The 113,449-nt window shown below is 63.3% G+C and carries 107 protein-coding genes (1 of these 107 cut by a window edge); 41 read left to right on the plus strand and 66 right to left on the minus strand.

All coding sequences use genetic code 11. The annotated features are described in order from the left end of the window. Positions 1-234: 234 nt before the first annotated feature. From ASR47_RS05670 to ASR47_RS05685, 4 genes are all read right to left on the minus strand, one after another. Complete coding sequence (locus ASR47_RS05670) at positions 235-2,538, minus strand: xanthine dehydrogenase family protein molybdopterin-binding subunit (RefSeq protein ID WP_065306787.1); 2,304 nt, start codon at positions 2,536-2,538, stop codon at positions 235-237. Continuing rightward, positions 2,535-3,008, minus strand: a complete 474-nt coding sequence (locus ASR47_RS05675) for a (2Fe-2S)-binding protein (protein WP_065306788.1) — start codon at positions 3,006-3,008, stop codon at positions 2,535-2,537. The genes ASR47_RS05670 and ASR47_RS05675 overlap by 4 nt, the downstream gene beginning before the upstream one ends. A gap of 127 nt (positions 3,009-3,135) precedes the next feature. After that, a complete protein-coding gene (locus tag ASR47_RS05680) occupies positions 3,136-4,023 on the minus strand; it encodes a DNA-3-methyladenine glycosylase family protein (protein WP_065306789.1) in 888 nt (295 codons plus the stop codon). Next, entirely contained in the window at positions 4,020-5,003 is a 984-nt protein-coding gene (locus ASR47_RS05685; protein ID WP_065306790.1) for an XdhC family protein, read from the minus strand. Before ASR47_RS05685 ends, ASR47_RS05680 begins: the two co-directional genes overlap by 4 nt. Positions 5,004-5,109: 106 nt before the next feature. On the opposite strand from ASR47_RS05685, the gene ASR47_RS28135 reads away from it, so the two are divergent. Beyond that, positions 5,110-5,244 carry a hypothetical protein gene (locus ASR47_RS28135; RefSeq protein ID WP_281218420.1) on the plus strand — a complete coding sequence of 45 codons (135 nt, stop codon included), beginning with the start codon at positions 5,110-5,112 and terminating at the stop codon, positions 5,242-5,244. Here ASR47_RS28135 and ASR47_RS05690 read toward each other — a convergent pair. From ASR47_RS05690 to ASR47_RS26915, 15 genes are all read right to left on the minus strand, one after another. Continuing rightward, entirely contained in the window at positions 5,241-6,299 is a 1,059-nt protein-coding gene (locus ASR47_RS05690; RefSeq protein ID WP_245714269.1) for a M48 family metallopeptidase, read from the minus strand. The genes ASR47_RS28135 and ASR47_RS05690 overlap by 4 nt on opposite strands. Positions 6,300-6,362: 63 nt before the next feature. Then, complete coding sequence (gene dut / locus ASR47_RS05695; protein ID WP_065306792.1) at positions 6,363-6,812, minus strand: dUTP diphosphatase; 450 nt, start codon at positions 6,810-6,812, stop codon at positions 6,363-6,365. 24 nt (positions 6,813-6,836) lie between these two features. Beyond that, a complete protein-coding gene (gene coaBC, locus ASR47_RS05700; RefSeq protein ID WP_065306793.1) occupies positions 6,837-8,057 on the minus strand; it encodes a bifunctional phosphopantothenoylcysteine decarboxylase/phosphopantothenate--cysteine ligase CoaBC in 1,221 nt (406 codons plus the stop codon). 14 nt (positions 8,058-8,071) lie between these two features. Beyond that, positions 8,072-8,587, minus strand: coding sequence for a signal peptidase II (gene lspA / locus ASR47_RS05705; protein ID WP_065306794.1), 516 nt, complete (start codon positions 8,585-8,587; stop codon positions 8,072-8,074). Between the two features lie 97 nt (positions 8,588-8,684). After that, positions 8,685-11,585, minus strand: coding sequence for an isoleucine--tRNA ligase (gene ileS, locus ASR47_RS05710; RefSeq protein WP_065306795.1), 2,901 nt, complete (start codon positions 11,583-11,585; stop codon positions 8,685-8,687). Positions 11,586-11,654: 69 nt separating this feature from the next. Further along, positions 11,655-12,626, minus strand: a complete 972-nt coding sequence (locus ASR47_RS05715; RefSeq protein ID WP_065306796.1) for a bifunctional riboflavin kinase/FAD synthetase — start codon at positions 12,624-12,626, stop codon at positions 11,655-11,657. A gap of 251 nt (positions 12,627-12,877) precedes the next feature. Continuing rightward, a complete protein-coding gene (locus tag ASR47_RS05720; RefSeq protein WP_065306797.1) occupies positions 12,878-14,089 on the minus strand; it encodes a tetratricopeptide repeat protein in 1,212 nt (403 codons plus the stop codon). 77 nt (positions 14,090-14,166) lie between these two features. Continuing rightward, the gene (locus ASR47_RS05725) at positions 14,167-14,598 is read right to left on the minus strand and encodes an ExbD/TolR family protein (protein ID WP_193315580.1); all 432 of its coding nucleotides are present in this window, start codon (positions 14,596-14,598) and stop codon (positions 14,167-14,169) included. Between the two features lie 106 nt (positions 14,599-14,704). Then, on the minus strand, positions 14,705-15,133 hold the full coding sequence (locus ASR47_RS05730; RefSeq protein ID WP_065306799.1) for an ExbD/TolR family protein: 429 nt from the start codon (positions 15,131-15,133) through the stop codon (positions 14,705-14,707). 5 nt (positions 15,134-15,138) lie between these two features. After that, a complete protein-coding gene (locus ASR47_RS05735) occupies positions 15,139-16,071 on the minus strand; it encodes a MotA/TolQ/ExbB proton channel family protein (RefSeq protein WP_217270536.1) in 933 nt (310 codons plus the stop codon). An 84-nt stretch (positions 16,072-16,155) separates the two neighbouring features. Next, positions 16,156-16,818 (minus strand): energy transducer TonB, encoded by a 663-nt coding sequence (locus ASR47_RS05740; protein ID WP_065306801.1) that lies wholly within the window; start codon positions 16,816-16,818, stop codon positions 16,156-16,158. 522 nt (positions 16,819-17,340) lie between these two features. Next, a complete protein-coding gene (locus ASR47_RS05745) occupies positions 17,341-18,930 on the minus strand; it encodes a SpoVR family protein (RefSeq protein ID WP_065306890.1) in 1,590 nt (529 codons plus the stop codon). Then, a complete protein-coding gene (locus ASR47_RS05750) occupies positions 18,930-20,198 on the minus strand; it encodes a YeaH/YhbH family protein (protein ID WP_065306802.1) in 1,269 nt (422 codons plus the stop codon). The genes ASR47_RS05745 and ASR47_RS05750 overlap by 1 nt, the downstream gene beginning before the upstream one ends. A gap of 63 nt (positions 20,199-20,261) precedes the next feature. Next, complete coding sequence (locus ASR47_RS05755; RefSeq protein WP_065306803.1) at positions 20,262-22,184, minus strand: PrkA family serine protein kinase; 1,923 nt, start codon at positions 22,182-22,184, stop codon at positions 20,262-20,264. A 238-nt stretch (positions 22,185-22,422) separates the two neighbouring features. Further along, the gene (locus ASR47_RS26915; RefSeq protein WP_171898898.1) at positions 22,423-22,815 is read right to left on the minus strand and encodes a hypothetical protein; all 393 of its coding nucleotides are present in this window, start codon (positions 22,813-22,815) and stop codon (positions 22,423-22,425) included. Between ASR47_RS26915 and ASR47_RS05760 the strand changes: the two genes are divergently transcribed. After that, on the plus strand, positions 22,753-23,769 hold the full coding sequence (locus ASR47_RS05760) for an adenosine deaminase (protein ID WP_065306804.1): 1,017 nt from the start codon (positions 22,753-22,755) through the stop codon (positions 23,767-23,769). The genes ASR47_RS26915 and ASR47_RS05760 overlap by 63 nt on opposite strands. Positions 23,770-23,791: 22 nt before the next feature. Beyond that, positions 23,792-26,323 (plus strand): ABC transporter permease, encoded by a 2,532-nt coding sequence (locus ASR47_RS05765; protein WP_065306805.1) that lies wholly within the window; start codon positions 23,792-23,794, stop codon positions 26,321-26,323. Positions 26,324-26,340: 17 nt separating this feature from the next. On the opposite strand, the gene ASR47_RS05770 is transcribed toward ASR47_RS05765, so the two are convergent. Both ASR47_RS05770 and ASR47_RS05775 read right to left on the minus strand, forming a co-directional pair. Beyond that, positions 26,341-27,348 carry a response regulator gene (locus ASR47_RS05770; RefSeq protein ID WP_065306806.1) on the minus strand — a complete coding sequence of 336 codons (1,008 nt, stop codon included), beginning with the start codon at positions 27,346-27,348 and terminating at the stop codon, positions 26,341-26,343. A gap of 3 nt (positions 27,349-27,351) precedes the next feature. Next, positions 27,352-28,671 carry a sensor histidine kinase gene (locus ASR47_RS05775; protein WP_065306807.1) on the minus strand — a complete coding sequence of 440 codons (1,320 nt, stop codon included), beginning with the start codon at positions 28,669-28,671 and terminating at the stop codon, positions 27,352-27,354. 165 nt (positions 28,672-28,836) lie between these two features. On the opposite strand from ASR47_RS05775, the gene cqsA reads away from it, so the two are divergent. Genes cqsA through ASR47_RS05790 form a run of 3 tightly spaced genes read left to right on the plus strand, consistent with a single transcriptional unit; the run spans position 28,837 to position 31,904 of the window. Next, positions 28,837-30,084, plus strand: coding sequence for an alpha-hydroxyketone-type quorum-sensing autoinducer synthase (gene cqsA / locus ASR47_RS05780; RefSeq protein ID WP_065306808.1), 1,248 nt, complete (start codon positions 28,837-28,839; stop codon positions 30,082-30,084). Between the two features lie 43 nt (positions 30,085-30,127). Further along, positions 30,128-30,523 (plus strand): group II truncated hemoglobin, encoded by a 396-nt coding sequence (locus ASR47_RS05785; RefSeq protein ID WP_065306891.1) that lies wholly within the window; start codon positions 30,128-30,130, stop codon positions 30,521-30,523. Positions 30,524-30,527: 4 nt separating this feature from the next. Beyond that, positions 30,528-31,904, plus strand: coding sequence for a DNA recombination protein RmuC (locus ASR47_RS05790; protein ID WP_065306809.1), 1,377 nt, complete (start codon positions 30,528-30,530; stop codon positions 31,902-31,904). 15 nt (positions 31,905-31,919) lie between these two features. On the opposite strand, the gene moeA is transcribed toward ASR47_RS05790, so the two are convergent. The 4 genes from moeA to ASR47_RS05810 all read right to left on the minus strand — a co-directional run bounded on the left by moeA (position 31,920) and on the right by ASR47_RS05810 (position 39,545). Then, positions 31,920-33,761 carry a molybdopterin molybdotransferase MoeA gene (moeA, locus tag ASR47_RS05795; protein ID WP_065306810.1) on the minus strand — a complete coding sequence of 614 codons (1,842 nt, stop codon included), beginning with the start codon at positions 33,759-33,761 and terminating at the stop codon, positions 31,920-31,922. A 64-nt stretch (positions 33,762-33,825) separates the two neighbouring features. Beyond that, positions 33,826-34,947, minus strand: a complete 1,122-nt coding sequence (moaA, locus tag ASR47_RS05800; protein ID WP_065306811.1) for a GTP 3',8-cyclase MoaA — start codon at positions 34,945-34,947, stop codon at positions 33,826-33,828. Positions 34,948-34,974: 27 nt separating this feature from the next. Further along, entirely contained in the window at positions 34,975-36,315 is a 1,341-nt protein-coding gene (gene chrA, locus ASR47_RS05805) for a chromate efflux transporter (protein WP_065306812.1), read from the minus strand. Positions 36,316-36,398: 83 nt separating this feature from the next. Then, complete coding sequence (locus ASR47_RS05810; protein WP_065306813.1) at positions 36,399-39,545, minus strand: Rne/Rng family ribonuclease; 3,147 nt, start codon at positions 39,543-39,545, stop codon at positions 36,399-36,401. Between the two features lie 678 nt (positions 39,546-40,223). Here ASR47_RS05810 and ASR47_RS05815 point away from each other — a divergent pair. The 4 genes from ASR47_RS05815 to ASR47_RS05830 all read left to right on the plus strand — a co-directional run bounded on the left by ASR47_RS05815 (position 40,224) and on the right by ASR47_RS05830 (position 43,383). Then, a complete protein-coding gene (locus ASR47_RS05815) occupies positions 40,224-41,219 on the plus strand; it encodes an RluA family pseudouridine synthase (protein ID WP_065306814.1) in 996 nt (331 codons plus the stop codon). A gap of 106 nt (positions 41,220-41,325) precedes the next feature. Further along, positions 41,326-41,985, plus strand: coding sequence for an HAD-IIIA family hydrolase (locus ASR47_RS05820; RefSeq protein ID WP_065306815.1), 660 nt, complete (start codon positions 41,326-41,328; stop codon positions 41,983-41,985). After that, on the plus strand, positions 41,985-42,359 hold the full coding sequence (locus ASR47_RS05825) for a Rieske (2Fe-2S) protein (protein WP_065306816.1): 375 nt from the start codon (positions 41,985-41,987) through the stop codon (positions 42,357-42,359). The genes ASR47_RS05820 and ASR47_RS05825 overlap by 1 nt, the downstream gene beginning before the upstream one ends. Before the next feature lie 34 nt (positions 42,360-42,393). Then, a complete protein-coding gene (locus ASR47_RS05830) occupies positions 42,394-43,383 on the plus strand; it encodes a S49 family peptidase (protein ID WP_065306817.1) in 990 nt (329 codons plus the stop codon). A 328-nt stretch (positions 43,384-43,711) separates the two neighbouring features. On the opposite strand, the gene ASR47_RS05835 is transcribed toward ASR47_RS05830, so the two are convergent. Continuing rightward, positions 43,712-44,065 carry a hypothetical protein gene (locus ASR47_RS05835; protein ID WP_065306818.1) on the minus strand — a complete coding sequence of 118 codons (354 nt, stop codon included), beginning with the start codon at positions 44,063-44,065 and terminating at the stop codon, positions 43,712-43,714. Between the two features lie 207 nt (positions 44,066-44,272). Between ASR47_RS05835 and ASR47_RS05840 the strand changes: the two genes are divergently transcribed. From ASR47_RS05840 to ASR47_RS05890, 11 genes are all read left to right on the plus strand, one after another. Continuing rightward, positions 44,273-44,983, plus strand: coding sequence for a pseudouridine synthase (locus tag ASR47_RS05840; protein ID WP_065306819.1), 711 nt, complete (start codon positions 44,273-44,275; stop codon positions 44,981-44,983). A gap of 79 nt (positions 44,984-45,062) precedes the next feature. Beyond that, positions 45,063-46,061, plus strand: a complete 999-nt coding sequence (locus ASR47_RS05845) for a fumarylacetoacetate hydrolase family protein (RefSeq protein WP_065306820.1) — start codon at positions 45,063-45,065, stop codon at positions 46,059-46,061. A 138-nt stretch (positions 46,062-46,199) separates the two neighbouring features. Further along, positions 46,200-47,402: a flagellar biosynthesis protein FlhB gene (gene flhB / locus ASR47_RS05850; protein ID WP_065306821.1), complete on the plus strand. Its 1,203-nt coding sequence runs from the start codon at positions 46,200-46,202 to the stop codon at positions 47,400-47,402. Beyond that, complete coding sequence (gene flhA, locus ASR47_RS05855; protein WP_065306822.1) at positions 47,399-49,495, plus strand: flagellar biosynthesis protein FlhA; 2,097 nt, start codon at positions 47,399-47,401, stop codon at positions 49,493-49,495. The genes flhB and flhA overlap by 4 nt, the downstream gene beginning before the upstream one ends. A 203-nt stretch (positions 49,496-49,698) precedes the next feature. Further along, a complete protein-coding gene (gene flhF / locus ASR47_RS05860; protein WP_065306823.1) occupies positions 49,699-51,003 on the plus strand; it encodes a flagellar biosynthesis GTPase FlhF in 1,305 nt (434 codons plus the stop codon). Further along, positions 50,996-51,868, plus strand: a complete 873-nt coding sequence (locus tag ASR47_RS05865; protein ID WP_065306892.1) for a MinD/ParA family ATP-binding protein — start codon at positions 50,996-50,998, stop codon at positions 51,866-51,868. The genes flhF and ASR47_RS05865 overlap by 8 nt, the downstream gene beginning before the upstream one ends. 41 nt (positions 51,869-51,909) lie before the next feature. After that, positions 51,910-52,641: an RNA polymerase sigma factor FliA gene (locus ASR47_RS05870; RefSeq protein WP_065306824.1), complete on the plus strand. Its 732-nt coding sequence runs from the start codon at positions 51,910-51,912 to the stop codon at positions 52,639-52,641. Then, positions 52,623-53,369: a flagellar motor protein gene (locus ASR47_RS05875; RefSeq protein ID WP_065306825.1), complete on the plus strand. Its 747-nt coding sequence runs from the start codon at positions 52,623-52,625 to the stop codon at positions 53,367-53,369. The genes ASR47_RS05870 and ASR47_RS05875 overlap by 19 nt, the downstream gene beginning before the upstream one ends. Before the next feature lie 16 nt (positions 53,370-53,385). Further along, positions 53,386-54,171 (plus strand): flagellar motor protein MotD, encoded by a 786-nt coding sequence (gene motD, locus ASR47_RS05880; protein ID WP_065306893.1) that lies wholly within the window; start codon positions 53,386-53,388, stop codon positions 54,169-54,171. A 67-nt stretch (positions 54,172-54,238) separates the two neighbouring features. Beyond that, on the plus strand, positions 54,239-54,601 hold the full coding sequence (locus ASR47_RS05885; RefSeq protein WP_065306826.1) for a translation initiation factor Sui1: 363 nt from the start codon (positions 54,239-54,241) through the stop codon (positions 54,599-54,601). Between the two features lie 19 nt (positions 54,602-54,620). Then, a complete protein-coding gene (locus tag ASR47_RS05890) occupies positions 54,621-55,463 on the plus strand; it encodes a hypothetical protein (RefSeq protein WP_065306827.1) in 843 nt (280 codons plus the stop codon). Between the two features lie 48 nt (positions 55,464-55,511). On the opposite strand, the gene ASR47_RS27835 is transcribed toward ASR47_RS05890, so the two are convergent. From ASR47_RS27835 to flgA, 4 genes are all read right to left on the minus strand, one after another. Continuing rightward, a complete protein-coding gene (locus tag ASR47_RS27835) occupies positions 55,512-56,129 on the minus strand; it encodes a PEP-CTERM sorting domain-containing protein (RefSeq protein WP_065306828.1) in 618 nt (205 codons plus the stop codon). 215 nt (positions 56,130-56,344) lie between these two features. Further along, a complete protein-coding gene (locus ASR47_RS05900) occupies positions 56,345-56,812 on the minus strand; it encodes a flagella synthesis protein FlgN (protein ID WP_065306829.1) in 468 nt (155 codons plus the stop codon). An 8-nt stretch (positions 56,813-56,820) separates the two neighbouring features. Next, the gene (flgM, locus tag ASR47_RS05905) at positions 56,821-57,126 is read right to left on the minus strand and encodes a flagellar biosynthesis anti-sigma factor FlgM (protein WP_065306830.1); all 306 of its coding nucleotides are present in this window, start codon (positions 57,124-57,126) and stop codon (positions 56,821-56,823) included. Between the two features lie 122 nt (positions 57,127-57,248). Next, positions 57,249-57,947, minus strand: coding sequence for a flagellar basal body P-ring formation chaperone FlgA (gene flgA / locus ASR47_RS05910; RefSeq protein WP_065306831.1), 699 nt, complete (start codon positions 57,945-57,947; stop codon positions 57,249-57,251). A gap of 190 nt (positions 57,948-58,137) precedes the next feature. On the opposite strand from flgA, the gene flgB reads away from it, so the two are divergent. The 13 genes from flgB to ASR47_RS05975 all read left to right on the plus strand — a co-directional run bounded on the left by flgB (position 58,138) and on the right by ASR47_RS05975 (position 70,935). Then, positions 58,138-58,584, plus strand: a complete 447-nt coding sequence (gene flgB, locus ASR47_RS05915) for a flagellar basal body rod protein FlgB (RefSeq protein WP_065306832.1) — start codon at positions 58,138-58,140, stop codon at positions 58,582-58,584. Positions 58,585-58,586: 2 nt separating this feature from the next. Continuing rightward, positions 58,587-58,988: a flagellar basal body rod protein FlgC gene (gene flgC, locus ASR47_RS05920; protein ID WP_065306833.1), complete on the plus strand. Its 402-nt coding sequence runs from the start codon at positions 58,587-58,589 to the stop codon at positions 58,986-58,988. 16 nt (positions 58,989-59,004) lie between these two features. Then, positions 59,005-59,706, plus strand: coding sequence for a flagellar hook assembly protein FlgD (locus ASR47_RS05925; RefSeq protein ID WP_065306834.1), 702 nt, complete (start codon positions 59,005-59,007; stop codon positions 59,704-59,706). Between the two features lie 78 nt (positions 59,707-59,784). Continuing rightward, positions 59,785-61,332, plus strand: a complete 1,548-nt coding sequence (locus ASR47_RS05930) for a flagellar hook protein FlgE (protein ID WP_065306835.1) — start codon at positions 59,785-59,787, stop codon at positions 61,330-61,332. Between the two features lie 18 nt (positions 61,333-61,350). Further along, complete coding sequence (locus tag ASR47_RS05935) at positions 61,351-62,094, plus strand: flagellar basal body rod protein FlgF (protein WP_065306836.1); 744 nt, start codon at positions 61,351-61,353, stop codon at positions 62,092-62,094. Positions 62,095-62,165: 71 nt separating this feature from the next. Beyond that, positions 62,166-62,948, plus strand: coding sequence for a flagellar basal-body rod protein FlgG (gene flgG, locus ASR47_RS05940; RefSeq protein ID WP_065306837.1), 783 nt, complete (start codon positions 62,166-62,168; stop codon positions 62,946-62,948). 45 nt (positions 62,949-62,993) lie between these two features. Continuing rightward, positions 62,994-63,656, plus strand: coding sequence for a flagellar basal body L-ring protein FlgH (locus ASR47_RS05945; RefSeq protein ID WP_065306838.1), 663 nt, complete (start codon positions 62,994-62,996; stop codon positions 63,654-63,656). 2 nt (positions 63,657-63,658) lie between these two features. Then, positions 63,659-64,774, plus strand: a complete 1,116-nt coding sequence (locus ASR47_RS05950) for a flagellar basal body P-ring protein FlgI (protein ID WP_065306839.1) — start codon at positions 63,659-63,661, stop codon at positions 64,772-64,774. An 11-nt stretch (positions 64,775-64,785) separates the two neighbouring features. Next, positions 64,786-65,697, plus strand: coding sequence for a flagellar assembly peptidoglycan hydrolase FlgJ (flgJ, locus tag ASR47_RS05955; protein ID WP_065306894.1), 912 nt, complete (start codon positions 64,786-64,788; stop codon positions 65,695-65,697). 87 nt (positions 65,698-65,784) lie between these two features. Next, entirely contained in the window at positions 65,785-67,752 is a 1,968-nt protein-coding gene (flgK, locus tag ASR47_RS05960) for a flagellar hook-associated protein FlgK (RefSeq protein WP_065306840.1), read from the plus strand. Positions 67,753-67,800: 48 nt separating this feature from the next. Further along, a complete protein-coding gene (gene flgL / locus ASR47_RS05965) occupies positions 67,801-69,042 on the plus strand; it encodes a flagellar hook-associated protein FlgL (RefSeq protein WP_065306841.1) in 1,242 nt (413 codons plus the stop codon). A 133-nt stretch (positions 69,043-69,175) separates the two neighbouring features. Continuing rightward, positions 69,176-69,616: a MarR family winged helix-turn-helix transcriptional regulator gene (locus ASR47_RS05970; RefSeq protein ID WP_065306842.1), complete on the plus strand. Its 441-nt coding sequence runs from the start codon at positions 69,176-69,178 to the stop codon at positions 69,614-69,616. 56 nt (positions 69,617-69,672) lie between these two features. Then, positions 69,673-70,935 (plus strand): MFS transporter, encoded by a 1,263-nt coding sequence (locus tag ASR47_RS05975; RefSeq protein WP_065306843.1) that lies wholly within the window; start codon positions 69,673-69,675, stop codon positions 70,933-70,935. 276 nt (positions 70,936-71,211) lie between these two features. On the opposite strand, the gene fliR is transcribed toward ASR47_RS05975, so the two are convergent. The 13 genes from fliR to fliF all read right to left on the minus strand — a co-directional run bounded on the left by fliR (position 71,212) and on the right by fliF (position 82,488). Then, positions 71,212-72,078 carry a flagellar biosynthetic protein FliR gene (gene fliR, locus ASR47_RS05980; protein ID WP_065306844.1) on the minus strand — a complete coding sequence of 289 codons (867 nt, stop codon included), beginning with the start codon at positions 72,076-72,078 and terminating at the stop codon, positions 71,212-71,214. A gap of 22 nt (positions 72,079-72,100) precedes the next feature. After that, complete coding sequence (gene fliQ, locus ASR47_RS05985) at positions 72,101-72,370, minus strand: flagellar biosynthesis protein FliQ (protein WP_065306845.1); 270 nt, start codon at positions 72,368-72,370, stop codon at positions 72,101-72,103. A 9-nt stretch (positions 72,371-72,379) separates the two neighbouring features. Continuing rightward, positions 72,380-73,156 (minus strand): flagellar type III secretion system pore protein FliP, encoded by a 777-nt coding sequence (fliP, locus tag ASR47_RS05990; RefSeq protein ID WP_065306846.1) that lies wholly within the window; start codon positions 73,154-73,156, stop codon positions 72,380-72,382. After that, a complete protein-coding gene (fliO, locus tag ASR47_RS05995; RefSeq protein ID WP_065306847.1) occupies positions 73,146-73,739 on the minus strand; it encodes a flagellar biosynthetic protein FliO in 594 nt (197 codons plus the stop codon). Before fliO ends, fliP begins: the two co-directional genes overlap by 11 nt. After that, the gene (gene fliN / locus ASR47_RS06000; protein WP_065306848.1) at positions 73,736-74,170 is read right to left on the minus strand and encodes a flagellar motor switch protein FliN; all 435 of its coding nucleotides are present in this window, start codon (positions 74,168-74,170) and stop codon (positions 73,736-73,738) included. The genes fliO and fliN overlap by 4 nt, the downstream gene beginning before the upstream one ends. Positions 74,171-74,223: 53 nt before the next feature. After that, positions 74,224-75,210 carry a flagellar motor switch protein FliM gene (gene fliM / locus ASR47_RS06005; RefSeq protein ID WP_065306849.1) on the minus strand — a complete coding sequence of 329 codons (987 nt, stop codon included), beginning with the start codon at positions 75,208-75,210 and terminating at the stop codon, positions 74,224-74,226. Between the two features lie 6 nt (positions 75,211-75,216). Then, entirely contained in the window at positions 75,217-75,732 is a 516-nt protein-coding gene (gene fliL / locus ASR47_RS06010; protein WP_065306850.1) for a flagellar basal body-associated protein FliL, read from the minus strand. A 142-nt stretch (positions 75,733-75,874) separates the two neighbouring features. After that, a complete protein-coding gene (locus ASR47_RS06015; protein WP_150127701.1) occupies positions 75,875-77,119 on the minus strand; it encodes a flagellar hook-length control protein FliK in 1,245 nt (414 codons plus the stop codon). A gap of 32 nt (positions 77,120-77,151) precedes the next feature. Further along, entirely contained in the window at positions 77,152-77,592 is a 441-nt protein-coding gene (fliJ, locus tag ASR47_RS06020; protein ID WP_065306852.1) for a flagellar export protein FliJ, read from the minus strand. Between the two features lie 32 nt (positions 77,593-77,624). After that, on the minus strand, positions 77,625-78,941 hold the full coding sequence (fliI, locus tag ASR47_RS06025; RefSeq protein WP_245714273.1) for a flagellar protein export ATPase FliI: 1,317 nt from the start codon (positions 78,939-78,941) through the stop codon (positions 77,625-77,627). Between the two features lie 92 nt (positions 78,942-79,033). Further along, a complete protein-coding gene (locus ASR47_RS06030; protein ID WP_065306854.1) occupies positions 79,034-79,735 on the minus strand; it encodes a flagellar assembly protein FliH in 702 nt (233 codons plus the stop codon). A gap of 43 nt (positions 79,736-79,778) precedes the next feature. Beyond that, positions 79,779-80,777, minus strand: coding sequence for a flagellar motor switch protein FliG (gene fliG / locus ASR47_RS06035; protein WP_065306855.1), 999 nt, complete (start codon positions 80,775-80,777; stop codon positions 79,779-79,781). Further along, positions 80,770-82,488 carry a flagellar basal-body MS-ring/collar protein FliF gene (gene fliF, locus ASR47_RS06040; protein ID WP_065306856.1) on the minus strand — a complete coding sequence of 573 codons (1,719 nt, stop codon included), beginning with the start codon at positions 82,486-82,488 and terminating at the stop codon, positions 80,770-80,772. Before fliF ends, fliG begins: the two co-directional genes overlap by 8 nt. 315 nt (positions 82,489-82,803) lie before the next feature. Between fliF and fliE the strand changes: the two genes are divergently transcribed. Continuing rightward, positions 82,804-83,106, plus strand: coding sequence for a flagellar hook-basal body complex protein FliE (gene fliE, locus ASR47_RS06045; protein WP_245714270.1), 303 nt, complete (start codon positions 82,804-82,806; stop codon positions 83,104-83,106). Between the two features lie 8 nt (positions 83,107-83,114). On the opposite strand, the gene ASR47_RS06050 is transcribed toward fliE, so the two are convergent. From ASR47_RS06050 to ASR47_RS06085, 8 genes are all read right to left on the minus strand, one after another. Next, entirely contained in the window at positions 83,115-83,864 is a 750-nt protein-coding gene (locus tag ASR47_RS06050; RefSeq protein WP_150127702.1) for a flagellar brake protein, read from the minus strand. A 30-nt stretch (positions 83,865-83,894) separates the two neighbouring features. Beyond that, positions 83,895-84,224 (minus strand): EscU/YscU/HrcU family type III secretion system export apparatus switch protein, encoded by a 330-nt coding sequence (locus ASR47_RS06055; protein WP_065306859.1) that lies wholly within the window; start codon positions 84,222-84,224, stop codon positions 83,895-83,897. Further along, positions 84,214-85,365 (minus strand): flagellar hook-length control protein FliK, encoded by a 1,152-nt coding sequence (gene fliK, locus ASR47_RS06060; RefSeq protein WP_065306860.1) that lies wholly within the window; start codon positions 85,363-85,365, stop codon positions 84,214-84,216. The genes ASR47_RS06055 and fliK overlap by 11 nt, the downstream gene beginning before the upstream one ends. 17 nt (positions 85,366-85,382) lie before the next feature. After that, positions 85,383-85,709 carry a flagellar protein FliT gene (locus tag ASR47_RS06065; protein ID WP_065306861.1) on the minus strand — a complete coding sequence of 109 codons (327 nt, stop codon included), beginning with the start codon at positions 85,707-85,709 and terminating at the stop codon, positions 85,383-85,385. Position 85,710: 1 nt separating this feature from the next. Next, complete coding sequence (gene fliS, locus ASR47_RS06070) at positions 85,711-86,166, minus strand: flagellar export chaperone FliS (RefSeq protein ID WP_065306862.1); 456 nt, start codon at positions 86,164-86,166, stop codon at positions 85,711-85,713. A gap of 30 nt (positions 86,167-86,196) precedes the next feature. Continuing rightward, positions 86,197-88,194, minus strand: coding sequence for a flagellar filament capping protein FliD (gene fliD, locus ASR47_RS06075; RefSeq protein ID WP_281218421.1), 1,998 nt, complete (start codon positions 88,192-88,194; stop codon positions 86,197-86,199). Between the two features lie 120 nt (positions 88,195-88,314). Continuing rightward, positions 88,315-88,683, minus strand: a complete 369-nt coding sequence (locus ASR47_RS06080; protein ID WP_065306864.1) for a flagellar protein FlaG — start codon at positions 88,681-88,683, stop codon at positions 88,315-88,317. A 91-nt stretch (positions 88,684-88,774) separates the two neighbouring features. Further along, positions 88,775-90,226 (minus strand): flagellin N-terminal helical domain-containing protein, encoded by a 1,452-nt coding sequence (locus ASR47_RS06085; protein WP_065306865.1) that lies wholly within the window; start codon positions 90,224-90,226, stop codon positions 88,775-88,777. A gap of 343 nt (positions 90,227-90,569) precedes the next feature. Here ASR47_RS06085 and ASR47_RS06090 point away from each other — a divergent pair, with 343 nt between their 5' ends. After that, positions 90,570-91,538: an IS1595 family transposase gene (locus ASR47_RS06090; RefSeq protein ID WP_065306866.1), complete on the plus strand. Its 969-nt coding sequence runs from the start codon at positions 90,570-90,572 to the stop codon at positions 91,536-91,538. 82 nt (positions 91,539-91,620) lie between these two features. Here ASR47_RS06090 and ASR47_RS06095 read toward each other — a convergent pair whose 3' ends face one another. The 5 genes from ASR47_RS06095 to ASR47_RS06115 all read right to left on the minus strand — a co-directional run bounded on the left by ASR47_RS06095 (position 91,621) and on the right by ASR47_RS06115 (position 97,947). Continuing rightward, a complete protein-coding gene (locus ASR47_RS06095; RefSeq protein WP_065306867.1) occupies positions 91,621-93,072 on the minus strand; it encodes a flagellin N-terminal helical domain-containing protein in 1,452 nt (483 codons plus the stop codon). A 326-nt stretch (positions 93,073-93,398) separates the two neighbouring features. Then, the gene (locus tag ASR47_RS06100; RefSeq protein WP_065306868.1) at positions 93,399-95,039 is read right to left on the minus strand and encodes a GGDEF domain-containing protein; all 1,641 of its coding nucleotides are present in this window, start codon (positions 95,037-95,039) and stop codon (positions 93,399-93,401) included. A 119-nt stretch (positions 95,040-95,158) separates the two neighbouring features. Then, the gene (locus ASR47_RS06105; RefSeq protein ID WP_065306869.1) at positions 95,159-95,806 is read right to left on the minus strand and encodes a response regulator; all 648 of its coding nucleotides are present in this window, start codon (positions 95,804-95,806) and stop codon (positions 95,159-95,161) included. A gap of 28 nt (positions 95,807-95,834) precedes the next feature. After that, entirely contained in the window at positions 95,835-97,349 is a 1,515-nt protein-coding gene (locus ASR47_RS06110; RefSeq protein ID WP_245714272.1) for a sensor histidine kinase, read from the minus strand. Positions 97,350-97,353: 4 nt separating this feature from the next. Continuing rightward, positions 97,354-97,947 carry a hypothetical protein gene (locus ASR47_RS06115; protein WP_065306870.1) on the minus strand — a complete coding sequence of 198 codons (594 nt, stop codon included), beginning with the start codon at positions 97,945-97,947 and terminating at the stop codon, positions 97,354-97,356. Positions 97,948-98,034: 87 nt separating this feature from the next. Between ASR47_RS06115 and greB the strand changes: the two genes are divergently transcribed. Further along, the gene (gene greB / locus ASR47_RS06120) at positions 98,035-98,604 is read left to right on the plus strand and encodes a transcription elongation factor GreB (RefSeq protein WP_065306871.1); all 570 of its coding nucleotides are present in this window, start codon (positions 98,035-98,037) and stop codon (positions 98,602-98,604) included. A gap of 137 nt (positions 98,605-98,741) precedes the next feature. Here greB and ASR47_RS06125 read toward each other — a convergent pair whose 3' ends face one another. The 4 genes from ASR47_RS06125 to ASR47_RS06140 all read right to left on the minus strand — a co-directional run bounded on the left by ASR47_RS06125 (position 98,742) and on the right by ASR47_RS06140 (position 102,981). Next, entirely contained in the window at positions 98,742-101,000 is a 2,259-nt protein-coding gene (locus ASR47_RS06125; RefSeq protein ID WP_065306872.1) for a RelA/SpoT family protein, read from the minus strand. Positions 101,001-101,081: 81 nt separating this feature from the next. Next, on the minus strand, positions 101,082-101,285 hold the full coding sequence (gene rpoZ, locus ASR47_RS06130; protein WP_010400723.1) for a DNA-directed RNA polymerase subunit omega: 204 nt from the start codon (positions 101,283-101,285) through the stop codon (positions 101,082-101,084). 69 nt (positions 101,286-101,354) lie between these two features. Continuing rightward, entirely contained in the window at positions 101,355-101,993 is a 639-nt protein-coding gene (gmk, locus tag ASR47_RS06135) for a guanylate kinase (RefSeq protein WP_171898900.1), read from the minus strand. A 97-nt stretch (positions 101,994-102,090) separates the two neighbouring features. Further along, positions 102,091-102,981, minus strand: coding sequence for a YicC/YloC family endoribonuclease (locus ASR47_RS06140; RefSeq protein ID WP_065306874.1), 891 nt, complete (start codon positions 102,979-102,981; stop codon positions 102,091-102,093). A 326-nt stretch (positions 102,982-103,307) separates the two neighbouring features. Here ASR47_RS06140 and rph point away from each other — a divergent pair, with 326 nt between their 5' ends. The 3 genes from rph (at position 103,308) to hemW (ending at position 105,959) form a co-directional block, all read left to right on the plus strand. Continuing rightward, positions 103,308-104,036 (plus strand): ribonuclease PH, encoded by a 729-nt coding sequence (gene rph / locus ASR47_RS06145; protein WP_065306875.1) that lies wholly within the window; start codon positions 103,308-103,310, stop codon positions 104,034-104,036. Positions 104,037-104,097: 61 nt separating this feature from the next. Further along, positions 104,098-104,682: an RdgB/HAM1 family non-canonical purine NTP pyrophosphatase gene (gene rdgB / locus ASR47_RS06150; protein WP_065306876.1), complete on the plus strand. Its 585-nt coding sequence runs from the start codon at positions 104,098-104,100 to the stop codon at positions 104,680-104,682. Next, positions 104,679-105,959: a radical SAM family heme chaperone HemW gene (hemW, locus tag ASR47_RS06155; RefSeq protein WP_065306877.1), complete on the plus strand. Its 1,281-nt coding sequence runs from the start codon at positions 104,679-104,681 to the stop codon at positions 105,957-105,959. The genes rdgB and hemW overlap by 4 nt, the downstream gene beginning before the upstream one ends. A 2-nt stretch (positions 105,960-105,961) precedes the next feature. On the opposite strand, the gene ASR47_RS06160 is transcribed toward hemW, so the two are convergent. The 3 genes from ASR47_RS06160 to ASR47_RS06170 all read right to left on the minus strand — a co-directional run bounded on the left by ASR47_RS06160 (position 105,962) and on the right by ASR47_RS06170 (position 110,303). Beyond that, positions 105,962-107,116, minus strand: coding sequence for a tetratricopeptide repeat protein (locus ASR47_RS06160; RefSeq protein WP_065306878.1), 1,155 nt, complete (start codon positions 107,114-107,116; stop codon positions 105,962-105,964). Between the two features lie 97 nt (positions 107,117-107,213). After that, complete coding sequence (locus ASR47_RS06165) at positions 107,214-108,932, minus strand: methyl-accepting chemotaxis protein (protein ID WP_065306879.1); 1,719 nt, start codon at positions 108,930-108,932, stop codon at positions 107,214-107,216. Between the two features lie 282 nt (positions 108,933-109,214). Further along, positions 109,215-110,303 (minus strand): patatin-like phospholipase family protein, encoded by a 1,089-nt coding sequence (locus tag ASR47_RS06170; protein WP_065306880.1) that lies wholly within the window; start codon positions 110,301-110,303, stop codon positions 109,215-109,217. Positions 110,304-110,431: 128 nt separating this feature from the next. Between ASR47_RS06170 and ASR47_RS06175 the strand changes: the two genes are divergently transcribed. Next, positions 110,432-111,286 carry a hypothetical protein gene (locus ASR47_RS06175; protein WP_150127703.1) on the plus strand — a complete coding sequence of 285 codons (855 nt, stop codon included), beginning with the start codon at positions 110,432-110,434 and terminating at the stop codon, positions 111,284-111,286. 67 nt (positions 111,287-111,353) lie between these two features. Here the strand turns inward: ASR47_RS06175 and tal are convergent, their stop codons facing one another. The 3 genes from tal to zwf form a co-directional block, all read right to left on the minus strand. Further along, positions 111,354-112,289, minus strand: a complete 936-nt coding sequence (tal, locus tag ASR47_RS06180; protein ID WP_065306882.1) for a transaldolase — start codon at positions 112,287-112,289, stop codon at positions 111,354-111,356. Positions 112,290-112,337: 48 nt separating this feature from the next. Next, positions 112,338-113,192 (minus strand): SIS domain-containing protein, encoded by an 855-nt coding sequence (locus ASR47_RS06185; RefSeq protein WP_065306883.1) that lies wholly within the window; start codon positions 113,190-113,192, stop codon positions 112,338-112,340. A gap of 110 nt (positions 113,193-113,302) precedes the next feature. Beyond that, positions 113,303-113,449 carry the end of a glucose-6-phosphate dehydrogenase gene (gene zwf / locus ASR47_RS06190; protein WP_065306884.1) on the minus strand. Its footprint extends 1,326 nt past the window's final position, so only the last 147 of its 1,473 coding nucleotides appear in the window; its start codon lies off the right edge, out of view; it ends in the stop codon at positions 113,303-113,305.

Below are 113,449 nucleotides of genomic sequence, written 5' to 3' on the forward strand. Positions count from 1 at the left end.
GGCGTGGGGCAAGAATGGCCATTGGTGTTGCTCTCTGTGTGACACTGAGCGAGCGGGGACAAAAAAAAAGCCTTTGAGATTCAACGACTTGCACAAGAGTGCAAAAAATCCTGTCCCCGCAACCAATTCGAAGCCGCTGATTCCTCGCAAGAGGGTCAGCGGTTTTTTCGTTGTGCGGCCGAGTCACATGCTCGGGCTTGAAATGCCGCCAGGGCGGCGGCATTTCTCTGGCGATCAGGCTTTCTTCGCCAGCTGCATCCCCACCGGCAGCGCGCGGATGCGCTTGCCCGTGGCGGCGAAGATGGCGTTGCACAGCGCCGGCGCGATCGGCGGGGTGGCCGGCTCGCCCACGCCGCCCAGTTCCATGTCCAGCGTGCCCGGTACCAGGTGGGTGTGGATCACGCGCGGGGCGTCGGCGGCGCGCAGCACGGCATAGTCGTGGAAATTGCTCTGCTCGACCCTGCCATTCTTGAAGCTGATCTCGCCACTCATCGCCAATGACAGGCCCATGATGCAGGCGCCTTCGATCTGCGAGCGCACGCGGTCGGGGTTGATCTGCGGGCCGCAGTCCATGGCGATATCGACGCGCGGGATCAGCACTTCGCCGGCCGCGTTGATTTCCACCTCGATCACGGCCGCCACATAGGTGACGAAACTGTACGACACGGCCAGACCCAGTCCACGGCCCTTGGGCAGCTTGCGGCCCCAGCCCGCCTTGGCCGTGGCCAGCTCGATCACATGGCGCATGCGGCCTATATCGACCGGATATTTCGCCGGGTCTTCGCCATAGTTCCAGCCGTCGGACAGGTCTTTCGGATCGATCCTGCGCGCCGGCCCCAGCAATTCGAGCAGGTAGTCGCGGTGGTCCTTTTTCGCCGCATGCGCCAGTTCGGCCGCAAACGACTGGATGGCGAAGGCGTGCGGAATATTCGATACCGAGCGGAACCAGCCGATGCGCGTGTGGGCCGGCACTTCCGGCACTTCGACGCGCACATTCGGGATCGCGAACGGCACGTTGATCGCCGACATGCCCAGCTCGAACGGCGCCTGTTTGTTGGCGCCGGCGGCAAAGGTCGAGGCGATGGTGGGCGCGGCCGTGCGGTGCAGCCAGGCGGTCGGCATGCCCTTCGCATCGAGCGACGCTTCCAGGCGCTCGACCGAGACCGTGTGCAGATAGTCGTGCTGCAGGTCGTCGTCGCGGGTCCAGGTCAGCTTGACGGGCTTGCCGTCCATCGCTTGCGACAGCAGCGCCGCTTCGACCGCGAAGTCCGGTTTCGACTTGCGCCCGAAGCCGCCGCCAAGCAGGGTCACGTGCACGGTCACGTCGTCAAACGGCAGCCCCAGCGCCTTGGCCACATTGCTGCGCGTCGCTTGCGGCGCCTGCACGCAGGCCCATACTTCGGCCTTGCCGTTGATCACGCGCACGGTGGCCGCCGGCGGCTCCATGGTGGCGTGTGCCAGGTGCGGCAGATAATATTCGGCGCTCATCTTGCGTTTGGCCGGGGCGGCGGCCAGTGTCTCGACCGTCTTGCCCTGGTCGCGCGCCGGCTTGGCGCTCTGGCGCACGGCCGCTTCCAGCGTGGCGCGGAAGGCCTTGGAATCATAGGCGCCATTGGCGCCGTCTTCCCATTCCAGCACCAGCGCTTCGCGGCCCTTGATGGCGGCCCAGGTATTGCTGGCAATCACGGCCACGCCGCCGAGCGGATTGAACATGGCCGGCGGCGGACTGCCCGCCAGTTCGACGATGCGCAGCACGCCCGGCACTTTCAGGGCCGCCGTCTTGTCGACGCTTTTCAGTTTGCCGCCGAATACGGGCGGACGGGCGATCACGGCATAGCTCATGCCCTCCAGGCGGGTGTCGATGCCGAAGTGGGTGTTGCCGGTGACGATATCGTGCAGGTCGATGCCGCGCTTGTTGTCTTGTCCGATGTAGCGCAGCTCGTCGGCGCGCTTGAGCGAGATGCTGGCGCGCGGCGGCACCGGCAGTTTGGCCGCCTCTGCCGCCAGCTCACCGAAGCCCAGGGTGCGTCCGCTGGCCGCATGCACCACCTGATGGCCGGCCGCTTTCACTTCGGTGACGGCGACGCTCCAGCGCGCGGCGGCCGCCGTTTCCAGCATCAATCGGGCGGTGGCGCCCACATGGCGCATGGCGCGGAACGAGTGGCGCATGCTGCGCGAGCCGTCCGTATCCTGGCTGCCGTAGCGCGCTTCGTCGGCGGCGGCCTGTTGCACCTTGACCTTGGCCCAGTCGGCGCCCAGTTCGTCGGCCGCCACCATCGGCAGGCTGGTACGGATGCCCTGGCCCATTTCCGAGCGGTGCGACATGATGGTGACGATGCCATCAGAGCCGATCGCCAGGAACACCAGCGCGTCGTCGACCACGCCGCCCGGCATATTGTCGCCGCCGTATTTGACGGCGTCGGCCGCCATCACCAGGCCGGACGGGCCGGCGACCAGGGTAAAGCCGGCCAGCGCGCCGGCGGCCTTGAGCCAGTTGCGGCGCGAAGCCGAGGCTATCATTTTGTCAGGGGCGTTCATTTTGCCGCTCCCTTGACCGTGATGCCGGCCGCCTGCCTGATGGCCGCATGGATGCGCGTATAGGTGCCGCAGCGGCAGATATTGCCGCTCATCGCTTCGCGGATCTGCTGGTCGCTGGGTGCCGGTGTCTTGTGCAGCAGAGCCGTGGCCGACATGATCTGCCCGGCCTGGCAGTAGCCGCATTGCGGCACGCCGTGGTCCTGCCATGCCTGTTGCAGCGCCAGTCCGACCTTGTCTTCGCCGACCGCTTCGATGGTGGTGATGTTCTTGCCGGCGGCGGCCGAGATCGGCGTCACGCACGAGCGGATTGCTTCGCCATCGAGATGCACGGTGCAGGCGCCGCACAGGGCCATGCCGCAGCCAAATTTGGTGCCGGTCATGCCCAGCTCGTCGCGCAGGGTCCACAGCAGGGGCGTGTCTTCGGGCAGGGCGATATCGTGCCGCTTGCCATTGATGGTCAGGGTAGTCATTGATTCCTCGGAAGATGGGGAGTAATACTGAAAAGCGCTGGCGGCCATCCGTCGTTGGGATTAGCTCATCAGTAGTAGATGGTAGCACCGGCGGCCGAGTGCTGCAGGGGAGGCGCCGGAAGCTGCTTTACGCTTGCAGGCTGGCCCACAGATGGGCGGCGGCCATGGTGCGGTGCGGCGCGTACTGGCGCAGCCATTGTTCGGTGCGCGCCAGGTCCGGCTTGCTGTCCTCTTTCAGCAGTTTTTGCAGGGCGGCGCGGATCGCCACGTCGCCGTGCAGCGAGCAGTCGGCGTAGCCGTAGCCGCGCAGCAGCGCATAGTTGACGGTCCACGGGCCGATGCCTTTGACATTCAACAGCGCTTGCGATACCGCCGTGACATCTCCTGTGGCAGGCAGCGCCAAAGACAGTTCACCGTCATGTACCAGCCTGGCCAGGCGCAGCAGGGTCCCGGCCTTGGCGCGCGAGAATTTGCGGACCGTCAGTTCTTCAAGGTTCAGGTGCGCCACGTCGCGCGCTTCCGGGTAGCACCACAGGCCGCCGCTGTGCTGGCGGCCCGCTTGCAGGATCAACGTGCGGCGCAGCGCGATGGCAAACGGCAGGTTGATCTGCTGGCCGATAACCGCCCAGGTCAAGGCTTCGAACGGCGTGGCCGACTGCACGATGCGCAGGCTGCCGTTGGCGCGCACCAGGGGACCCATCAGCGGGTCGTTCGCCACCAGTTGCGCGAACGGCTCGGGGGCGATGCGCAGGCCGAGGATATTGTTCAGCACTTCATGCAGCGCGTCCCGCAGGCCTTCGCTCACAGGACCGTCGATCTCGGCGCGGCAAACTGCCTCGCTGGCCGTGAAGTCGACTTCCAGCAGCACCGCCACGCCACCGTACACGATGGCCTTGCGCAGCCTGTCTGGCGCCACCTGTTCGGCCACGCCTTCGGCATCGCGGCCATGAAACGCCATCACGTCGCCTTGCCGGTAGCCGGCCGGCAGCGCCACGCGCCAGTGCAGGGTGGTCATGCCGACAGGGCTTGCGCGTGCGCGATCTGCAGCGTGTCGGGCACGCCGTTTTTCACGGCCGTCAGCTCGGCCAGGATGGAGATGGCGATTTCGGCCGGTGTCTTGCTGCCGATGTACAGGCCGACCGGGCCATGCAGGCGCGCCAGCTGCTGCGGCGTGACGTCGAACTGCTGCAGCCGTTCGCGCCGTTTGGCGTTGTTGGCGCGCGAGCCGATGGCGCCGACGTAAAACGCCGGGGACCTGAGCGCTTCCATCAGCGCCAGGTCGTCGAGCTTGGGGTCGTGCGTCAGGGCCAGCACGGCGCTGCGGCTGTCCAGTTGCAGTTCCAGCACCAGGTCGTCGGGCATGGCGTGCAGCAGCGGCACGCCCGGCACGTTCCAGCCGCCGCGATAATCTTCGCGCGGGTCGCACACGATCACGTGGTAATCCATGGCCGTGGCGATCTGCGCCACGAAGCGCGACAGCTGGCTCGCGCCGATGATCAGCAGGCGCCAGCGCGGGCCGTGCTGGGTGCTCAGCAGCTCGCCGCCCAGCACCAGCGCCGCGCCTGGCGCGGCCGCGTGCAGGCTGACCGCGCCGCTCTTCAGATCGAGCCGCCGTTCGATCAGTTCATGGCGTTCCAGCCGCGCCAGCAAGTCGTCCACGCCGCTGCCGGCGTGCAGCGGTTCGATCGCCAGTTCGATGGTGCCGCCGCAGGGCAGGCCGAAGCGGTGGGCCTCGTCGGCGCTGATGCCGTAGCTGACGATCTCGGGCCGCTCGCGCACGATGCCGTGGGTGCGCACATGGTCGATCAGGTCATCTTCGATGCAGCCGCCCGACACCGAGCCGACCACCGTGCCGTCGTCGCGGATGGCCAGCGTGGCGCCGACCGGGCGCGGGCTCGAACCCCAGGTCTTGATGACGGTGACCAGTTCGCAGCGGTGGCCGGCGGCGATCCAGGCGGCGCAGGTTTTCAGTACTTCGAGGTCGATGCTGTCCATGGTGGTGGCTGGTGAGGTGAATAAATATGCCGCAGGCGGGCGGCGCAATAGCGTAAAACATGGCTATACTGAAAACTCGCTGTCCCACCGCCTGCGGAGAGTTCCCATGATAATCAAAGAACACAAACAAGGCCTGCCCCTCGCCAGCAAGCTGCTGGTCGGCGTTTTCCTCGGCGTGATCCTGGCCGGCATCGTCACCTGGCTGATGGGGGGCGTGTTCCCCCCATTTCCCGGCGCTTAAGGACGCAGCGGTTTTTTGGCGGCCTGCCTGGCGCGCACATCGATGACCGCGCGGTTGATGGCGGCGATGCGCGAGTTCATGCCCGGGTGCAGCGCCGTATAGCCGTTGGCGGTGCTGGCCGGCACTTGTGTCGCCAGGCGCTGCCAGAAGCGCGATGCATTGTCGACATTGTAGCCGGCGCGCGCCAGCAGATAGATGGCCAGCGTATCGGCCTGCGCGTCGAGTTCCTGCGGCATGGCGCGTATGCCCGCCGCGCCCGTCAGCATCGATACGTCCGGCTGTACCGCGCCCAGGCTGTCGATAATGCCGCCGGCCGTGCCGGTATTGCGCTGGCTGCGCGCGTGATCGAGGATGTTGTGCGCCATTTCGCGCGCGATCACGAAGGCGATGCCCTCATCGTTCTGCGCCGCATGGACCATGCCGCGCGTGAGCATGATGCGTGCGCCATCGGAATAGGCGTTGATATTGTCGGCGTTGCCCAGCGCGACGCGGAAGGCGCAGGCGCGGGTAACGGGAATTTTCAGGTCCTGCGGCTGGCCTTCGCGCGTGATCGTCATGCTGATGCTGGCGCTTTTCGAGGCCAGCGGACCGACGATGGCGCCGAACGGGCCTTCCGCATTCGGCCCGGCCGGCAAGGGCTTGCCTTCGGCCGCCACCAGGCCGTCGCCCTTGCGCAGGCCGGCGCGCGCGGCGCCGCTGCCCGGCAGCACGCTTGAGACCTGCATCTGTTCACCATAGCCCAGGGCCGCCTGCGCGGCATCGGCATACACGCCGGGGTAGGAATATTTATTCTGCGCCGTAAAGCCCAGCAGGTTGCGCGCGTAGCTCTTGCACAGGTCAGCATTGTTGATCAGCAGCGGCGCCGACACTTTCGACAGCCGGTCCTGCAAGGCCACCATTTTTACCAGGTTGTCCTGCGCCGCCTTTTGCTGCGCCGTGTAAGCGGGCGCCTCATCGGGCGCGGGCGTCATGTTGAACGGGCCGCTGACGGTGCCGCCCGGTGTGGTACACCCGGCAAGCAGGGCGGCGCAAGCCACCAGCAGTGGCAGGGCCAATTGGCGCAGCGGGGGTGGGGCTGAGTCGCTTTTTTGGCGGAAACCTGGCATAAATAATGATCCTTAAAGTTGGCCGGTGCTGCCGAATCCGCCAGCACCGCGTTCGCTGCCGCCGAATTCCTCGACGACGTTAAAGCCCACTTGCAGCACCGGCACGATTATCAGTTGCGCCAGCCGCTCCATGGGGTTGAGCGTGAATGCGTTTTGGCCCCGGTTCCAGGTCGAGACCATCAGCTGGCCCTGGTAATCGGAGTCGATCAAGCCTACCAGATTCCCCAGTACGATGCCGTTCTTGTGGCCCATGCCGCTGCGCGGCAGGATCATCGCCGCATAGCCCGGATCGGCCAGGTGGATCGCCAGGCCGGTCGGGATCAGCACGGTCTGGCCGGCTTCGATGGTGATGGGGGCATCGATGCAGGCGCGCAGGTCGAGGCCGGCGCTGCCGGGGGTGGCGTAGGCCGGCAACTGGTCTTTCATGCGGGCGTCGAGGATCTTGATGTCGATATTTTTCATTGAAGCTACAACTTTGATAAAGGGTTACTTGAGCAGCGAAATTTTCGCGATGCGCTTGGAAATTTCGGAAATCAGCTGGCGCGCCAGTTCCAGCTTGGAGGCGCGCGGCAGCACGGTGTGGCCGTCTTCGTCGAACAGGATGATGGTGTTGTCGTCCTGGCCGAAGGTGTTGTGGCCGATATTGCCGACCAGCAGGGGAATACCCTTTTTTTCGCGCTTCGAGGAACCGAATTGCACCAGGTTTTCCGATTCGGCGGCAAAGCCCACGCAATACGGAAAGCCGGCCAGGTTGGTGCGCGCGGCCACGGTGGCGAGGATGTCGGGGTTTTGCGCGAACTGCAGTTCGGGCACGGCGCCGTCGGCCTGCTTTTTGAGTTTCTGGTCGCTGGCGTTGACCACGCGCCAGTCGGCCACCGCCGCGACGGCGATGAACACATGCTGGCCATCGAGGTGGTCCAGCACGGCGTCATGCATCTGCTGCGCGCTTTGCACGTCGATGCGGCGCACGCCGAACGGGGTGGCCAGGGCCGTCGGCCCCGAGATCAGCAGCACCTCGGCGCCCGCTTCGCGCGCCGCGCGCGCCACGGCGTAACCCATCTTGCCGGACGACAGATTGGTAATGCCGCGCACCGGATCGATCGCCTCAAAAGTAGGGCCGGCCGTGACCAGCACGCGCCGGCCGGCCAGCACCTTGGGCTGGAAGGCGGCGATCAGCTCCGTCAGCAGCTGCTCGGGTTCGAGCATGCGGCCCAGGCCTGTTTCGCCGCAGGCCTGTTCGCCGGCGGCCGGGCCAAAAAATTGGATGCCGTCTTCGCGCAGCTGCTGCACATTGCGCTGCGTGGCGGGGTTCTGCCACATTTCGACGTTCATGGCCGGCGCCACCAGCAGCGGCAAATGCGCGGGCCGTGCCAGGCACAGCGTCGAGAGCAGGTCGTCGCAGACGCCATGGGCCAGCTTGCGCAGGAAGTCGGCCGAGCATGGCGCGATCAGGATCGCATCGGCGCCGCGCGTGAGGTCGATATGCGCCATATTGTTGGCGATGCGCGCATCCCACTGGCTGGTATGCACGGGATGGCCGGACAGCGCCTGCATGGTCACGGCCGTAATGAAATGGCTGGCCGCATCCGTCATCACCACCTGCACCGAGGCGCCGGCGCGGGTCAGCGCGCGGCACAGTTCGGCCGCCTTGTAGCAGGCGACGCCGCCGGACAGGCCCAGGACGATTTTTTTGCCGGACAATTCCATGACCTGCCTCCCGGTTATTTGTTTACCCGGCGCAGTTCATCGATGATGAACAGGGCCGCGCCGATGCAGATGGCGCTATCGGCGATATTGAAAGCAGGGAAATGACCCCAGCTTTTCCAGTGGAAATCAAGAAAATCGACCACGTGGCCGTAGACCAGGCGGTCGATGGCGTTGCCCAGCGCGCCGCCGAGGATCAGCGCCAGGGCCCAGCAGAACATGCGCTGGCCGGCGTGTTTTTTCAACAGATAGATGATGAAAATGGCCGCACCGAGAGCAATCGCGGTGAAGAAGTAGCGCTGCCAGCCGCCCTGGTCGGACAGGAAGTTGAACGCGGCGCCCTTGTTAAACGCCAGCACCAGGTTGAAAAACGAGGTGATGGCTTTTTCCTCGGCGTACTGGAACGTGCGCAGCACGGTGATCTTGCTGATCTGGTCGAACAGGATGACGATGGCGGCGATGCCCAGCCAGGGAACCAGGGACGATGACGACGACGATTTCGGTTTCGACACAACGCGGTTTTTAGTGGCCATATTTTTTCAGGAAGAGGTAAAAGCCGCCGCTGTCCGGGTAGCAATCCGGGCAGCGGCGGTCGGGAGCGGAACGCGAACGGCGTTCCGGTGCGACAGTTTAAGCGAAGCGGCGCTTTTCACCCGCACCAAACAGGTTGCTCACGCAGCGGCCGCACAGGGTCGGATGTTCGGCATCCGTGCCCACGTCGGCGCGGTAGTGCCAGCAGCGCTCGCACTTCGGCGCGGTCGACGCCGTCACGACCACTTCTTCACTTGCTTCATCGCTCACTTCGGCCACCGTCGCCTGCGAGGTGATAAAGACGAATTTCAGGTCGTCACCGAGGGTGGTCAAGAGCTTGTACTTCATCGGCGCGGCCTTGATGGTCAGCTCGGCCTGCAGGGACGAACCGATGGCGCCCGAAGTACGCAGGTCTTCCAGCTGCTTGGTCACGTCGGTGCGCACGGCGCGCAGGGCCGTGTATTTTTCCAGCAGCTCGGCACTGTCCGCCACTGCCGGCAGCTGCCACCAGGTTTGCGTGAAGATGGTTTCGTCGCTGGCGGCATAGGCTGCTTCGCCCGCGAACACGGCCCACGCTTCCTCGGCGGTAAACGACAGGGCAGGGGCCATCAGGCGCAGCAGGCTTTGCGTGATATGCCACAGGGCGGTCTGTGCCGAGCGGCGCGCGTGCGACGTCAAGCCGGTGGTGTACAGGCGGTCCTTCAGAATGTCCAGGTAGAAGCCGCCCAGGTCTTCCGAGCAGTAGGTCTGCAATTTGGACACCACCGGATGGAACTCGTAGCGCGCATAGTTGTTCTCGATCTGCTGCTGCAAGGCCGCCATGTTGGCGATCGCATAGCGGTCGATCTCGAACAGATCGGCCACCGGCACGGCGTCAACCGCCGGATTGAAGTCCGAGGTATTGGCCAGCAGGAAGCGCAAGGTGTTGCGGATGCGGCGGTACGATTCGGTCACGCGCTTGAGGATCTCGTCGGAGATCGACAATTCGCCCGTATAGTCGGTCGAGGCGATCCACAGGCGCAGGATGTCGGCGCCCAGGCTGTCCGAGATTTTTTGCGGCGCCAGGGTGTTGCCCAGCGACTTGGACATCTTCTTGCCTTCGCCGTCGACCGTAAAGCCGTGCGTCAGCAGCGCCTTGTACGGTGGGCGGCCATTGAGCATTGACGACACCAGCAGGGACGAATGGAACCAGCCGCGATGCTGGTCCGAGCCTTCCAGGTACAGGTCGGCCGGGAACTGCAGCTGGGTCGAGTGCGAGCCATGCGCCTGCGGGCCGCCCAGTACGGTCTGGTGGGTGGCGCCGGAATCGAACCACACGTCCAGCGTGTCCTTGTTCTTGGCGTAGACGGCCGCTTCGTCGCCGATCAGGTCCGCCAGGTCCAGCGCCTGCCACGCTTCGATGCCGTCTTTTTCGATCAGCTTCGCCACTTGTTCCAGCAGTTCCGGCGTGCGCGGGTGCAAATCGCCCGTTTCCTTGTGCACGATAAAGGCCATCGGCACGCCCCACTGGCGCTGGCGCGACAGGGTCCAGTCGGGACGGTTGGCGATCATGCCGTGCAGGCGTGCCTGGCCCCAGTCCGGGAAGAACTCGGTGTCGGCGATGCCTTTCAGGGCGGTTTCGCGCAGGGTGGCGCCGCCGTCTTTTGGCGTCACATCCATGCCGGCGAACCACTGCGAGGTGGCGCGGTAGATGATCGGGGTTTTATGGCGCCAGCAGTGCATATAGCTGTGGTCGAACATCTTGACTTCGAACAGCGCGCCCGCTTCTTTCAACGCGTTGCAGATCGGTTTCGACGCTTCCCAGATGGTCATGCCGCCGAACAGCGGCAGGGTCGAGGCGAACTTGCCGTCGCCCATCACCGGCTTGATGATGTCGTCGTCCTTCATGCCGTGCGCCTTGCACGAGATAAAGTCGTCCAGGCCATAGGCTGGCGCCGAGTGCACCACGCCGGTGCCGCTCTCGGTGGTCACGTAGTCGGCCAGGTACAACGGCGACAGGCGGTCATAGAAGGCGTCGGACGCGTGCAGCGGATGGCGGAAGCTGATGCCGGCCAGGGCCGCGCCGTCGCAGGTGGCGATCGTCGTGCCCTCGAGCTTGAAGCGCGCCAGGCTGGACACCACCAGGTCCTGCGCCAGGATCAGCAGCAATGGCTGGCCGTCGCGCGTGGCTTGCACCAGCGCGTATTTCACCTCAGGGTTGACGTTCAGCGCCTGGTTCGACGGGATGGTCCACGGCGTGGTGGTCCAGATGACGATGTAGCCGTTCTCGGTCGGCAGCGCTGGCAGGCCAAAGGCGGCGGCCAGTTTTGCCGGCTCGGCGAATTTGAAGCCGACGTCGATCGCCGGATCGCGTTTTTCCGCGTATTCCACTTCCGCCTCGGCCAGCGCCGACTGGCAGTCGAAGCACCAGTTGACCGGCTTCAGGCCGCGGTACACATAGCCTTTTTCCAGCAGCTTGCCCAGCGCGCGCAGTTCGTCGGCTTCATTGCCGTGCGCCATCGTCAGGTAGGGGTTGTCCCATTCGCCGAGCACGCCCAGGCGGATAAAGTCTTTCTTCTGGCGCTCGACCTGCACGGTGGCGTAGGCGCGCGCCTTTTCCAGCACTTCGGCGGTCGGCAGGTTCTTGCCGTACAGTTTTTCGATCTGGATCTCGATCGGCATGCCGTGGCAATCCCAGCCCGGCACATACGGTGCATCGAAGCCGGACAGCGAGCGCGACTTGACGACCATGTCCTTCAGGATCTTGTTGACGGCGTGGCCCAGGTGGATGTCGCCGTTGGCATACGGCGGGCCGTCATGCAGGATGAATTTCGGACGGCCGGCGGCGGCCTTGCGCACGCGCTCGTAGATTTTCTTGTCCTGCCATTGCTGTACCCATAGTGGTTCGCGCTTGGCCATGTCGCCGCGCATCGGGAACGGGGTTTCGGTCATGTTGACCGGGTATTTGCTGACGGGTTTCTTGTTCTGTTTCGGTGCGGCTGGCTTGTTTTGGTCGGACATAGTCTTCTTTACTGGATGGTGTGAGTTACTGTGGCGGGAAAACCCGCCGCGCGCAGGAGTTGGCCAGGATCAAATTCGGTCGGTGGCGGTAATGGCGCCGCGGCGCTGCGCGAAGTAGGCGCGCGCCTGGTTCGAGTCGCGCTCGATGGCCGCTGTCAGGGTGGCCAGATCGTCGTATTTCTCTTCGTCGCGCAGTTTTTCGAGGAACTCCACGCGCACCAGCTTGCCGTAGCAGGACTGGGCGAAATCGAACAGGTGTACTTCGAGCAGCACGCGGCCGCTGTCGTCGACGGTGGGGCGTACGCCCAGGCTGGCCACGGCCGGCAGCGGCTCGGGCGACAGCCCATGTACTTGCACGATAAAGATGCCGGACAGGGCGGGACGGTGCGCCACGCGCAGGTTCAGGGTCGGAAAACCGAGGGTGCGGCCCAGCTTCTGGCCATGGATCACATGGCCGGAAATTGCGTAAGGGTGGCCCAGCAGCTGCTCGGCCAGCGTGAATTCGCCGGCGGCCAGCGCCAGGCGCACGGCCGAGGACGAGATGCGGGTGCTGCCATTCATTACGGTCGGCAAGGTTTCAACATGAAAACCATGTTCGCGGCCCGCTTCCTGCAGCATGGCCACGTCGCCGGCGCGCCGCGCGCCATAGCAGAAGTCGTCGCCGACCATCAGCCATTTGACGTGCAGGCCGTCGACCAGCACCTGCTGCGTGAATTCCTGTGGGCTCAGCGCCGCGAACTGGGCGCTGAAATGCTCGACGATGACGCGGTCGATACCGGCGTTTTCCAGCGACTGCAGCTTGTCGCGCAGGTTGGCGATGCGCTGCGGCGCTTTCGACAGGTCGCCGGCGCGCTGGGCAAAGAACTCGCGCGGGTGCGGCTCGAACGTCATCACGGCAGCTTCGATGCCGAGTTCGGTCGCCGCCTTGCGCACGCGCGCCAGCAGGGCCTGATGGCCGATATGGACACCGTCAAAGTTGCCGATGGTCAGCGCGCACGGTGCGCGTGCCTGGGCATTGGGAAGTCCGCGAAATACCTTCATGGGAATGGGATGAAAACTGTGCCAAAAGGGGGATTATACGGACTGTTTCAGGGATGCACACCGGGCAGGGCCGGCGCAGGGGTAATTTCCCTGCTGAAATGATAAAAAGCGTTGCCGGCAAGTGTGCTGGCAACGCTTTTTTTCTTTACCGAATATTCAAGTACAGCCTCAACATCGAAGCCAACCGTAGCGAGCCGGTGAGCATCACAGGCCGCAAAGCGCGACGTGCCTTAGCTTGGGTTCGATGTCAATTACTTGTTCATCAAAGTCCAGTAGCGCGCCAGGTCGGCCGCGCCATCCGTACCCTTGACGGTTTTCAGGGCGGTGTTGGCATTGGCTTTCTTGCCAGCGTGGATGTAAGCGATGCCCAGGTGTAACTTGGCTTCTTCCGGATACTTGGCGGTGCCCATTTTCACGGCGTCGTTCATCAGGCCCAGGCCCTTGTCGGCCTGGCCGTCGTAGACCAGGGCGAAGCCCAGCTTGCTCAGGGCGTCGGCGTCCTTGTTCTTGACGTATTCGGCTTCGGACTTGGCGGCGTTGGCCTTCAGTTCGGCCTGGGTTTTCAGGGCCAGGTCTTTCAGGCGCTGGTGGCGGGCCGCATCGGCGCCGGTGCCGAGCACGCCTTTTTTGTAACCCTGGTCAATGATGCTCAGCGCTTCACCCGGATTGCCGGCCTGCAGGGCCAGCTGGCTCAGTTCCATGTATTCGGATGGCTTGGTGAACAGGCCGTTGGCCAGGCGCAGGCGCTGCACGTCCAGGCCCAGGCGTTGCGAGAAGCCAGGCTTGCCCGATACGCGGTTCAGCAGGTCGGCCCAGTAGCTGCTTTTCGGATAGCTGGTCGCCAGTTTTTCCAGGGTCGACACATAGCCGGCCTTGTCGTTCTGCTTCAACTGGATGTTGGCCAGCATTTGCAGGCTCGCTTCCGAGTTGCCGCCCTTGGATTGCAGTTCCTTGGCCGCTTCGGCGTAGTTGCCGCTCGAGTAGTAGGCCTGGATCAGGTAGTCGCGCGTCTGTTGGTCGTCGCGGTCTTTCAGCGAGCGCTTGAACCAGGTGATGGCGTTCGGCCAGTCCTTGGCGCGGTAGTACATGCCGGCCAGGCCTTGCGTGAATTTCGGTGCTTCGGCGGCGCTCAGGCGGCCGGAATTGATGACGGCTTCGAAAGCCTTGATGGCGGTGGCGTTATCGCCGGCGCCAGCGGCGGCCGAGGCGCGCACGCGTTCGATCTGATAGCTTTCAAAGGCGGTCTTGCCGCTGACGTTGTCAGCTTCGCGCAGCTTGGCCAACGCTTCCTTGTTTTTGCCGGCGCTCGTGAGTTTCTGCGCTTCTTGCAGTGGCTTGCCCACTTCGGCGCGCACGGTGTCGGCGGCATATGCCAGCGAACCCAGGCCGATTACGGGAGTTGCTGCGGTAAAACCGATAGCGGCCATGACGAGGCCGAGATGAGCGAGACGAAACTTGGACATGAGAAAGTCTTTCTGTAAAAAGCGAATAGGCAGGAAGGCCTGCCTATTCGGATGTAAAGAGAACCTGATGCTACAGCTTACTGGAATTGCTCGTTACCGACCAGACCGATTTTAGTCACGCCCAGACGCTGCGCCGTTGCCATGACACCGGCGACGACCTTGTATTCCACCAGCTTGTTCGGACGCAGATGCACTTCCGGCTGGTCTGCTTGCGCAGCAACGTTGTTCAGCTTGGCTTCCAGTGCGGCACGGTCAGGAACGACCTGATTGTCCCACAAGATGGTGCCGTCAAAATCGACATCGATCGTGACGACCACTGGTTCCGTAGTCGGTGGCGGCGGGGTGCCGACCGGCATGTTCAGGTTCACCGAGTGGTTTTGTTTTGGAATCGTGATGATCAACATGATAATCAGCACCAGCATCACATCGATGAGGGGCGTCATGTTCAGTTCCATCATTGGTTCCGGATCCGCGCCTGCTGCGCTTCCCGAACCGACATTCATACTCATAGTGTTTCCTTTAAGAAGTCCAACGAAGCGCCGGGCGCAACAACCGCCCGGCAAGCTTCTGGCGGCGGCGCCCCGTTGTTGCCAGGGGCGCCGCCGTCAGTCGCTATCAGCTCTTGTCAGGTGGTTCGGTGATGAAGCCGACCTTCTGAATCCCGGCACGTTGGGTCGTGAAGATCACTCGGCCGATCGATTCGTAGCGCGCTTCCTGGTCGCCACGAACATGTACTTCCGGCTGCGGTACTTTCACTGCTTCAACTTTAAGATAATCGAACAGTTCGTTCGTGTCTTTCAGTCTGGTCTGGCCCAAATAAATCTCACCGTCCTTGTTAACCACGATGTTAACGTTTTGCGGCTTGCTTTGAAGGGCTTGGTTGGCCTCAATCGGCAGATCGATTTTCTGCAGCTTGAGAACAACCGGACTGGTGATCAAGAAAATGATCAGCAAAACCAACATGATGTCGACGAGCGGCGTCGTGTTGATTTCTGACATTACTTGATCTTCATCTCCGCTGTCGGAGCCGACGGACATCGACATGATTCTTATCCGATCTTTTTAGCGCCGGCAGCACGGCCAGCTTCGCTGGTCGACATGGCGCCGGAAACCAGAACCGAGTGTACGTCGGCGCTGAACGAGCGGATGTCTTCCATTGCGGTTTTGTTACGACGGACCAGCCAGTTGTAACCCAGCACGGCAGGCACGGCGACCAGCAGACCAAACGCGGTCATGATCAGCGCTTCACCCACTGGGCCTGCCACTTTGTCGATCGAGGCGTTACCGGTCATGCCGATGGCGGTCAGCGCGCCGTAGATACCCCAAACGGTACCGAACAGACCGATAAACGGTGCGGTCGAACCAACGGTTGCCAGGAACGACAGGCCATCTTGCAGACGCGACTGGACTTTGTCCGAAGCGCGCTGGATCGACATCGTCACCCAGGTCGACAGATCGATCTGTTCCAGCAGGGCGCCGTCATGGTGAGCGGTTGCCTTGGTGCCCGATTCAGCGATGAAGCGGAATGGCGAGCCTTCAGCCAGCGTGGCCGAACCGGCAGCGATCGAAGGTGCTTTCCAGAATTTGGCAGCGGTTTCCTTGGCTTGCTTGAAGATTTTCATCTGGTCGAGCAGTTTGGTGATGATGATGTACCAGCTGCCGATCGACATGATGGCCAGGATGATCAGGGTGGCGCGTGGCACGAAGCCGCCGTCCCATACTGCTTGCAGGCCGAACGGGTTGTGCACTTCTTCGGTTTTTGGAGCGGCTGCGTCAGCGGCTGGAGCGGCTGCTGCGTCGGCTGCTGGTGCAGCGGCTGCGTCAGCAGCAGGTGCTGGTGCTGCTGCAGCGTCTGCCGCAGGTGCCGAAGCTGCCGGTGCTGGCGCGTCCGCGAATGCTGGCGCTGCTACCAGGGCGGTAGTAGCGGTAACGGACAACAGAACCGCGGCAAAAAATGCGGACAAACGGGTATTCTTAAACATGCTTCCTCCAAAATTAAAAATAACAGATCGCTGAACGTGATGACAACGAAATCATGGTGTGAGGCAGGATCACTGCCTCGGGTATTAATCCAGCGACCAAACGTATTGCATTTGCTGCCAGCCTTGTTCCGGCTTGCCGTCGACCGTTGCAGGCTTGAACGTGCAACGGCTGATACCTGATACCGCAGCTTTGTCCAGGTCCCTGAAGCCGCTCGACTTCACGATCTTCGAATCAGCGACCTTGCCGTCCACGCCGATCAGGAACGACAGTGTCACGACACCGGTTTCCTCATTGCGCTGCGACGACTTCGGATAAGCCGGTTTTTCACAGACGCTGAAGTCCACCACGGCCGGAGTGCGCACCGATTTGGCTGGTCCAGGCGGAGCGGCTGGCGCAGGCTGCGCAGGCGGCGCCGGCGGTGCCAGTACATTGGTGGCTGGCTTCACCTGGGTGGTGTTGGCAATCACGTTCTGTGGCGGCGGCGGCTGCTGCACGTTCACCTCGACTGGCGGAATGAATGGCGGTGGCGGCGCTTTCATTTCTGGCGGCGGTGGTGGCGGTGGAAGATCCTTCGGTGGAGGCGGTTTCACTTCCTCGATAATCTTGGTTTCAACCGGGTCCATCATTTTGGTGACCAAGCGCTTGCCCAAGCCCGTCGCAATCCCGTAAGCCGCGAGAACGTGCAGCAGGACAACGATCGTGATGCCTGTGTAGTTCTTGGGACTTTTCTCGTTCGAAAAATTCATGCCTGCTTTCTCCAAATACCATCTCTTGTCTTGCAACTGAACCCCAAAATGACGACACAAAGCTCCAGCCGTATCCGGGACGTCGCCGAATTATACATACGAATTCTTTATTTTACACAGATTTTTAACGCCTAAAACCGGTTAAATTTTCCCACCTTTTGCGCCCTGTAAACGTACTTGCTTATGCCATCTTTGCACGCTTTCGGACATAAAAAAAGGCGGTCTTATCGGTTTTCTACAGCCACTTGGGGCTACCACGGCTATGTTCTTCGATGTGGCGATATGACAGAATTATATTTTGCGTTATTGAATATGGAAAACGCTAAATTTGGATCAAATTCTTTCTTTTTGGCAATTTTCCGCTATGGAACCAGACCACTTTCGCCGAGGATTGCACCAATCGGGTGCGAACCGCGCCTGGACAGGCAAAAAAACGGGCTCGAAAAGGCGATTTTCGAGCCCCGGCAGCCATACTAAATTCTGATGCGGGCATAGCGCACGCTTATACAGGCCGGCAAATCGCTATGGACGGAAGGCGGGATCGTCGCGGCGGCTGCGTTTTTCGCGCCGGCAGTTCAGGGTGCCGAGCACCATGCCTTGCGGGTCGACCGTATCGAGATGGACGTCAAAGCCCCACAGGCGCGCCACATGTTTCAGCACTTCCGTGGCCTGCTGGTTCAGCGGGCGGCGCAGGAACTGCGTATGGCGCAAGGTCAGCGCCCGGTCGTCGCGCGTGTTGACCGACCACACCTGGATATTCGGTTCGCGGTTGCCCAGGTTGTACTGCTCGGCCAGCTGCTGGCGCACATAGCGGTAGCCGGCTTCGTCGTGGATGGCGGAAATGGCCAGTTTTTCGTTCTTGTCGTCGTCGAGCACGGCAAAGAAGTGGAATTCGCGGATCAGCCGTGGCGACAGGTACTGGGCGATGAAGCTTTCATCCTTGAAATTGCGCATGGCAAAGTCCAGGCTCTTGCGCCAGTCGCTGCCGGCCAGGTCGGGAAACCAGGCGCGGTCTTCGTCGGTCGGCTGTTCGCAGATGCGGCGGATGTCGCTCATCATGGCAAAACCGAGCGCATACGGATTGATGCCGCTGTAATACGGGCTGTCGATAGGCGGCTGGTAGACCACGTTGGTATGGCTTTTCAAAAATTCCATCATGAAGCCGTCGCCGACCACGCCTTCGTCATAGAGCTGGTTCAATATGGTGTAGTGCCAGAAGGTGGCCCAGCCTTCGTTCATGACCTGGGTCTGGCGCTGCGGATAGAAATACTGCGAAATCTTGCGCACGATGCGCACCATCTCGCGCTGCCACGGTTCCAGCAGCGGCGCGTATTTTTCGATAAAGTACAGCAGGTTTTCTTCGGGTTCGGGAGGGAAGCGCGGCGCGGCCTTGCGCTGCCCGTCTTCGTCGTCGTCCTCATCGCGGCGCGGCAGGGTGCGCCACAGCTGGTTGATCTGCGACTGCACGTATTCTTCGCGTTCTTTCTGGCGCGCATATTCCTTGGCCATCGACAGCTTGGCCGGGCGCTTGTAGCGGTCCACGCCATAGTTCTGGATCGCATGGCACGAATCGAGCAGCAATTCCACCGCGTCGACTCCGTGGCGCTGTTCGCATTCGGCAATGTAATTCTTGGCAAACACCATATAGTCGATGATGGCGTCGGCATCGGTCCAGGCGCGGAACAGGTAGTTGCCCTTGAAGAAGGAATTATGGCCATAGGCCGCGTGCGCGATCACCAGCGACTGCATGGTCAGGCTGTTTTCCTCCATTAAATAGGCGATGCACGGGTTGGAATTGATGACGATCTCGTAGGCCAGACCCATCTGGCCGCGCTTGTAGCTTTTCTCGGTTGACAGAAAATGCTTGCCGAACGACCAGTGGTTGTACGACACCGGCATGCCGACCGAGGTGTAGGCGTCCATCATCTGTTCGGCCGTGATCACTTCGAGCTGGTTGGGATAGGTGTCGAGGCCGAACTGTTTCGCCACGCGCGCGATTTCGTCGTGGATCTGCTCGATCAGCTCGAACGTCCATTCGGACTGCTCGGGCAGGGCGTTCGGGTGGCGCACGCGAACGAACGGTTCGGCATGCGGGGTGGCGGCGCTGGTCATCATTTCACCTGTTTCTTGAACAGTTCGCGAAACACCGGATAGATGTCGGCCGGCGTGACGATCTTTTGCATGGCGAAATGGGCGTGGTGGTCGAGCACGCCCGCGTATTGTTCCCACAGGTTCTGCTGCGGGCCGTCGGTGATTTCGACGTAGGTGTAATACTGCACCTTGGGCATGATGGTGTTGATCAGCAACTGGCGGCACAGCACGGAATCGTTGTCCCAGTTGTCGCCGTCGGAGGCCTGCGCCACGTAGCTGTTCCACTGCCCGCCGCCATAGCGCTCTTCTATTATAGTGTTGAGCAGATTGAGGGCCGACGACACCACCGTGCCGCCCGACTCGCGCGAGTTGAAGAAATCGTGTTCGTCAACCTCGGAGGCGGCCGTATGGTGGCGGATAAAGACCACGTCGATCTTGTCGTAGGCGCGCTTGAGGAACAGATACAGCAGGATGAAAAAGCGCTTGGCCGTGTCCTTGCGCGACTCGTCCATCGAGCCCGACACATCCATGATGCAGAACATCACCGCCTGCGTCATCGGCTTGGGCACCTTGATGCGGTTGCTGTAGCGCAGATCGAACGGGTCAATGAAGGGGATCGCCAGCAGGCGCGTGTGCAGGTGGTGGATCAGCTGGCGCAATTCGATCACCTCGCCATCGTCTTCGGCGACGCCGTCCCCGAGCATCTGCGCCAGCTGTTCTTCGGCCAGCGCCAGCTGCTTGCGCGAACCGCCGCCGACGGCGATGCGCCGGCCCAGCGCGCCGCGCAGCGAGCGCAGCACATGGATATTCGATGGCGTGCCCGACATATTGTAGCCAGCGCGCTGGTTCTTCAATTCGGTGGTGGCCGTCAGCTGGGTTTTCACCATGTGCGGCAATTCCAGGTCTTCAAAGAAGAAGTTCATGAATTCTTCGCGCGACAGCTCGAAGATGAAATCGTCTTCGCTGGTCTCATCGCTGTTGCCGGCCTTGCCGCGGCCACTGCCGCCGCCGCCCTTGGGCCGGGCGATCTGGTCGCCCTTCAGGTATTCCTTGTTGCCGGGATTGACCACTTCCCACACGCCGCCATGGGCATGGCCAAACGCCGGTTCGCCCACGTCCTTGACCGGGATGGTGACCTTTTCGCCATTCTCGACATCCGTGATCGAGCGCCCCTTGATGGCGCGCCCCACGGCATCCTTGATCTGGCCCTTGTAGCGCCGCAGGAATCGCTCGCGGTTGACGGCGGACTTGTTCTTGCTTTGCAAGCGCCTGTCGATGAGGTAAGTCAAAGGGTGCCTCCTTCACTTGTCTTGCGCGCGCGGCCGGAGCCGGCGCGCGTGCCGCTGTCCGCGCTATGACGACTTGCGTACGCGCAAGTACCATTCGCATAACAGGCGTACTTGCTTGGCCGTATAGCCTTTTTCCACCATGCGGGCCACAAAGTCGGCGTGCTTGTTGGCATCGTCGGCGCTGGCCTTGGCGTTGAAGGAAATCACCGGCAGCAAGTCCTCCGTATTCGAAAACATTTTCTTCTCGATCACGGTGCGGAATTTCTCGTAGCTGGTCCAGGCCGGATTCTTGCCGCCGTTCGAGGCCCGTGCCCGCAAGCCGAAATTGACGATCTCGTTGCGGAAATCCTTGGGATTCGAAATGCCGGCCGGCTTCTCGATCTTTTCCAGCTCGTTGTTCAGCGATTCGCGGTCGAAACTCTCGCCCGTGTCGGGGTCGCGGTATTCCTGGTCCTGTATCCAGAAGTCGGCGAACGTCACATAGCGGTCGAAAATGTTCTGGCCGTATTCGGAATAGCTTTCCAGGTAGGCCGTCTGGATTTCCTTGCCGATGAATTCCACGTAGCGCTGCGCCAGATGCTCTTTGATATAGGAAAAGTAGCGTTGTTCCAGCTCCGACGAAAACTGTTCGCGCTCGACCTGCTGCTCCAGCACATATAACAGGTGCACGGGATTGGCCGCCACTTCGGAATTGTCGAAGTTGAAGACCTTGGACAAAATCTTGAAGGCAAAGCGCGTCGACAGCCCGTTCATGCCTTCGTCGACACCGGCGTAGTCGACATACTCGTGCATCGACTTGGCTTTCGGATCGGTATCCTTGAGGTTTTCGCCGTCGTACACCAGCATCTTGGAAAAGATGCTGGAATTTTCAGGATCTTTCAGCCGTGACAGAATCGCGAACTGCGCCATCATGCGCAGGGTGCCGGGCGCGCACGGGGCTCTTTCCAGCGAGGAATTGGCCACCAGCTTGTCGTAGATCTTGATCTCGTCGGACACGCGCAGGCAATACGGCACCTTGACGATATAGATGCGGTCCAGGAAGGCCTCGTTGTTGCGGTTGTTCTTGAACGTTTTCCATTCCGACTCGTTCGAGTGGGCCAGGATGATGCCGTCGAACGGGATTGCGCCAAAGCCCTCGGTGCCCTTGTAATTGCCCTCTTGCGTGGCCGTCAGCAGGGGGTGCAGCACCTTGATCGGCGCCTTGAACATTTCGACAAATTCCATCAGGCCCTGGTTGGCCAGGCACAGGCCGCCGGAATAGCTGTAGGCGTCCGGATCGTCCTGGGCATAGTCTTCGAGCTTGCGGATATCGACCTTGCCGACCAGCGAGGAAATATCCTGGTTGTTCTCGTCGCCCGGTTCGGTTTTGGAAATGGCGATCTGTTTCAGCACCGACGGGTAGCGCTTGACGACGCGGAACTGGTTGATGTCGCCATTGAATTCATGCAGGCGTTTCACGGCCCACGGGCTGGGGATATTGCGCAGGTAGCGGCGCGGGATGCCGTAGTCTTCCTCGAGGATGGTGCCATCCTCTTCCTCGTTGAACAGGCCCAGCGGCGACTCGTTGACGGGTGAGCCTTTCAGGCAATAGAAGGGCACATGTTCCATCAGCGACTTGAGTTTTTCGGCGATCGATGACTTGCCGCCGCCGACCGGGCCCAGCAGGTACAGGATCTGCTTGCGCTCTTCCAGGCCTTGCGCGGCGTGGCGGAAATACGAGACCACCTGTTCGATCACTTCCTCGGTGCCGTAGAAGTCGCGGAAGGCCGGGTAGATCTTGATGACCTTGTTGGCGAAGATGCGCGACAAGCGCGTGTCGTTGCGCGTGTCGATCAGCTGCGGTTCGCCGATGGCCGCCAGCATGCGTTCGGGCGCGCTGGCGTAGGTCAGCTTGTCCTTCTTGCACAGGGCCAGGTAGTCGGTGAGCGACATTTCCTCTTCACGGGTGCGCTCGTAGCGTGCTGCGTAGTTATCAAAAATGGTCATGTTCAATGTCCTTTAATGTTAAACCCACCTGCCAGTCACCATGTCAGCCGGCCTGGCAGTCGCCCCGGCTTGCCGCTTGCGTTGTTATTACCCCGTGTTCGATTGTATTGTTGGTTATTGTTGTACAAGCCCGGCTGTCTTTGCCAGTCCGGATTGCCCGGACCAAAAAACTGGCGCTTGATGCCTTTCTGACGTAATCAGATGGCTTGTTTTCATGTGTTGATAGCGCTTGTTGCACCTACCTTTGCCCCATGAAATTAATTATTGCTCTAAAGGATGAGGAAGTCAAAAGATAAGTCGTAATATCTTTAATACTTCTTTGTAAATTGTTGATTTTATTGAATAAAATCAAAAAAACCACAGCGTTTTTATTAAACTTTCCGGCCCCTTCACGATCATCATACGACAATTCGACAGCACGCGCCGACAGGGCCGCGGCGGCATTGCCGGTGGCGCAGGCGATCTTGCGATAAACTGCGTACATGGTTGATGACGCAGCGCCCGAATCATGGTTCCATGATGCGCCTGCGCCAGCATTTTTTTCTTCGCCCCCTACAAGGAACACCTCATGATGAACGAGCAATTGCGCGCGATCGTACGCGCCATGCCCAAAGCCGAATTGCATATCCATATCGAAGGCTCGCTGGAGCCGGAACTGATTTTCGCACTGGCCGAACGCAATGGCGTGTCGCTGGCCTATGAATCCGTGGAACACTTGCGCAGTGCCTATGCCTTTACGGATTTGCAGTCCTTTCTCGACATTTATTACGCTGGCGCAAGCGTGCTGTTGAAAGAGCAGGATTTCCACGACATGACGCAGGCTTACCTGCAGCGCGCGCAAGCCGACAATGTCTTGCACACGGAAATTTTCTTCGATCCGCAAACCCATACGGCGCGCGGCGTGGCCATCGCCGACGTGATCAACGGCATTTACCGCGCCTGCCAGGACAGCCCCGTCAGCGCCAGCCTGATCCTGTGCTTCCTGCGCCACCTGAGCGAAAAGGAAGCGTTCGACACGCTGGAAGAGGCGCTGCCATACCGCGACAAATTCATCGGCATCGGCCTCGATTCCTCGGAAGTGGGCAACCCGCCCGAGAAATTCTCGCGCGTGTTTGCGCGCTGCCGCGAACTGGGCCTGCGCCTGGTGGCCCACGCCGGCGAGGAAGGTCCGCCGGCCTACATCCGCACCGCGCTTGACGATTTGCAGGTCGAGCGCATCGACCATGGCGTGCGCTGCCTGGAAGACGCGGAACTGACGGCGCGCCTGGCGCGCGAGCAGATCGCGCTGACGGTCTGCCCGCTGTCGAACACCAAGCTGCGCGTGTTTGACCAGATGCACGACCATAACCTGGCCGAGCTGCTGGCGGCCGGCTTGCTGGTGACCGTCAATTCGGACGATCCGGCCTATTTTGGCGGCTACATGAACGACAACTACGACGCCATTTTCGAGGCGCTGCCACTGGGCCTGGCGCATGCCAGGCAGCTGTCGCGCAACGGCTTTATTGCCGCCTTTTTGCCGCAGGCGCAAAAGGATGCGTTTCTCGCCACCGTCGATGCGTATTTCGCCCAGCACGCTTCAAGCTAAACCTCTATAAAGATCCGCCGCCATGCTCCGCCTTTCCCTCAACATGACCGGGCGCGACTGGCGCGCCGGGCAATTGCGTTTCCTGCTGATCGCCCTCATCGTGGCCGTCGCCGCGCTCTCGGCGGTGGGCTTTTTTGTCGACCGCCTGCGCTCAAGCCTGAACCGCGACGCGCACCAGCTGCTCGGCGCCGACCTGGTCATCAGCGCCGACCAGCCGGTCAGCGCCGCCTGGCGCGCCGAGGCGCAAAAGCGCGGCCTGCTGCTGGCCGACACCGTCACCTTTCCCAGCATGGCGCAGGCCGGCGAAGGCGAGCAATCGCTGTCGCAGCTCGCTTCCATCAAGGCCGTTTCCGACGGCTATCCGCAGCGCGGCAAGCTGAAAATCACCACCAGCGCCAGCGAGGCGCTGGACGCCGTCGGCAAACCCACCGACCAGGTGCCGGCGCCCGGCACCCTGTGGGTCGATGCGGCCATCTTGTCGGCCCTGAACGCGAAGCTGGGCGACACCCTGAAACTGGGCGACAAGCGCTTTACCGTCACCCAGCTGATCGCCAGCGAGCCTGACCGTGGCGCCTCGTTCCTGAACTTTGCGCCGCGCGTGATGCTGCCGCTGGGCGACCTGGCCGCCACGGCGCTGGTGCAAAACGGCTCGCGCGTGTCGTACCGGCTGCTGCTGTCGGCGCCGGCCAGCCAGGCCAGGGACATCGCCAGCTACCAGTCGTGGGTGGAAAAGCAGATCAGCGAACAGGCCATCAAGGGCGTGCGCGTCGAATCGATCGAGTCGGGCAATCCGCAGATGCAATCGACCCTGGACCGCGCCGACCGTTTCCTCTCCCTGGTCGGCTTGCTGTCGGCGATGCTGGCGGCGGTCGCCGTGGCGATGGCGGCGCGCCGTTTCATGCTGCGCCACCTCGACGCCTGCGCCATGCTGCGCTGCCTGGGCCTGACGCAAAACCAGGTCACGGCCATGTATGTGATCGAATTTCTGATCGTCGGCCTGGCCGGCAGCGTGATCGGCGTGGCGGTCGGTTACGGCGGCCACCTGGTGCTGCTCGAACTGCTGGGCAAGCTGGTGCAAAGCGACTTGCCGCCGGTGTCGATGCTGCCGGCCCTGCAGGGCGTGGCCACCGGCATGCTGCTGCTGCTCGGCTTTGCGCTGCCGCCGATTTTGCAATTGCGCAATGTGCCGCACAACCGCGTGATCCGCCGCGAACAGGCGCCGCCGCAGGCGCTGGCGCTGGCCACCTATGGCCTGGGCATCGCCGCCTTTGTCGTGCTGCTGCTGTGGCAGGCCGGCGACGTGACGCTGGCGCTGCTGACGGCGGCCGGTTTTCTCGGCGGCTTTGCGCTGTTCGGCCTGGTGGGCTGGCTCGGCCTCAAGTCCCTGAAAAGCCTGCGCGGCCTGGTCAACCATCAAAGCTGGCGCTTTGCCGTCACGTCCCTGCAGCGCCGCCCGGGCGCCACCGTGATCCAGGTGGTGTCGCTGGCGCTGGGCCTGATGGCCCTGCTGCTGCTGACCGTGGTGCGCGGCGACCTGATGGTGGCCTGGCGGGCCGCCACGCCGGCTGACGCGCCGAACCGCTTTATCATCAATATCTTGCCGGAACAAAAAGAGCCGATCGCCGCGCGCCTGGCGCAGGCCGGCGTGGTCAACGCGCCGCTCTATCCGATGATACGCGGGCGCCTGGTGGCCGTAAACGGCAAGACGATTACCGAAGAGACTTATCAGGACGACCGCGCCAAGCGCCTGGCCGACCGCGAATTCAATCTGTCGACCATGGCGCGGATGCAGCAGCAAAACAAGCTGGTCGCCGGCCAGTGGTTCAGCGGCAAGCCCGGCGCGCCGGCCGAGGCGTCGGTGGAAGAGGGCATCGCCAAGACCCTGAACCTGAAGCTTGGCGACAGCATGCGCTTCGATATTGCCGGCCAGAGCGTCGAGGCGCGCATCACCAGCTTGCGCAAGCTCGAATGGGGCTCGATGCGCGTCAATTTCTTTGTCATCATCAATCCGGAAGCGATGGCGGACACGCCGCAAACCTGGATCACCGCGTTTCATCTGCCGGCCGCGCATGGCGACCTGGGCAATGCGCTGACGCGCGATTATCCGAATCTGACAGTGGTCGATGTCGGCGGCATCCTGAAACAGATCCAGGCGGTGCTGGACCAGGTGGTGACGGCGGTCGAATTCCTGTTTGCATTTACGCTGGCGTCGGGCCTGCTGGTGCTGTATGCGGCCCTGATGGGCTCGCAAGACGAGCGCACCCGCGAAGCGGGCCTGCTGCGCGCGCTGGGCGCGACCCGGCGCCAGCTCGCGCAAGCCCAGCTGATCGAGTTCTCGCTGGTGGGCGCTCTGGCCGGCCTCCTGGCCGCGTCCGGCGCGGCCGCCATGGGCTGGGCGCTGGCCACATACCAGTTCAAGTTTGCCTGGAGTTTTGCGCCTGGCGTATGGGTCTTTGGCCTGCTGGCCGGCGCCCTGTGCGCGATCGCCGGCGGCTGGCTGGGCCTGCGCGGCGTACTGAAGCATCCGCCGCTGCAAACCCTGCGCGAAAGCTGAACCCTGGCTGCATGGCGTCAGGCGGCCAGGCTTTCCCTGGCCTGCGCCAGCAGGAACTGCGCGTACGACAGCACCGGCTGTCCCAGCTGGTGCGCCGGCACGTCGAACAGCGCCCAGTAATATGGCTCGCGGCCGTGGCAGATGGCCGGCGCGGCGCAGTAGCGGAACCAGTTCTCGCCGATGCCGGCGCGATACATGCCGTCGCCGTCGGCATCGGAAAAATACGGGATCACGCGTTTCTCCAGCAGCGCCACCAGCAGGGAGTCGGGCGCGTCGCTGTCGCGCGCCATCTCGTATTGCGTATGCAGGCTGCGTTCCGTTTCGATCACCATCAGCCGCGCCTGGCCGTCGCGCGTAAAGAACAGGATGCCGCCCGGATTCGGGAAGATATAGTGTTCGACAAAGCCATGGCGCCTGCATAGCTCAAGCACCACCGCCGCCAGCGCCTCGTCCTGCAGGAACTGGTAGTTATGCAGCAACAGCAGGTCGCGCACCGTATCGGACTGCTGCAGGAAAAATTCCCGTTGCAGGCTGATGATTTCATGTTCGAGGATATCGAGCGCGTTGTCGTCGCTCTTCTTGATATAGCGGTCGATCAGGCCGCGGTTGAAGGCGGTCACCGCCACTTTTTCATCGGCCGCTCCCGTAAATAAAATCTTCTTGCACGGCAGGTCGCGCACGGCCTGGCAAAATTCCAGGCCATTCATCTGCGGCATCGAATAGTCGACCACCAGCACCGACGGCGTGGCGAAGCGCTGCGCCCGGGCGCTGATGCGCCAGATGCGTTCGACGTCGAGTGCCACGTTGCATTGGTCGGGCGGCAGGTTTTGCGTGTCGAAATTGACATGCAGCGGGGTTTCGCCCTGCTGCGTGCTGTGGCGCAGCCAGTGCAGCGCCGCGCTGGTGTCGTGGAAGGTCTTGCGCGCCAGCGCCGGATCGAGCTGGAAGGCCAGGCTTTTCAGGAAGGAGTCGCTGTCGTCGATCAGGACGGTCAGGGTAGGATGGGTATGGACGGGAAGTTGCATGCGTCACCTTGCACGGAGGGGAGGAGAAAAGCGGTCGGGCGCCGGTTGCACGAACTCCAGTACGAAGATGGCATATGCACTGTCGCGCGACACGCAACTGATGCGCGCCTGCCAGGCCTGCAGGATTTGCCGGCACAGGGCCAGGCCGATGCCGCTGCCGTTGTGTGCTGGGTAGGAGTAGAAACGGTCGAAGATCAAAGGCAGCCGGCTGGCGGCGATGCCGCAGCCGGTGTCGATGAACAGCAGGCGCGGCACGGCGCGATTGCCATCGATGACGATGCGTACGCGGCCCTTGCCGGCGCGATGGATGGCTTTGAGCGCATTGCGCAGCAGGTTCAGCAGGATCACCACGCACAGTTCGGTCTGGCCAGGAAAACGGAAGTCGCTGCGTACATCGACCGTGACGAGGGCGCGCTGGGCCGCGCTGACAAAAGGGTAGCGCTTGAGCACGGCCGTCACGGTTTCATGCATGCCGACCGATTCGTTCGCTTCGAGCCGGCTGCTGACGGCGCTGGCGCTGAGCAGGAACAGGTCGATCATATGGTGCATATGGCGCACTTCGAACTGGATGCGCGCCAGCGCGTCCTGGCAGGCGGCACCGCTGTCGGCATCCGTGCCTGCTCCGTCGGCATCGCGCGGCAGCAAGCGCTGCAGGCCGCGCACATTGGCCTCGACGCTGACCAGCGGCGTGCGCAGCTCGTGCGCCACGCTGCCCAGGCCAGCGGCCAGGCCGGCCAGTTTTTCCTGCGCCCCCACGTGGCGGCTGACTTTGACCAGCGACAATACGACGATGGTAAACCAGTGTATCGGCAATTGCTGCAGCACTTGCGTGTCGAGCAGGAAACTCGGATCGCCCTGCATGGCAAACACCGCGCAGGCCAGCAGGGTGCCGCTCAGGTAGGCCAGCACGGCGATGCGGGTATCGAAATGGAACAGCACCACCAGCGCCACCAGCAGCGAGTGCATCCACAAGGCCGACGCATGGTTCATCAGGAACATCAGGGTAAAGAAAAACGGCAGCTCGAACGTCAGGCTGACGAACAGATAGATGCTGAACCAGGTATTGCTGAAGCGGTGAGGAAACAGCGCAGGCACGAACAGCAGCGCGGCCATGATGCGCAAGGCCGGCGATTCGTATTCCTGAGGAAAGTAGTGATGCCACAGCGTGTAGTACAGGGGCATGCCGATCGCACCGCAGAAGGCCAGCAGGCGTACCTGGGCGCGCCGCGCCGGCGTATGTTCGATGGCGTCATGGAAATGCAGGAAAGGCTGTAGGAGCCGGCCTTGCCATGGTTTTCCAGCGGATGACTGCGCATGCTTCATGGTAGAAGGGACCGATTACTTGTGGTAAATCAATATCGCATGATCAGCCCGTTTCAGATTGAAAAGAAAGCTAACTGATCTGTTATTGAGATGCATCAAACGCATATGAAATGGCTCGCGCATGTTGGAGGTAGTTATTCCCATCGCAACCTTTCAGGAGTCATCATGTCGCAACCCCTTTCCTCCCTGTCCACCACCTTTGCCGCCACTGCCGAACAGCAGATGCCGGCCTTTGTCCGCGCGCGCATGGACGAACATTATGTCGAGCGCATCGAAAAGCTGCTCGGTGGCGAACACTTGCACCAGTGGCAGGCGATGCCGGCCGATGCGGTCATGCTCGCCGGCAACGATTACCTGAATATCGCCGCCGAACCGGCGCTGCTGGCGGCGCAGGCGCGCGTGTTGCAAGGCGGCGGCGCGATGCTGATGTCGTCCGTCTTCCTGCAGGAGGGCAGCCGCCAGCACCGCCTGGAGCGCAAGCTGGCCGATTTCCTCGGCAGCGCAGCATGCGTGCTGGCGCAATCGGGCTGGGCCGCCAACGTCGGCCTGTTGCAAAGCCTGGCCGGCCCCGGCATCCCCGTCTACCTCGACATGCAGGCCCATGCGTCGCTGTGGGAGGGCGTGCAGTCGGCGCAGGCGTTGGCGGTGCCGTTCCTGCATAACGACAGCGCCCACCTGCGCCGCCAGCTGGAGCGGCATGGCCCGGGCATCATCGCTGTCGATGCCTTGTACAGCACCAATGGCAGCGTGGCGCCGCTGCTGGACATGGTGGAGATGGCCGAACGCAGCGGCAGCATGCTGATCGTCGACGAATCGCATTCGCTGGGCACGCACGGGCCGCAAGGAGCCGGCCTGGTGGCCGCACTGGGGTTGCAGGACCGCGTCCATTTCCGTACCGCCTCGCTGGCCAAGGCGTTTGCCGGGCGCGCCGGCCTGATCACCTGCTCGTCGCAGTTCAAGGGCTATTTCCTGTCGGCCTCGCGTCCGGCGATTTTCAGTTCCTGCCTGCTCGAACACGAACTGGCGTGGTTCGACGCCGCGCTCGACTTCATCCGCGCCGCCGACGCGCGCCGCGCCGCTCTGCGCCAGCACAGCCTGTACCTGCGCCAGGGACTTGCCGCGCTGGGCTATAACGTCAGCGACGGCACGGAACAGATCATCGCACTCGAGGCGGGCACCGAGCCGGACACCCTGATCCTGCGCAAGGCGCTGGAACGCCATGGCATTTACGGCGCCGTGTTTTGCGCGCCGGCCACGCCGAAGAACCGCGCGCTGGTGCGCCTGACCTTGAATGCCCTGCTGCGCCAGGACCAGGCGCAGCGCCTGCTCGACGCCTGTGCGGCGATCCGCGACGAAGTGGGCCTGGCGCGCTGGCCATCGACGCGGCGCCTGCGCAAGCTGGTGCTGGTGTAGCCGCCCCGGGACGCAGGGCACGGCTTGCGCTATCATGGCGGCCATGACCGATACCACCGCCCCCACCCTGTACGAGACCATCGGCGGCGCACCCGTGCTGCGCCAGATGGTCGACCGTTTTTATGACCTGATGGAACTGGAACCGGAATTTGCCGGCATCCGCAGCATGCATCCGGCGTCGACCGACGGCTCGCGCGACAAGCTGTATTTTTTCCTGACCGGCTGGATGGGCGGGCCCGACCTGTATATCGAACAGTTTGGCCACCCGCGCCTGCGCGCGCGCCATTTGCCGTACGCGATCGGTACCGGCGAGCGCGACCAGTGGCTGCGCGCCATGGCCTGGGCCATGGAAGACACCGGCATCGAAGAGTCCCTGCGCGTGCGGCTGATGGAGTCGTTCTATCAGACCGCTGACTGGATGCGCAACAAAGCCGACTGACACCATGACCTCGCTCGAATTCTATGTGCTGCTGGGCGCGCTCGCGGCCGTCATTGCCCTGCTGGTGCTGCTGCTGTTGCGCCCGCGCCCTGGCGCCGGTGCCGATGGCGCCACCACCCTGGCGCTGGTGCAGCAGCACCAGGCGCAAAGCCTGGAACGCATCGACCGGGTCGAGCGCGAAGTGCGGCTGCAATTGCAGGCGTCGGCGCAGGCGACGCGGCAGGACCTGGCATCGAGCCTGGCGCAATTCCAGGCCGCCACCTTGCAGCAGCTCGACAGCCTGCGCACGCAGATCCAGGCGCAGGGCAAGGTCGGGCGCGAAGAACAGGCGCAAAGCCTGGCGCGCTTTGCCGACAGCACCAACCAGACCCTGGCCCAGCTGACCGAATCGAACGCCCAGCGCATGCTGGAAGTGCGCGCCACCCTGGAAAGCAAGATCCGCGACTTGCAGGCGGACAATGGCGCGCGCCTGGAAGAGATGCGCAAGACGGTCGATGAAAAGCTGCACGCCACGCTGGAGACGCGTCTCTCCGCCTCGTTCCAGCAGGTGTCGGAGCGGCTGGAAAAAGTCCACCAGGGCCTCGGTGAAATGCAGCAGCTGGCGCTCGGTGTGGGCGACCTGAAGCGGGTACTGACCAATGTCAAGACGCGCGGCACCTGGGGCGAGGTGCAGCTGGAAATGTTGCTGGAGCAAGTGCTCACCGTCGATCAGTATGCGAAGAACGTGGAAACCGTGCCGGGCAGCGGCGCGCGGGTCGAATTCGCGTTAAAACTGCCGGGCCTGGTCGATGGCGGGCCGCCCGTGTGGATGCCGATCGATGCGAAGTTCCCCAAGGAGCAATATGAACGGCTGGTCGAGTCGGCCGAACGGGCCGATGCGGAAGGCGTATTGCAGGCCGGACGCGAACTGGAACGCGCCGTGCGCGGCGAAGCAAAAACCATCGCCGACAAATACCTGCTGCCGCCCAACACCACCGACTTTGCCATCCTGTTCCTGCCCACCGAAGGCCTGTACGCCGAAGTGATGCGCCGGCCTGGCCTGGCTGACGACCTGCAGCGCGTGCACCGGGTCAGCATCGCCGGGCCGTCGACCCTGACCGCCTTGCTCAACAGCTTGCAGATGGGGTTCAGGACGCTGGCGCTGGAGAAACGCTCGTCGGAAGTGTGGCAGGTGCTGGGCGCCGTGAAAACCGAGTTCGGCAAGTTCGGCGAGGTGCTGTCGCAAACCCGGTTGACGCTGGAAAAGGCGGCCAGGAATATCGAAAGCGCGGAGGTGCGCAGCCGGCAGATGGCGCGCAAGCTCAAGTCGGTGGAAGCCTTGCCGGGCGAGACGGCGGCGCTGCTGCTGGGCGACGCCGGCGAAGACGCTGCCGGAAAGTAATCGCCGCCCCGGCTTTCAGACCAGGCCGTGGAACAGCACGATATCGACCAGCTCGCCAGCGGACACATGGCCTTGCTGCGCATGCAACACGATCATGCAGTTGGCCTGGCTCATCGAGCTGAGGATGCCCGAGCCTTGCGCGCCCGTCACGCGCACCTGCTGGCGGCCGCCGGCATCGCGCTCGACGATGCCGCGCTGGTATTCGGTGCGGCCGCGTTTCTTGCGGATCGCCGCCTGCGCCGGCACGCTGATCAGGGGCAATTCTTCGGCGCTGGCGCCCATCATGCGCAGCAGGGTCGGGCGGGCCAGGAAATAAAACGTCGCCATCACCGCCACCGGATTGCCGGGCAAGCCCAGCAGCAGCGCCGAGTGGCCGCCGGCATGGATCTGGCCGAAGGCCATGGGCCGGCCCGGGCGCATATTGATTTTCCAGAAGGCCACCTTGCCCAGGCGCGCCAAAATCTCGCGCGTATGGTCGGCCGCGCCGCTGGACACGCCGCCCGAGGTGATGATGACGTCGGCCTTGCTGCAGGCGACGCGCAGGGCCGCTTCCAGCGCAGCGGGCTGGTCCTGCACGCTGCCCATGTCGAGCGGCTCGCAGCCGAGGCGATCGAGCATGCCCAGCAAGGTATAGCGGTTGCTGTCGTAGATGCTGCCGGCGTCCAGCGGCTGGCCCGGCTGGCGCAATTCGTCGCCGGTCGAGAAAAACGCCACGCGCAGGCGCCGCCGCACCGCGACCGTGGCGATGCCCAGCGAGGCCAGCAGGCCCAGTTCGGCCGGCCCCAGGCGCTTGCCTTGCAGCAGCGCCGGCTGGCCCTGCATCAGGTCTTCGCCCTTGAAGCGGCGGTTGTCGCCAGCACGTATCGCATCGGGCCGAATGGTAATGGTCTGCCCGCTCGCTTGCAGCACCAGCTCCTGCGGCACCACGCTGTCGCAGCCGGCCGGCATGACGGCGCCGGTCATGATGCGCGCGCATTGGCCGGCGGCAATCGCCACCGTGCCCGGCCGCCCTGCCAGGATGGTGTCGGCCACCGCCAGGGTCACGGGCGCCTCGCCGGCCAGGTCGGCGCCGCGCAGGGCGTAACCGTCCATGGCCGAATTGTCGTGGGCGGGCACGCTGATCGGCGAGACGATATCGGCGGACAAAATGCGCCCCAGCGCCTGCGCCAGCGGCAGCTGTTCCACTTCGCCGACAGGCGTGGCGCTGGTGGCAAGCAATGCTTGCGCCATCTCCACCGGCATCGCGTCGTTGTTCAGCTCGGCCAGTTCCTCGGGGGTATTGATATTGCGAAACGCCGCCGCGTCCTCGAACAGCACTTCAGCCAGTTTCAGGCCGCCATGCCAGGCGCCGACGCGGCGCTCGCCGCTGGCCAGGTAGGCGTCGAGCCGGGGCAGGGCCGAGGTCTTCACCAGGCAGAATACGGGATGGCGGCGGCGCTGCGGCGCGCCGCCAGCGCTGTCAGGCTCGTCGGTGACGGCTATCGCCAGGTCGGCATCGTGCGCCAGCAGGCCGGCCGCCAGGCGGGCAGCCAGGTCCGGCGGCAACAAGGGCGAATCGCACGGCGCCGTCAACAGATACGGTGTGCCGGCGCGGCGCAGGCCGCTTTGCAAACCGGCCAGCGGGCCGCAGTGACCGGCCAGGTCGTCGGGCCAGACGGGCAGGCCGTAGCCGGCATAGTGCGCATGGTGGTCGTTGACATTGAAGGCCAGCGCGCCGACCTGCGGCGCCAGGCGCTGCAGCACATGCTGCGCCAGCGGCTGGCCGTGCAGCGCCAGCATGCCCTTGTCCTGTTGGCCCATGCGCGTGGCCAGGCCGCCGGCCAGTATCAGGCCGGTAATATGGTGTTTGGCTATCATGTCGATGCTTGCAGTGGTGATTCCAGACGCCATGGTAGCAGCGGCCATGGCCGGCCGGCGCAAATCAGCCGCCGATATACGACATTTCCACTTTCTTTTTGCCTGGCTCAAGCCCCTGGCCTGGCAAGCTGGTCTGGCTGGTGCGCAATGCCGAATAACGGTCGCCGCGGCCGCGCCACAGCTGCGCCACGGCGCTGGAAATTTCGGCGTCGCTGCGGCCGTCGCGCAGCAGGGCGCGCAGGTCGTGGCCGCCGCTGGCAAACAGGCAAGTGTACAGCTTGCCTTCGGTCGACAGGCGCGCGCGGCTGCAGTCCGAGCAGAACGCCTGGGTGACGCTGGAAATGAGGCCGATCTCGCCGCCGCCATCGAGGTAGCGCCAGCGCGAGGCCGTCTCGCCGGTGTAGTTCGGGTCGACCGGCGCCAGGGGCAGCTGTTCGCCGATGCGGCGCGCCACCTCGGCCGAGGGAATCACCTCTTTCAGATCCCAGCCGTTCGAGGCGCCCACATCCATGTATTCGATAAAGCGCAATATATAGGGCGTATCCTTGAAGTGGCGCGCCATCGGCACGATTTCCTGGTCGTTCATGCCGGCCTTGACCACCATATTGACCTTGATCGGCCCCAGGCCAACCTGATGCGCCACATCGATGCCATGCAGCACCTCGGCGACGGAAAAATCGACGTCGTTCATGCGCTTGAAGGTGGCGTCGTCGAGCGAATCGAGCGAAACGGTAACCCGGTTCAGGCCGGCGTCTTTCAGCGATTGCGCCTTTTTCGCCAGCAATGAACCGTTGGTGGTGAGGGTCAGGTCCAGTGGCTGGCCCGAGGGCGTGCGCAGTTCGGCCAGCATCGCGACCAGGCGTTCGATATGCTTGCGCAGCAGCGGCTCGCCGCCCGTCAGGCGGATCTTTTCCACACCATGCGCCACGAACAGACGCGCGATGCGCGTGATTTCCTCGAACGACAGCAAGGCCGTGTGCGGCAGGTAGACATGGTTTTTGTCGAACACGTCTTTCGGCATGCAATACACGCAGCGGAAATTGCAGCGGTCGGTAATCGAGATGCGCAGGTCGTGCAGCGGCCGGCCCAGGCGGTCGGCCACGCTGCCGGTCGGCTGTTCGAGCTGCCGCGGTACGGCCGGCGCACCATTGCGCGCTTCGGCCAGGTAGATAATCTTGTCAAGCATGAATGGATTGCCACAGCCTAAAGTCGTTCAAGGCAGATACGATAGCACGAGGCCGAAGATGGCACAGGCGAGCAGCAATTTGATGGTGCCGGTTTGATATTTGATCAAGGCCACGCTGGCCGCCACGGTGATCGCCATCGCCAACCAGTCCCAGTGCGCCACGGCTTGCTCCAGCCGGAATACATGCTGGCCGAAGAACAGCGCCAGGCTGGCGATCACGCCGACCACGGCGGCCGAGACGGCGTTCAGCGGCGCATCAAGGTGCAGGTTGCCGCGCGTCGCTTCGACCAGCGGTGCGCCAGCCAGGATGAAGATGAATGAGGGCAGGAAGGTGAACCAGGCTGCCACCAGCGCGCCGCACACGCCCGCCAGCAACAGCTGCTCGCCGAACACGGCCTGGCCCCAGGCGCCGACAAAGCCGATAAAGGCGACGATCATGATCAAGGGGCCAGGCGTGGTTTCGCCCAGCGCCAGGCCATCCATCATCTGCGCGCTGACTAGCCAGTGGTAATGCTCGACCGCGCCCTGGTGCAGGTAGGGCAGCACGGCATAGGCGCCGCCAAAGGTCAGCAGGGCGGCCTTGCTGAAAAACACCGCCATCTGCGCCAGCGGCCGCTCGCGTCCGCCCAGCCAGGCCAGCAGCAGCCAGCCCAGCACCACCAGGGCCACCCCCAGCAGTGACGTCAGCAACAGGCGCGGCCAGGCAAAGCGCGCATGCTCCGGCGTCGGGGTATCGTCGTCGATCAGGGCCTGGCCATGGCTGGGCTTGCCGCCGTGACTGGTGCTGCTGGCGTGAAATTGTGCCGGCAGCAGATAACCGCCGGCCGCGCCCAGTACGGCGGCGCCCAGCACGATCAGCGGAAACGGCAGCTGCAAGACGGCCAGCGCCAGTGACGAGACGGCGCCGACCAGCTGCAGGCCGGGCGTGCGCAGGGTGCGCCGGCCCAGGCGCCAGGCGGCCGCCAGCACCAGCGCCACCACGGCCGGCTTGACGCCGTACAGCACGCCGGCAATCGCGCCGACATGGCCGTAGGCCATGTAGATCCACGACAGGACCATCATCAGCAGCAGGGACGGCAGCAGGAACAGCAGGCCGGCGATGAGGCCGCCGCGCGTGCGGTGCAGCAGCCAGCCGATATAGATGGCCAGCTGGGTCGCTTCCGGGCCTGGCAGCAGCATGCAGTAGTTCAGCGCATGCAGGAAACGCCGCTCGGAAATCCAGCGCCGTTTTTCCACCAGTTCCGCATGCATCATCGCGATCTGCCCGGCCGGGCCGCCAAAGCTGATGCAGCCGAGCTTGAGCCAGTACCAGAAGGCGCTGCGCAGGCTGACAGGGGCAGGGGGTGTGTGGTCGGGGTGTGCGTGCATGGCTGGCAAAAGTGAGGAGATAAAAAAAGGGGAAGCCTGAGCTTCCCCTTTCATCGTCTGCGGCTGGGTGGACCCCGGCGCGCTTATGGACGCTGCGTGTTGACCTGGATCAACGGCTCATCCGACTGCGGCGGCAATGGCTTGCGTTCGCGCGGCTTGCGCACCGGAGCGACGGCCTTGGCGGCCGCTTCCTGCGCCAGGCGCAGTTTTTCCGGATCGGTGGCGGCCAGGGTCAGGCCGGCCGAGCCGAGCACGGCCGACAGGTCCAGCGGTGCTGCCACGGCGGCCGGTGCCACTTCCACTGGGGCCGGTGCCGGCACTGGAGCAGGAGCTGCGACTTGCGCCACCTCGGCCACCGGTTCCACCACAGGCGCCGGTGCTTGCGCAACCGGCTCGGCCACTGGTGCCGCTTCCACTGCGGGAGCAGGCTCGGCAGCAACTTCCACGGCCGCTGGCGCTTCCACCGGCGCTGGCGCTGGTGCTGCCACGGCTTTTTCAGCAAAGCTGTACTCGGCGGCCGGCACCGGTTCCGCTTCCGCTGGCACAGCTTGCGCTGCAGCAACGACGGTTTCCGCCGGCGTTTCCGGCACGATCACTTCAGCCGGTGCCGGTGCTGGCGCTTCCTCGGCAGCTTCAGTAGCGGCTTGCGCAACTGCCACCACTTCCGTCACTTCCACCACCTTGGCCACTTCAACCACGTCCACCACCACGGCGTCGGCCTGCGGCACCGGTGTGGCGCTCACTTCGACCAGCGTGGCGGTGGTAACGATGGCCAGCGCAGGCGCTGCGTCATCGGCCGGGGCCACGGTAAAGCTGACGGCCTGGGCTTCCTGGCCATCGTGCTCGCCGTTTGCCGATTCGATCAGCTCGCCCGTTTCGCGGTCGCGGCGGTTGCGATTGCGGCCACCACGGCGGCGGCGGCGGCGTGGTTCTTCGCCTTCGCCCTCGACATCGCTTTCTTCGCTTTCAGGGCCAAGATTCGCTGGCGCCTTGACCAGGCTGGTTGGCGCTGCTGCGTCGACGGCAGGGCCGTTGGCGGGGGCCGGCACGATTACGCTGACCGGCGTGGCGATCACGCCCACGGCGGCCAGTTCCTCGGCCTTGAACTCGGTTTTCATTTCGGTAGCGACCGGCTTGTCGGCGCGCGCTTCACGCGGCTGGCGTGGTGGACGCTCGGCACGGTCCGCACGCTCGGGGCGTTCGGCGCGCTCAGGACGCTCGCCGCGTTCCGCACGTTCGCGTGGCGCCGCTGCGGTCAGCTCGCCCGCTTCACGCGGTTCGCGCGGCGGACGTGGCTGGCGTGGCGGACGCACGGCTTTTTCCAGTGCTTCGGCTTCTTTGGCGGCATCATCGGCGACTGGACGCGGCTGGCCCGGTTCGCGTTCCTCGCGGCCCGGCTTGCCGTTGCGGCCACGGCCACGCGGTCCACGGTTGTTGCGGTCGCCACGGTCCGGCGTGCTGCTGGCCGGTTTCACCGGTGCAACAGGTGCCGGGGAAGTTGCCACCGGTGCTTGCGGACCATTGAAAAAGCTGACGACCTTGGCCCAGAAACCTTGCGGCGCCGGTGGCGCAATGACTGGCGCCGGCTTGACTTCGACCGCTTTGCGCTCGACCATCGGCGCTGGCTGGTCAGGAGTGATGGTCTTGACGACGGCTTCCTGGCGCGGTTTGGCTTCTTCCTTCTGGCGCTTGCTGTAGGCCATGTCGGTTTCGGCGCTTTCGGCCAGGTTGTAGCTGGCCTGGCTGTCTTCCAGACGCGGATCGTCGTGCTTGATGCGTTCCAGTTTGTAGTGCGGCGTTTCCAGATGCTTGTTCGGGATCAGGATCACGGCGATGCGGTGGCGGTTCTCGATCTTCAGCACTTCGCCGCGTTTTTCGTTCAGCAGGAAAGCGCCGACGTCGACCGGTACCTGCACGTGGATGGTGGCCGAGTTTTCCTTCATCGCCTCTTCCTGGATGATGCGCAGCACCTGCAGGGCGGACGATTCGGTATCGCGGATGTGGCCGGTGCCGGAGCAGCGCGGGCAGGTCACGTGCGAGCCTTCGGACAGCGAAGGGCGCAGGCGCTGGCGCGACAGTTCCATCAGGCCGAAGCGCGAGATCTTGCCCATTTGCACGCGGGCACGGTCATGGTGCAGCGCATCCTTGAGGCGCTGTTCCACTTCGCGCTGGTTCTTCGCCACTTCCATGTCGATGAAGTCGATCACGATCAGGCCGCCCAGGTCGCGCAGGCGCAGCTGGCGGGCCACTTCTTCGGCCGCTTCACAGTTGGTGTTGAAGGCGGTCGTTTCGATGTCCGAGCCGCGCGTGGCGCGCGCCGAGTTGACGTCGACCGAGACCAGCGCTTCGGTGTGGTCGATCACGATGGCGCCGCCCGATGGCAGCGGCACGGTGCGGCTGTAGGCCGTTTCGATCTGGTGTTCGATCTGGAAACGCGAAAACAGCGGCACGTCGTCGCTGTAGCGTTTTACACGGTGCACCATGTCGGGCATCACGTGGCTCATGAACTGGTGCGCCTGGTCGTAGATCTCGTCGGTATCGATCAGGATCTCGCCGATATCGGGCTGGAAGTAGTCGCGAATCGCGCGGATCACCAGGGAGCTTTCCTGGTAGATCAGGAAAGCGCCATTGGCCGACTTGCCGGCGCCTTCGATGGCGCGCCACAGTTGCATCAGGTAATTCAAGTCCCACTGCAGTTCTTCGACGTTGCGGCCGATGCCGGCGGTGCGGGCAATTACGGACATGCCAGCCGGCAGGTCCAGTTTATCCATGGTTTCGCGCAATTCCTGGCGCTCTTCGCCTTCGACGCGACGCGATACGCCACCACCACGCGGGTTGTTCGGCATCAGCACCAGGTAGCGGCCGGCCAGCGAGACGAACGAGGTCAGGGCGGCGCCCTTGTTGCCGCGCTCTTCTTTTTCGACCTGGACCATGATTTCCTGGCCTTCGCGCAGCGCTTCCTTGACGGACGCGTTACGCACGTCGACGCCTTCGCGGAAGTAAGTGCGGGCAACTTCCTTGAACGGCAGGAAGCCGTGGCGATCTTCGCCGTAGCTGACGAAGCACGCTTCGAGCGAAGGCTCGATGCGCGTGATCACGCCTTTGTAGATATTCGATTTGCGCTGTTCGCGCCCGGCTGTCTCGATATCGATGTCGATCAGTTTTTGTCCGTCGACAATCGCTACGCGCAGTTCTTCTTGCTGCGTGGCATTAAACAACATGCGTTTCATTTTTATAACTCCGCGACCCGTAGGCCATCTCAAAGCCGCTTCCTGGGAAGCGGCGAAAGTACAGGGATATACGCGAGAACGGGAGTGTTGGCGGGGGAATGCCTTGGCGTGCGGAGCAACAACGTATAGACGTTGCGGCCGCAACAGGGCGCATGAGGTCGATCGACATGCCGAGTGACATGACACTTGCACTCATCTGATGCAGCCCGAAATCGCGGGAGCAGAGAATGCAGGCGGTCAGCAAATTCAGAGCCAAAGCGTAAGCCGGCTCACCTACTGGAATCGCGATGGCGAGGCTTGGCCTCAGCCTATTCATCGACAACCCTCAATAGTGTGGCTTCATACGGGGTTTGGCGAAAACGGCAAGCGTTATCAACTTCATCAACCCGCGAGCCCGACTCGATAAGTCGCGCTAACGGGTACTTATCCTTTTAATCCAGATCACTCTCTTCAGCATCCCCGCGTTTATCCGATTACAACTACGGTGCAACCTTGACGGGCGCGAGGGTGGTGCGTATACATTTTTTTCCACCGAATTTGCAATTTGGCGAGGCCGGTGGAGACGCCCCTGTGTAAAATGTGCTTTTATTCTTACACCAGCAGCAGCCAGGGCCGCAGCAAAAACAATTATATATTCAAAATGAAGGACTTAGAGAGATTTCTGGGAAGACATAGTAAATGAAGAGTCAAAATGATGTTGTTCCCCCTTCAACACCCCCGGTTCAGCCGCAAGCGCAATTCGTCACCATCGCCGAAGAAGAAGCCGGCCAGCGTATTGATAACTACTTGTTAAGAGTATGCAAGGGAGTGCCTAAAAGCCACATCTACCGTATTTTGCGATCGGGCGAAGTGCGGGTCAACAAAGGCCGTATCGACCAGCTGTACCGGCTGGCCGAAGGCGACGTGGTGCGCATTCCACCGGTGCGCGTGGCCGAAAAAGCGCCGACCGGCGCGCCGGCCGCCGAGTTCAAGATCATCTTCGAAGACGCGCAGCTGCTGGTGATCGACAAGCCGGCCGGCGTGGCCGTGCATGGCGGCTCGGGTGTGTCGTTCGGCGTGATCGAGCAGTTGCGCGCTTCGCGCCCGGACGCCAAGTTCCTCGAACTGGTGCACCGCCTGGACCGCGATACCTCCGGCCTGCTGCTGCTGGCAAAAAAGCGCTCCGCCCTGACCAACCTGCACGAGCAGATGCGCGACGGCGTCACCGACAAGCGCTACCTGGTGCTGGTGGCCGGCGACTGGAAGAATGCGCGCCAGCATATCAAACTGCCGCTGCACAAATATACGACGGCCGAGGGCGAGCGCCGGGTGGCGGTGCAGGCCGATGGCCTGGCCTCGCACACGGTGTTTTCGTTGTTGCATAAATATAACAACTTCGCCTTGCTGGAAGCGGAGCTGAAAACCGGCCGTACCCATCAGATCCGCGTTCATCTGTCTTCGTCTGGCTTCCCCATCGCTGGCGACGACAAGTACGGCGATTTCGCCCTCAACCGTGCGCTGTTGAAAGCCGATGCCACGCGCGGTGCGCTCAAGCGCATGTTCCTGCACGCGCACCAGATCACCTTCGTCCATCCCGAAACGGGCAAGACGATGACCCTGAACGCACCGTTGGCCGCCGAGTGCGAGCGTTTCTTGGTAAGCTTGGGCAAACCACTCGCTGTTGCCACGCGTTAAGCGACGTCTGCATGGCCGGCACGTTCGGTACCGCCGGACGACCCACAAGGTTGTCAGCGGTCAACTTTTACCACTCAAGGAGCCGGCGGCTGGATCGTCGGGAAACATGGCAAGAAAGCAATTTGATCTGATCGTTTTCGATTGGGACGGTACGTTGATGGACAGCACCTCGACCATCGTCCGCTGCATCCAGGCGGCGGCCAAGGACCTGGGCCTGCCGGTGCCGACCGACCTGCTGGCCTCGCATGTGATCGGGCTGGGCCTGCAGGAAGCCATGCGGGTGGTGATGCCCGACGTCGACGCCAAATACCATGCGCGCATGGTCGAGCGCTACCGTTATCATTATCTGTCGCGTGACCACGAACTGGTGCTGTTCGACGGGGTGCAGGAGATGCTGCTCGACCTGTCGCAGAACGGCTATTTCCTGGCCGTCGCCACCGGCAAGAGCCGTGTCGGCCTGAACCGGGCCCTGAATGCCGTCAAGCTGCTGTCGCTGTTCGACGCCACGCGCTGCGCCGATGAAACTTTTTCCAAGCCGCATCCAGCCATGCTGCAGGAACTGACGCGCGAACTGGGCCAGGACATGCGCCGCACGGTGATGATCGGCGACACCAGCCATGATTTGCTGATGGCCAATAATGCGGGCGCGGCCGGCATCGCCGTCGAATATGGCGCCCATCCGGTGTCGCAACTGCAGGAATGCACGCCGATCTATTCGGCGGCGAACGTGGCGCAGCTGCACCAATGGCTCAGTGAGCACGCGTAATGGCTGATGTGCAAGACATCCTGATCTGCGCCGCCGAGGCCGTCGCCGAAGGCGGCAAGGGCGTGCGCTTTCCCGTGCTGGCCGGCGGCGAGGCCACCACCGGCTTTGTCGTGCGCTACGATGGCAAACCGTATGGCTACCTGAACCGCTGCGCCCATGTGCCGATCGAACTGGACTGGGCCGAAGGCGAATTTTTCGAGTCGAGCGGCTTGTACCTGATGTGTTCGACGCATGGCGCCATCTATGTGCCGGACAGCGGCCTGTGCGCCGGTGGCCCGTGCAAGGGCGGGCGCCTGCGGCCGATTGCGGTTGCCGAGCATGATGGCCAATTGTATTGGCAGCCTGATGAGTATGTGTTGCCGCGTAGCGCATGAGGCGTGAATGCGCGGCTATTTGATAAAGTGAATCATGAGCGATAACATCAACGACAAACCGGCCGCACTGCCCGCCGGCGCCGGCAACAGTCAATGGGAACGCACGGTGCTGGAAAAGCTCGTGTTTGCCACTGTGCAAGAGCAGCGCGCACATCGCCGCTGGAGCATCTTCTTCAAGATCTTCAGCCTGCTGATCGTGCTGTTCGCGCTGTGGGTCTTTTATGACTACAACAATATGGGCGATACGGAAACCCTGGGCCGGCATACGGCGCTGATCGATATCAGCGGCACCATCGAGTCCGAAGGCAGCGGTTCGGCCGCCGTCGTGATCCCGGCGCTGGACAAGGCGTTTTCCGACAGCGGTTCGGTGGCGGTGGTGCTGCACATCAACAGCCCCGGCGGCAGCCCGGTGCAAGCGGGCATGATCGTCGATGAAATGCTGCGCCTGCGCAAAGGCTATCCCGACAAGCCTTTATATGTAGTGGTCGATGAAATGTGCGCCTCGGGCGGCTATTACATTGCCGCCGCCGCCGACCGCATCTATGTCAACAAGGCCAGCGTGGTCGGCTCGATCGGCGTGCTGATGGATGGCTTCGGCTTTACCGGCACAATGGAAAAAGTCGGTGTCGAACGCCGCCTGCTGACGGCCGGCGAAAACAAGGGCTTCATGGATCCGTTCAGCCCGCTGAGCGAAAAGCACAAGGCGCATGCCCAGGGCATGCTCAATGAAATCCACCAGCAATTCATCGACGTGGTGCGCGCCGGACGCGGCAAGCGCCTGAAGGAAACGCCGGAGATGTTTTCCGGCCTGTTCTGGACCGGTGCGCGCGCCGTGCAGATGGGCCTGGCCGACGACTTCGGCACCGTCGACAGCGTGGCGCGCGATATCGTCAAGGCCGAAGACATCGTCGACTACACGCAGCATGAAGGCTTGCCGGAGCGGGTGCTGAAGAAATTTGGCGCCGCCATGGGCGCCGGCGCCATCAAGGCGGCCGTGCAGCAAGCCCAGCCATCGCTGCGCTGAACATCGGACGAGGAGAATAGTTTTCAATATCGCGGCAATTGACCTTGAAAATCTTGCTGCATGGGCTATATTCAAACAGTAGTTCTTCTCAAGGGAGGGTGATATACATCAACTATGTTGTCAGTGCGAACTTGATCTGTATGTCTTGGAACTACTTGCCGCATCGACGATGCGGTTTTGAGCGAATTTATATTCCTCACTAAAGTCCCGATGGGACTTGGGAGCGGCGGCGCAATGCCGCCGTTTCCTTTTGCATGATCGATAATGGGCACGATTGGTGCGGAGGCAAGCATGCGGGGCCGGGGCATGGCTAGTCTGTCGAACTGATTCAGGCGGTACAGTTATGGCAAGGGGCGGGCATGCTTGGTGCCCGCGCCTGGCTGTCCGCTGCCTCGTTCAGGCTGGCGGACAAGGCAATAGTGTGGTGCGATTCTTCCTCTTCGGTTTGGGCAAAGCCACCGCCGGCCAGCCAGCACAGGAAGTGACACTGCGCGGCGGCATGCCATTCGGCCTGGCTGGCCGCCATGGCGGGACCTTGTTCAAGCTCGGGCTTGCTGGCGGGATCAGCGCGCCAGCGCGCCACACTCAATTGCACCTGATGCATGGCACCCTGTTCGATGGCGACACGGGTGCGCATCTGCGCGATGCTGCCTTCCAGGACGATGGTGTGTATGTGTTTCATGGTTGCTCCTTCTGTTTCCTGCCTTAATTCCTAACGTTCATTAGGCGGATTCCTAATGAGGTTTCAGTGTAGCAATGCGATTTTCTTGCTACTTGACATATCTCAAAAGAAATAACCGCCTCAACGAAAAACAGTCCTTGTACTTTGCCGTATCTATGCATGAGCCTTGCCTTCACGCCCACGCCAGCATCTGGTAAAGTCACGCCCATGAGCAAATTATCCCTAGACCGCATCCTGCAATCGCAGGGTTTTGGCACCCGCAAGTACTGCCGTTCCCTGGTCGATGATGGCGAGGTCGTCATCGACGGCGTGACACAGACCAATTACCGCACCACCGTTGAAACCGACGCTCTGGTGCTGCGGGTGTTCGACGAAGAGTGGGTCTACCGTCAGCACCTGTACCTGGCGCTGTACAAGCCTGCCAATTTCGAGTGCTCGCGCAAGCCCAGCCACCACCCGGGCGTATTGACCCTGCTGCCGGAACAATTCACCTGGCGCGAAGTGCAGCCGGTAGGCCGGCTCGACCATGACACGACCGGCATGCTGCTGATGTCCGACGATGGCCCGTTTATTCATGCGCAATCGTCGCCGAAGCGTCATGTGCCGAAGATTTACCAGGCCACCACCCAGGAACCGGTGACCGATGAGCTGGTGGCGCTGCTGCTGGCCGGGGTGCAGTTGCACGATGAACCGGCGCCGCTGGCGGCGCTGGTCTGTGTCAAGCGCGGTGAGCACCAGCTGGAAATCGTGCTCGAACAGGGCAAATACCACCAGGTCAAGCGCATGCTGGCGGCCGCCGGCAACCATTGCACGGCGCTGCACCGTTCCGCCATCGGCAGCCTGGCCCTGGAGTCCTTGGGCATCGCAGAAGGCGAATGGTGCTACCTGACGCCGGAACAGATCGCCTTGCTGGCCTGATCCACTTTCACGCGCCAAAAAGCCGGGTATTCCCGGCTTTTTGGCGTCTTTTGCCCGTATCTGACAAAGTTTTCCTTACATGAAATTAGCCACACTGAAGGACGGCACGCGCGATGGCCAGCTGGCCGTCGTCTCGCGCGACCTGAAAACGGCGCACCTGGCCGATGGCATCGCGCCGACCTTGCAAAAGGCGCTCGACGACTGGACCTTTATCGCGCCCCAGCTGGACTTGCTGTACCAGACCATCAACAGTGGCCGCGGCCACCGCGCCTTTGACTTCGACCCGGCCAACTGCATGGCGCCCCTGCCGCGCAGCAGCCAGCGGGTGGCCGGTACGGCCTATTTGCCGCAGATCGAGCGCGCCTGCAAGGCGGCCGGCCAGGACATCCCTGCCGACCTGCGCGAGGCGCCGCGCCTGGTCCAGGGCACCGGCGATGCGTTTCTCGGCGCCCAGGACGAGATCGAACTGGCCTACGAGCAGTGGGGCATCGATTACGAAGCGGGGATCGCCGTCATTACCGACGACGTGGCGCTGGGCGCGACGGCCGACCAGGCGCACATGCACATCAAATTGCTGATGCTGGTCAACGATATTACCCTGCGCAATTTGCAGCAGGCGGAACAAGGCAGCGGCTACGGTTTCGTGCAGTCCAAACCGGCGATGGCCTGTTCGCCGGTGGCGATTACGCCGGATGAGCTTGGCGACGCCTGGCGCGGCGGCAAGGTGCACCTGCCGCTGCGCTGCAGCCTGAACGGCAAGCTGACAGGCCAGCCGCAGGCCGGCGCCGACATGGCCTTCAATTATCCGCAGCTGCTGGCCCACCTGTGCCAGACGCGATCGGCCCGCGCCGGCAGCGTGGTGAGCGGCGGCGGCGTGGCCAACAAGGAAGTCAAAAAGGGCTTTTCCAGCATCGTTGAGCGACGACACCAAGAGTTGATCGCCGATAGCGTCATCAGCACGCCCTATATGCTGTTTGGCGACACCGTGCGCATCGAGATGCCGGGCGAGGACGGCAAATCGCTGTTTGGCGCCATCGAACAGACCGTCAAGCAGGCGCAAACCCGGCGCTCCAGGTAATTTCACTTCGGCAAGCTGAAATGCAGGGCATTTATGCCCCTGTTCGCCGCATGGCCATCACGGCCGAACGGCAATAATGTTGGCTATCCAGTCCATCATGCGCCAGTTCGGGCCGCGGGACTTCACCGGAGTTGATTGATGTCGGAAGACAGCGACGCAGAAAAGACCGAAGCCGCGTCACCGAAGCGCCTCGAGCAGGCGCGTGAGGAAGGCGACGTTCCGCGATCGCGTGAAGTGGCGACGTTCACGGTGCTGATGGCGTCGGGCTGCTGCCTGTGGTTTGCCGGCGACGCCATCGTGCGCCAGCTGACGGCCGTGATGGTGTCCGGCCTGACCCTGGACCGGGAACAGATACTCAATCCGAATGCCATGATCTTGCGTGTCGCCAGCGACGTGACCTCCGTGTTGCTCACTTGCCTGCCATACGCGGTGGCGATCATGGTGGTGGCGCTGGCCTCGCCGCTGCTGGTCGGCGGCTGGCTGTTCAGCTCGAAAGCGTTTACGCCGAATTTCGGCAAGCTCAACCCGATACGCGGCCTGGGCAATATGGTGTCGAAAAATGCCTTGGTCGAATTGTTGAAAGCGCTGGCCAAGACCCTGGTGGTCGGCTTTGTCGCCTGGCTGGTAATGCAGCATCACAAGGATGCCGTGCTGGGCCTGTCGGTCGAAGCGCTGCGCGCCGGCTCGGCGCACATGATCAGCCTGTTGATCAGCGCCTTTCTGTTTATTGTCGGCGCGCTGGGCCTGATCGCCGCCATCGATGGACCGTACCAGATGTGGCATTACGCCAACAAGATGAAAATGACCTTGCAGGAAGTCAAGCAGGAAGCCAAGGAGTCGGACGGCAATCCGCAGGTCAAGCAGAAGATCCGCCAGTTGCAGCACGAGATGTCGAAGCGCCGCATGATGGCCGATGTGCCGACCGCCGACGTGGTGGTCACCAATCCGACGCACTATGCGGTGGCGCTGAAATACGGCGAGAATTCGCGCGGCGCGCCGCAGGTGGTGGCCAAGGGCGCCGACGAAGTGGCGGCAAAGATCCGCGAACTGGCGGGCGAGCACAAGGTTGCCATCCTGGAAGCGCCGGCGCTGGCGCGTGCGCTGTACAAGCATACCGAGATCGGCGACGAGATTCCCGAAGCGCTGTACGGCGCGGTGGCCGAAGTGCTGGCCTATGTGTTCCAGCTGCGCAGCTACGGCAGTGGCCATGGCCAGCGGCCGGACAAGCCAAAGAAACTCGCTGTGCCGCCCGAACTCGACCCGCACGATCCCGCTTCGCAGAACAAACAGAGCAAACCGGCGCCCGGCGCCGACAAGAACAATAAAGGAAGTACACCATGAACGGCTTGAGAATGCCAGCCTGGCTGAGCGGCATGAGCAACAATGCCAGCAAGGGCCTGGCCGCACCGATCATCATCATCATGCTGCTGGCGATGATGGTGCTGCCGCTGCCGGCGTTTATCCTCGATATCTTCTTCAGCTTCAATATTGCGCTGTCCATCATCGTGCTGCTGACCGCCTTGTATACCGTCAAGCCGCTCGACTTCATGGCGTTCCCGACGATTTTGCTGGTCTCGACCATGCTGCGCCTGTCGCTGAACGTGGCGTCGACCCGTATCGTGCTGACCGAAGGCCATACGGGCGCGGATGCGGCCGGCAAGGTGATCGAGGCCTTCGGCCACTTCCTGATCGGCGGCAACTACACGGTCGGTATCGTGGTGTTTATCATCCTCACCATCATTAACTTTACTGTTGTCACCAAGGGCGCGGGCCGTATCGCCGAAGTGGGCGCCCGCTTTGCGCTCGACGCGATGCCCGGCAAGCAGATGGCGATCGACGCCGACCTGAACGCCGGCCTGATCGTCGAAGACGAAGCGCGCCGCCGCCGCACGGAAGTGGCGCAGGAAGCGGAATTCTACGGCGCCATGGACGGCGCCAGCAAATATGTGCGTGGCGATGCGATTGCCGGCATCATGGTGACCGTAATCAATATCGTCGGCGGCCTGCTGGTGGGCCTGATCCAGCACGACATGGGCTTTGCCGATGCGCTGAAGAACTACACCTTGCTGGCCATCGGTGACGGCCTGGTGGCGCAGATCCCGTCGCTGATCATTTCCACGGCGGCCGGTATCGTCGTCTCGCGCGTGGCCAGCGATCAGGACATCGGCACCCAGCTGGTGGGCCAGCTGTTTGCCAAACCGCAGGTGCTGTATATTACCGCCGGTATTATCGGCGGCATGGGCATGATCCCCGGCATGCCGAACCTGGTGTTCCTGCTGCTGGCCGGCGCCCTGGCCGGCTCGGCCTACATGATCACCAAGACGGCGCAGAAGAAGAAAGCCGACGCTGAAATGCCCAGCGAGGCACCGCAGGCCACCGTGGCGCCGGAACAGGAAGAGGCCAGCTGGCAAGACATCATGCCGGTCGACACCCTGGGCCTGGAAGTGGGCTATCGCCTGATTCCGCTGGTCGACAAGTCGCAGGGCGGTGAATTGCTCAAGCGTATCAAAGGCATCCGCAAGAAATTCGCCCAGGAAGTCGGCTTCCTGGCGCCACCGGTGCATATCCGCGACAACCTGGAACTGAAACCTTCGGCCTACCGCATCACGCTCAAGGGCGTGGAAGTGGGCGTGGGCGAATCGTTCAATGGCCAGTTCCTGGCGATCAACCCCGGCATGGCCAGCGGCAGCCTGCCCGGCGTGGCGACCACCGACCCGGCTTTCGGCCTGCCGGCTACCTGGATCGATGGCGCGCTGCGCGACCAGGCGCAATCGATGGGCTATACGGTGGTCGATGCGGGCACCGTGGTGGCCACCCATCTGAATCATCTGATCACTTCGCATGCGTCCGAGCTGCTGGGCCGCGCCGAAGTGCAATCCTTGCTCGACCACCTGGGCAAGGATGCGCCGCGCCTGGTGGAAGACCTGGTGCCGAAGATGCTGTCGCTGTCGACCCTGCAAAAAGTGCTGCAGAACCTGCTGATGGAAGGCGTGCATATCCGCGACATGCGCACCATTATCGAAACCCTGGCCGAGCACACGGTGCACACGCAAGACCCGACCGACCTGACGGCGCTGGTGCGCGTCTCGCTGGGCCGCGCCATCGTGCAGCAGCTGTTCCCGGGCGCGGCCGAATTGTCGGTGATGACCCTGGACAACCGCCTGGAACGCCTGCTGATGCAGGCCATGGGCGCCGGCGGCGACGGCTCCGGCATCGAGCCGGGCCTGGCCGACACCATCGCCCATCAGGCGGGACTGGCCGCGCAGCAGCAGGAGGCGATGGGCCTGACGCCGGTGCTGCTGGTGCCGGCGCCGCTGCGCGCGCTGCTGTCGCGCTTCCTGCGCCGCGCCCTGCCGCAACTGAAGGTGCTGTCGCATGCGGAAGTGCCGGAAACCAAGACGATACGCGTTACCAGCCTGGTCGGTGCGCAGTAAACCGATCAATTTCCGCTCGGCAAATTGAAATACGGGACATTTCCGGTCCTGTTCCTTCTATCATTTCTTTGGCGCATCCCCAATAATGGAGGCTGTCAGAGTGATCCGTGTCCCGTCTGGGAGGCATCGCTCACGCAACAGGAGTCGAAGATGGTCACACAGTTCAGCCAGAAGCACGCCAAGCCAGCCATGGGAGTGTGGTCATGAATGTGAAAAAATTTACCGCGCCGACCTCGCGCGATGCGCTGCGCAAGGTGCGTGAAGCGCTCGGTCCGGACGCCGTGATCCTGTCGAATCGCCAGGGCGATGGCGTGGTGGAAATCCTGGCGCTGGCCAATGACGATGCCGCCTCGCTGGCCTCGCCGCCGGCCGCCTCGGAAATGTCGCAGCCGCGCCCGCAGTTGCAGACCCAGTTTGCGGTGCCGCAGCGGCCATCGGCGCCGCCTGCCCGTCCTGCCCCGGCGCCTGCCGAAGGCCTGGACCTGGCGCGCATGCAGCAGATGATGACCAGCGCGCTGGCGCATGTGAAAAAGAACGCCTCGGCCGACATCGACGGCATGATGAATGAAATCCGCGCCATGCGCGGCATGATGGAAACCCAGCTGGCCGAAATTTCCTGGAGCGCCACCCAGCAGCGCGAGCCTCAAAAAAACGTGGTGCTGCGTGAAATGCTGGCCGCCGGCTTTTCGGCCAGCCTGGCGCGCTACCTGATCGACAAGCTGCCGGCCGGCCTGGACGGTGCGCAAAGCATGCGCTGGATCAAAACCGTGCTGAGCCGCAACCTGAACACCATGGCCAACGAAGACGCCATGCTCGAGCAAGGCGGCGTGTTCGCCCTGGTTGGCCCCACCGGCGTCGGCAAGACCACCAGCACCGCCAAGCTGGCCGCGCGCTGCGTGATGCGCCACGGACCTGAAAAGCTGGCGCTGATCACCACCGACGCCTATCGTATCGGCGCCCACGAGCAGCTGCGCATCTACGGCAAGATTCTCGGCGTGATGGTCCATTCGGTGAAAGACGAGGCCGACCTGCGCATCGCCCTGAAAGAACTGAAAAACAAGCACACGGTGCTGATCGATACCGTGGGCGTGAGCCAGCGCGACCAGATGGTCACGGAACAGGTGGCGATGCTGTCGGGCGCCGGCGCCGATGTCAAGCGCCTGCTGTGCCTGAATTCGACCGCGACCCAGGAAACCCTCAATGAAGTGGTGCGCGCCTATCAGGGCGGCGGCCTGGCCGGCTGTATCATGACCAAGCTCGATGAAGCGGCCTCGATCGGCAATGTGCTCGACGTGGTGATACGCCAGAAGCTCAATCTGTTCTATGTGTCGAACGGCCAGCGCGTGCCGGAAGATTTATACCTGGCCGACCGCGGCTACCTGATCGACCGCGCCTTCAAGCTCAAGCGCGACAGCGCCGCGACCCAGTTTTCGGACGACGAATTGCCGCTGCTGATGGCCCAGGCCGCGACCCGCAACAACGAAGCACGCGGGGTGCATGGTGGCTAATTTTGATTTCGACCAGGCCGAGGGATTGCGCCGCATGCTTGCCGGCGTGCAGCCACGCGTGCTGACGTTCCTGTCGGCCACGCCGCAGGACGACAAGGGCGCAATGCTGGTCAACCTCGGCGCGTCCCTGGTGCATGCGGGCAATGAAGTGCTGTTGCTCGACGCCAGCACCAGCGGCGACGGCGTCGCCTCGCGGCTGGGCCTGGCGCATGGCGCCAGCCTGCTCGACGTGGCGCGCCAGCAGTGCGGCCTGAACCAGGTGATTCACCAGGTGCCGCAAGGCTTCGGCGTGGCCAGCCTCGGCGCGCGCGGCCATCTGATGGACGGCCCCGGCTACGCCAGCGAGGATGAAGCGCGGCGCCTGGCCAAGACCTTTGAAGTGATGGCGCGCCAGGCCGGCATCGTGCTGGTCGATGGCGACATGAGCATGGCCGGGCAGGGCGGCGCCTGCTTCCCGGTGCCGATGATGGCCAGCGCCGACATCGTGGTGCAGGTCTCGACCAGCGCCACCTCGATCAAGGCCGCCTACTGCCTGATCAAGCGCCTGAACCAGGAACTGGGCCGCCGTCCTTTCGGCATTCTCGTCACCGGCGCTTCCGAAACGGAAGCAAAAGTGGTATACGATAATATGGCACAAGCGGCAAGTCGCTACCTGGCCGTGAAACTGACGTCGATGGGCTCGGTTCCGGCCGACGAATACCTGCATCGCGCGGCGCGGCTGGGCCGCAGCGTGATCGATGCGTTTCCGCTCGCTGGCGCATCGGTGGCGTTTCGCGGACTGGCCGAACGGCTGGCCCGCTCGGCGGCGCCGGTGCTGGGCACCACCTTGTACCAGACGGGGAACCCACACCATTTCAGCGCCTGATGATGTTGCAGCACCCCTCACACGATAATAATAAGTAGCCTATGTACACGGTCAAAGGGAAATCGAACAAGGATCATTTGCTGACGGAGCATATTCCGCTGGTAAAGCGCCTGGCGCATCACATGAAGGCCAAGTTGCCGCCATCGGTCGAGGTCGACGACCTGATCCAGGCCGGCATGATCGGCCTGCTCGATGCCATCACCCGCTATGAAGAGACGCATGGCGCGCAGTTCGAAACGTATGCCGTCTTGCGGATTCGCGGCGCCATGCTCGACGAGTTGCGCACCAGCGACTGGTTGCCGCGCAGCATGCGCCAGAACATGCGCAAGATCGAAGAGGCGATGAGTACCCTGCAGCAGCGCCTGGGCCATCCGCCGACCGAATCGGAAGTGGCCAAGCTGCTCAAGATATCGCTGGTCGATTACCAGGAAATGCTGGGCGAGGGCGGTGGCCACCAGCTGGTCTACTACGAAGACTTCCATGACCCGGACGGCAATGACAGCTTCCTCGACCGCCATTGCGTGGACGAGGACAGCGACCCGCTGCGCTCCCTGCTCGACACCGACTTCCGGCAGTCCGTGATCGACGCCATCGATGCGCTGCCGCCACGCGAGAAAATACTGATGAGCCTGTATTACGAGGAAGAGCTGAACCTGAAAGAGATCGGCGCCGTGATGGGGGTGTCCGAGTCGCGCGTGTCGCAGCTCCATACCCAGGCCGTCGCGCGCCTGCGCGCAACCCTGAGGGAGCAGGCGTGGACTGGTCCAGCGTAATCGGGCTGGCGCTGGCGCTGGCGGGCCTGCTGGTCGGCCAGGCACTAGAGGGCGGCAAGATGGCCTCCCTGCTGCAGCCGGCCGCCTTTGCCATCGTTGTGATCGGCACCTTCGGCGCGGTGCTGCTGCAGACGCGCCTGCGCACCTTCGTGCGCGGCCTGGAGATGCTGCGCTGGGTATTTTTCCCGCCCGCCGACACGCGCGAACAACTGGGCCGCGATATCGGCCTGTGGAGCCTGACGGCGCGCCGCGACGGCACCCTGGCGCTCGAACGCATGATGGAGAGCACCGACGATCATTTCAACGCCAAGGGCCTGCGCATGATCGTCGACGGCATCGCGCCCGACAAGCTGCGCCAGCTGCTCGACGTGGAAATTTCCGCCTATGAACTGGCCGAACGACAGGCCGTGAAAATCTGGGAATCGGCGGCCGGCTATTCGCCGACCATCGGCATCCTGGGCGCCGTGCTGGGCCTGATACACGTGATGGAAAACCTGACCGACCCCGGCAAACTCGGTGGCGGCATCGCGGTGGCGTTCGTCTCGACCATCTACGGCGTCGGCCTGGCCAACTTGCTGTTCCTGCCGGTGGCCAACAAATTGAAAGCCATCGTCTCGCGCCGCGTGGTGCAGTATGAAATCACGGCCGCCGTGTTCTACGATATCGCCACCGGCGACCATACGCGCATCATCGAAGAGCGCGTGGCCAGCCTGCTTCACGAGCACTGAGCGAGCACTGACCATGATGCGGCGCGCGCGCAGGAAGTATGACGAGGACCCTGACAACCAGGACCGCTGGCTGATTTCCTACGCCGATTTCATCACCCTGCTGTTCGCCTTTTTTGTGGTGATGTACGCGATTTCGCAGGTTAATGAGGGCAAGTACCGCGTGTTCTCCGATTCCATCGGCACCGCCTTCAGCCTCGACAAGGGCGCACCGCCGATCCAGATGGAGGCGCCGCAGGCCATTCCCTTGCCGAACCCGGCCCTGAAACGCCGCACCGAAGCGATCCGCCGCGAACGCGAACACATGACGCGCCTGGCGCAGGACCTGACTTCGACCCTGGCGCCGCTGGTGAAAGAAGGCAAGGTGCGCGTGACCCAGACCAGCCGTGGCGTGAGCGTGGAAATCAATGCCAGCGTGCTGTTCGATCCGGGCGCCGCCGGCCTGACTGCCGAATCGGACCAGGCCCTGCGCGCGGTGGCGGTGCTGCTGCGCGGCGACAGCCACAATGTGCAGGTGGAAGGCCATACCGACATCCAGCCGATCAGCAATTCCAATTTTGCCTCGAACTGGGAACTGTCGTCGGCGCGCGCCAGCGCCGTGGTACGATTGTTTATCGCCAGCGGCGTGCCGGCGCAGCGCTTGACGGCGGTCGGCCACGCCGACAATATTCCGGTCGCCGACAACGACACGCCGGAAGGGCGGGCGCGCAACCGCCGCGTCGCCGTGACGATACTGTCCGGCATCGCCGACACGGTGACGGAAGTGCCGACCGCGCCCGCGCCGTTGCCGGGCAATCCGCAATAATCAGGCTGTGCCTGGCCTTGCCGCTTGCTACAATCGCGGCATCTTTGTTTTTTCTTCTATCCCCATCATGAAAAGCAGTTCCCAAGGCGGCCTGGTCTATTCCACCGAAACCGGCCGCATGTGCCCGGCATGCCGCCAGCCGCTGGCGCAATGCGCGTGCAAGGCCGCCGCAAAAGCGGCACCGGTCGGCGACGGCGCCGTGCGCGTGGCGCGCCAGACCAAGGGCCGTGGCGGCAAGAGCGTGACCATCGTCAAGGGCCTGGCGCTCGATGCCATCGCGCTGGCCCTGCTGGGCAAGCAGCTGCGCACGCAATGCGGCTCGGGCGGCACGGTCAAGGATGGCGTGATCGAAGTGCAGGGCGACCATGTGGCCGCCATCATGGCGGCGCTCGTCAAGCTGGGCCACAAGCCGAAACAGGCTGGCGGCTGAGCCATGACCGGCTGATCCCATGCGCCCCGTTCCCGCCCTGATTGCGCTTGCCGCGTTGGCCGCGCTGGCCTATGGCTGCTGGCCTGTGCCCGAAGTGGCCCCGGCCGTGCTGGCGCCGGCATCCGCAGGTCGCAGCCTGTCGTCCTATTTCAACCTCGGCGCCAGCCCTGCACCGGTAGCTGCAGTGACCAGCGCCGCGCCCGGCCTGGAACAGCAACTGGCCCGGCTGGCCGCCAGCGGCAGCCCGGACGACGCCTATGCCGCCTATCAGCTGATCGACAACTGCATCATGTTCCAGAAAGAAGGACGCTTGCCGCTGCTGGAGTTCGAGCGCGGCAGCGACATGACGGCGGAAGAAAAAGCGGCGCAGCAGCACTTGTGTGCGGACCTGACCGAGCGCCAGAAAACCACGCGCCTGGAACTCCTGGCGCAGGCGGCCAAAGCCGGCGTGCCGGGTGCCAGCACGCGGTTTTTTGAGGAGGGTCCGTTCGGCGACCGCAGCGCGCTGCGCAGCCGGCCCGACGATCCGCTGGTGCTGGCCTGGAAACAGCAGGCGATCGCGCAACTGACGGCGCAGGCCGAGCAGGCCGAATTGTCCAGTCTCAGCACTCTGATGATCGCCTACCTGACGGACGGCGAGGTGAGCAAAAAAGACGCGCCCAAGGCCTACGGCTATCTGCTGGCCCTGCGCATGGTGCATGACGATATCCTGACGCCCGGCAGCACCAACCCCTACCAGGACAACTACTGGCACGGGCTGCGCGACGAACTGACACCCGAACAGCAAGCCCTTGCCATGGAGAAGGCCAACGCGATTGCCGCCCGGTTTCGCCAGCACACGGGGCGGCCCGCGCATGGTTGAGCATTGCTGGCGGCGACGCTGTTGTATGGCGTGCTGGAACGTACCGGCTTACGCTGGCGCGACCGGCTGGTAACGCATCATTTGCCAGCGGCCGCTATCGCGCACCACGCCGCTTTTGCGGCGCCACCATCCCAGGCCGACCAGGCCCAGGCCCGCTAGCAGCATGGCGTAGGTTCCCGGTTCGGGCACGGCCATGGTCAGCGAAATGTCGAGCAGGGAATCGCGGATGCCGGTGCCGGTGGCCACCATGGTGTAGGTGCCCGGCCCCAGCAGGCCGCCGAAGGTCGAATGGGCGAAGCCGCCGAGCACGCCGACAAAGTTGTCGGATTGCAGCAGGGTATTGGTGGCGTCGAACAGGTCGATATTGACGCCGGTCAGGCGCGGACCGAAGTCGTCTGCCATATTGACCAGCCAGGCGGCATTGCCGGAAAAGTATTCGACGCCGTCGCCGACGGTAAACGTGGTGGTTTGCGACAGCGCGCCCCGTTCCGTGGTGAAAGTGTCGACCACCAGCGAGTCCTGCGCCAGCAGTGGCGTGGCGACGACGGCATTGGCGTAAAGGTTGCCGTACTTGACGACTTGTGTATCGGCCTGGGCCAGGGGCGCCAGCAGGCCGCAGCCCAATAACAGCGCCGCGCTTGCCCGCGTTAGTGCGATAGCGTTCATATTCATGCTCCTGTACTACATGCGATTGAGTGGGTACGCCGGGGCCGGTGCGGCACCGTGCGCGAGGGAAGGCAACAACGTCAACCGAGGAGATGTTTTTTTGTCAGCGGGAAAAGTCCGCCTGTTTGTGGTGCGGCGTGCCAGGTAAGAGCATAGCGCCGCCGGCGCGGCTGACTTTGCGCATGCTCAAACAGACAACCTTTTTGGTGCCGTAATCAGCCGATCACGACGCGGCGATGGGTGGTATTGGTGGTGGTCTGGCCGCTGGGGCCGTAGAAATTGCCGCTTTGGGCCGCCGGACGCATGGCGACCAGTGCGCCCTGGGTGTGCAGCAGATGTTTGTTGACCAGCAAGCTGTTCAGGCGATTCTGTTCCTTGGCCTGGCGCGTGGTGCCGAGCAGTGCCGTCCACAGCGGCGCCGCTTCGGTATTGCCGGCGGCGGCCAGCCAGCCGTCCATGCCGTCTTCGCCAGCGGCAAAGCCGGCGGCGGCCAGTGCCTGGTGGCGTTGCTGCGCCAGCTGGCTCAGCTGTCCGATCAGTGCCGTCTTGCGCACCGTAATGTCCGAAATTGCATCGATGTCGGCCGCAACCAGATGCAGCTGTTCTTGTTTCATCAATGCCAGCAAGCTGGTCATGAGCTCATGCTCGTGGTGCAGGCTGGAAAACGGAGTCACGGATTGCATGGAAGAACCTATCTATTTCGTGAGTGCAGCAGGTCCTTGACCGTGTCGAGGAGACCGTCCGCCACTTTTTCAGAATTGACCTGGAACTGGCCATCGGCAATCGCGAGTTTGATGCGTTCGACTTTTTTCGTGTCGAACACGCTATTGCTGCTGGTCGTTGCGCTGGTCGCCAGTGCCTGCCCTTGCGGCGACAGGCGGACGCTGTCCGACGATGCCGGGGCAGCTTGCGCCTTCTCGGTGTTGCGGGCGCCGGACGTGGCCGCCGGCGTGACCGGCAAGCCGGGATTGCTTTTAATGTTATCGGTAATTTTCACAACGTGATCCTCGTCTGGTCGAAGTCAAAAAACTCCGGTATATGAGTTCTTATCGGCCACTATTCCTGAAACTTTAGTGTGCCAGATGACAAATATCGTTGTCCAGACAAGTTTGCAATGCTTTAAAAGGCCACTTCGACCAAGCCTCCCGCCCGCGCGATGCCGCTGATCTGCTGTCCCCCCTGGGTGCGTACCTGCACCGTCTGGCCGTCGCCGGCGTTGCCGATGGCGCGTCCTTCTGACGCCACCTGGAAACCATTGCCGCTTGACACTACCCGGACCAGCTGGCCCTGCTTGACCACAGGCGGGCGGCGCAAGGTATCGGTGCGCATCGGCGTGCCCGCCGGCAGCGACATATTGGTGCTGGCGCCCACTACCTGTTCCATATTGGTGGCGATTCCTGCAGGTAATGCCGCCAGGTCGCCCTGCATCGTCACCAGTTGCGTGGCATCTATCGTTTGGCCCTGCGCCAGCGGCACGGCGCTGGCGATGTAGTCGCCCACCACTGCCACGTTGGCCTGCAGGTAAATCGTCCAGCTGGCCGGCGCGGTGCAGCGCACGCCCACCGTGCTCTTGCCCCAGGCGCGGCTGCCCGGCGCCATGAACGCTTGCGGCGCGGGGCAGGCGGCCAGGTTCAGGCGCGGGTCGACCGCGCCGACCGTAACGGTGACCTGGCCCGGCAGGCCATTGCTTTGGACTTGCAGGAACTGCTGTACCGTCTGCCGCAGCGCTTCCGGCGACTGGCGGCCGCCTGTCTGTGCCTGCGCCAGTGGCGCAAATGCAACAAGTACGGACAGCAGCGAGAGGAAGTGTTTTTTCATGATGATAGGCCTCTGGAATACTGCCATGATAGTCGCGCCAGGTGTGCTTGAAGCGTGGATTAAGGGGTGAAAGTATGGTCTGATCCGGCGATGGTATTGCCGCTGAGAACCGTACTATCTTTCCTGTCATCATATATGTCGCCATCCTTCCGCCATCAGGCGCCAGTGGCGGACCTTTCCGGAGCCAGACATGATAGGGAAACTCGACGATTACCTGCGCTTTCACGAGTCCGCGCTGAGCTTGCGTTCGACGCGCCAGGAACTGCTCGCCTCGAATATCGCCAACGCCGATACGCCCAACTACAAGGCGCGCGACGTCGATTTCGCCAGCGCCCTGAAAGGCGTGCTGGCGCGCAGCGAAGGGGTGGCGCCGGCACTGACTGGCACGGCGGCGAAACATCTTCCAGGCAACGGCGTTGCCGCCAGCACCGTTCCGGGCGGCAAGGTCGAAACCATGCCCGACGGCACGCCGCTGCTGTACCGCGCACCGGCCCAGGGCGCGGTCGATGGCAATACGGTGGACATGGACCTGGAGCGCAATGCCTTTGCCGATAACGCGATTCGGTATGAAGCGAGCATCACGCTGCTCAATTCGCAGATCAAGAGCATGCTGACGGCCATCCAGGGAGGACAATAATCATGTCGCTATTTAATATTTTCAATGTTTCCGGTTCAGCAATGAGCGCCCAGGCGCAGCGCCTGAACACCGTGGCCAGCAACCTGGCCAATGCCGACAGCGCCACCAGCGCCAGCGGCGAAGCCTACCGCGCCAAGCAGGTGGTGTTCGAAGCCGTGCCGCTGGCCGCAGGCGGCACCGCCGTCAAGGTGCAGAAGGTGATCGAAGATCCTTCGCCGATGAAACTGGTGTACGACCCGAAGAATCCGCTGGCCGACGACAAGGGCTATGTGACCATGCCTAACGTCAATACCGTCGATGAAATGGTCAATATGCTGTCCGCGTCGCGCTCCTACCAGACCAACGTGGAAACCATGAACGCGGCCAAGTCGCTGCTCCTGAAAACACTCACACTCGGCCAATAAGGCCTGACTGATCATTATGGCAACCATCGATACCAGCTCCCCCGCCGTCACCAACGATCTGATGGCGACGATGAATCCGAAGAAAACCACGGCCGCCGCCGGCAGCGTGGAAGAGGACACCAATAAATTCCTTACCCTGCTCGTGACGCAGCTGCAAAACCAGGACCCGATGAATCCGCTCGACAATGCGCAGCTGACCAGTCAGCTGGCCCAGCTGTCGACCGTGACCGGCGTCAACAAGCTCAATTCCACGCTGGAAACGCTGAAGACCAGCTACCAGCAAGCCGAATCGATGCAGGCGGCCAACATCATCGGCCATGGCGTGTTGACCGCCGGCAAGGGTATCACGCTGAGCAAGAGCGCGTCCCTGCTGGGCGTGGACCTGGCCACGCCCGCCGACAATGTCAAGGTCGTCATCTATGACGGCGCCGGCAAGGAAGTCCATGCCATCGACCTGGGCGCGCAAGCGGCCGGCACCTTGCCGCTGGGCTGGAACGGCGAGACTGGCGAAAAGGGTGCGGACGGCAAGCCCATCGTGCTGGCCGACGGCAGCTATACCTTCGAGGTGGTGGCCACGCGTGGCGGCGAGAAACTCAAGGATGCCACCGGCCTGACCTTCGGTTCGGTGGCCAGCGTCTCGACCGGGACGGCCGGCGTGAAACTCAATGTCCCTGGCGTCGGCAGCATCAACATGGCCGACGTGAAACAGATTCTGTAAGTGTTGCAAAACCCTTTGCAGCCTGAAACCCGCTGCTCCCTGACCATTTAACGAAAAATTCCTTACCAGGAGCAAAGAATGTCTTTCCAACAAGGCCTGAGCGGCTTGAACGGCGCCGCCAAATCGCTGGACGTCATCGGCAACAATATCGCCAACTCGGGCACCGTGGGTTTCAAGCAATCGCAGGCGCAGTTTGCCGATATCTACGCCAGCTCGCTGTATGGCGTGGCCGGCAACCAGGCCGGCATCGGCGTGGCGGTGTCGCAAGTGGCGCAATCGTTTAGCCAGGGTAACCTGGAAACCTCGGCCAATCCGCTCGATCTCGCCATCAATGGCGGGGGCTTTTTCCGCACCAACGCGGGCGGCACGATCCAGTATTCGCGCAATGGCCAGTTCCAGGTCGACAAGAACGGCTTCATCATCAATGCCCAGAATGCGCAGCTGACCGGCTATCCGGTCGATGCCAACGGCAAGGTGCTGGCCGGCGCGCCGGTGCCGCTGCAGATCGATCCGGGCGACATGAGCCCGCAAGCTACCACCAAGGTCGACACCCAGATCAACCTCAATTCGAATTCGGTCATGCCGACCACGGTGCCGTTCAGCATGACCGACCCGACGTCGTACAACAAGCAGATTCCCGTCGCCGTCTACGATACGCTGGGCAACGCGCACACCATGTCGATGTTCTACGTCAAGACCGGCACCAATGCCTGGGACGTCTATACCGCCTCGGATGACCTGGAAATCACCAGCGCCAAGGCCGCCTCCGCACTGCAGACCGACCCCGCCGCGCTGGCCGCGCGCGCCACCTACCAGGCTGCCGTCACGGCCGTGCCGCAGGTTCCCGCCAATGTCGCCAATGCCGCCGTCGCGTATGCCAACGCGGCTGGCGCGGCCGTCACCACCGCCGCCGGCACTGCCGGCGCGAACGCCGCGCAACTGGGCGCGATCGCCGCCACCTATGGCAGTGCGGTGGCCAACGGCGTCAATTCGAGCCGCACGCCGGACCAGATCGACGCGGCGATCGCCGCCGCCACCGTGGTGCCAGCGGTCAAGACCGCTTCGCTGATCTTCAACAGCGTCGGCAGCCTGGACAAGGCCGCCATGCTGGCGCTCAGTCCGCCGCGGACCCTGCCTCTCACCGTCACTTTGCCCATTATTCCGGCCACCGGCGCCACGGGCACCCTGGCGGTCAAGGTCGATTTCAGCAATTCGACCCAGCTGGGCCTTGCTACCAGTGAAAAGAAAACCGTGGCCGATGGCTACGCTGCGGGCCAGCTGAGCCGCTTCGTGGTCGGTTCCGACGGCATTATCCAGGGCCAGTACAGCAACGGCAGGACGCGCGACCTGGGCCAGGTCGTCCTGACCTCGTTTACCAATCCGAACGGTTTACAGCCCCTGGGTAACAACGCCTGGGGTGAAACCTCGATCTCGGGCGGCCCCATCATCGGCGAACCCGGCACCGGCACGGCCGGCAATTTGCGCTCGTCGGCGGTGGAAGTGTCGAACGTCGACCTGACGGCCGAGCTGGTCAACATGATCACCGCCCAGCGCGCCTACCAGGCCAATGCGCAGACCATCAAGACGCAGGATTCGATCTTGCAAACCCTCGTGAATCTGCGGTAATACAGCAAGGAGCAGCACATGGATCGTCTTATCTACACCGCCAGCTCGGGCGCCAAGCACATCCTGGACAAGCAGGCGACCACCGCCAACAACCTGGCCAACACGACCAGCACCGGCTTCCGGGCCCAGCTCGATTCGTTTCGCGCGGTGCCGGTGGTGGCGGACGGCATGATGCCGACGCGCACCTTTGTCGTCGATTCGACGGTCGGCTCCAACTTCGAGCAGGGCCCGATGATCCATACCGGGCGCGCGCTCGACGTGGCGGTGGAGAACAACGGCTGGATCGCGGTGCAGTCGGCCGATGGATCGGAGGCCTATACCCGCAACGGTGCCCTCAAGCTCAATGAAAACGGCATGCTGCAAACCCAGTCCGGCCTGATGGTGCAGGGCGATACGGGGCCGCTGGCCGTGCCGCCTGGCGTGACGGTGACGATTGCCGGCGACGGCACCATCGGCACGATTTCCACCGATGTGCCGCCGGGGCCGTCGACGGTGCTGGGCCGCATCAAGCTGGTCAATCCGCCCGAGCAGATGCTGGTGCGTGGCGACGATGGCCTGTTCCGCGTCAAGGACGGCAGCGTGCCGCAGGCCGACCAGACGGTCAAGCTGACCACCGGCGCGCTGGAGGGCAGCAATGTCAGCCCGGTCGACTCGATGGTGACGATGATTGCGCTGGCGCGCCAGTTCGAAACCCAAATGAGCCTGCTCAAGAATGCCGAGAACAACGCGGCGAAAGCCACCCAGATCCTCGCTTTGAATTGATAGGGCGAGCCGCATAATGGTCACATAGAAATTGTCACAGGGCCTGCGCGCGCTGTTATTGGAGAAAAATCATGATACGTTCCCTTTGGATTGCCAAGACCGGCCTGGAAGCGCAGCAAACGCAGATGGACGTGATCGCCAATAACCTGGCCAACGTCAGCACCACCGGCTTCAAGAAGTCGCGCGCCGTGTTCGAAGACTTGCTGTACCAGAACGTGCGCCAGCCTGGCGCGCAGTCGTCTCAGCAGACCCAGCTGCCATCGGGCCTGCAGATCGGCACCGGCGTGCGCACCGTCGCCACCGAACGCATCCACACGCAGGGCAATCCCCAGGCGTCCGGCAACTCGCGCGACGTGATGATCAACGGCACCGGCTTTTTCCAGGTGCTGCTGCCCGATGGCGCCACTGCCTACACGCGCGACGGCTCGTTCCAGACCGATTCCAACGGTCAATTGGTCACCTCCGAAGGCTTCGTGATCCAGCCCGCCATTACCGTGCCGACCAATGCGCTGAGCCTGACGGTGGCGCGCGATGGCACCGTCTCCGTCACCTTGCCCGGCGTTGCCGCGCCTTCGCAGATCGGCGCCTTGCAGCTGACCACCTTCGTCAATCCGGCCGGCCTGGAATCGAAAGGCGAAAACCTGTACATGGAAACGGGCGCCTCGGGGGTGGCGCAGACCAATACGCCGGGCACCAATGGCGCTGGCTTGTTGATGCAGGGCTATATCGAAACCTCGAACGTCAACGTGGCCGAGGAAATGGTCAACATGATCCAGACGCAGCGCGCCTACGAGATCAACAGCAAGGCCATCACCACGTCCGACCAGATGTTGCAGAAACTCTCACAGCTCTAAATTTTTGTCATGCCATCCGCCCACGGATGGCAGCGGAGGCTTACCATGTCTTGTTCCATCAATTACCCCATCATCGCCTTGCTTGCTGCAGCCATCCTGTCCGGCTGCGCCGTCACCCCCACCTCGATCGTGCCTTACCCGACCACCACGCGCGCGCCGATGCCCGAACCGGTGGTGGCCAGCAACGGCGCCATCTACCAGCAGTCGACCTACCGTCCGGCCTTCGAAGACCGCCGCGCGCGCCATGTGGGCGATACCCTGATCATCGCCATTACCGAACGCACCAACGCCGTCAAGTCGGGCGCCAGCTCGGGCAACAAATCGAACAGCGCCAGTTTCAGCACGCCGGGCCTGCTGCAGGGGCGCTTCGGCGGCACGGTGGCGGCCAATGGCGCGCTCAAGCATGCCGATGGCGACAACCAGTCGGCCAGCAATACCTTTTCCGGCACGATCGGCGTGACGGTGATCGAGGAACTGCCGAACGGCAACTTGATCGTGGCTGGCGAAAAACAGATCGCGATGAACAAGGGCACCGAATTCATCCGCTTCTCGGGCATGGTCAATCCCGATACCATTGGTATCGGCAACGTGGTGCCGTCGACCCAGGTGGCCGATGCGCGCGTGGAATACCGCACCAACAGCCAGATCGACCGCGCCGAGATGGCCTCGATGGCCTCGCGCTTCTTCCTCAGCCTGTTGCCGTTCTGATCATGGCCAAGCTTACTTTTCCCCGCCTGCTGGTCGCCTGCGCACTGGCGGCATCAACGATTGCGCCGCTGGCGCAGGCCGAACGCCTGAAAGACCTGGCCAGTATCGCCGGCGTGCGCCAGAATCAGCTGATGGGCTATGGCCTGGTGGTGGGCCTCGATGGCAGCGGCGACCAGACCACCCAGACCCCGTTTACCATCCAGAGCGTGGCGGCGATGCTGCAGCAGCAGGGCATCAACCTGCCGCAGGGCTCCAGCCTGCAACTGAAAAACGTCGCCGCCGTGATGGTGACGACGTCCTTGCCGGCGTTTGCCCAGCCGGGCCAGATGCTCGACGTGACGGTGTCGTCGATGGGCAACGCCAAGAGCTTACGCGGCGGCACCTTGCTGATGACGCCCTTGAAGGGCGCCGACGGCCAGGTATACGGCATGGCGCAGGGTAATGTGCTGGTCGGCGGCGTGGGCGCGCAGGCGGCCGGCAGTTCCGTCACCGTCAATCATCTGAGCGTGGGCCGCATTTCCGGCGGCGCCACGGTCGAGCGCAGCGTGGCCAGTTCGGTGGGGGCCAACGACATCATCCGCCTGGAACTGAACGCCACCGATTTCGCCACCGCCAGCCGGGTGGTCGACGCCGTCAACAGCCGCTATGGCCCCGGCACCGCCGCCGCCCTTGACGGTCGCGTGATCCAGGTGCGCACGCCGCCGGGCAGCGACCAGCGCGTGGCCTTCCTGGGCCAGCTCGAAAGCATCGAAGTCAATCCGGCCCGCCTGGCCGCCAAGGTCATCATGAATGCGCGTACCGGTTCGGTGGTGATGAACCAGTCGGTGACCCTGGAAACGTGCGCCATTTCGCACGGCAACCTGTCGGTCACCATCAATACCGAGCCGCAAGTGAGCCAGCCGCCGCCTTTGTCGGGCGGCACCACGGTGGTCACGCAGACGGCACAGATCGATATCAAGAAGGAACCGGGCAAGGTGATGCTGGTCAAGGGCGGCGCCGCACTGTCCGACGTGGTGAAGGCCCTCAACGCCATCGGCGCCTCGCCGCAGGACCTGCTGGCCATCCTGCAGGCCATGAAGGCGGCAGGCTCCCTGCGCGCCGAACTTGAAATCATTTGATGGGGCCTGCCATGATCAGCCAAACCGACCTCAGCAACACCGCCGCCTATGACGTCAAGGGCATGGATGGCTTGCGCCAGTCCGCCAAGGCAAAAGATCCTGCCGCGCTGAAAGAGGCGGCCACGCAGTTCGAAGCCATGTTCATCAACATGATGATGAAAAGCATGCGCGACGCCACGCCGCAGGACGGCATCATGGATAGCCAGCAAAGCAAGATGTATACCTCGATGCTGGACCAGCAGACCAGCCAGAGCCTGGCCAAGCGCGGCACCGGCCTGGCCGATGTGTTGCTGCGGCAATTGTCGGCCAACCAGGCGCTGCCGGACAGCGAGGCCGCCGCCTCGCCGCGTGCATCGAGCATGGCCGCCGCGCTGGCCGCCTTCCGCCAGCAGCAGGGCGCCGTCACGGACGGCGCGGCACCGGCCGGCAAGACCCTGAGCGACAAGGCCAATGCCAGCCAGGCGCCGCATGTGCGCGCTTTCCAGGAAAAGCTCGGCGTACACGCCGAGGAAGCGAGCCGCAGCACCGGCATCCCGGCCAAGTTCATGCTGGGCCAGGCGGCGCTCGAAACGGGCTGGGGCAAGCGCGAAATCGTCGGCCGCGACGGCAGCAGCAGCCATAACCTGTTCGGCATCAAGGCCACCGGCGACTGGAAGGGCAAGGTCATGGAGGCGGTCACCACCGAATACGTCAATGGCAAGGCGCAGCGCAAGGTCGAGAAATTCCGCGCCTACGACAGCTATGCGGACAGCTTCAAGGATTATGCACAGTTAATTACTGGCAATAAACGCTATGAAAAAGTGCTGGCCGCCGCCGGCGACGCCAGCGCCTTTGCGCACGGCCTGCAAAAAGCCGGCTATGCCACCGATCCCAATTATGCTGCCAAACTGACCAAAATCATCAAGGGTTCGCTGGTCGGCTAGGGTGTGCCGCGGCTGGCGGTGAACGCCGGCTTCAAGTTTTTGCCACCGCTGCCGTAAACAAACAGGACAGGAACCTACAAAGACACCATGACCTCGAATCTCCTCAGCATCGGTAAAAGTGGCTTGCTCGCAGCGCAGGTGGGCCTGTCGACGACCGGCCATAACATCACCAACGTGAACGTGGCCGGCTACAACCGCCAGACCGTGCAGCAGCAGACGGCCAATGCCAATTACGCCGGTTATGGCTATGTGGGCACGGGCACGGAGGTGTCGCAGATCAAGCGCCAGTACGACAGTTTCATGTCGACCCAGGTCAATGCTGCGCAAAGCAGCACCAGTTCACTCAACGCTTATTACACCCAGATCAGCCAGATCGACAATATGCTGGCCGACTCGACGGCCGGCCTTTCGCCGTCGCTGCAGGATTTTTTCAAGGGCGTGCAGGACTTCAGTTCCAACCCGTCATCGGTGGCCTCGCGCCAGGCACTGCTGTCGAGCGCCAGTTCGCTGACGGGCCGTTTCCAGGGTCTCAGCGCGCGCCTTTCGGAAATCGGTGCCGGTGTCGATTCGCAAATTACCTCGAACGTGGCGGTGATCAACACCTATGCCAAGCAGATCGCCGAACTCAATGTCTCGATTTCGCAGCTGACGGTCGACCCGGCACTGCAGCCAAACGACCTGCTCGACCAGCGCGACCAGCTGGTCAATGAACTCAATAAGTACGTCAAGACCACGGCGCAGCCGGGATCGAACAACACCATCACCCTGTCGATCGGCTCGGGCCAGCCGCTGGTGGTGGCCAACCGCAGTTTCGAACTGGCCGCCACGCCGTCGCTGACGGACCCGAACCGGGTCGAAGTGGGCTACGTCACCGGCAGCAGTGTGACAATCTTGCCGGAAAACGCGCTGGCAGGCGGCTCCCTGGGCGGCTTGCTGGAGTTTCGTAGCGGCGCCCTGGACCGCGTGCAGAACTCGCTGGGCAAGGTCGCCGCCGGGCTCGCCACCACCTTCAACGAACAGCACAAGCTGGGCCAGGACCTGAACGGCGACATGGGCGGCGACTTTTTCAAGATCCCCGACCCGCAGATTGGCGCGAGCCGTCTCAACAGCGCGTCGAGCACCACCGTGCTGTCGGCCAAGATCAGCGACCCAGGCGCGCTGACGGCCAGCGACTACAACATGCGCTACGATGGCAACAACTATGTGGTGACGCGCCAGAGCGACGGTGCGCGCACCGTCATCAATCCCTACCCGCAAACCGGGCCGCAAACCATCGACGGCGTGGATTTTTCGGTCTCGGGCACGGCTGCCGAAGGCGACAACTACGTCATCAGGCCGACCGCCAGCGTGGCCGCCGGCCTGGGCGTGCTGATTAACGACCGCAACAAGCTCGCCGCGGCGGCGCCGATCGCCACTGGCGCGCCGGTCAGCAATACCGGCAGCGGCAAGTTGTCTGCCGGCACCGTCGACAAGAATTACCTGGCAGCGGGCAACGCGCTAACGACACCTGTCACGTTGACGTACAACAAGGCAAGCAATGCTCTCAGCGGCTTTCCGGCAGACAAGGCCGTGACCGTCAAGGGGCTCGATGGCAACAGCACCACGTATCCGGCCGGCACCGCCAGCATTGCCTACACGGCAGGCGACCATTTCAGCTTTGGCGGCATCGGTGTGACGATGACGGGCGCGCCGGCCAACGGCGACACCTACACGATTTCTCCGAACAAGGGTGGGGTCGGCGACAACCGCAATGCGGTGGCGCTGGCGGCCTTGCAGACGAAAAACATCCTCGATGGCGGCAATGCCACCTTCCAGGGTTCGTATGCGGAAGCGGTCAGCTTTGTCGGCAACAAGACGCGTGAAGTGCAGGTCAGCGGCCTGGCAAGCCAGGCCCTGCTGGAACAGACCACCAACCAGCAGCAGGCTGTATCGGGCGTCAACCTCGATGAAGAGGCGGCCAATTTGCTGCGCTACCAGCAGGCCTACCAGGCGTGCGGCAAGGTCATGCAGATTGCCAGTACCCTGTTCGACGTGGTCATCGGCCTCGGACGCTAATCATTATTTTGCAGCGGCTTCGCCGCCGCCATCAGGAAGGGCAGCATCATGCGCATCAGCACACGAATGATTTACGAGCAGGGCAGCACCCAGCTGAACAATTTGCAGAGCGCCTTGAACCGCACGCAGATGCAGCTGTCGACCAACCGCCGCAACCTGACGCCGGCCGACGATCCGATCGCCTCGGCGCGCGCGCTGGAAGTGACGCAATCGCAGTCGCTCAATACCCAGTTCGTGACCAACCGCTCGAACGCCACCAATTTTTTGTCGCAGGAAGAACTGGCGCTGAAAAGCGCCACCAACCTGATCGCCGACGTGCAGGAACTGGTGGTCAAGGCCGGCAATCCGGGCTTGCGCAACGAAGAGCGTGAGACCATCGCGAAAGAGCTCGAAGGACGCATGACCGACTTGCTCGGCATCGCCAATACGGCCGACGGCGCCGGCGGCTACTTGTTTGGCGGCTACAAATCGAGCACCCAGCCGTTCAGCCAGACGCCGACCGGCGCCGCCTATGCGGGCGACCAGGGCCAGCGCGAGCTGCAGGTGGGCTCGGCGCGTTTTCTGCCTACCAGCGATTCCGGCGCCGCAGTGTTCGAAGACAATATGACGGGCAACGGCAAATTTACCGTCACTCCCGACAGCGGCAATTATGCGCGCGGCGGCGCCGGCATCGTTACCAGCAGCACCGTTACCGACGCCAGCAAGCTGACCGGCAACAAATACGAGATCAAGTTCAGCGTGACCGGCACCGGCGACGCCGCCGTCACCAGCTACACCATCAACGACCTGACTCTGGGCCAGACGGTGCCCAATCCCGCCGTGCCGATGACGTACAAGTCGGGCGATGCGATCAACTTCGACGGTCAGCAGGTCATCATCGGCGGCAAACCGGGCGACCAGGACAGCTTTGCCGTGGCGCCGAGTTCCAAGGAGTCGCTGTTTACCACCGTGACCAATTTGATCGGCTCGCTGCGCCTGTCGGGCAATGGCGACGCCGGCCAGGCTCGCCTGGCCAACAACCTGAGCGCGGCCAGCAGCGTCCTCAGCACGGCCTACGATAATGTGCTGTCGGTCACGGCCAAAGTGGGCGCGCGCATGAAGGAACTCGACTACCTGGCGAGCGCCGGCGATGACCTCGACTTGCAATACTCGGCCACCTTGTCCGATTTGCAAGACCTGGACATGGTCAAGACCGTCTCGCTGTTCACCCAGCAGCAGATCACCTTGCAGGCCGCGCAGAAAACGTTTACCCAGGTGTCGGGGCTGTCACTGTTTAATTACATCAACTGACGCCGCCAACTGGCCGGGGCAGGGAGCTTGCTTCCACCCCGGCTTTTTTTTAGGTAAAAGCAATACGCAGCCTAACTGTGCAGTCTGCCTGCATATCTGTTATACTTGAGGCCGTTCAATACCCCACGTCCTTATGTCCACCACCGACCACCACGAACAAGTCCTGCTGCTGGCCAGCGCATTGCGCATCGAAGTGTGCAAGCTGCGCCGCCGCCTGCGCGAAGAAGCCCATATCGCCGACGTCACGCCCTCGCAGGCATCGGTGCTGAGCCGGCTCGAACGCGATGGCCCGGCCACCGCCAGCAGCCTGGCGCGCGCCGAAGGCATGCGTCCGCAATCGATGGCCGCCACCGTGCTGGCCTTGACGGACGCGCAGCTGGTGACGGGCGCGCCCGACCCGCTCGACAAGCGGCAAACCATCCTCAGCCTGACCGGGCATTGCCGCACGCTGATCAAGGCCAGCCGTGCGGCGCGCGAAGACTGGCTGGCGCGCACCATTGAAAGCCGGCTGACCATGGACGAAGCCATGCAGCTGCGGCAGGCCATGGCGCTGCTCAAACGTTTGGCGGACTGAACACTCAATAAACCATCTTGAATACCGACCCAGGCCAGGAGGCCCCCCACTAACAGATGCTCAACACTTTCCGCTCGCTCAAGAATCCCAATTACCGTATCTGGGCCGGTGGTGCCCTGGTCTCCAACGTCGGCACCTGGATGCAGCGCACCGCGCAGGACTGGCTGGTGCTCAGTGAACTGACACAGCACAATGCCAGCGCCGTCGGCATCGTCATGGCGCTGCAGTTCGGTCCGCAGTTGCTGCTGCTGCCATTGACCGGCATGGCGGCCGACCTGCTGGACCGGCGCAAGCTGCTGCTGTGCACCCAGGCGGCGATGGGGTTGCTGGCGCTGGGCCTGGGATTGTTGTGCATCAGCGGCCGGGTGGAGCTGTGGCATGTGTATGTGTTCGCCTTCTTGCTCGGCTGCGTGACGGCCTTCGACGCACCTGTGCGCCAGACGTTTGTCTCCGAAATCGTCAGCGAGCAGGACCTCGGCAACGCCGTGGCCCTGAATTCCACCTCGTTCAACGCGGCGCGCATGCTGGGCCCGGCCGTGGCGGGGTTGTTGATCAGCAGCGTCGGCACCGGCTGGGTGTTCATCATCAACGCGTTCTCGTTTGCCGGCGTGATCGGCTCGTTGTTGCTGCTGCGCACCTCCTTGCTGCGCGCCGCGCCACGCATCAAGGCCAGCCGCGCCGGTCTGGCCGAGGGCTTTCGCTACGTCAGTTCGCGGCCCGACCTGGTGTCGGTGATGCTGATGCTGTTTTTGATCGGCACCTTCGGTCTGAATTTCCCGATCTTTTTGTCGACCATGTCGGTGACGGCCTTCCATGCGGGCGCCAGCCAGTATGGCGTGCTCAGCTCCATCATGGCCTGCGGTTCGGTGGCCGGCGCCCTGATGGCGGCCGGGCGCGACAAGCCGCGCCTGGCGCTGCTGCTGGGTGCGGCCGCGCTGTTCGGCTTTGGCTGCGCGCTGGCCGCCGTGATGCCCAATTACTGGCTGTTCGGCGTGACCCTGGTGATTATCGGGATTGCCGCGCAGACCTTTACCACCACCGTCAACAGCGCGGTGCAGCTGTCGACGGCGCCAGCCATGCGCGGACGCGTGATGGCCATCGTGCTGGCGATTTCGGCCGGCGGCACGCCGCTGGGTGCCCCCATCGTCGGCTGGGTCGCCGATGTGTTCGGCCCGCGCTGGGCGCTGGGCATCGGCGCCTTGTCCGGCTTTGCGGCGGCGGCCGTCGGCGTGCGCTACCTGGTGAAATACCACGGCCTGACACTGCATTTTGACAGCTGGCGCTGGCGTTTTGCGCTCAGCGGCGAGCAGCAACATTAAGAACGCCCGACAAAACTTCTTGCTTGGCCAATCGGCAACACCGTACACTGAGCCTCGCTGAACGTTACAGCCTGCGTGGAGAAACCGTGCGTCTGACGATCAAGTCATTGCGACGTACTATGCTGGTGCTTGGGATTGCTGCAGTCATTGGCGTGACTGGTGCCACATCTGTCAGCTGCGGCGTTGGTCTGGCACATGGAACAGGCACTTGCATGTACGGCAAGGAAGCCGCAACGCCGCCATCGGCATTTTTTCCGGCCCGCTGTTTTTAGTCATTTAAGGCGGCGTTAATGGCGTGACAGGTGATGCTGGTGGCGCCGGGCGCAGCGGTTTGGCCGGCGGCGGTGGCGGCCGGTCGCGCTCGGCAAAGCCGCGCGGCAGCAGGCGCGCCGTTTCTATGCCGCGCAGGAACATGTTCTGGAACGGCGTGGCCAGGTAGGGCAGCACCATCGCCAGCACCAGCAGGCCCACGCCCAGGGTGACGGGAAAGCCGATGCCGAAAATATTGAGCTGCGGCGCGGCGCGCGTCAAAATGCCCAGCGCCACGTTGGTCAGCAGCAGGGCGGCAACGATGGGCAAGGAAATCTGCACGCCCGAACGGAAGATTTCGCCGCCCCAGGCCGCCAGTTGCTGGAAGCCACCGCTGTGGATCGGGCTGGCGGAAATCGGCAGGCTGACAAAGCTTTCGGCCAGCGCCGCCAGCAGCACCAGATGGCCATTGACGGTCAAGAACATCAGGGTGGCCAGCATGGTCAGAAACTGGCTGATGGCCGACGAGCGGCCCTTGGTCTGCGGATCGAAGAACGAGGCAAAGCCCAGGCCCATGGTCAGGCTGCTGATCTCGCCGGCCATCTCGATGGCGGCAAACACGATGCGGATCGAAAAACCCATCGTCAGGCCGACCAGCATTTCCTGCGTCAAAATCAGCAGGCCCGCCATCGACAGCGGATCGGTGGCCGGCAGCGCCGGCACGGTGGGCGCGATGATCATGGCCAGCAGCATGCCCAGACTGACCTTGACGCTGATGGGCAGGGCGGCATTGCCGAACAGCGGCGCGGCCGCCACCAGGCCGAGGATGCGGCTAAGCGGCCACAGCAGTGCCGCGATCCAGGTATTGAGTTCGATGCTGGTCAGTGTCAGCACGGCCGATGCCCTTGCCGCACGTTCAGTTGACCAGGTTCGGAATGCCGGTAAATACCTGGCGCATGTAGTCGAGCATCACGGACAGCATCCACGGCCCGGCCACCACGATGGCGACAAAGATGCCCACCAGCTTGGGGATAAACGACAGGGTGGCCTCGTTGATCTGCGTGGCGGCCTGGAAAATACTGACGATCAGGCCGATGATCAGCGCCACCAGCAGCATGGGCGCTGCCACCATCAGGGTGATTTCCATGGCCTGGCGGCCAATTGTCATGACGCTTTCGGGGGTCATCGCGGGTCCCTAGTAAAAACTCTGTGACAGCGAGCCGAGCAGCAACTGCCAGCCGTCGACCAGCACGAACAGCATCAGCTTGAACGGCAGCGAAATGGTGGCCGGCGACATCATCATCATGCCCATCGACATCAGCACGCTGGCCACCACCATGTCGATGATCAGGAAGGGAATGAAAATCGCAAAGCCGATCTGGAACGCCGTTTTCAGTTCGCTGGTGACAAAGGCCGGCACCAGGATGCGCAGCGGCACGTCTTCCGGCCCTTGCAGGGCCGGTGTGCGCGACATCTTGGCGAACAGGGCCAGGTCGGCCTGGCGTGTCTGCTTGAGCATGAAGGTTTTCAAGGGATCGACGCCCTTGTCGAGCGCCTGCTGCATGCTCAGCTTGTTTTCCTGGTAGGGCAGGTAGGCGTCGGTGTAGATCTTGTCGAACACCGGGCCCATCACGAACAGGGTCAGGAACAGGGCCAGGCCCACCAGCACCTGGTTCGGCGGCGCCGACTGCGTGCCGATCGCCTGGCGCAGCAAGGACAGCACGATGATAATGCGGGTAAAGCAGGTCATCATCAGCAAGGCCGCCGGCAGGAACGTCAGCGACGTCATCAGGATCAGGGTTTGCAGCGGCAGCGAATAGGCCACTCCGCCGCCAGGCGCCGGCGCGCTGTTAAAGGCCGGAATGCCGGGCTGGGCCAGGGCCCACAGCGGCAAGGCCAGCGCGACGCCGGCCAGCAGCCATTTCAATATCGTCTTCGGATTGTTCAACGTCTGCGCCTGCTTATTTGCCATTGCGTTTTTCAATGGTCTGTTTCAGCCATTCGGAAAAATTCGCGGCGGCCGGGCCGTTTTGCGCGTTCGACAAGGCCGGCGGCTCGCCTTCCTGGCGCGGCAGGGTGGCCAGCGCATTGACACGGCCGGGCGAGGCGCCGACGACGATCCACTGGTCGGCCACTTCGATCAGCACGATGCGTTCGCGCCCGCCCAGATTGAGCGAGCTGACCACGCGCATCTTGCTGTTGCCGCCCAGCGCTTTCGGACCAAAGCGTTTCATGGCCCAGGCAAGGCCGATCAGCAGGGCCAGCACGAACATCAGGGCAAAAATGGTTTGCAGCAGGCTGCCGCTCGACGCCGTCGGCGCCATCGTCATCGGCGCGCCGGGCGGCATGGCGGGCAGGGCGGTTGCAGGCGCAGCAGCGGCCGCAGGCGCCGCTGCCGGCACTACAGCAGCAGCGGCAGCGGTATCGGCAGGCGCTGCGGCGGCCTCGATGGTTGGCGTGGCCGGCGCGCTGGCTGGCGCATCGGCCGCCCGGGCCATGCAGCAGGCCGCCGCCAGCGGCAGCAGCAGGGTGGAAATCAACAGGCCAGGCTTCATTTATTGAGTTTTCGGATACGTTCGGATGGCGTGATGATATCGGTCAGGCGGATGCCGAACTTGTCGTTTACCACCACCACTTCGCCTTGCGCGATCAGGCAGCCGTTGACCAGCACGTCCATCGGCTCGCCGGCCAGGCCGTCGAGCTCGACCACGGAACCTTGCGCCAGTTGCAGCAGGTTCTTGATGGCGATCTTGGTGCGGCCCAGTTCCACGGTCAGTTGCACCGGGATATCGAGGATGAAATCGATATCGTTATGGGTTTCCGACTTCGACGCCTGTTTCGAAAAATCCTTGAATACGGCGGCGCTGGCCGCGCTGGCGGTATTGGCGGCCGCGTTTTGCAGCGCCTCGGCTTCTGCTTTCGCCTGCTCGGCGATCGCCGCGCCCCAGTCGTCGTCCATGCTTTGGTCGTCTTGGTTGTCGGACATGTGTTTCTCCTGTTGTACAGATGCAGGCAGCCGTGCGGCCCGCTTGCTAATTACTAGTGATTATTGATGTTGTCGGCATTGGCCAGCAGTTTCTCGACCTTCAATGCATATTGTCCGTTCAATACGCCGTAAGTGCAATCCATCACCGGCACGCCGTCCACCGTCGCGGCGATCAGTTCCGGGATATTCAGTGGAATGATGTCGCCCACCTTCATGTTGAGGATTTCGTCGAACGACACGCGCGCCGTGCCCAGGGACGCCACCAGTTCCACTTCGGCGATCTGGATCTGCTGCGTCATCAGGCGGATCCAGCGCTTGTCCACTTCCAGCGCCTCGCCTTGCAGGCTCGAGGTCAGCGAATCGCGGATCGGCTCGATCATCGAGTACGGCATGCAGAAGTGGATCTGGCCCGACACGGAACCGAGTTCGACCGTAAAGGTCGACGCCACCACCACCTCGTTCGGCGTGGCGATATTGGCGAACTGGGTATTCATTTCAGAGCGGATATATTCAAACTCGACCGGGAACACCGGTTCCCACGATTTCGTGTACGCCTCGAAGACGATATCGAGGATGCGCAAAATGATGCGCTGCTCGGTCTGGGTGAAGTCGCGGCCTTCGACGCGCGTATGGAAACGCCCGTCGCCGCCGAACAGATTGTCGACCAGCAAGAACACCAGGCCCGGATCGAACACCATCAGGGCCGTGCCGCGCAGCGGCTTCATGTGCACCAGGTTCAGATTGGTCGGCACCACCAGGTTACGGATGAATTCGCTGTATTTCGATACGCGCACCGAGCCCACCGACACTTCGGCGCTGCGGCGCAAAAAGTTGAACAGGCCCACCCGCAGCAAGCGCGCGAAACGCTCGTTGATAATCTCCAGCGTCGGCATGCGGCCGCGCACGATGCGTTCCTGGGTCGCCAGGTTGTAGGTCCGTACGCCCGTGACGTCTTCCGGTGCCTGCGCGTCGTCCTGGTCTCCGTTGACGCCCTTCAGAAGGGCATCGACTTCTTCCTGGGAAAGGAAATTATCGGCCATGGCTGCTTATTGAATGATAAATGCGGTAAATAATACGTCCGTCACGTCCTGCTCCGGCCCTTTGTCCTCGAACGGCTGGTTCACCTGGTTGATGATTTCCGCCGCCAGCTGTTGTTTGCCTTCCACGGTATTGAGCTCGGACGCCTTCTTGCCCGACAGTAGCAGCAACAAACGGCTGCGCACCTTGGGCATGTTCAGCTTGATCGTTTCCATTTCCTCGGCGTTCGCCACTTGCAGCGTAAACGCGATCTGCAGGTATTGCTCGCCGTTTTCCGGCTGCAGGTTGACGGTAAAGGAATCGATGGGCACGAATACGGGCGGACCGGCTTTCGCTGCGGAATGTTTCTTTTTCTTCGACGGCGACGCTTCTTCCGCATCGCCCTTGCCATGCAAGAAATACCAGGCCGCGCCACCGCCCACGCCGCCGGCCACCAGCACCGAGGCGAGAATGATGATGATCAGCTTTTTCTTTGACGCTCCCGCAGGTGCCAGTGCCGCATCGGCTTTCGGATCTGCTTTCATTTTTGGATTTGCTTTCAATGGTACTCAACTGCATGGAAGTGGATCACGACGCCATTATGTCATTATCGGCAAAGGATGCGCAGAACCAACTGTCGAAAAGAGGGCGCAAGCGCGCTCAACTTGTTTTTTGCAGCAGAAACTTTCAGGCAAAGGTATCGACTTCGCCCAGCGACGGCCTGCCGCGTCCCGCGCCTTGGGTGATGGCGATCTCGCCGCCCGACACCGCGCCGCCCTGATTGCCGCCGCGTCCACTACCGCTACCCTCGCGCTGGCTGTTGTTCTGCTGGGGCGCACCGTCCGACACGGTGGCGCTGCCAAACGCAATGCCGGCCTCGGCCATCATGTCGCGCAGGCGCGGCAGCGCCGCTTCCAGCGCTTGCCGTACTTCCGGCTGGGCTGACATGAAGGCGGCGTCGGCCTGGTCATTGGTGACCGTCAGCACCACTTGCAGCGGGCCGAGGTCGGGCGGATTCAGGGTCAGGGTGGCGCTCTGGTCGCCGCCGGCCGCCATCCACACCACTTTCTGGCCCAGCTGCTGGTCCCAGGCCGGCGTGCCGACACGGCCCATCAGCTTGTCGGCCGGCACTGCCGCCGCCGCTGCCTGCTGCAGGGCGCCCGGCGCCAGCGTCGCGGCCAGGCGGGTCAGGTCGGGTGCGGCTTCCTTCGGCAACGGTTCGGCCAGCGCCGAGCCGGCCTTGGCGGTGGCGGCCAGTTGCGCGTCGAGCGCCAGTTTGCCCGCGTCAGGCTTGCCGGCCTGCACCGTGGCGCCGGCCTGCGCCTTGCCCAGGCTGGCGGCAAAACCGCCGCCCTTGCCATCGTCAAGTACAGTCTCGGTCCTGGTATCGGTGCCGGTCCCGGTCCCGGTCCCGGCCGCTTTCTGGCCGGCCAGCAGCTGCGCCGCGCTGATGCTTTTGCCGTCGAGCTTGGCCAAGCCGCGCGCGCCGGCGTCGCCGGCCGCCGCGCCGCCATTGGCCGGCTGCTGCATCGCCAGCTTGATGCTGCCCACCAGGGCCAGCATGTCGGCGACCGGGTCGGCCGGTGGTTTGGCTTCCGCCGCCGTCGTCTCTTCCGATTCGCTGCTGTCGCTGTCCTTGTCGGCCGGCGCCGCTTCCTTGGCCGAGCCGGCATGGGCCTGCTCGGCGGCCGCCTGTTCGTTCGCCTTGCTGGCCGCTGGCGCCGGGGCCGGGGCCGGGGCCGGCGAAGCAGGCTTGGCCGCAGCCTGCGCCGGCGTTTGCGCCTGGGCGCGGCCGCTGGCCTGGCGCTGTTCCAGCTGGCGGTTCAGGGTGCGCTGGAAGTCGCCTTCGGGAGCGCTGCCGGACGGCATGTCGCGCCGGGCCGGCGCCGGCGTCGCATTCGGGGAGGAAATCTGGGAAATCGGGGTCTGCATGATGGGCCCTGTGGCGCTGCTGCCAGCGTAAATTAACGTTTGTAGTAAGCTTGCCGTGCCGCGTGTTCGTCCATGGCCTTCTGGTCGCGCTTGTTTTCCAGCTTCAGGGCCTGTTCCTGCGCCCGGTTGTTCAGCGTGGTGTAGGACATGCGCTTGCGCTCGGCCGTTTGCCAGCTGGCTTTTTCATGTTCGCTGCGCGCCTGCGCATGGTTGACCACCTGCTGCTGGCCCGTGATGGCGCTGTCCAACTTGAGCATGAAGGCCTGGAAGTTGCGGTAGGCGATGGGCGTGATGCCATTGGCCATGCTCGCTTCGAAGCGCTGCGCATAGTCGTCGCGGTAGCCGGCCAGCATCTGCAGCTTTTGCTGGCAGTCGTCGAGCGCTTTCAGGGCCGCACCCAGGCGCTTGGCACAGTCATCGGTCTCGCGCTGGGCCAGGTCGATCAGGGTTGCAAGTTGGGATGGAGATGCCATGATTAATTATATGCCTGGCAGACACGCTTCAATCACTCGAACAGAGCGGCAAGTTGCCCCAAGCTCTCGTCCATGCCGACACGCTCGGTAATCTGCTGTTGCAAAAACGCTTCAATCTTCTCGTGCAGGGCAATCGCCTGGTCCAGCACCGGGTCGGTGCCGGCGGCGTAGGCGCCCACGCTGATCAGGTCGCGGCTGCGCTCGTAGCGTGAATACAATTGCTTCAGCTTGCGCGCCTTTTGCTGGTGTTCATGGCTGGTGATCGAATGGGCGGCGCGCGAAATCGATTGTTCGATATCGATCGCCGGGTAGTGGCCCGCTTCGGCCAGGCGGCGGTTGAGCACGATGTGGCCGTCGAGAATCGCGCGCGCCGAGTCGGCGATCGGGTCCTGCTGGTCGTCGCCTTCGGTCAGCACGGTATAGAACGCGGTGATCGAGCCGCCGCCTTCCTCGCCATTGCCGGCCCGTTCCACCAGCACCGGCAGCTTGGCGAACACCGACGGCGGATAGCCCTTGGTGGCGGGCGGCTCGCCGATCGCCAGCGCGATCTCGCGCTGCGCCATCGCATAGCGTGTCAGCGAATCCATGATCAGCAGCACGTTTTGTCCCTGGTCGCGGAAGTGCTCGGCAATCGCTGTCGCATAGGCGGCGCCCTGCAGGCGCATCAGCGGCGGCGTGTCGGCCGGCGCGGCCACCACCACCGAGCGGGCCAGGCCCTCCGGCCCGAGAATCTGCTCGATGAACTCTTTTACCTCGCGGCCCCGTTCGCCGATCAGGCCGACCACGATCACGTCGGCCTCGGTGTATCTCGCCATCATGCCCAGCAATACGCTCTTGCCGACGCCGGAACCGGCGAACAGGCCCATGCGCTGGCCACGGCCCACCGTCAGCATGGCGTTGATCGAGCGCACGCCCACGTCCAGGGTCGAGACAATGGGCGCGCGACCCAGCGGATTGGCGGGGCGCACATTGATGGGGGCGCTGTCGGTGGTGTGCAGCGGCCCCAGCTGGTCGAGCGGACGCCCGGCGCCGTCCAGCACGCGGCCCAGCAATTGCGCGCCGACCGGCAAATGGCGCGCACGGTCGCTGGGACGGCGGCGCGGATGCGCCACGCTGCCCGGGCGCGGTATCGCCGGTTCGACCGAAAACACGCGCGTGCCCGGCACGATGCCTTCGACATCGCTTTGCGGCATCAAAAACAGCCGGTCGCCTTCGAAGCCGACCACTTCGGCCTCGACCCGGCCGCCGTTGGGCAGTGGCACGGTGCAGGCGGCGCCGACGGCCAGGCGCAGGCCGACCGCTTCCATCACCAGGCCGGCCACGCGCGTGACCCGGCCCGAGACCTGCATCGGCTCGACAAAGCCGACCACGGCCGAGCAGTCGTTCAGGTAGGCGCGCCAGCGCGCCGCATGGGAGTTGACGGGCTTGTCGTCCTTGTCGCTCACGGCGCCAGCCAGTCCAGGTCTTTGCCGAGGGCGTGCGTGAGGCGCTGCCAGCGGGTCGACGCCTGCGCATCGATCTGGTTGCTGGCGGTGTCGATCTTGCAGCCGCCGCGCTCCACGGAGGGATCTTCGATCACGCGCCAGCCGCCTTTGCCGAGTTCTTCGCCGATGCCGTCGCGCACCACTTGCGCGTCTTCGGGGTTGAGCATCAGCAAGGCCGGCTGTTGCAGCACGGGCAGGTATTCGATGGCGTCGCGCACCATCGGCAGCATCAGTTCGGGGCGCACGGGCAGGGCCGCTTTCAGCATGCCCTTGGCCAATTGCAAGGCCAGTTCCATCACCTCGTTGGCGATCAGTTCGTCCGCCTGCTGCAGCGCCGTGCCGAAGCCGACGGCGATGGTCTGCAGGTGCGCCAGCTCGACGCTGGAAGCTTGCTGGCCCTCGGCGTACGATTGCGCGTGGCCATCGGCGTGGCCGGCCGCATGGCCTTCGGCATAGCCGCTGCTGCGGCCTTCCTCGAAGCCGGTGGCGTGCGCCGCTTCGCGGATAGCGTCGATTTCTTCCTGGGTCGGGTATTGCAGCGGTGGCGCCAGTTCTTCTTCCGGCAGGTCGTCAAACGGCTCGGGTTCCGGTTCCGGCTCCGGTTCGAGCAACTTGCGCGCCGCCAGCACGCTGGGGCGGTCGTCGCCGAACGAGGTCATTTCCCAGCGTTGATACGCAGTTTGTTTCTCTTTGGGAATAAAATTAGACAAACGAATCCTCGCCTTTTCCACCCAGGACGATCTGCCCCTCGTCCGCCAGGCGGCGCACGATCTGCAGGATCTGCTTCTGCTGCGACTCCACTTCCGATAGCCGCACCGGCCCTTTCGACTCCAGGTCTTCGCGCATCATTTCGCCGGCGCGCTGCGACATGTTCTTGAAGATCTTCTCGCGCAGCTCCTGCGAGGCGCCCTTGAGGGCGATGATCAGCATTTCCGACTGTACTTCGCGCAGCAGCAGCTGGATGCCGCGGTCGTCGATATCGATCACGTTGTCGAACACGAACATTTCGTCCATGATCTTTTGCGCCATGTCGTTGTCGTAGTTCTTGATATTGTCCATCACGGAGCCTTCCTGCTCGCCACTCATGAAGTTCAAGATCTCGGCCGCGGCGCGCACGCCGCCCAGCGACGATTTCTTGATGTTTTCATTGCCCGACAGCAGTTTGGTCAGCACGTCGTTCAGTTCGCGCAGCGCGGCCGGCTGTACCCCGTCCAGGGTGGCGATGCGCAGCACCACGTCGTTGCGCAGGCGGTCGGTGAAGTGGCCGAGGATTTCGCAAGCCTGGTCGCGCTCCAGATGGACCAGGATGGTGGCGATGATCTGCGGGTGTTCGTTGCGGATCAGCTCGGACACCGACTGCGAATCCATCCATTTCAGCGATTCGATGCCGGACGCATCCTTGCCGCCCAATATGCGCGACAGCAACACGGATGCCTTGTCGTCGCCCAGCGCCTTGGTCAGCACCTGGCGGATATACTCGTCCGAATCGAGGCCGACGGTGGAATTGAGCTCGGTCTGCTCGCGGAAATCGTCGAGCACTTCGACCACCTGTTCGTGGGCGATGCCCTTCATGGTGGCCATGGCCGCGCCCAGTTTCAGCACTTCGCGCGGGCCGAGAAATTTCATCACTTCGGCCGCTTCGCTCTCGCCCAGGGCCAGCATCAGGATGGCCGCTTTTTGCAGTCCGGTCGTTTCAGTCATTATTGCCTATCCATGCCTTGATTACGTTGGCCACCACGCGTGGGTCTTCCTGCGCCAGCTTCCTGGCCATCGCCAGGTTGTCACGGTAGCCGCGCGCCGTGTCTTCTTCCAGTTCTTCCAGCTGCGCTTCGCTGAGCAGGACTTCGTTTTCTTCGTCGGTCTTTGGCAGTTCCGGCTCGATCACCGGCGGCGGTGCGCCGAAGTCGTCGATCTTGCGCATCACCGGGCGCAGCATCGGGCGCACGATCTTGATGAAGATATACAACAGGATCAGGGCCGTGATCAGGAATTTTGCCAGTTCTTTCGCCAGCGGCAGGTTGGCCGGGTCGCGCCACCATTCGAGCTTGCCTTCGGGCGCGCGGTCGATGCCATTGAACGGCGAATTGGCCACGCTGAAGCTGTCGCCGCGCTCCTTGTTGTAGCCCATCGCCTCCTTGACGAGGTTGTTGATCTGCACCATTTCAGCCGGGGAGATCGGCGTCACCGTCACCTTGCCGTCGGCGGCGATATTGCGCCGGTAGTTGACTACCACCGCCACCGACAGGCGGCGCAGGCCGCCCATCGACTTCTGCTCGTAGCGCACGGTCTTGTCGACTTCATAATTGGTGGTCGCTTCCTTTTGCGACGGCAAGGCCGGCGCCCCGGCGCCCGGTGCGCCCGGCGCTTCGGCCGTCAGCGGCGCGGTCGCCACGCCCGGCGGCTGGTTCGACAGCGCGCCCGGCACGCCGGACGGATTGGCGTTGCCGGCGCCGGTCGACTCGCTCGTCTGCTGGCTGCGGATGGTCGACGCTTCCGGCGGCGAGTTCGGCTTGTAGGTCTCGGCCGCCTGTTCGCTTTGCGAAAAATCCACGTCGGCCGTCGCTTCGGCGCGCACATTGCCTTCGCCGACGATCGGCAGCAGGATCGATTCGACCTGCTTGATCACGCTTTGCTGCAATTGCTGCACGTATTTGAGCTGGTTCGGGTCCAGGCTCTTGATGCCGTTGGCGCGGTCCTTGTCGCGTTCCTGGTTCGACAGCAGGCTGCCCGCCTGGTCGACCACGGTCACGTTAATTGGCAGCAATTCCGGCACGCTGGACGCCACCAGGTGCACGATGGCGCTCACTTGCAGCTGGTCCAGGCCGCGGCCCGGGTGCAGGTTGAGCAGTACCGAGGCGGTCGGTTTTTGCTGCTCGCGCACGAACACCGACGGTTTCGGCAGCGCCAGGTGGACGCGCGCCGTGTCGACCGCCGACACCGATTCGATCGACTTGGCCAGCTCGCCTTCGAGCGCGCGCTGGAAATTGACCTGTTCCAGGAACTGCGACACGCCCAGTTTCTGGTTTTCCATCAACTCAAAACCCACGTTGCCGCCTTTCGGCAAGCCTTGCGCGGCCAGTTTCAGGCGCGCATCGTGAACCTGCTCGGTGGGCACCAGGATGGCGCCGCCGCCTTCGGAAAACTTGTGCTTGATGCCCAACTGGTCCAGCGAGGCGGTAATCGCGCCGCCGTCACGGTCGGTAAAATTGGAAAACAGGACTTTGTATTCGGGCGGCTGGTTCCACATGTAGAGCGCCACGCCGATGGCGATCAGCGCTGCCACACCCAGGCCGCGCAGGAAATTCTTGCCCATCGGAGTCTTGGCAAACGCCTGCACGGATTCGACCGGCGTGCGCGCGGGAGCGGGCGCCGGTGGGGGTTGGTTCAGTTCGATCTCTTCCGCTACAGCCATGATTGCCTTCCGGGGCGGTGGTATTGTGAGGTGGTTGGGGGCCGCCGCCTGCGAAACGAGGAGCGATAAGAGCAATTATCCGCTCCTGTCATGCGCTTTGATCGTCCAAATAGAAGGTGGTTTTGCCGCCTGCTCGGCCGAGCGGCTGGCTTTCCTGCTGGTATTGTGGAACACTGGCAACGTACGGTAGCACTAATTGTACCCGGCGCTGCCTTGCCGGCCAGGGTTTTGTGCCTTGGAGGCAACAGACAGGAATCGGGAGGCATCGTGAAAACAGGTGGTATGGGCGGTATAGACAGCAGCAGGATCGAGGCGATGATTTCGCAACTGAAGGCGGCGGCCACGCGGCCCGAAGCGAAGGTGCCGGCGATCCAGACCGAGGCGCCGGCCGCCAAGGTCAATTTCGCCGACGCGCTCAAGGGTGCGCTCGACTCGGTGGCCGGCGCGCAAAAGACCTCGGCCGACCTGGGCAAGCGCTTTACCATGGGCGACGACAGCGTCAGCCTGTCGGACGTGATGGTGGCCTCGCAAAAGGCCGGCATCCAGTTCCAGGCGACGGTGCAGGTACGCAACAAGCTCGTGTCGTCCTACCACGAGATCATGAACATGCAAGTCTAAGGCCGGACTCAGCCCAACCCTGCAATGCGCGCATTGCGCTCCCGCTCCAGGCGCGTAATATAGCGCTGCACCTGCGCCAGCGTGCCGCGCGACAGGTCGACGAACTGGCAGCCGAGGCGGCGGTTCAGTTTGTTGTTCAGCAAGGTCATGTCGAGCGAGTTGCGAATTTGCAACGTCACGGTGATGATACCGATCTCGGGCAGGTCGATGCGGCAGCCCGGGTAGTTCTTGCCGATGGTGTCGCCCAGCACCAGCTTGTTGTCCATGATGGCGATACCGCCGCAGCTGATGTCGGCCAGCGGGAACGGTGTGTTATTGGCCGCGCCATCGTCGCCGATCATGGGAATGGTCGCGCGCACGGGATTGCTGACCGGCGTGTTCATGCGGTAGTACTCGCGCCGCTGCAGGCGGATCAGCGTGTCGGGCACGGCCATTTTCAGGGCCGGCGTGCCGCCATGCATGCATTCTTCCAGTGAATTGCTGGAAAACATGATGCGGATCTTGTCGAGCGAGGTTTCGAACGCGATGCCGCTGGCGGCCGCCATGCGCCGGCTCTGGCCGGTGTCGACCGGGCGGTCGAGAATGACCATGCCGCCTTCGGCGTCGATCTCGAGGATGGAGGTGACGCAGACTTCGGATTCACCGTGCACCTGCATGCGGATCAACTGGTTTTTTTCGCCGATGCTGCGTAGCAGGGCGACGATTTCCCGCCGTGATTCCACTTCAAAGTCATGCCAGTTTTCGAGGCCGGAATCCATAATATGTGCTTGCATTGATGCCTGTCGGTTCTATGTATCGTTGGGAAGGGCTGCGAGGGTATCGGGCGGTGGCGGGAGCGGTCCGCCTTTCGCAGATTCAATATGATATAACCAGGCCAGCAGTTCCGCAATCGCCCGATACAGGCCTGGTGGAATCTGGCTGTCCAGGTCGATATCCATCAACAGCGCCACCAGCTCCTTTGATTCATGTACGAACACGCCATGTTCGCGCGCCGTGCTGATGATCTTGTCGGCGATCAGGCCGCTGCCCTTGGCCACCACCTTGGGCGCCGCCTCGCCGCTCTGGTAGGCCAGCGCCACCGCCGTTTGCGGCATCCTGCGCCTGCCGTCATCCAGCATGGTCGTCACCAACGGCCTTGCCGGCAATGGTCAGCGACGACAGCGGCCAGCCGGCCGCTGCCATCGATGCTTCCAGCTGCGCCGCATGCTGGCGCAAGGTTTCGGCGCTCGCGTCGCTGCCGGCCTGCATCTGGATCTGGACTTTGCCTGCTTGCAATACCACCTGCGCCGACAGGTCGCCCAGCAGCGGAAACTGGAAGCGCACGCTGCTGCGCCAGGCGGTGGCGTCTTCGTCCTGGCCGGCGTGCTGGCCGCCTTCCGGCGCGTCTTTGGTGATATCCCACTGCATTTTTTGTCCGGGCCACGCTTCGCCCTGCCATTGCACCCTGGACTGTTCATGCGTGTGCAACTGCAGGTTGATCAGCTGCGCTTGCGCCAGGTCGGTACCGTTCTTCATCACTTCGCCTTGCAGGGTCTTCTGCATTTGCGGCTCGAGCAGCAAGGAGGCCAGCGGACGCTTGCCGTCGGCCCATTCGGCCACATGCGACTCATAGAACAGGCCGCTGCTGCCGACGGCGTCGCGCAGGTTTTGCGCCACTTGCGACGGATTGGTGCCTGGCGTGGCCATCAGGCTGGTCTTGCCGACCAGCGACAGCGGCGCGCCAGGCACGCTTTCGGCCTGGCTCAGCACGGTGCTGATGGCGCGCGCGGTACTGCTCAGCTCGGGGGCTGGCGTGTCGGCGTTCAGCGAGGGCAGCAAATTGGACGGTGTCAACGGTGCGCGGCCCAGCAGCGCCGCTTGCGCGCTACCGGCGCGCATGCCGGCCTGGGCGCCTTGCGCCGACGTTGCCTCGGGCTCGGCTTGCGCGTCGGCATAGGTCAGCATGGCGCCGCCGCCACGCGGATCCTGGCCGGCGCCGATCTGGAACGAGGGGCGGGGATTGATGCCGACCAGCAGCAGCGGGACTTCGGCGCCCAGCTGTGCGCCGGCCGGCAGCTGCATGCGGGCCGGGGTGCCGGCCACGCGCACCAGATAACTGCCGTCGGTCATGCGCGCCATTACCTGGCCGGGCATCGATTTGCCGACCATGCCCTGCAGCGAACGCTGGAATTCGGCCTGGCGTGGCTCGGCGGCCGTATCGGCCGGCCGGGTACTCTTGACCGGCGCGACCGGCGCCATGCCGATATTATTGGGCAGCATGGCGCCGGACCCGGTTCTTAAACGCTATAGGCGTTGGCCAGGCGCCGTTCGGTGGTGGTGCTGTTGATCAGCCTGGACAATTGCGCCATCCACGGCATGGTCAGGTCGCGGATCTTGCGGTCGTCTTCCAGCATCTGTTTGATCAGCACCACCTTGCGCAAGCGCCCGGCGCTTTCCAGCACGACCTGGTCTTCATTGTTCTTCAGGCGCTGTGCATGGTCGCTGATCTGCCGTTCCAGGATTTCAAGTTCATCCCATTCGGCGTTGCTGGCGGCTACCAGCATGCGCGCCGTCAGCGCCCGCATTGCTTCGTAGGTGGCGAGGACCTGCTGATTGGTCATCATCTCAGGCGCTCGCGTAGTTGGACATGCGGGCCACCGGCGCATCGCCGTTGGCCAGGTTGATGCCGCCTGGGGTGCCGATGGCGTTCCAGGTGTCGCGCAGGTCGGTCAGCAGGCGCTGCACTTCCTCGAGGATGGCCAGGTCGTTCTTCAGGTTGGCCGTCAGCAGGCGCGCACCCATGTATTCATACAGCGCATCGAGGTTTTCGGCGATCTCGCCACCGGCATTCTTGTCCAGGCTGGCGCGCAGGCCATGGTCGATCAGCTGCATGGCGCGCGAAATGGATTTGCCTTTTTCCGGGATATTGCCGGCTTTCATGTGCATCTGCGCGCTCAGCACGGCCACCAGCGCGCCGTCGTAGAGCATGGCGATCAGCTTGTGCGGCGAGGCGGCGCCGATCCCCGTTTCCAGTCCGACCTTGGCGTAGGATTGTGCGCCCTTGTTTGATGATCCAAACATTCGTTTTCCTCTGGTAAAGATGCGTTAACTCTAGGACAGCTTCGAGAGTTGCTGAGTCAAGAAATTGCTGGTGCTGTTCATATTACTGAGCGTCACGTCGAGCGAACTGTATTGCCTGCGCAGCCGCGCCTCGGTCAGGGTCAGCCGGGTATTGAGCGCATCGCGTTGCTTGGTGATATCGGCGATGCTCTTGTTCAAACCGTTACTCTTGTTCTGGATCAGGCCTGCCGTGCCGAGGTAATTATCGGTGATAGTAGCAAACAAGGCGCTGATGCCCTTGGAAATATTCACCGTGCCGCGGTCGCCGAGCTGCCCGCCATTGATCAGCACGGCAATGCCGGCGCTGCCGGAGCCGGCCGAACCTGTGAGGGTCTGGCCGCTGCCGACGGCCACCGCGCCGTCGATGGTGCCGGCCACGTCTTCTCCGGTGGTCATGGTGGGCGTGCCGAACAGGTCGTTGGCGCCGCTGCCGGTAATTTCCAGCTTCGACGAGGAACCATATTTGTTCGAAACAATGCTCAGCACCCCGTTTTGCTGCGTTACCTTGACGCCGGCCGTGGTGTCGGTGACGCCCGAGGCGCCATTGATCAGGGACTGCAGGTGGCTCACCAGGCTGTCGGCCGTATAGCTGCCTGGCACCAGGGTCGCCTTGGTGCTGACACCATTGATGGTCAGCGACAGGTTGTCGTTGACGCCGGCGGTGATGGTCAGGTTGGCCGCCGTGCTGCCCACCAGCGTGCCTTGCGTGGCCAGCCTGGAAATCGAGATGCCCTTGGTGCCGACGCTCGAATTGCTGGTCGAACTGACAAAACTGACCAGGCTGTCGGTGGTCGAACCGGAAGTGGCCAGCAGCTTGATGACGTCGTCCGAATTCTTGTCGATCGCCGTTTGCAGCTTGCCGGTATCGAGCTTCAGGGTGCCGTCTTTCTGAAAAGCGACGCCCAATTGGCTCAGGCTCGTCACGGTGCTGTCCAGGCCAGGCACGCTGGTGCCAAACAGCTTGCGCAAGCTGGCCTGCAGGCTGTTGGTGGTCGAATCGCCGATCAGTGGACCGCCGCTGCGCGCCGCACCCTTTTTCAGGTCGGGCGTGACGGCCGTCAGGCCGTTGATGGTGGTATTGAGTTCGTTGTAGGCCTTGACGAAATTGGTCAGCGCCGACTTGATGCCGGACGTGTCCATGTTGACGCCGACATTGCTGACGCCAATCTTGAGCACCGTCATCGTCACGCCGGGCACGGCGTTATCGACATTGTTGGTCTGGCTGGTAATGGCCACGCCATTGACGGTCAGCTTGGCATTTTGGCCAGCATTACTTTGCGTCATGTTCTGCGCGCCATTCGGCGCATAGGCCAGCAAGTTGCTGATGTCCTGGTCGCCGGCCACGGACACGCGCATGCTTGACGATTCGCCGCTCTTGTCCGAGGTCAGCACCAGGCGGTTCGGCTTGTCGCTGCCGTCGGAGATGATGCTGGCGGTCACGCCGATGCCGGCCTTGTTGATGGCGTCGCGGATGCCTTGCAGGGAATTATTGCTGCTGTCGATGGTGACGGTGCGCGCCGCGCGAGCCGGATCGAGGTCGAAGGTGGAACCCGTATATTTGCCGTCGGTCAGGGTGCCACCCTTGACGCTGCCGAAGTCGAACGTCAGCACGGTGCTGGCGCCCGAACCAATCAGGGCGCTGGTGCTGGCCTGGCCAGCAGCGGAAATGGTCTGCGCCTGCGCCAGCTGGCCCACGTTGACGCTGTAATTGCCCTTGACGGTATCTTTGCCGGCGCTGGCAGTGAGCACCTTGTCGTCCGAGGTGGTGGCGTTGGCCACCTTGTATTTTGAGGCATCGGCCAGCGCGGTGACCGTGCCCTGGAAGGCGCCGACCGCGCCGCTCAGCGTGCCAAAGGCGGAGATTTGGGAGGTAATTTCCTTCTCTTTGTTCTGCATGGCAACAAAGGGGCGGCTTTCCACGGTCATCAACTGACTGACCAGGTCATTTACGTTCAGAACGCCACCAGTACTAAGGGGGGCAACAGCCACAATAACCTCCTATGGGAATGCATGAATATACCTGGTTAACGGCATATTCCATCGAGACTTTAGAGGGGTGTTTGGCCAGCTGTTTGCCCTATGCCGCCAAACGGTGGCACAGGGCCGGTGTCATGCCGTCTGCTTGATCAGCAAACCCTGGGCTTTTTCCAGCGCCTTGCCGATTTCCAGCGCTTCCTTGGTCGGCATCTGGCGGATCACCTCGCGCGTTTGCTGGTCGATCACCTTGACGATGGTGCGCTCGCTGTCGGTGTCGACCGAAAACTCCAGCTGGCGCGACATGAACTGCATCACCTTGTTGATCTCGCTGACGACCTGCTTGACCTCTTTCAACTCGGACTGTGCGTCTTCCTTGCCGCTGGCCTTGCTGTCCGGCGCGCTGGCCGCCGCCGGTTTGGCGGCGGTGCTGCTACTGCCGGGCGTGACCGCGGTGCGCTGTGGCGCCGTTGCCGGCAGGCCGTTTGTTGCCTGGATATCCATGATGGTGTCCTTTAACGGAAATTCCCCGGCGGATCAAGATGCGATATCTGGATCGGCCGGGGAGGGCTAAGACGGTGCTACGGGGCGGCGATTAACCGCGCAGCAGCGACAGCACGCCGTTCGGCAGCGAGTTGGCCTGGGCCAGCATGGCGGTACCAGCCTGTTGCAGGATCTGGCCGCGTGTCAGCTTGGCCGTTTCCGCCGCGAAGTCGGTATCCTGGATGCGGCTACGGGAAGCCGACAGGTTTTCCGAAGTCGATTCCAGGTTGCTGACGGCCGTTTCAAAACGCGACTGCAAGGCGCCGAAGGAAGCGCGCTGGCTGTTGACATTGGCCAGCGCGGAATCGAGAATCTTCAGCGCTTTGTTCGAACCATCGACAGTCGACACGTCGATGCTGGACACCGCGTTCAGGGTGGCGGCACCGGCGACGACACCACTCTTGCCTGCGCCCGTATCATTGCCGATCGAGAAGCCCTTGTCGGAGTTCATCGAAATATAGCCCATCGACACCGCCGTACCGGCGGTGGCGACCGTGGCGGCAGCGCTGGAGGTGCCATCGGCGGCGATCGCTGCAGCGGTGAAGGTCGACGTTGCGCTATTGTTTTTCAGCGAAATGTTGTTGCCGGCAACATTGGTCAGCACCAGGCCGTCCTTGGCGTCGTTCAGCTTGGCCGTCACGCCGGTGGTGGACGACACATCGTTGAAGGCGCTCACTGCCGATGCCAGGCCCGATGCGTTATTTGCGCCCACCGTGAAGGTGACGTTCGAGGCGGTGCTGTTGTCGGAGGTGACCGCCAGCGCATAGACGCCGCTGGCCGTAAACTTGACTGCTTCTTCGGTTTTGGCCGTTGCCGTCACGCCCGTGTCGGCGGTCTTGCCGTTGATGGTGGCCGCCAGGGTTTGCGCCGTGTCAGCGGTTGTCACCGAGACCGAAGCCGTTTTCAGACCCTGGATGTCGAATGTGCCGGTCGAGTAAGCGGTCGCTGTCGAAGTACTGACCGTTGCTGGTGCCGAGGCCGACGACTGGTTGTTGCCGTAGTTATTGGTACGGAAGTTGGCGGTCGTGGCCTGGATGGTCTGGCCGGCGTTGGCGCCGACCTGGAACGATGCCGAGCCGAACGAGCCGTCGAGCAGTTTCAGGCCGTTGAACTCCGACGTTTGCGAGATGCGGTCGGCTTCCGACAACAGCTGGCCGACCTCGGCCTGGATCGCCTTGCGGTCGCCGGCCGAGTTGGTGGCGTTCGACGACTGGACCGACAGTTCGCGGACACGTTGCAGAATGTCGCCCGTCGATTTCAGCGAACCCTCGGCCGTTTGCAGCAGCGAGACGCCGTCGTTGGCATTGCGCTTGGCTTGATCGAGGCCGCGGATTTGCGACGTGAAACGCTCGGAAATCGCCAGGCCCGCGGCATCGTCTTTTGCGCTATTGATGCGCAAACCCGAGGACAGGCGTTGCAATGAGGTGGACAGGGCGGACTGCGACGTGCTCAGGTTGCGTTGTGCATTCAGTGACGCGGTATTGGTATTGATTACTGAGGCCATTTTGAAGCTCCTTGCTATATGTTTTGGCTAGATGCCTGTTACCTTGGTCTGCCCCTCCATTCCGGGACACTCACACCGCAGTTATATTCATTAACGGAATGCTCTGTGGAAAGTTTAGGAAAAGAAAGTCGCTATATTTTTGTTTCTCACTCTCAAGTTGCCGTGCTTGAGGGCGTTTAAACGACACAATTTCAATAAACTTTAGGGTGAAAATAATTAAATGAAAGAAATATTTTTTATTATTTTCTTATCAAAAAAATGGCTATGTCAGCGAAAACGGTGGGAACGCCGTGAAATTTCTGCGCTCTAAACTGATCAGGTATTGCCTTTCAAGGAGCCGATCATGGACACCGCCCAGTGGCAGGCCTTCGCCAGGCAATTCCCGCAACTGTCGCATCGCCAGCGCCTTGCCAGCGGCGACTTGTTGCGCACCAGCGCGCCACAGAATGCGGCCGTCGTCCTGATCGAGCAGACAGCGCAGGCGCAACTGCATTGTCCGGCATGTCTATCCACACACTTCCACCGGCATGGCCAGGCCCACGGCTTGCAACGCTATCGCTGCGTACCCTGCCGCAAAACCTTCAACGCCTTGAGCGGCACGCCGCTGGCGCACCTGCACCACAAGGAACGCTGGCTGGCCTATGCCGATTGCCTGCTCAACTCGTTTTCGGTACGCAAGGTCGCCAGCCAGGTAAGCATCCATCGCAACACCAGCTTTCGCTGGCGCCACCGCTTCCTGGCGCTGGCCAAGACCGACCGGCCACGCTGTCTGCACGGCATCACCGAGGCCGACGACATGTATCTGCTGGAGTCGCAAAAAGGTTCAAGACACATGACGCGGCCGGCGCGCCAGCGCGGTGGCCGCGCCAGCCAGCGTGGCATCTCCAACGAGCAGGTGTGCGTGCTGGTGGCGCGCGACCGTACCGGCCAAACCGTCGATTTCGTCGCCGGCATGGGCCAGCTGACCAAGGCCATACTGCACGCCTGCCTGCCGCCGGTGATCGACCGCGACATCCTGCTGGTGAGCGATGGCCATCCGGCCTATCCCGCTTTTGCCAGGGAAATCGGCATCGAACATGCAGCGGTCAACCTGCGCGCTGGCATCCGCGTGCGCGGCACGGTGCATGTGCAGAACGTCAACGCCTATCACAGCCGGCTGCGCGGCTGGCTACGTGCGTTTCATGGCGTGGCCACGCGCTACTTGCCCAACTACCTGGGCTGGCGCTGGATACTCGACGCGAAGAGAATATTGTCGCCCGAAAGCTTGCTCAGGGCCACTTTGGGGACGTTCCCACATTTGATGGTGACATAGCCAAAAAAATCCCCGGCACGGATGATTCCGGCCGGGGATGGCATGGTTGTTCCAGGCGCCGGCGCGGCGCCGTGGAACGGGGTTAGTTACCGCGCAGCAGCGACAGCACGCCGTTCGGCAGCGAGTTGGCCTGGGCCAGCATGGCCGTGCCGGCCTGTTGCAGGATCTGGCCGCGCGTCAGCTTGGCCGTTTCCGCCGCAAAATCGGTATCCTGGATGCGGCTACGCGAAGCCGACAGGTTTTCCGACGTCGATTCCAGGTTGGTGACGGCGGTTTCAAAGCGTGACTGCAAGGCGCCGAAGGAGGCGCGCTGGTTGTTGACGGCGGCCAGTGCGGAATCGAGAATCTTCAGGGCATCGCTGGCGCCCTTGGTGGTCGATACATCGATGCCCGACACGGAATTGAGCGTGGCGCCCACGGCCGTGACGGCATTGGTGCTGGTGACATTACCGATTGAAAAACCCTTGTCCGAATTCATCGACACATAGCCCATGGTCGTGGCCGTTTCGCCAGTGCCCACGGTGGCTGTCGTACCGACCGTGCCGGCGGCATTGATGGACGCTGCCACGACGGTGGAGGCGGCGGCGGTGCTGTTGTTTTTCAGCGTGACATTGTTGCCGGCGGTATTGGTCAGGATCAGGCCATCGTTGGTGCTGTTCAGCTTGGCGCTTACACCGGTCGATGCCGACACATCGTTAAAGGCGCTGACGGACGATGCCAGGGCTGCGGCGTTCAGAGGGTTGCCGACGGTAAAGGTCACGTTGGCGGCCGTGCTGTTGTCCGACGTCAGGCCCAGCGCATACACGCCGCCAGCAACAAATTTGGCCGACTGTTCGGTTTTTGCCGTGGCCGTGACGCCGGTTTTTTCGGAGGCGCCGTTGACGCTCGTTGCCAGCGCTTGCGCGCTGTCGCCCGACTTGACGGTGATGGTCGCCGATTGCAGGCCCTGAATGTCGAACGAGCCAGCGGTGTAGGCGGTGCCGGCGGTGGTGGTGGCCGGCGCCGTGGTGGCCACTTCATTGTTGCCGTAGTTATTGGTGCGGAAATTGGCGGTGGTGGCCTGGATGGTCTGGCCGGCGTTGGCGCCGACCTGGAACGTTGCGGTACCGAACGAGCCGTCCAGCAGCTTCAGGCCGTTGAATTCCGAGGTTTGCGAAATGCGGTCGGCTTCCGACAGCAGTTGCCCTACCTCTTGCTGGATGGCCTTGCGGTCGCCGGCCGAGTTGGTGGCGTTCGCCGACTGGACCGACAGCTCACGTACCCGTTGCAGGATGTTGCCCGTCGATTGCAGGGAACCTTCCGCCGTTTGCAGCAGCGATACGCCATCGTTGGCGTTGCGGCGGGCTTGGTCGAGACCGCGGATTTGCGAGGTGAAACGCTCGGAAATCGCCAGCCCTGCGGCGTCGTCTTTCGCGCTGTTGATGCGCAGACCGGACGACAGGCGTTGCAGGGAGGTGGACAGTGCGGCTTGGGATGCGCCCAGATTGCGTTGCGAATTGAGCGATGCGATATTGGTATTGATAACTGCGGCCATTTTGAAGCTCCCGATTAACTGGGTTTTGGCTCTGTGCCTGCTTACCTTGGTCTGCCCCCGCACTCTGGAGCACTCAAACCGTAGTTGTAAAGATTAACGGAAGCTGGCCAGAAAAGTTTAGGGTCCAGAAGCAACTTTTTTCGCGGTTTCCCCTATGAAGGCACTTCATCGCCGCCCCTATACGGCAGTGTTTTTTGATACTTTATGGCAAAAATAAAAAAAATAAAATGCCGGATTCCGGCGTTGCGAAAGCGGTTTTCGGGTGTGGAAGGCAAAAAAAGCCCGCCGGAGGGCGGGTAGGGTGGCAGCTGGGTGCGGTGACCTGTTCAGTCCGCCACCACGACGCGGTTCTTGCCCGTCTGCTTGGCCTGGTACATGGCGCGGTCGGCGCGTTTGACCAGTTCGGCCTGGTCCTCGTTGGGCTGGCGCAAGGCCACGCCGGCGGAAAAGGTGATCAGCACTTTTTCATTATCATGCAGGAAGAAGTGGCGGGTCAGCTCGCGCTGCAGCCGTGTCATGGTCGAGGACGCCGCTTCGACCGTGGTTTCGGGCAGCAGGATCAAAAATTCCTCGCCGCCGAAGCGGGCGATCACGTCCATCGAACGCAAGGTGTCCTTGACGATCTTGACAAGGTGTTTCAGCGCCGCATCGCCGGCCAGGTGGCCATAGGTGTCGTTCAGGCGCTTGAAGTCGTCCAGGTCCAGCATGGCGATGCACAGCGGCGTGCCGCGCCGGTCCGAGCGCGCCGTTTCGCGTTCGAACACATCGTCCAGGCCGCGCCGGTTCAGGCTGCCCGTCAGCTGGTCTTCGCGCACCAGCTCGCTCATATGCTGGAGCTTGGCCTCCAGCGTGTGGATGCGCTGTTCCGCATCGAGCACTTCCTGGCGCGCCAGCACCATCTTGTCGCGCGCGCGCAGCGCCTCGGTCTGCACCAGCCGGGTTTCGTGCAGCACGTCGTCGAGCACCTTGTTCAGGTCGGTGATATTTTCCGCCTGGCTGATCTTGTCGGAATAGCCGCCGATCTTTTCATGGAAGTCGCCGGTGCTGGCCGCCACCTGGCTCAGGCGGTCGATAAAGGTCATCATCATGTTCTTGACGGTCAGCTTGACGTCCGACAGGCTGTGCTTGAGCTGGCTTTGCTTGTAGATGACTTCCTTCAGGCTGCGCGTGGCGTCTTCCAGCGCACGCTGGTCGAGCGGACCGGCGATCAGGTTCTGCACGGCATCGACCTGGCCGCGCAGCCAGCTGTCGTCGTCGAGCAGCTGGCTGACATTGTCCAGCAGCAGCTTGAACAGGCGCAGCAGCAACTCCTGCTGCTCGGCCGTGTCGCCGCTTTTCAGCTCGATCTGGTAGCACAGCTGCTTCAGGCGCACCGCCGCTTCGTTCAGCGCGTCTTCCGTGTGCGCCTGCTTGATGGCCGCGCCCAGCGATTCGGCTTCCTCCACCAGCGCCGGCGTGCCGGTCAGCAAGGTGGCCACGGCAAAGCCCAGGGTGCGGCTCAGCAATTCGCGCAGGGTGCGCGTCTGTTCGCCGTCCGGCAGCGGCGGCAGCTCGATGCCGCCGCCTTTCCTGGCCTGCCTTTCCGACAGCTGCGCCAGCGTGCGCGCATAGCTGTCCCAGTCGCGCGCTTTCAGGGCGCGCTGGAACCGCCGGCCAAAGTCGCCCAGTTCGCCGCCCGATTCGCTCATCCTGGTGGCAAACTGGCTCAGTACGTTTTCGGCCCCATTGTCGGGCGGTGTGCTGGCGGCCAGCACGGCGGCGGGGGCGGCGATGTCAGCCGGTTCGCTGATGCCGGCGATTTCATTGTAGATGTCGCGGTAGGCGTTCGGCGTCGGTGCGATGCGGCGCGTGGCCAGGCGGCGAAACGCTTCGCGCGCGATATCGGCCGGGTTCAGCGGCGTCGCGGGGTTGGCAGCAGCGGCACCGGCAGGAGTGCTGGCCGGCGGTGAGGGCAATTTACTGGACATGGAGGCACGGCCTTTTTAGATATTTGCTAATTATCCCCATGATATGCGAGTTGGCAAAGCACTTATTCTTGGATAAGCAAGACGAAGTGTGGCCAATTCGCGCAATACGCTGCGCGGGACTAGTCCACCAGCTGGTTGCGGATCGCATAATGGGTCAGCTCGGCACTGTTTTTCAGCTTCATTTTCAGCAGCAGCCGTGCGCGGTATTCGCTGACGGTTTTCGCCGACAGCTTCAGTTCTTCGGCGATTGCGCCCACCGTCTTGCCCGAGGCAATCAGCACCAGGGTCTGGTATTCGCGGTCCGACAAGGTTTCGTGCAGCGCCGTCTCATGGTCTTCGCCCACCGTATTGGCCAGTTCCTGCGCCAGCGCGGCGCTGATGTATTTCAGGCCTTCGGCCACTTGGCGGATGGCGGTGACCAGTTCGCGCGGCGCGCTCTGCTTGGTGAGATAGCCGGCCGCACCGGCTTTGAGCGAGCGGATCGCATACTGGTCTTCACGGTGCATCGAGAGCATCAATACGGCCAGTTCCGGCTTGTCCTTCTTGATCTGCTTGAGCACGTCGATGCCGCTGCGGTCGGGCAAGGAAATGTCGAGCAGCATCACGTGGCATTTCGCCGCACGGAAGCGCTTGATCGCATCGTGGCCGTTTTCGGCCTCGCCGGCAACAATAATGTCCTTGGTATCGGCCAGGATCTGTTTCAGGCCCTCGCGCACGATCGCATGGTCGTCGGCGATGAATACCCGGATGATGGCTTTTTCTTTCATGACTGCATTCGTTTCTGCATGTGCTGCTTTATGGTTCACTGACGTCCGGCTGCCGCGCGCCGTGTTGCGTGGTCGCACTGGCAGCAGCCGCTATTATCGCCTCTCGGGGCGTGGTCAGCCTGATTTTTATGGTCAGCACGGTGCCGCCGCCAGGGGCGTCTGCCAGCTGCAGGCTGCCGCCGAGCGCACTGGCGCGCTCGCTCATGCCGCGGATGCCGAACGATTGTGGCTTGGCGCGGTCAAGCGGGCGCATGCCGACGCCGTTGTCGCTGATGCACAGCCGTATGTGCTGGCGCTGTTTGTCGAGGCGCACCGTGACGGCGCTGGCACGCGCGTGCTTGGCAATATTGGTCAGTGCTTCCTGCGCGATGCGAAACAGGGTGGTGGCCTGGTCCAGGCTCAAGTCGATTTCCTTGCGGTTCGAGGAAAATACGCAGCCGATGCCGGCCTGGCGCGCGAATTCGCTCACTTGCCAGTCGAGCGCGGCGACCAGACCCAGGTCCAGCATCGACGGGCGCAGGTCGAGCGAGATGCGGTGCACGGCGTCGATGCTGCGGTCGACCAGGTCGTCGACATAGGCGGCTTTTTCCTGCAGCAGCACATCGCCCTCGGGCAGGCGCCGCGCCAGCATGGCCAGCGCCATCTTGATCGCCGTCAGGTTGCCGCCCAGGTCGTCATGCAGTTCGCGCGCCAGGCGCGTGCGTTCCTGCTCCTTGACCTTGTCGATATGCGCCGTCAGCTCGGCCAGGCGCGCGCGCGACTGGCGCACCTCGATCTGTTCGAGCCGGCTTTCCGTGATATTGGTCATGATGCCTTCCCATTGCACCGCGCCATTGGCCAGTGCGCGCGGCGTCGAGCGCAGGTTGATCCATTTGACGTCTTTCCAGGCGTCGACCCAGATGCGGCCCTCCCAGTTCCAGCTCCACAGCGCGTTTTTCGAGGCCAGCATCGAGTCGCGGTAGGAGGCCCGGTCTTCGGCCAGGATCAGCTGGTAGAACAGTTCCGGCTGCGCATGCAGCTGCTTTGGTGACAGGCCCAGCAGGGCCTGGCAGCCATCGCTCAGGTAGGGAAAGCCGGCGCGCCCGTCGGCCGCGAGGCTGAACTGGTACACCAGGCCCGGCGTATTGGAAACGATGGCATTGAAGCGCGACTGCACTTGCGCCAGGGCGGCGGCGGTCGCTTGCGGCGTGCGCATCGCATCTTCCATGGCCAGGATCAGCGCGCGGCCACGGTGTTCGGTGCGCGTCAGGCGCAGGCGCACGGCGTGCACGCCCGTGTCGCTGCGTTGCAGCCGGGCCTGGACGATGGCGTGCGCGCCGACGCCATCCTCCGGTATCACTTCCCCGGCCGGCCACTGCGGCGCCAACTGGCGCACAGTCATTGCCTGCAGCTCGGACAGGCGGTAGTGCAGGTGGGCGCAGGCGGCGCGATTGGCGTCGAGCACTTGCCAGCTGGCCGCGTCGAACAGATAGGCCTCGCTGGCGTGCGCGTGCATGGCTGGCGCCAGCCGGGGAGTGTCGATCATGGTGGTGGTTTTCTTCATGGGCTCAGCGGCGCGCGCGCCAGAGGGCGGCAAAGCGCCGCAGCACGCGGGCCGGGCGCGAATTGTGGCGGCCGCGGCTGCTGGCGCCGGAGCGCAGGCGGCGCCACCAGGCGCGGCGCGTGCGGCCCAGCGAGTTCGACAGGCGTTTGATGCGGCGCCAGGCGCGTGTGCCTTGCAGGCGGGCGATCCAGCGGTCCCTGGTCGCGATGAAACGGCCATGCCAGCGGGCAAACCATGGCAGGCTCAACAGGGTAGGGCGCGTCAGCGTGTACAGGCGCGCCACGGCGGCCGCGCCACCGAGCTTGGCCGCGACGATTACGCCGATGCCGGAAAACGCATGGCCGCGCGCAATCGCCAGCAAGGCCAGCAGCTTGACGGGAAACAGCAGCACGGCCGGCAGCACGAACACTGCCAGCGCCCAGTACGGCGGCAGGTGCTGTATCCGCGCTTCGAGCGCATGCAGCGGTGGAAACTGCGCCAGCACCTGCATCGCGCGCGCGCCCGTCGCCCACAGCCATTCCTCGATCAGCAGGAAAATGGCGGCCAGGTAGACCAGCGGCGCGAACAGCCAGCGCCTGAAACGGTAGTGCTTTCTCATCCGGCTCCAAACAATTTCTCCTGATGATACGTCAAAAAAGCCCGCGCACACGGGGTGTGCAGGGGCTGGCGGCGCTACAATGGCGATATGAATAAAGCATTTGTAAAAGAGTCCGACAACGACGACGATGAAGAAGCCGCCGCGCTGGCGCTGGCGATACCCGCCGGCGCCAAGAATTACATCACGCCGGCCGGTTACCAGCGCATCCGCGACGAGCTGTTGCAGCTGATCGACGTCGACCGCCCGGAGGTGGTGCGCATCGTGCACTGGGCGGCGTCGAACGGCGACCGTTCCGAAAACGGCGATTATATCTATGGCAAGCGCCGCCTGCGCGAAATCGACCGCCGCATCCGCTTTCTCACCAAGCGCATGGACCTGGCCGCCATCGTCGACCCCAGCGTGCACCACGGCAACGATCAGGTCTTCTTCGGCGCCACCGTCACCTATCTCACCAGCGACGGCGAAACGCACACCATCACCATCGTCGGCATCGACGAATTCGACCCGCTGAACGGCAAGATCAGCTGGGTCTCGCCGATGGCGCGCGCGATCACCAAGGCGCGCGAGGGCGATGTGATCATTCTGAATACCCCGCTGGGGGCGCAGGAACTGGAGTTGCTGGAGGTGACGTACCCGGCGCCGGGGGATGTTGCTTGAACGAGTGTTGAAGCATAAAACACCTGGAAAACCGTAGCGAGCGGCAGTGAGTTGTGGCTGAGAAGCGCAGCTGTGCTTAAGCACAGCGAGCATCGCAGGCCGCACATCGCGACGCGCAGTAGGTTTAACAGGTGTTTTTAATTCCGTTCGCGCAGGATGCGGTTCACGCCGGCGACCCTGCGCACATTGCGCAGCAGCGCCGCCAGGTGCACGCGATCTTTCACCTGCACGGTAAAGCGCAGCTGGTCGAGCACGTTGTCCTTGTCTTCGTCCATGCCGACATAGATGATGTTGGCGTCGGACTCGCCGATCTCGGCCGCCACGCGCGCCAGGATGCCGCGCTCGCTGTTGATCAGCACCTTGATGCGGCAGTCGAAGCGACGATTCAGTTCGGTTCCCCAGCGTACGGCGATCCAGCGGTCCGGCTCCTTGATGCGCTGGCGCTTGGCCTGGCTGCAGTCGCTGGTGTGCACCAGCAAGCCCTGGTCGCGGCGCAGCTGGCCGATGATCTGGTCGCCCGGGATCGGCAGGCAGCACGGCGCCAGCTGCACCGAGACGCCTTCGCTGCCGCAGATGGTAACCGGGTCGAGCTCGCTGCCGCTATTGTGTTCGACCGGCATGCTGGCCGCTTCGCCGCCAATCAAACCAAAGATATGGCGCGCCACCAGGGTCGCCATGCGCTTGCCGATGCCGATGTCGGCGTACAGCTCGTCGAGCGAATGGGCGCTCGACTCGTTGAGCAGGCGTTCGACCAGCGGCGCCGGCAGGTCGGCGTCGATATTCAGGGTCAGCAAAGCCTGCGACATCAGTTGCTGGCCCAGCGCAATCGATTCGGGCAGGTTGATCGTGCGCAGGTGGTGGCGGATGGCCGAACGGGCCTTGCCGGTGCGCACGAACGACAGCCAGGTCGGGCTCGGGCGCGAGGCCGAATCGGTGATGATCTCGACGATGTCGCCGTTGTGCAGTTCGGTGCGCAGCGGCGAGGTTTCGTTGTTGATCTTGACGGCCACCGTCTGGTCACCGATGCCGGTGTGGATCGAATAGGCGAAGTCGATCGCGGTGGCGCCGCGCGGCAGGGCGATGATCTTCGATTTTGGCGTAAACACATACACCGAATCGGGGAACAGGTCGACCTTGACGTGCTCCAGGAACTCGGCCGAGTCGCCCGTCTGCTGCTGGATGTCGAGCAGCGACTGCAGCCAGGCATGGGTGCGCTGCTGCAGGTCGGACGGGTTCGATTCGCCGCTCTTGTAGAGCCAGTGCGCCGCCACGCCGGATTCGGCCGTGCGGTGCATTTCCTGGGTGCGGATCTGGAATTCCACCGGCGTGCCGTAGGGGCCGATGACGGTGGTGTGCAGCGACTGGTAGCCGTTCAGTTTGCGGATCGCGATATAGTCCTTGAACTTGCCCGGCATCGGCTTGTACAGGCTGTGCAGGGTGCCCAGGGTGACATAGCAGTCGGCGAAGTTGTTCACCACCACGCGAAAACCATACACGTCGAGCACCTGCGAGAACGACAGGTGCTTGCTGCGCATCTTTTTGTAGATGTCGTGCAGGGACTTTTCGCGGCCTGTCACGTCGGCGTCGATCTCGGCCATGGAGAGCGTGCTTTTTACCGCCTCCATGATCTTGTTGACCACCTCGCGCCGGTTGCCGCGCGCCGCCTTGACGGCCTTGGCCAGGGTGCGGTAGCGCATCGGGTACAGGTGCGAGAACGACAGGTCCTGCAGTTCGCGGAAGATATTGTTCAGGCCGAGGCGGTGCGCGATCGGCACATACACTTCCATGGTCTCGCTGGCGATGCGGGCCTTTTTGGCCGCCGTCATGAAGTCCAGCGTGCGCATATTGTGCAGGCGGTCGGCCAGCTTGATCAGGATGACGCGCACGTCGGACGCCATCGCCAGCAGCATCTTGCGGAAGTTTTCCGCCTGGGCTTCGATCTGGCTCTGGAATTCGATTTTTTCCAGCTTGGACAAGCCGTCGACCAGGTGCGCCACGGGGGCGCCGAAGCGCTCGATCAGTTCGTCTTTCTTGACGTCCTGGTCTTCCATCACATCGTGCAGCAGGGCGGCCATGATGGCTTGCGCGTCGAGCTTCCAGTCGGCGCAGATTTCGGCCACGGCGATCGGATGCGAGATATACGGCTCGCCCGAGCGGCGCATCTGGCCCAGGTGCATTTCGTCGGAGAAGCGGTAGGCTTCCTTGACTTTTTTCAGGTCGGCGGGGGAAAGGTATTCGGCCAGCTTGTCGGCCAGGTGGCTGACCGAGGCCACGCCGGGTACCGGCGCGGGAGGCGTGGCAGCGCCTGGCGCATGCGCGCCCTGCGGTTTTGCCGCCTGGCGCGGGGCCAGGGCCGGCGGTGGTGCTGAAGTCGTGTCGGCTGGGGTCAGACTCATAAAACGTCGCGTTACTTCGCAGTGTGAATTAAGGATAAAGTAGCACCAGCGATCAGCACTGTTCCGGCACGCGCTTGGCTATTACATCGGCACCTTTTTCAGCATCTCGATGCCGACCTTGCCGGCAGCGATTTCGCGCAGCGCCACCACGGTAGGCTTGTCCTTGGCTTCCACTTTAGGGGTGTGGCCTTGCAGCAACTGGCGTGCGCGGTAGGTTGCCGCCAGGGTCAGCTGGAAACGGTTAGGGATCTGCTTCAAGCAATCTTCAATGGTGATACGGGCCATGGTAACTCCTAATCTATGATATTGGTACAGTATTGGTGCGTGGCGCTGTGTGACTGGCGTGCAGCGCTGTTATTCCGCGTGCAGGCCCAGTTGGGCGAAAAGCGAGGCGTTGCGGGCCGCTTGTTGCGCAAACCGGCAACGGGCCGCTCTCACGATCGCGCTCAGTTCGGACAAAGCGACCGTAAACTCTTCATTGATAATAACATATTCGAACTCTGGCGCGTGGGCGATTTCGCCGCCGGCCGCCAGCAAGCGCCGCGTGATCACATGCGGTTCGTCCTGGCCGCGCTTGTTCAAGCGCTCTTCGAGCGCATCGATCGACGGCGGCAGGATGAAAATGCCGGCCGCGCGCGGAAACTGTTTGCGTACCTGGCGCGCGCCTTGCCAGTCGATTTCCAGCAAAATATCGGTGCCGGCCGCCATCTGCTGCTCGACCATGATGCGCGAGGTACCGTAGTAATTGCCGTGCACTTCGGCCCATTCCAGGAACTCGCCCTTGTCGGCGCGCGCAATAAAGTCGTCGGCGCTGGTGAAATAGTATTCACGGCCGTGCTCTTCGCCCGGGCGCGGCGCGCGCGTGGTGGTCGAGATCGACAGCTTGATGGCCGGTTCCTGCGCCAGCAGCGCGTTGACCAGGGTCGATTTGCCGGCGCCCGATGGCGCGGCGACCACGAACAGGCTGCCGGAGAAGGCGGTAGGGTGACTCATGCGTATTTTTCCATGGCGTGTGAGGATGGCGCCGTTTGTGGGGCGCCCAATCCGCTATTTTACCAAGAGGCAAGGCGCCCGGCCAGTGCCATGGCGGCTATTCCAGGTTTTGCACCTGTTCGCGCATCTGCTCGATCAGCAGCTTCAGGTCCATCGAGGCGTCGGCCAGTTCCTTGACGGAGGCCTTGGCGCCCAGGGTATTGGCTTCGCGGTTCAGCTCCTGCATCATGAAGTCGAGGCGCTTGCCCACTTGTCCGCCCTTGGTCAGGATATGGCGCGTTTCGCCCAGGTGGGCCGACAGGCGCGCCAGTTCTTCCGACACATCGATGCGGATGCCGTACAAAATCACTTCCTGGCGGATGCGCTCCATCGCGTCCTGGCGCGACAGCGCCGAATTCGAACCCTGGCTGGCCAGGCCCAGCGCGTCCTGCATGCGCTCGATGGCTTTTTGCTGGAAGGCGGCGACCACCTGCGGGATCAAAGGGGTGATGCGCTTGACGATGGCTTCCATCGCTTCGATGCGCGCGATCAGCACCGCTTCGAGCGCCGCGCCTTCGCGCTTGCGGCTGTCGACAAAGGCGGCGATGGTGCGTTTTGTCAGGGCGCCGACGTCGGCCTGCAGGGACTCCTGGCCCACTTGCGCTTCCTCGATCACGCCAGGCCAGCGCAGCAGTTCAGCCACCGACATCACGGGCGCCGACACGAAATGCTGGCCCACTTCCGATTGCAAGCGCGCCAGTTCGGCCAGCAGCGGCAGGTTCAGCGCCTGGGTGCCGGCGGTGGCGGCCTTGCGGCCAAAGCTCAGGCGTACTTCGACCTTGCCGCGCGTGATGGCCGACATGACAGCGGCGCGCAGGTCCGGTTCCAGCGTGCGCAAATCGTCGTTGATACGGAATTGCAGGTCGAGAAAGCGTGAGTTGACGCTCTTGATTTCAATTGTCAGTGTGCCCGCAGCCCCTTCGCTGGTGGCAACCGCGTAGCCTGTCATGCTTGAAATGCTCAAAGGATTCCCCGATTTGGTCTTGTATACAGTCACTTATACACTTAATCAGCCAGCGCAGGCAAGACCGCCCGCGCCCAGAAAACAGCGCCGCCATCATGGGGTGGCCTGTTTTTTGCGCATGAAATGGCGCATGCTGCTGAATGGTGTGCGTTTTACGGCATTGTAAAGAAAATTATCCAGCGCGGGGCAGGATTGTCGTGCAAGGGTGCGTGTTGCTTTTTGGTTAGTCTGTGCTGGAGGTCATCGCCATCGGGCGCCATGGCGCGCGGTGTTAAAATCGCTGCCGCATCCACCCCTCTACAGGACACCCCATGACATTTGCATCCCGCCCGAGCGGCCGCGCCGTCGACGCGCTGCGCGCCATCCGCATCACCCGCCAGTACACCAAGCATGCCGAAGGCTCGGTGCTGATCGAATGCGGCGACACCAAGGTCATCTGCACCGCCAGCATCGAAGACAAGGTGCCCGGTTTCCTGAAGGGCAAGGGACAGGGCTGGCTGACAGCCGAGTACGGCATGCTGCCGCGCTCGACCCACACGCGCATGGACCGCGAAGCGGCGCGCGGCAAGCAGTCGGGCCGCACCCAGGAAATCCAGCGCCTGATCGGCCGCTCGCTGCGCGCCGCCTTCGATCTGCAGGCGTTCGGCGAGCGCACCTTGCACCTCGATTGCGACGTGATCCAGGCCGACGGCGGCACGCGCACCGCCTCGATCACCGGCGCCATGGTGGCGGCCCATGACGCGTTCACCCAATTGCAGGTACGTGGCGCGATCACCAGCCTTCCCGTGAAAAGCTTTGTCGCCGCCATCTCGGTCGGCGTCTACCAGGGCGTGCCGGTGCTCGACCTCGACTACGTCGAAGACTCCAATTGCGATACCGACATGAACGTGGTGATGACGGAAGAAGGCCACTTTATCGAAGTGCAGGGCACGGCCGAAGGCGCGGCCTTCGACCGCGCCGGCATGAACCGCCTGCTGGACCTGGCGCAGGGCGGCATCGCCGACCTGATCAAGCTGCAAAAGCAGGCGCTGGGCCTGTAAGGAGCGGGGTGAGGGGAGCGCAAAAGGTTTACAATGCCGGCACTTCACACGGACCACTGACATGACCCAACGCCTCATCCTCGCCTCCAACAACGCCGGCAAGCTCAAGGAATTCAACGAGCTGCTCTCGACCATCGGCTTTTCCGTGCACGCCCAGGGCGAGTACGAGGTGCCAGAAAGCGACGAGCCGTTCCACACCTTTGTCGAGAACGCGCTGCAAAAGGCGCGCCACGCCGCGCGCCTGACGGGCCTGCCCGCGCTGGCCGACGATTCCGGTGTCTGCGTCAATGCGCTCGGCGGCGCACCGGGCGTGTATTCGGCGCGCTATGCGGGCGAGCCGAAATCGGACGCGGCCAACAGCGCCAAACTGATCGCCGACCTCGAACCGCATGCCGACAAATCGGCCTATTACTATTGCGTGCTGGTGTATGTGCGCCACGCCGACGACCCGCAGCCGGTGATCGCCGACGCGCGCTGGCATGGCGAGATGATCGCCACTGCGCGCGGCGCGGGCGGCTTCGGCTACGATCCGCATTTTTATCTCCCCGCCCTGGGCAAGTGCGCGGCCGAGCTGACGGCCGACGAAAAGAACGCGCTGTCGCACCGCGGCCAGGCGCTGCGCGTGCTGGTCGAGAAGCTGCGATGATCCCGATCAAAGTCGCCGGCAGCATCGCCCGGCCGGGCAGCAAACCCGCCAACACCCCCGCGCCGCAGGACGGCATTGCCGGCGCGGCCGGCGCGGCCCTGCGCTACCTGCAGCCGGGCGCCCTGAACCTGGCGGCCCTGCCGCCGCTGTCGCTGTACATCCATTTTCCGTGGTGCGTGAAAAAATGCCCGTATTGCGACTTCAATTCGCATGAAGTGCGCCAGGAGCAAGGCTTTCCGGAAGAGGAATACCTGGCGGCGCTGCGGCTGGACCTGGAAATGGCGCTGCCCCTGATCTGGGGCCGCAGGATCCACACCATCTTTATCGGCGGCGGCACGCCCAGCCTGATGTCGGCGGCCGGCCTGGACCGGCTGATGTCGGATGTGCGCACCTTGCTGCCGCTGGAGCCGGACTGCGAAATCACCATGGAAGCCAATCCGGGCACGTTCGAGACGGAAAAATTCAAGTCCTACCGGGCCAGCGGCGTCAACCGCCTGTCGGTCGGCATCCAGAGTTTCAACGGCCGCCACCTGCAGGCCCTGGGCCGCATCCATGACGACAGCGAAGCGCGCCGGGCGGTGGAGATCGCGCATGCGCATTTCGACAATTTCAACCTCGACCTGATGTACGCGCTGCCGTCGCAGACGCTGGCCGAAGCGCAGGCGGATCTGGAGACGGCGCTGTCGTTCGCGCCGCCGCACCTGTCGCTGTACCACCTGACGCTGGAGCCGAACACGCTGTTCGCAAAGTATCCGCCGGTGCTGCCCGACGACGACGAAAGCGCCGATATCGCCGACATGGTGGCCGCGCGCGCCGCGCAGGCCGGCTACGGCCGCTATGAGGTGTCGGCCTATGCCCAGCCGGGCCGCCAGGCGCGCCACAACCGCAATTACTGGGAATTCGGTGATTATCTCGGTATCGGCGCCGGCGCCCATTCGAAGATCTCGTTCCCGCACCGGGTGCTGCGCCAGGCCCGCTACAAGCAGCCGCGCGCCTATATGGACGCGGTGCGCGCGGGCAACCCGGTGCAGGAAGAGCGCGAACTGGCGCGCGAGGAAATGGGCTTTGAATTCATGCTCAACACCCTGCGCCTGACGGGCGGTTTTTCACCGAACCTGTTTGCCGAGCGCACGGGACTGGCGCTCAACGCCATCGAGCAGCCGCTCAATGCGGCCGAAGCGAAGGGCCTGCTGTACCGCGATCACCAGCTCATCCGGCCGACCGAGCTGGGCCTCAGTTTCCTGAACGATCTGCAGCAGATGTTCCTGGAGGAATAAGGTCAATGCACGCCGGCGGCGCGCAAGCGCCGCAGCTTGCCTGCATACAGTGCGTGTTCGCCGCGCGTCAGGCTGCGGTCCATCGCCAGCTCCAGCTGCTTGCTCGCCAGCTGCCATTGCCCCAGTTGCGCGTGGGCCTGGGCCAGCCAGAAGTGGAATTCATGGTAGCCGGGATCGCGCGCGATCTCGCGCTGGAACAGCCAGATCGCCGCCTGGTAGTCCTGCCGCTGCATCGCGGCCTTGCCCAAATTAAAGTGATGGAACGGTGGCTCCGGCTGCAGGGCCAGCAGGCGCTGGCGCAATGGCTGCGCCTGCTGTGCCATGCCCGACGCTTCCAGCGACTGCGCCAGGTTAGCCAGCAGTACCGTGTTGTCCGGCGCACGCTCCAGCGCGTGGGCCAGGGTGCGCTGGCCCGCTTGCGTATCGCCGTGGCGCAGCTGGACCAGGCCCAGCGTGTTGTAGGCGCCGATGAAGCCGGGGTCCTGCACGATGGCGCCGCGGGCCCACCAGTAGGCCGCGTGCAACTGGCCCTGGCGCAGGGTTTCGGCGGCGCGGTTGTTCATGTACATGGCCGTGATCGTCGCTTCGCCCAGTTCGCGCGTGCGGTAGCCAGCCACGTCTTTTGACGGCAAAAAGTCGATCACCAGCAGGGCGCTGGCGTCGTAGCTGCGGGCGCTGTCGAGGCGCCGCTGTCCCAGCACCAGATTGACATGGCCGGCGACAAAAATCATGTCGCCGCTGCGGCTCCAGCTCGCTTCGCCCAGCACTTCCTGGTAGCGTACGGCCAGTCCCAGTTCCTGCGCCAGCGCCGCCGTCATGATCACCAGCGACAGGCAGTTGCCGCTGCGCGCGGCAAAGGTTTCGCGGGCGTTGCGCGTGATCTGCGCATCGTATTCAAGCTTGAGGCGGGCCTTGTCGTACAGCGCGTTGTACAGGGCGGTGCGCGGGTTTTTCAGGCGCGCTTCACGCAGCACCTCGGTGCGCAGGTACTGGCGCATCGTGTCGTCGATGGCGAATACCTGGCCCGCATCGACCGCGATGGCCGGCGCAAAGGCGCTGTCGGTGAAGACAGGGGGAATGCTGGCCGGCGGCGTGGCACAGCCGGCCAGCAGGGCACAGCACAGTGCAATGATGAACGTAGTGAGATGGCGGCGCATGGTCTCTCCCGCACAGGCGCCGCATGGAATTGCGCAGGTGGCGCGCCCGGCCCACCTGGAAACAGTATTGGCACGGGAAACGCCGCTGTCAATCTGTTTAGAACTCTTCCCAGTCCTGCTCGCCGGCCGGCATGGCGGGCGCCTTGCGCGGCGCAGGATGGGCGGCCAGGGCAGGCTTGGCCACGCTCTTGCGCACCGCCGGCTTTGCAGGCATGGCATGCGTGGCGGGACGCGGCTGGCTGGCCGCCGCCACGGGCGCCGCCAGCGCTTGCTCCAGCTTGAAGCCGCCGGCCACCTGCGCCAGCCGCGCTGCCTGGTCCTGCATGCTTTCGGCCGCCGCCGCCGCCTCTTCCACCAGCGCCGCATTCTGCTGCGTCACCTGGTCCATCTGCGCGATGGCCTGGTTGACCTGGTCGATGCCCATGCTCTGCTCGGCGCTGGCCGAAGTGATCTCGGCCATGATGTCGGTGACGCGGCGCACGCTGTCGACCACCTCGTTCATGGTGCTGCCGGCCTGCTGCACCAGGCGGCTGCCGCCGTTGACCTGCGCTACCGAGTCGTCGATCAGGCTCTTGATCTCCTTGGCCGCGCCCGCCGACCTCTGCGCCAGGTTGCGCACCTCGGTGGCCACCACCGCAAAGCCGCGCCCCTGTTCGCCGGCGCGCGCCGCTTCGACGGCGGCGTTGAGCGCCAGAATATTCGTCTGGAAGGCGATGCCGTCGATCACGCCGATAATGTCGACGATCTTTTTGGACGAAGCGTCGATGGCGCCCATGGTGTCGACCACCTGGCCCACGATGCCGCCGCCGCGTTCGGCCACTTCCGAGGCGGACAGGGCCAGCTGGTTGGCCTGGCGCGCATTGTCGGCGTTCTGTTTCACGGTGGCGGTGAGCTCCTCCATCGACGAGGCGGTTTCTTCGAGCGAGCTGGCCTGCTGCTCCGTGCGCGACGACAAATCCTGGTTGCCGGCCGCAATTTCCGACGACGCCGTGGCGATCGCGTGGGTACCAGTTTGCACCTGCGACACGACATTGGTCAGCGCATCGTTCATGCCTTTCAGGGCGCGCATCAGGTCGCCCACTTCATCGCGCGTGGCCTGGCCGAATTGGGTGCGCAGGTCGCCTTCGGCGACGGTGGCCGCGACCGCGATGGCCGCCTGCAGCGGCTGCGTGATCGAGCGCGTGATCAGCCAGGCGCACAGGCTGCCAAACACGATCATCAGGCCGGCCAGGATGGCCGTCAAGGTCAGGCTGCGCGCATTGGCGCGCTCGATCGCCTGGGCGGTGTCATCGATGGCCTGGCGCTGCTCGGCCAGGAAACCCTGTACCTTGGCCTGGTAGGCTTCGGCGGCCGGCATGTATTGTTGCGTGTAGACTTTTTCTGCGGTCTCGGCCTGGCCGGTCTTCTTGGCCGCCATCACCGCCTGCTTGGCTTCTTGGTACACGCCGCGCACCTGCATCACGGACGCAAACGTGGCTTTTTCCTGCTCGCTCGACAGCATGCCTTCCACCTGTTTCAGCAGGCCGCCACCCTTTTTGGTGCCGGCCGCAATCGCGTCGGCAAACGTCACCGACAAGCTTTCGTCCGAGCTTTTGGCGATCAGCGTGGTGCGTTCGATGGCTGAATAGATCAGCAAATACAGGTCGGACGCCAGGCGTTCCTTGGCCAGCGGCTTTTCCATCATGGCGCGCGTGGCCTGGGCGTTGCTCCAGGCGCTGATCACGGAAAACGAGGTGCAGACGATGGCCAGCAGCAGCACCACGGCAAAGCCGATCGCCAGGCGGGCGCCGATGCGGATGTTCGAGAGTGTCTTCATGGTGTCTTTTGGTTACAGTGGACAAGAATGCATTTTCCATTGGAAATGCTACATGGGCATGACGGCGACAGATCGTGTTCAAACGCGGTGTGGCAGCAAGGTGGTGCTGTGGTGCAGGCTGGGTCGGGGCCCGGAATACTGACAAGAAAACAAATACCTGGAAACGCCAGGCCTTGCGTCAGGAGCCAGGGTGGCGGTGGGTAAATCCTACCATGCAAAAATGACTGTCGGTATGAAATACGCACCGGGCTGGTGAGCTATCGCGCGCCTGTTGTTTTTGGCTCAGGCGTGCAGGTCGAGCGCCTGGCGAAGGTCGGGCTGCTCGGCCCAGCGCGCAAAGGCGGCGGCCATGCGTTCGCTTTCGGCAATCGCGCGGCGCCAGTCGCGCATGCGCGCCGCATGGTCTTGGCCATAGTGGGGGAAGTCGCGCCGGTCCGGCAGCTTGCCATTGGGCAGGCTGGCGACAAAGGTGGGCGAGGGCGACACCAGGATCATGTTGTCGAGCGCCGCATCCCGGCCGCGCACGCGGCGCCAGGGCATGGCCTTGTCCAGCCAGCCCGGCACGAGATGGTCGGCGAAATGCGGGTACAGCACCAGGTCCGGCTCGCGCTGGTAGGGCAGGTGCAGGTGGTAGTCGACCAGGCCGCCGTCCCAGTAGCGTCCGGGCGGCGCGCCGGCGATATCCGTCACCGCATCGAGCACCAGCGGAATCGAGCCCGACGCCAGCAGCGCATCGCGCAGATTGTCTTGCGCCAACGGCACGAAGTGGGCGTTGAAGGCGTCGAAGCGCGAGCGCAGCCAGCTGGCGCCATCGGGCCCGGCATGGAACACCACCCGTTCGAGCGTGGCGGCCAGGCGCTCGCGCGCCAGCGCATTGCCGGCGGCGGCCAGCAAAAAGCCGCGCTTGTCGCGCCGTGGCCCGGGACTGGCCAGTGCCCCGATGCCGCGCACGGCCAGCACGGCCAGGCTGTGCTGCGCATGCTGCAGCAGGTGCGCGTCCTGGCCATCGAGCATGGCGTCGAGCAGGGCGCGGCAGGTGCGGCTGACGTGGGCCGGCGTCGGCTTGTCGGGGTAGCGCTGGCCTACATACTCGCGTACCAGGCGGCGCTGCGCGGCGACCGGATCGGCAAAGGTCGCCGCCGCCATGCGCCAGGCGCCGATCGAGGCGCCGATAAACTGGCGCTGGCGCGGCGCACGCGGCAAGAAGTCACCGAACAGCCAGCAATCGAACTGGTGCAGGATCAGCCCCTTCGGCCCGCCGGCGGCGGCCGGCACGATGGCGATGTCAAGCGCGCGCAAGCCGTGCTCGGCAATGCGCGCGCGGGCGCGGCGGCCCAGGCGGATGGTGATGGCGGACGTGCTTGGCGACATGGGGTGCGGCGAGTGGCTGGTTGGAACCGCCCATTGTAGCGCCAGCGGCCCGATCAGGCGTGCGACCGGGGCCGCCGTTTTTTACTATTATTCTGAAAGCAATAATAGCTGACTCTATAAAGACACACATGAAACGACCTGAACAATTACCGGGCAACTTGCTGCTCATCACCTTATTGGCTACCGCCCTGAGCGCCTGCGGTGGCGGTTCCTCCTCCTCCGACAGCGCCACCGCCGTCACGCCAGCCAATCCCGTCAATCCCGTCGCGCCGGTGACGCCAGTCGCGCCAGTGAGCGGCGACACCGGCAGCGTCAGCGCGCCATTTGCCGGCAATGCCAGCGCGCGCTATCTGCTGCTGGCCGTCGCCAGCCAGAGCACGGGCGCGCTCACCAGCGTCAGCCAGGGCGCCAATGGCGCGTTGAGCGAGATCGCCGGTGCGGCTTTCACCGGTACACCGGCCATCACGCGCGAGATCAGCGGCGACGCCAGCTTTGCCCAGGGGCGCTGGTTCACCGGCACGATCACGCGCAGCACGGGCGCCACCGTCATGAGCGGCAACAACGCCAGCGCCCACTACAACGTCTACAAGACGCTTGCCAGCCTGCCCGCCAGCGGCAGCCTGGCCTGCGACGCCGGCACGTTCACGGCGCCCAGCTACACGGGCGGCGGCGTGATCGGGCAGGACGCGTATTTCGGCGCGGCCAGCGGCAGCGCCACCTTGTCGTTTGGCGCCACCGGCGCCAGCCTGGCGATGACGGTCAACGCCAGCGCCGGCGGCCAGCAGGCCAGCATCAGCGGTGCCGGCCTGCTGGCCGCGCCGGCATCGACGGCGATCGGCGGCGGCTTCCTGGGCGGCAGCAGTGGCACATTGCTGGCACTCGGTGACGCGGGCGCCGGCCGCTACCTGGTCATCGGCGGCTACAAGGTGGTGCTGGCCAACGGCGCCAGCTATCAGGGCGTGGCGACCTTCCGCTGCTCCTGATCTGTGCAGGCATGAAAAAAGCGGCGCCGTGCACTGCACGGACGCCGCTTTTTTGTACTCGCGCCGCTTAGCGCAGGGCCGAGATCAGCTGTTTCAGCTTGCCCGTATCGACGCAGAAGGCGCGGATGCCTTCGGCCAGTTTTTCGGTCGCCATCGCGTCTTCGTTCATCATGAAGCGGAACGATTTTTCATCGAGCGACATCTTGACGATATTGGCGCCCGGCGCCGCTTCGGCGCTCAGCTTGCGTGCTACCTGCGCATCGCTGTCGGCCAGCTTTTGCAGCAGGTCGGGGCTGATGGTCAGCAGGTCGCAGCCGGCCAGTTCCAGGATCTGTGACGTGTTGCGGAAACTCGCGCCCATCACTTCGGTGGTGTAGCCGAATTTGCGGTAGTAGTTATAGATGCGCTTGACCGACTGCACGCCCGGGTCTTCCGCGCCCATGTAGTCGATGCCGGTCGACTTCTTGTACCAGTCGTAGATGCGGCCGACGAACGGCGAAATGAGCTGTGCGCCCGCTTCGGCGCAGGCGATCGCCTGGGACAGCGAGAACAGCAGGGTCATGTTGCAGCGGATGCCTTCCTTTTCCAGGATCTCGGCGGCGCGGATGCCTTCCCAGGTCGAAGCCATCTTGATCAGCACGCGCTCGCGCGCAATGCCGGCGTTCGAATACAGGGCGACCAGGTCGCGGCCCTTGGCTACCGTGCCAGCGACGTCGAACGACAGGCGGGCATCGACTTCGGTCGACACGCGGCCCGGTATCGTCTGCAAGATTTCCACGCCAAAGGCGATCAGCAGGCGGTCGATGATCTCGCCGGTCGACGCGTTCGGATGATCGCGCACGGCCTTTTCCAGCAGCGGCTTGTATTCATCCTTTTGCACGGCTTTGAGGATCAGCGAAGGATTGGTGGTCGCATCGCGCGGCGTGTACGCCTGGATCGACTGGAAGTCGCCCGTATCGGCCACCACGGTGGTGAATTGTTTGAGCTGTTCTAATTGGTTCATGGCTGGAGATTATACTGAAAGTAATTAAGGCCGCCAGATTTCTGCTGCCTATCCTATAAAAGAATCAAACTGCATATCAAACTCCTGCAGCGCCTTCTGCGCATTCTGCATCTTTTTGCGGAACTCCGGCCCGCGCTGCAAGGCCAGGCCCACGGCCAGCACGTCGATCACCACCAGGTAGGCCAGGCGCGCCGAGATCGGCGTGTAGGGATCGGTGTTGAAGATCAGGTCGATCGGGATCAGCACGGTGGCCAGGTCCGCCAGTGGCGTGCCCGACGGCGCCAGCACGATCACGTCGGCGCCGCCGCGGCGCGCCAGTTTCACCGAGCGCACCAGGGCCGGGCTGTTGCCGCGCTGCGAGATGGCGACCAGCGCGTCGCCGCCGCGCAGCAGGGCTGCGGCGATGCTGTGGATATTCGGGTCGCTGTAGGCCACCGTCGGCACGCCCGAGCGGAAGAATTTGTGCTGGGCGTCGGCCGCCACGATGCCCGAGGTGCCCTGGCCGTAGAATTCGATCTTGCTGGCGCGCGACAAAATATCGAGCGCGCGCTGTATCGCTTCCGGGTTCAGGTTGTTGCGCAGATCGAGCAGGGTATTGATCGAGCGGCTGCAGATTTTATTGACCAGGTCGGCCGCCAGGTCGTCCTGCGCCGGCTGTTCGTTGGCGCCCGGCATGGCCAGCGCCAGCCCCTGCGCCAGGCGCAGCTTGAACTCATGCCAGCCGTCGTAACCGAGCGTGCGGCAAAAACGCACCACGGTCGGCTCGGACACCTGGGCGTTTTTCGCCAGCGCCGTGATGTTCTGGCTGACCGTCTGGTCAGGCTGTTCCAGCACCGCCAGCGCGACTTTTTTCTCCGACTTGGAGAGCGAGTCGAGCTGGGTGCGGATGGAGTCAAGCAGCATGGGGGGAGTCTTTTTTCTTCGGGAAGCGGTGAAGCAGGGAATTCGCGGAGCATGCTCCGCGCCTGCGTAACGGCCGGCCCATGCATGGGCCGGCTCCTTGCCTTGCTAGCTTAGTCCTCAGGCAAGGCTTCTTCGCGCCACTGCAAGCCATCGCGTCCGATCAGCGCGCTGGCCGCCGCCGGGCCCCAAGTGCCGGCCGTGTACGGGATCGGTGCGCTGTCGTTCTGTTCCCAGTTGTCGAGAATCGGTTCGACCCA

Source organism: Janthinobacterium psychrotolerans, from assembly GCF_001677885.1.
Lineage (GTDB): Bacteria > Pseudomonadota > Gammaproteobacteria > Burkholderiales > Burkholderiaceae_D > Janthinobacterium > Janthinobacterium psychrotolerans.

Bases quoted from the DNA above. Each gene is read 5' to 3' on its own strand.
- ASR47_RS05670 (WP_065306787.1), bottom strand. From the start codon at position 2,538: ATGAACGCCCCTGACAAAATGATAGCCTCGGCTTCGCGCCGCAACTGG.
- ASR47_RS05675 (WP_065306788.1), bottom strand. From the start codon at position 3,008: ATGACTACCCTGACCATCAATGGCAAGCGGCACGATATCGCCCTGCCC.
- ASR47_RS05680 (WP_065306789.1), bottom strand. From the start codon at position 4,023: ATGACCACCCTGCACTGGCGCGTGGCGCTGCCGGCCGGCTACCGGCAA.
- ASR47_RS05685 (WP_065306790.1), bottom strand. From the start codon at position 5,003: ATGGACAGCATCGACCTCGAAGTACTGAAAACCTGCGCCGCCTGGATC.
- ASR47_RS28135 (WP_281218420.1), top strand. From the start codon at position 5,110: ATGATAATCAAAGAACACAAACAAGGCCTGCCCCTCGCCAGCAAGCTG.
- dut (WP_065306792.1), bottom strand. From the start codon at position 6,812: ATGAAAAATATCGACATCAAGATCCTCGACGCCCGCATGAAAGACCAG.
- coaBC (WP_065306793.1), bottom strand. From the start codon at position 8,057: ATGGAATTGTCCGGCAAAAAAATCGTCCTGGGCCTGTCCGGCGGCGTC.
- lspA (WP_065306794.1), bottom strand. From the start codon at position 8,587: ATGGCCACTAAAAACCGCGTTGTGTCGAAACCGAAATCGTCGTCGTCA.
- ileS (WP_065306795.1), bottom strand. From the start codon at position 11,585: ATGTCCGACCAAAACAAGCCAGCCGCACCGAAACAGAACAAGAAACCC.
- ASR47_RS05715 (WP_065306796.1), bottom strand. From the start codon at position 12,626: ATGAAGGTATTTCGCGGACTTCCCAATGCCCAGGCACGCGCACCGTGC.
- ASR47_RS05720 (WP_065306797.1), bottom strand. From the start codon at position 14,089: ATGTCCAAGTTTCGTCTCGCTCATCTCGGCCTCGTCATGGCCGCTATC.
- ASR47_RS05725 (WP_193315580.1), bottom strand. From the start codon at position 14,598: ATGAGTATGAATGTCGGTTCGGGAAGCGCAGCAGGCGCGGATCCGGAA.
- ASR47_RS05730 (WP_065306799.1), bottom strand. From the start codon at position 15,133: ATGTCGATGTCCGTCGGCTCCGACAGCGGAGATGAAGATCAAGTAATG.
- ASR47_RS05735 (WP_217270536.1), bottom strand. From the start codon at position 16,071: ATGTTTAAGAATACCCGTTTGTCCGCATTTTTTGCCGCGGTTCTGTTG.
- ASR47_RS05740 (WP_065306801.1), bottom strand. From the start codon at position 16,818: ATGAATTTTTCGAACGAGAAAAGTCCCAAGAACTACACAGGCATCACG.
- ASR47_RS05745 (WP_065306890.1), bottom strand. From the start codon at position 18,930: ATGACCAGCGCCGCCACCCCGCATGCCGAACCGTTCGTTCGCGTGCGC.
- ASR47_RS05755 (WP_065306803.1), bottom strand. From the start codon at position 22,184: ATGACCATTTTTGATAACTACGCAGCACGCTACGAGCGCACCCGTGAA.
- ASR47_RS05760 (WP_065306804.1), top strand. From the start codon at position 22,753: ATGATGAACGAGCAATTGCGCGCGATCGTACGCGCCATGCCCAAAGCC.
- ASR47_RS26915 (WP_171898898.1), bottom strand. From the start codon at position 22,815: ATGGATATGCAATTCGGCTTTGGGCATGGCGCGTACGATCGCGCGCAA.
- ASR47_RS05765 (WP_065306805.1), top strand. From the start codon at position 23,792: ATGCTCCGCCTTTCCCTCAACATGACCGGGCGCGACTGGCGCGCCGGG.
- ASR47_RS05770 (WP_065306806.1), bottom strand. From the start codon at position 27,348: ATGCAACTTCCCGTCCATACCCATCCTACCCTGACCGTCCTGATCGAC.
- ASR47_RS05775 (WP_065306807.1), bottom strand. From the start codon at position 28,671: ATGAAGCATGCGCAGTCATCCGCTGGAAAACCATGGCAAGGCCGGCTC.
- cqsA (WP_065306808.1), top strand. From the start codon at position 28,837: ATGTCGCAACCCCTTTCCTCCCTGTCCACCACCTTTGCCGCCACTGCC.
- ASR47_RS05785 (WP_065306891.1), top strand. From the start codon at position 30,128: ATGACCGATACCACCGCCCCCACCCTGTACGAGACCATCGGCGGCGCA.
- ASR47_RS05790 (WP_065306809.1), top strand. From the start codon at position 30,528: ATGACCTCGCTCGAATTCTATGTGCTGCTGGGCGCGCTCGCGGCCGTC.
- moeA (WP_065306810.1), bottom strand. From the start codon at position 33,761: ATGATAGCCAAACACCATATTACCGGCCTGATACTGGCCGGCGGCCTG.
- moaA (WP_065306811.1), bottom strand. From the start codon at position 34,947: ATGCTTGACAAGATTATCTACCTGGCCGAAGCGCGCAATGGTGCGCCG.
- chrA (WP_065306812.1), bottom strand. From the start codon at position 36,315: ATGCACGCACACCCCGACCACACACCCCCTGCCCCTGTCAGCCTGCGC.
- ASR47_RS05810 (WP_065306813.1), bottom strand. From the start codon at position 39,545: ATGAAACGCATGTTGTTTAATGCCACGCAGCAAGAAGAACTGCGCGTA.
- ASR47_RS05815 (WP_065306814.1), top strand. From the start codon at position 40,224: ATGAAGAGTCAAAATGATGTTGTTCCCCCTTCAACACCCCCGGTTCAG.
- ASR47_RS05820 (WP_065306815.1), top strand. From the start codon at position 41,326: ATGGCAAGAAAGCAATTTGATCTGATCGTTTTCGATTGGGACGGTACG.
- ASR47_RS05825 (WP_065306816.1), top strand. From the start codon at position 41,985: ATGGCTGATGTGCAAGACATCCTGATCTGCGCCGCCGAGGCCGTCGCC.
- ASR47_RS05830 (WP_065306817.1), top strand. From the start codon at position 42,394: ATGAGCGATAACATCAACGACAAACCGGCCGCACTGCCCGCCGGCGCC.
- ASR47_RS05835 (WP_065306818.1), bottom strand. From the start codon at position 44,065: ATGAAACACATACACACCATCGTCCTGGAAGGCAGCATCGCGCAGATG.
- ASR47_RS05840 (WP_065306819.1), top strand. From the start codon at position 44,273: ATGAGCAAATTATCCCTAGACCGCATCCTGCAATCGCAGGGTTTTGGC.
- ASR47_RS05845 (WP_065306820.1), top strand. From the start codon at position 45,063: ATGAAATTAGCCACACTGAAGGACGGCACGCGCGATGGCCAGCTGGCC.
- flhB (WP_065306821.1), top strand. From the start codon at position 46,200: ATGTCGGAAGACAGCGACGCAGAAAAGACCGAAGCCGCGTCACCGAAG.
- flhA (WP_065306822.1), top strand. From the start codon at position 47,399: ATGAACGGCTTGAGAATGCCAGCCTGGCTGAGCGGCATGAGCAACAAT.
- flhF (WP_065306823.1), top strand. From the start codon at position 49,699: ATGAATGTGAAAAAATTTACCGCGCCGACCTCGCGCGATGCGCTGCGC.
- ASR47_RS05870 (WP_065306824.1), top strand. From the start codon at position 51,910: ATGTACACGGTCAAAGGGAAATCGAACAAGGATCATTTGCTGACGGAG.
- motD (WP_065306893.1), top strand. From the start codon at position 53,386: ATGCGGCGCGCGCGCAGGAAGTATGACGAGGACCCTGACAACCAGGAC.
- ASR47_RS05885 (WP_065306826.1), top strand. From the start codon at position 54,239: ATGAAAAGCAGTTCCCAAGGCGGCCTGGTCTATTCCACCGAAACCGGC.
- ASR47_RS05890 (WP_065306827.1), top strand. From the start codon at position 54,621: ATGCGCCCCGTTCCCGCCCTGATTGCGCTTGCCGCGTTGGCCGCGCTG.
- ASR47_RS27835 (WP_065306828.1), bottom strand. From the start codon at position 56,129: ATGAACGCTATCGCACTAACGCGGGCAAGCGCGGCGCTGTTATTGGGC.
- ASR47_RS05900 (WP_065306829.1), bottom strand. From the start codon at position 56,812: ATGCAATCCGTGACTCCGTTTTCCAGCCTGCACCACGAGCATGAGCTC.
- flgA (WP_065306831.1), bottom strand. From the start codon at position 57,947: ATGAAAAAACACTTCCTCTCGCTGCTGTCCGTACTTGTTGCATTTGCG.
- flgB (WP_065306832.1), top strand. From the start codon at position 58,138: ATGATAGGGAAACTCGACGATTACCTGCGCTTTCACGAGTCCGCGCTG.
- flgC (WP_065306833.1), top strand. From the start codon at position 58,587: ATGTCGCTATTTAATATTTTCAATGTTTCCGGTTCAGCAATGAGCGCC.
- ASR47_RS05925 (WP_065306834.1), top strand. From the start codon at position 59,005: ATGGCAACCATCGATACCAGCTCCCCCGCCGTCACCAACGATCTGATG.
- ASR47_RS05930 (WP_065306835.1), top strand. From the start codon at position 59,785: ATGTCTTTCCAACAAGGCCTGAGCGGCTTGAACGGCGCCGCCAAATCG.
- ASR47_RS05935 (WP_065306836.1), top strand. From the start codon at position 61,351: ATGGATCGTCTTATCTACACCGCCAGCTCGGGCGCCAAGCACATCCTG.
- flgG (WP_065306837.1), top strand. From the start codon at position 62,166: ATGATACGTTCCCTTTGGATTGCCAAGACCGGCCTGGAAGCGCAGCAA.
- ASR47_RS05945 (WP_065306838.1), top strand. From the start codon at position 62,994: ATGTCTTGTTCCATCAATTACCCCATCATCGCCTTGCTTGCTGCAGCC.
- ASR47_RS05950 (WP_065306839.1), top strand. From the start codon at position 63,659: ATGGCCAAGCTTACTTTTCCCCGCCTGCTGGTCGCCTGCGCACTGGCG.
- flgJ (WP_065306894.1), top strand. From the start codon at position 64,786: ATGATCAGCCAAACCGACCTCAGCAACACCGCCGCCTATGACGTCAAG.
- flgK (WP_065306840.1), top strand. From the start codon at position 65,785: ATGACCTCGAATCTCCTCAGCATCGGTAAAAGTGGCTTGCTCGCAGCG.
- flgL (WP_065306841.1), top strand. From the start codon at position 67,801: ATGCGCATCAGCACACGAATGATTTACGAGCAGGGCAGCACCCAGCTG.
- ASR47_RS05970 (WP_065306842.1), top strand. From the start codon at position 69,176: ATGTCCACCACCGACCACCACGAACAAGTCCTGCTGCTGGCCAGCGCA.
- ASR47_RS05975 (WP_065306843.1), top strand. From the start codon at position 69,673: ATGCTCAACACTTTCCGCTCGCTCAAGAATCCCAATTACCGTATCTGG.
- fliQ (WP_065306845.1), bottom strand. From the start codon at position 72,370: ATGACCCCCGAAAGCGTCATGACAATTGGCCGCCAGGCCATGGAAATC.
- fliP (WP_065306846.1), bottom strand. From the start codon at position 73,156: ATGGCAAATAAGCAGGCGCAGACGTTGAACAATCCGAAGACGATATTG.
- fliO (WP_065306847.1), bottom strand. From the start codon at position 73,739: ATGAAGCCTGGCCTGTTGATTTCCACCCTGCTGCTGCCGCTGGCGGCG.
- fliN (WP_065306848.1), bottom strand. From the start codon at position 74,170: ATGTCCGACAACCAAGACGACCAAAGCATGGACGACGACTGGGGCGCG.
- fliM (WP_065306849.1), bottom strand. From the start codon at position 75,210: ATGGCCGATAATTTCCTTTCCCAGGAAGAAGTCGATGCCCTTCTGAAG.
- fliL (WP_065306850.1), bottom strand. From the start codon at position 75,732: ATGAAAGCAGATCCGAAAGCCGATGCGGCACTGGCACCTGCGGGAGCG.
- ASR47_RS06015 (WP_150127701.1), bottom strand. From the start codon at position 77,119: ATGCAGACCCCGATTTCCCAGATTTCCTCCCCGAATGCGACGCCGGCG.
- fliJ (WP_065306852.1), bottom strand. From the start codon at position 77,592: ATGGCATCTCCATCCCAACTTGCAACCCTGATCGACCTGGCCCAGCGC.
- fliI (WP_245714273.1), bottom strand. From the start codon at position 78,941: ATGCAGGTCTCGGGCCGGGTCACGCGCGTGGCCGGCCTGGTGATGGAA.
- ASR47_RS06030 (WP_065306854.1), bottom strand. From the start codon at position 79,735: ATGACCTCGTTCGGCGACGACCGCCCCAGCGTGCTGGCGGCGCGCAAG.
- fliG (WP_065306855.1), bottom strand. From the start codon at position 80,777: ATGACTGAAACGACCGGACTGCAAAAAGCGGCCATCCTGATGCTGGCC.
- fliF (WP_065306856.1), bottom strand. From the start codon at position 82,488: ATGGCTGTAGCGGAAGAGATCGAACTGAACCAACCCCCACCGGCGCCC.
- fliE (WP_245714270.1), top strand. From the start codon at position 82,804: ATGATTTCGCAACTGAAGGCGGCGGCCACGCGGCCCGAAGCGAAGGTG.
- ASR47_RS06050 (WP_150127702.1), bottom strand. From the start codon at position 83,864: ATGGATTCCGGCCTCGAAAACTGGCATGACTTTGAAGTGGAATCACGG.
- ASR47_RS06055 (WP_065306859.1), bottom strand. From the start codon at position 84,224: ATGCTGGATGACGGCAGGCGCAGGATGCCGCAAACGGCGGTGGCGCTG.
- fliK (WP_065306860.1), bottom strand. From the start codon at position 85,365: ATGCTGCCCAATAATATCGGCATGGCGCCGGTCGCGCCGGTCAAGAGT.
- ASR47_RS06065 (WP_065306861.1), bottom strand. From the start codon at position 85,709: ATGATGACCAATCAGCAGGTCCTCGCCACCTACGAAGCAATGCGGGCG.
- fliS (WP_065306862.1), bottom strand. From the start codon at position 86,166: ATGTTTGGATCATCAAACAAGGGCGCACAATCCTACGCCAAGGTCGGA.
- ASR47_RS06080 (WP_065306864.1), bottom strand. From the start codon at position 88,683: ATGGATATCCAGGCAACAAACGGCCTGCCGGCAACGGCGCCACAGCGC.
- ASR47_RS06085 (WP_065306865.1), bottom strand. From the start codon at position 90,226: ATGGCCTCAGTAATCAATACCAATACCGCGTCACTGAATGCACAACGC.
- ASR47_RS06090 (WP_065306866.1), top strand. From the start codon at position 90,570: ATGGACACCGCCCAGTGGCAGGCCTTCGCCAGGCAATTCCCGCAACTG.
- ASR47_RS06095 (WP_065306867.1), bottom strand. From the start codon at position 93,072: ATGGCCGCAGTTATCAATACCAATATCGCATCGCTCAATTCGCAACGC.
- ASR47_RS06100 (WP_065306868.1), bottom strand. From the start codon at position 95,039: ATGTCCAGTAAATTGCCCTCACCGCCGGCCAGCACTCCTGCCGGTGCC.
- ASR47_RS06105 (WP_065306869.1), bottom strand. From the start codon at position 95,806: ATGAAAGAAAAAGCCATCATCCGGGTATTCATCGCCGACGACCATGCG.
- ASR47_RS06110 (WP_245714272.1), bottom strand. From the start codon at position 97,349: ATGAAGAAAACCACCACCATGATCGACACTCCCCGGCTGGCGCCAGCC.
- ASR47_RS06115 (WP_065306870.1), bottom strand. From the start codon at position 97,947: ATGAGAAAGCACTACCGTTTCAGGCGCTGGCTGTTCGCGCCGCTGGTC.
- greB (WP_065306871.1), top strand. From the start codon at position 98,035: ATGAATAAAGCATTTGTAAAAGAGTCCGACAACGACGACGATGAAGAA.
- ASR47_RS06125 (WP_065306872.1), bottom strand. From the start codon at position 101,000: ATGAGTCTGACCCCAGCCGACACGACTTCAGCACCACCGCCGGCCCTG.
- rpoZ (WP_010400723.1), bottom strand. From the start codon at position 101,285: ATGGCCCGTATCACCATTGAAGATTGCTTGAAGCAGATCCCTAACCGT.
- gmk (WP_171898900.1), bottom strand. From the start codon at position 101,993: ATGAGTCACCCTACCGCCTTCTCCGGCAGCCTGTTCGTGGTCGCCGCG.
- ASR47_RS06140 (WP_065306874.1), bottom strand. From the start codon at position 102,981: ATGACAGGCTACGCGGTTGCCACCAGCGAAGGGGCTGCGGGCACACTG.
- rph (WP_065306875.1), top strand. From the start codon at position 103,308: ATGACATTTGCATCCCGCCCGAGCGGCCGCGCCGTCGACGCGCTGCGC.
- rdgB (WP_065306876.1), top strand. From the start codon at position 104,098: ATGACCCAACGCCTCATCCTCGCCTCCAACAACGCCGGCAAGCTCAAG.
- hemW (WP_065306877.1), top strand. From the start codon at position 104,679: ATGATCCCGATCAAAGTCGCCGGCAGCATCGCCCGGCCGGGCAGCAAA.
- ASR47_RS06160 (WP_065306878.1), bottom strand. From the start codon at position 107,116: ATGCGCCGCCATCTCACTACGTTCATCATTGCACTGTGCTGTGCCCTG.
- ASR47_RS06165 (WP_065306879.1), bottom strand. From the start codon at position 108,932: ATGAAGACACTCTCGAACATCCGCATCGGCGCCCGCCTGGCGATCGGC.
- ASR47_RS06170 (WP_065306880.1), bottom strand. From the start codon at position 110,303: ATGTCGCCAAGCACGTCCGCCATCACCATCCGCCTGGGCCGCCGCGCC.
- ASR47_RS06175 (WP_150127703.1), top strand. From the start codon at position 110,432: ATGAAACGACCTGAACAATTACCGGGCAACTTGCTGCTCATCACCTTA.
- tal (WP_065306882.1), bottom strand. From the start codon at position 112,289: ATGAACCAATTAGAACAGCTCAAACAATTCACCACCGTGGTGGCCGAT.
- ASR47_RS06185 (WP_065306883.1), bottom strand. From the start codon at position 113,192: ATGCTGCTTGACTCCATCCGCACCCAGCTCGACTCGCTCTCCAAGTCG.